We start from the raw sequence: 115,343 nt of genomic DNA, 5'->3' as shown, positions 1-115,343 counted from the left end.
ACGCTGAGACAGACGATCTCATCCACGCCCTTGGCATCGAACTCTGCCTTGGTCCGCACAAAACTCGGGACATGTGCCGAAGAGCATGTCGGCGTATAAGCACCGGGCACGGCAAAGATCACGACTTTGCGGCCAGCGGTGAGGCTCTTGAGATCTACACCTTCGGGGCCTTTTTCACCCATGCGCAGCAGGGTCGCATCGGGCAGTTTGTCGCCAGTGGAAAGGGTCATGGTCGTTCCTTGTCTATCAGGTGGTTTCGAGATGGATGTAGGTATAGGCGGATGATAGGCAAGTGACCACGGGAAAGTCAGGAGAACGAGATGACAAGGGTTGTGGTGATCGGGGCCGGACAGGCAGGCGCGTCGCTGGTGGCAAAGCTGCGCAATGAGGACTATGAGGGTTCAGTCACGCTGATCGGCGATGAACCCGCCCCCCCCTATCAACGCCCGCCCCTGTCCAAGAAGTACCTTTTGGGCGAAATGGCTCTGGAGCGTCTCTATCTGCGCCCCGAGAGTTATTATGCAGAGGCCGGGATTGATCTGCGCATCGACACCCGTGTGACCGCGATTGACCGGGCCGCCCAGGAGGTGGTGATGGATCAAGAGCGTCTGCCCTATACGCATCTTGTGCTGGCCACCGGATCGGTGCCACGTCGCCTGCCTGCAGCGATTGGCGGCGATTTGGACGGCGTGCATGTGGTGCGCACGCTGGCAGATGTCGATGCCATGGCACCGGGATTTCAGCAGGGGGCGAGGGTACTCATCGTCGGCGGTGGCTATATCGGGCTCGAGGCGGCGGCGGTGGCGGCGTCGCGTGGCCTGCAGGTGGTGCTGGTCGAGATGGCAGAGCGGATCTTGCAACGCGTGGCGGCCAAGGAAACCTCGGATTACTTCCGCGCGCTGCATCGCCGACACGGTGTCGATATCCGCGAGGGCGTCGGTCTGGAGCGGCTCTTGGGGGATGAACAGGTGCGCGGTGCGCGGCTGACCGACGGGACCGATCTGGCCGTCGATATGGTCATCGTCGGCGTGGGCATCGTGCCGGATACCACTCTGGCCCAGGCCGCAGGGCTGGCGGTCGACAACGGGATCGCCGTGGATGCCCAGGGGCGCACCTCCGATCCGGCGATCTGGGCCGTGGGCGATTGTGCCTCCTTTCCGCATCAGGCGGATCGTCTGCGCCTTGAGAGCGTGCCGAATGCCATCGACATGGCCGAATGTGTGGCGGGCAATATCATGGGGGCGCAGACGCCCTATGTGCCCAAGCCGTGGTTCTGGTCGGATCAATACGATGTCAAACTGCAAATCGCCGGGCTCAGCACCGGCTATGACCGGATCGTGACCCGCGACGGGGGCGAGGCGGTGTCGTTCTGGTATTACAAGGGCGAGCACCTCTTGGCTGTGGACGCCATGAACGATCCGCGCGCCTATATGGTGGGCAAGCGGCTGATTGATGCGGGCAAATCCGCCGACCCTGCCATCGTGGCGGATGCGGCCACCGATCTGAAACCGCTGCTGAAACCGTGAGGATTATCGGCGGCACGCATCGCGGGCGGGCGCTCGCCAGTCTCGGCAAGGGGGATGTCGCAGCCCATCTGCGCCCCACCTCCGACCGGGTGCGCGAGAGCCTCTTCAACGTCTTGGCGGGCGGCTACGGCGATCCCGTCACAGGCGCCCAGGTGCTCGACCTCTTCGCAGGCACCGGCGCGCTCGGGCTCGAGGCGCTGTCGCGTGGCGCAGAGGCGGTCAGCTTCATCGAAAGCGGGCGCAAGGCGCTGTCTCTGCTCCGGCAGAATATCGGGCTCTGCCGGGCAGAGCGCGAGACGCGGATTTTTCCCTTGGATGCCCGCAAGCCCGGCCGAAATCCCGACCCCCCGCATGACCTGATCTTTCTCGATCCGCCCTATGCCAAGGGCTTGGGCGAAGCGGCCCTCACAGCGGCCTGCGCGGGGGGATGGATCGCCACCGGCGCGCTGATCGTCTGGGAGGAAAGCGCCACAATCACCCCTCCAGACGGTATGCGCTTGCTGGAAGAGCGGCGCTATGGCGACACGATGATCCGGTTTCTGGACTATGGGATTGCCGCGTAACCGGCGGCCAATCTCGCCCTCTGCGACCCGCATGACCCACCCGTGATCATGCCAATGGACAGCCCCTTGGGCCGCGGGCTAAAGTCGGACCTGACGGACAGGAGAGGCCATGCACAAAACGACCGAAGATGTGGCGCAGTCCGCTCACGCCACCCCCAATGAGCGCCTGTTGCTCGCGCAATTGCATCAGGTCCAGCGCGCGCTTGAGACGCAATATGCCGCCCGCCAGCAGCAGGAGGCGGATCTTGCGGCCTATGCCACACGTCTCGAAACGCTCGAACAGCAATTGGCCGATGCTCAGGCGCAGCTCGCGGCGGTCCTCACCTCGCGGAGTTGGAGACTGACCACGCCGCTGCGCCGCCTCTTGCAACGCCTCAGATAAAGCCGCACCTCAGATCAGAGCCGCAAGGTTGCGCGTCAGCGCCTGCGCCAAACGGTCATACTCCGCACGCAAAAGTGACGGTGCGTTGAACAGGCCCGACATCCGCGCCTGCGCCTCGCAATAGGCCGAGAGATCCGCCGTGTCGGCGCGGTAGCCGCTGACCCGCGCCGCCGCATCCTCCGGCGTCATGCCATGCAGATCGACAAAGGCCCCCTCCGGCACCAACTCCCGGATCCTGTGGTCCCGCCCGGCCACATAGAGCGGCATCGCACCGATCGCGAGGCTGTCGAACAGCTTTTCCGTGATGTAGCAGCGATGATATGTGTTCTCGACAGCCGAGAGCACGGCGCAGCGACCGTTGAGATCGAGATACTTCTCCAGATGCCAGTCGGGCAGGGTCTGGCGGCGCGGCAGCGTGTTCCACCCCGCACCCATGCGCAGCACCCTGCCGTCATTGCAGCCCAGTGCCAGACGGGTCCGCCACCGCCCCAGACCAATCAGCCCCGCCTCTGGATAGGCCACATCGAATCGCGGCTCATCGCGATATTCCGCGACAAACGCCAGATCCCACTCTGCGGCCGCAAACCGCCGCGCCCAATCCCCGGTCGAGAGCCGGGCATTGTCCTTGAACCAACAGGCAAAGCGGGTCGCATAGGCGTAATCTGTCAGCAGGAAATAGGGAATCCGGTCAAACGCATAGATGTCTGACGTGACATGGTTGAGAAACACGAACGGCAAAGACCCCATCGCGGTCTCGACGCTCCGCTCCCGCGTCAGAGGGTCGTCCGCCCAGACACTGTCCCAGAATGGCTCTTCCGAGAGCAGAACCAAGCGCTGACCCGCCCCCATCCGCGTCCCCAGCGTTTCGGCATATCGGCTCAGATCCTTGCTATGGGCCAAGAGGATGATATCGGCCTCGTCAAAGGCCTCGCAGACCTGAACCGTCGCCGCAACAGCCTCGCGGATCGGCGCATAGGCCAGCGGCTGACGGTGCGCATACTCCCCGAAGGCATGAACCTTGATCATCAACCCCACCCCTCAGGCTCCCGTTCGCCTGACCCTAGCCATACCGATCCGGGCTGTGAGGATCAACGCCGGAGGGCGCTGAATGTAGAGTGTCGCCTAGGCGGCGTACCCAAAGGTATCCAACAGATCGCCAAACTTGGCGTTCATCGCGGCGATGGTGTCCGGTTGCAACTTGCGCAGATGGTCTCCGGGTTTCACCTGCCGCTTGTGCCGGTTGGCATCCTCATTCGGCACGTTGAAATTGATAAAGCGCTTGATCTGCTCTCGCAGCGCCGGGGTTATGTCCTGATCGACAAAGGTTGCGACATCGTTCAGCCATTTTGGCGTATCTTCGACCATATCCTCATACTTCAACAACAGAAAATCCCCATGAGAATCCACGATCTCTTGGAGTATCTTTAGCCGCTCGACGTATCCCGAGACGGCAGCCAATGCATAATCGTCGATCTTGGTTTCCGCAGCCTTGCTGCGTTGCTCCAAAAAGGCTTTCTTCTTCTCAGGATCATCTGGAAGTCTGTGGCTTGCGGCCATTGAAAAATAAGAGGATGTGATGCAATCGCGCGGGTCTCTGACTTGTAGGATCAGGCGCATGTCTTTGAGGATGTCCATCTTGTGAGCGCCCGGCGAGCGTGCCATGCCGTAATATGTGCCCTCAAGGGACATTTTACTCTGATAGTCCATGTAGATTTGCGTTTCTGGCAGGGGTGATCCCAAGACCTGCTTGGATATCTCATCTACGGCGTAGCCCTTCTCCTTCAAGAACTCGACAAAGATGTAATTGGCAACTGTGCTGCCCGCTTTGTGCATGGAAAGGGCCATGATGCTTTTCATGTATCTGCTCCGCGTTGCCACTTGGATTTCTTAACCGTGATAGTCCGCTAATGTTTAACGGGCCGAAGGCATAAAGACTATGCTGCTATGTCAAAAGTCCTCTGGCGGATATCCAAGCTCGCGGCAATCTTCGCCTCGGTACTCTAGAAACAGATTGATTTGCTCACGTGTTAAATAATTCAGGTAGTTCTTCTTCTGTTGCTTCCAGAAGAACTTTCCATTCGGCTTGGTATCGGCTGATGCTTTGGACAGTGCCATCTCCAGAGTAGTTTTATCAATTTTCATCATTTCTCTGACTGGCTCCAGTATTGCAATTGGATCCTCGAGCATGTCTTCATAACGCAACAAAGTAACTGGTACTTCGGTTTGGTTCATCCAAAATTTATTGTGACCAAAGTAGGTTTTTGTGGTCCCTACAAACTAAGGAGAGAGATGCCCAGACACTGTAAACGTTTTGAAATACATATCAAATAAGTCGGTTCCGTGGATTTCTTCTACAGAAGAAAATCGCAAAGGTGCCGTTCCCGTGACGTTATCCGACAGATAGTTCAGATAAGACATGAACACATCCAGCGGATGGCGACGAATATGAATTACGTGAGCAGTGTTAAGCGGCTGCCCTTTCCAAGATTTTAGGTTTGATCCTCCGTGGTGTTTAAAGAAACGCTGTCCGTTGAACTCTACTGCACCCGCAAGCTCTGTTTTGTGTAGACCGGGAACCACACTAGGTCTTCCGCCGATTATGTTGGCAATGATTACTCTTAACCATGTATTGCCTGACTTCGGGAAAGAATAGATGCCAACCATGCCCATACGCGGCCCCTTCTTAGTTATCGCTTTGAACAAAACATTCATTATTCGAGTCACGAGCTATCTTCCATAACGAATTCGCCGATATGGAAATTTTTGCCAAGTCGATTGTGATCCGAAAAGCTCCGGTGTGTGATGGGCGGTTGATGGAGGAAATCGGGATTCCGCTTGTTCTGCCGCCGGGAGATGTGACCGAGGGTGGTTTTCTAAAACACGAGTTCATGGAAGCAGACCCGACCGACACACATCACGGCAATATGGCGTATTGCATCAAGGTGATCGAAAAAATCGCGGGGCTGTGTGGGCACCCGTTAACCTAGGACAGACTTGGGCAATTTGGGCTGTGACAGGGGGCGATTTTGACCGGGCTCGGGGCTTGGCGCGGAGGGTACACAAGGTCTGTACGGAAACCGCGTACACACCGTACGACCCCCTGAGCGGTCCAATCCCGTCGCGGCGGGCGGCAATGGCCCTGAATTTTGCCGGTGCGGACCCGGTTCAGGGTCTTTCCGCTGACCCGGAAAACACCGCTCTGGTTGCGCTCTGACGCTCTTTGATCGCCTCCCCCACCATATTTGGTGCTGGGCGCTTGATGTGGCCTGCTCTATATGCTGTAAGGTCCGTGTCAAAAGCAGGTTTGGTTTTCTGGAAAGCGGAGAGATGACGGGATGAAAAGAGCGCTCATCACCGGGGTGACGGGTCAGGATGGCTCCTATCTGGCAGAGTTTTTGCTGGATAAAGGCTACGAAGTCCACGGAATCAAACGCCGCGCCTCCCTGTTTAACACCCAGCGTTTGGACCATATCTATCAGGATCCGCATGTTGGGAACGGGAATTTTCGCTTACATTACGGGGACTTGACAGATAGTTCCAACCTGACCCGCATCCTGAGCGAGGTGCAGCCAGACGAGGTTTACAACCTCGGCGCGCAGAGCCATGTCGCGGTCAGCTTTGAGGCCCCCGAGTATACGGCGGACGTCGATGCTATGGGCACGCTGCGCCTCTTGGAGGCGATCCGGTTTCTGGGGCTCGAGCAAAAAACGCGGTTCTATCAGGCCTCAACCTCGGAACTTTACGGGTTGGTGCAAGAGATTCCGCAGCGTGAGACAACCCCATTCCACCCGCGCAGCCCCTATGCGGTGGCCAAGATGTATGCCTATTGGATCACGGTCAATTACCGTGAGGCCTATGGCATCTATGCCTGCAACGGCATCCTCTTCAACCACGAGAGCCCCCGGCGCGGCGAGACCTTTGTGACCCGCAAGATCACCCGTGGATTGGCAAATATAGCGCAGGGCCTCGAGGATTGTCTATATATGGGCAATATCGACAGTTTGCGCGATTGGGGCCATGCCAAGGATTACGTGCGTATGCAGTGGATGATGCTGCAACAAGAGGCGCCGGATGACTTTGTGATCGCGACAGGCGTGCAATATTCGGTGCGCGAGTTCATCATCTGGAGTGCGCGGGAATTGGGGATTGAACTCGAGTTTACCGGTGAGGGCGTGACCGAGACCGCCACTGTCACAGCGATAACGGGCGCTATGGCCCCAGCCATCAAACCGGGCGATGTGATCATGCGGATCGACCCGCGCTATTTCCGCCCGGCCGAGGTCGAAACGCTGCTTGGCGACCCCAGCAAAGCCAAGGAAAAACTGGGCTGGGTGCCCGAGATCACCGCACAACAAATGTGTGCCGAAATGGTAGCGGAGGATCTGAGGACCGCACGACGGCATGCGCTCTTGAAAGAGCATGGCATGGACCTTCCGGTCAGCTTCGAGAACGGATGAGCGCCATGCGTGTCTATGTGGCCGGGCATAGGGGCATGGTGGGCGGCGCGATCCTGAGGCGCCTCAAGCTGCGGCAGGAGACGGGAGAAGACCTGACCCTCGTGACCGCCACCCATGCCGAATTGGACCTGACCAATCAGGCGGCAGTGCAGAATTTCATGCAAAGGGAACGCCCAGATGTGGTGGTTCTGGCGGCTGCTCGGGTTGGCGGGATTCATGCCAACAACACTTATCCGGCGGATTTTATCTATGACAACCTGATGATCGAATGCAACGTGATCCATCAGGCCTTTTCCGCCGGGGTGCGGCGGCTGTTGCAGCTCGGATCGAGCTGCATTTACCCCAAGGCGGTGCCGCAGCCGATGCGCGAAGATGCGTTGCTCACGGGCACGCTCGAACCCACCAACGAGCCCTATGCCATCGCCAAGATCGCCGGTATCAAGCTCTGTGAGAGCTACAATCGCCAGCATGGCACTGATTACCGCTCGGTCATGCCGACCAATCTTTATGGTCCGGGCGATAATTTTCATCCGGAGAATAGCCATGTCCTGCCTGCTCTCATCCGCCGCTTTCATGAGGCCGTGAAAGAAGGGCGCGAGGAGGTCACGATCTGGGGATCAGGCAAGCCGATGCGGGAATTGCTGCATGTCGACGACATGGCTGAGGCCGCGCTGTTCGTGCTGGACCTCGACAAGCCGACCTATGACGCCAACACGGAGCCGATGCTGAGCCATATCAACGTGGGCACCGGCAGCGATGTGAGCATCTTGGAATTGGCGCAGATGGTGGCGCGCGTCACGGGCTATCAGGGCCGGATCGTCACTGACCCGAGCAAACCGGATGGAACGCTGCGCAAACTGATGGATGTCAGCCGTCTGGCACAGATGGGCTGGCGGGCGCGGATAGGGCTGGAAGCGGGACTCACAGACACTTATCAGTGGTTTCTGGAGCATCAGGGTGATTTTCGCGGTTGACGCGGATTAACGGAGGTTTTGACCATGCCACAGGATATTTACCCGCTCTTGCTCTGCGGCGGCTCTGGCACCCGGCTCTGGCCCTTGTCACGCAAGAGCTATCCCAAGCAATTCACCAAGCTGACCGGCGAAGAGAGCTTGTTTCAGGCCTCGGCCCGGCGGCTATCGGGGGCAGGTTTTGCAGCGCCGATGGTCATAACCGCCTCGGACTACCGTTTTGTGGTGTTGGAGCAACTGGCCGGTGTCGAAATTGCGGCTGCCACCACGCTGATTGAGCCGGAGGGGCGCAATACCGCACCTGCCATTCTGGCAGGAGCGCTGGAACTGCACGCGCGCGCGCCCGGAGCGCTCATGCTGGTGGCGCCGTCGGATCACGTTATCCCCGATGCAGAGGCCTTTCGCGCTGCTGTGTTGGCCGCAGTTCCAGCGGCGGAAGCGGGGCAGCTTGTGACCTTTGGCATCCGTCCGGAACGCGCCGAGACGGGCTATGGCTGGCTCGCCCTGTCGAATGCGCCGGGGGCGGCGTTTGCGCCTGTGCCGCAACCTTTGCAGGGTTTCGTTGAAAAGCCGGATATGGTCACTGCGCAAAAGCTGCTTTCAGGGGGGATGCATCTCTGGAATGCCGGGATTTTCCTGTTCTCGACCGATGCGATCCTGGCCGCCTTTGAGACCCATCAGCCAGCGCTGTTGGCGTCGGTGCAGGCATCGCTTGAGGGCGCCGAAAAGGACCTCGGTTTTCTGCGTTTGGCGGCAAAGCCTTGGAGGGATTGCGCCGATATCTCGATTGACTATGCGGTTATGGAAAAGGCCGCTAATCTGACTGTGGTGCCCTATGGCGGCGGATGGTCTGATCTGGGGGGCTGGGACGCGGTCTGGCGCGAGGGCGGGCCGGACGCGGATGGCGTTGTGACCTCGGGCCCGGCAACGGCGCTCGAATGCACCGACACCCTGTTGCGAGCCGAGGACGGTCAGCAGGCCTTGGTCGGGATCGGCCTGACGGATATTATCGCCGTGGCCATGCCCGATGCAGTCTTGGTCGCGCACAAGGACCGAGCGCAGGATGTGAAACGGGCTGTGGCCGCTCTCAAGGCCAAGGGTGCGGTTCAAGCGGAGATCCTACCGCGTGACTACCGCCCTTGGGGCTGGTTCGAGAGCCTCGTGGTGGGCACACGGTTTCAGGTCAAGCGCATCCATGTCCACCCCGGCGCGGCGCTCAGCCTGCAGAGCCATCATCATCGTTCGGAACATTGGATCGTGGTCGAGGGAACCGCCCGCGTCACGGTTGATGACGAGGTCAAGCTGGTGAGTGAAAACCAATCGGTCTATATCCCGCTCGGCGCAGTTCACCGCATGGAAAATCCGGGCAAGGTGCCGATGGTCCTGATCGAAGTGCAAACCGGCAGTTATCTCGGCGAGGATGACATCATAAGATATGAAGATATCTACGCGAGATCCTGACACTTTTTAATCCTGCAATACCCAAAGGGTAAAGCCAGCCGTCTGGGTATGGGCGTCCAAGTATCCGAGGCGTGGTATTGCTCGATCCACTACGATTAACTATGGAACAAAGCTGTGCATATTGTGATCTTTGACTGGAACGGGATGTGGCACGGGGAAATGATGCGGCCAAGGGATATGTGATATGGGTCTGGATCTCGTGAGGCTCGTCAATCTGTCGTCGGTGACAGACAAGGATGTTCTGGGCTGGGCGGGGGCCGTGCTGCCGCGCCGGGCCATAAAACTTGTGCCGGTCGAGGATATGCCTGAGCAGGACAGCAAGGTGCTCGTTCTCTATGACAGCCTTGTGCGACGCCTGACTGAGTGTGCCGCACAAGCGGGCAAGCCGGTCGATGTGGAAGCTGAGATTTGGGCCGCCGAGGGGCAAAGGATCGTCGATCTGATCTCTGTCAATCCTGAGCATCGGATTTGTCTGGAAACGGATGCTACGGCTGAGGCCAAGACTCTCCTTGCGACCATTTTGGGCGATGTCGATACTGTGCCGGATCTGCGACCTTCCGCGCCTGAAATCGGATTGCCTACGATCATTGCCCAAGTGCTTTTTCAACAAAGCAAAGATCTGACAGAGATTCAGAGCGCGCTGGACCGGATTGGCGTGACGCAGGCGGCCCCGACCTGCCTGCAACCACAGCATCTAGCCTTGGTGCTGGATCAGGCGCGCGCGCTGCAAGAGCGTGTCTGCACAGGCGAGCGCGCCGTATCAGAGCGCGAGCGCTGGCTGGAACTGCTGCGTGGCACCGCCTGGGAGGCCACGACACGGGCGCAGCACGCCGAGGCACGTGCGCGGGACCTGGAGGCGCGGTTGAAACGCGCCGAACAGCAGGCTCGAAGCCTGCAATCAACCAAGACGCTACCGTCATCTGACTTCGCACAGATGCTAAAGGATCGCGACAACCAGCAGCAACGGATCGCGGAACTCACTGAAGAAAACGCAGGTCTCCGTCACCAGATCGTCGAGATTCTGACCTCGACATCCTGGCGGCTCACGTCACCCGTAAGAAAACTCCGCCAGATGGTCTCTCGCTGATACGCTGGAGGGGAGGTTTCGGACACTTGGGATTAAGCGTGAGAAAACAACGACACGCAGTTCAGACGTTGGTTTGGTGCAGATCATGAATGCTGTCGATGGGTCCGATTCATCGTTGAATCGAATCCGTCGTCTGATGACTTGATCATCCTACCCTACCTCAGTCAGTGTCAAAACCTCGATTTCAAAGGGTCATGCCAGAAGACCGTTGAGCGCCTCATGGGGTGTGAGACCGTTCGCAACCAGATAATCCTGCATTGTCTGCGCCAACGTCTTGCGGTTGACGTCATAGTTGGCGATTTGCTCTGCAAAAGTCTCAAATAGCGCCTGCGGTCCAATGGCTGCTATTTCGAGGAACGTTTCGGGCGAAATATGCGGGACAGACATGATATCGGCTAGCCCGATTGTGCGCGAGTCATGGGCAATCAACACAGATGGAATACCTGATTGCAACGGCACGACAGTGCCGTGGATCCGCATTCCAACCGATAGATCGCAGGTGCGTGAAAAATCCATCCAAGCGTCAACACTCGAAAAATGGAGGATTTTTGACTTGAGTGTTCGGGTAAGACGGCCGCTTTCTTTCATGAAAGGATTGTTTTTTCGATAGATATCACCAATCTGAGCGCGGTCTTCTATCAAGAACTTAAGGTGCATCGGAGTTTGAACAATATAGAAAGCTGGGGTGTCTTCCAGCATTTCAATCTGTTTAGATAGCACTTTGCCAGACTCAGGATGCCCCCCTGTGACCTCGGAAATTGCACTTCGAACATCTTTCCAGTCGAGCAAACTTTGGCTGAGATCCAAGGCGAGCTTTCCACTTTTTGCACCAAGGTGAGGATCGCAATTGATAAAACCTGAGGGGCAACCAGTAACCACTGCATTGTCGATCCCATTTGCTTCGAGTGTCATGCGTGTCAACTCATCACGAACGCTCAGTTGCTTACAGCGTTCTGACATGACCTTTGCGAGGCGGACCGTATTGGGACGAAGAGAGACTGGCTTTCCTGTTGCGCTCAGCGGTGCCTGAACTCCAAGCCCGAAAGCAATCACAGGGCAATCTGCTTTCTCAATGATCGAGGCTCTGCCACCATTGAACTGCTCATCCATGTCAGATGTGCCGAGCCAGTTTGCGCAAGAAACCAAGACAGTCTCGGGTGGCTCATGTTGAATCATGTCGCGGAATTCAAGGCCGGTAACACAGGTAAAGCTATCCAACTCTGCGACAAGAAATCTGAGGGCATGTCGAAAAACAAAATTACCGAGGTTCATCCCTGATACGCCTGCAAGTTCGTCGGCGCCCATACGATAGGCGTTGGGCACTTCGCCGATAAACTTCATATCAAGGTAAAGTCTGCTCATATGTTATTCCACTTCTCAAGTAAGCCCCGGTGCCTGTCATTCCCCGTTATACAGACCCGAACAATATTGGACAGGCCTTAGTCGGGTGGGAAATTGCGCCTGATCTGTCGCCCGTCACGCGCTGGCGAAGTTTTCATCTGAGAGCGCGGCCACATCCGAGGCGGACAAACTTTGAGCCCCTTGCATTCGAGGGCCGTTGGAAAAGCGCTGAAAGGCGGCGAGCATGTCGCGACCAAACTGTCGGCGCCGGTCAGCATAGTCATTGTCGCGGGTGATTTTCGGAGAGGTCCGGGCGAATTCAAGCATAATGGCGGCCAGTGCCTCGGGGTTATGGCGGGGAAAGAAACGGCAATTCGCGTCGAGTTGCTCCTGATGCACCGGCAAGTCGGAGGCGACGACAAATTGCTGCATGGCCTTGGCATCCTCGATCACCGTTGACCAACCTTCGAACAACGACGGTTGGATCACGTATCTGGCACCTTTCATCAAACTCAACTGGTCGCTCCGTGGGATGAAACCGAGGAATTTCAAATTGTCCGACACGCCCCATTCTTCGGCCATCTGCTTGAGAAACTTGGCATATCCTGTGACACGGTAATCGCTCTCATTTCCGGTGAAACAAACGGTCACATCCACGCCCTTGGTCTTGAGCAGAGACAGCGCCTTGATCACGAGGATATGGTTCTTGTGAACCCAAACCTGATTGGCGCACATGACATAGGGGCCCGTAAGGCCGTAGGCTGTGCGAACCTGATCTATCTTGCTGTCGTCAAATCCGTCAAAGGATGCAAAGCGGACCACGGCAACATTCGGACATTCGCCGGGATAGAACCGGGCCACATCCTTGCTTACCGAGTCACTGCTGACCACAAGACCCGACGTGGCAAAGCGCAGACGGTGGTGATGACGCCGCGCCGCAATTTCCGCATCGGTAAAATAGAAGGGCAGGTGGAGTTCCTGAAAGTCCGGTATCCACGACACGGTCCGATAGGCTTGGTTTGGATCGGCCCAAGGGAAAATGGCATCAAAGGGAAACGCATCGGGCTGCGCGTGAAATTGATCCGGATGCACCCATTGCAGTTTGGTGTAACCCACCTCTTGGATAAAGGTCACGGAGTCCTTGTTGCGGCTGATGAGGGTCAGCATCGGCTGTTCGTCAGCAGGCAGCAGCGCGAACGCAGAGACGAGACTGCGGATGTAGTAGCTACCTCCGATCCAGTTTTCATTCAGGTCAAAGCTCAGGCCGACTTGATACATGGTTCTCTTTATCCGTCTTTGTCCTGCTGGGCCATTTCGCGCAGAAACCACGCGACATAGTCGTCTAACCCCTGTTCGAGATCCTTCTGGGGCGTCCAGCCGGTTGCCAATGCCTCTGAGATGTCAGCGGCGTAATGCTTTGGATCACCGGCGCGGGTCTGTTGATTGAACCGGATCTCCGCCCCAATACCCATCCGCTCAGCGAGACCCTCGATCATTCGGCGGATCGTGACGGATGCGCCCGTGCCGCCATTCACGATCACGCAGTCCGGTGACGCCACATCTGCCGCCCGGATCAACAACCGCGCCGCATCCTCAACGTGAACCCAGTCTCGCGTTTCCTCGCCCGTTCCAAAGAAGAGTGCATCGCCTTTGCCAAGTTTGCAGCAAGCATCCCACAACAACTGTTTGCGCAACTGCGGTCCGTAAACGGAAAACAGGCGCACAATGGTCGCCGGCACGTTGAAATGACGCCCATATTGCTGAACCAGCAACTCAGCAATCAGCTTGTTTACGCCGTAAGGTGAAACCGGGTGATTTGGCGTATCAACGCGGATCGGCATCGTGTCGACCGCGCCATACACGCCTGCGCTCGATGGGAAAACGACAGAAACCCCACCCTGCCGACGCGCCGCCTCCAGAACCAGTTGCATGGTGATAACGTTACTCTGAAAGTCCTCAGCCGGGGCGTTCAGAGAGTGGGCCACTGATCCGCTGCCCGCACAGTGAATGATCACAGAACAGTCGGGCATGAGGTCGGACAAGTTTGCTTCGGTCACCCCTCCGTCACGCCAGTCAGTCACATTGTCGATATCCTGCGGGTCAGGTGGCGTATTAAAGATCGCACTGACCTTGATACCCTGCGACTGCAGTTGTTGCATGACGTTACGCCCAATGAACCCTGCTGCACCCGTGACGAGAAAATTTCGTGTCATTTGGTTACCCTGAACGAATAGAGGCGGCCCGGGTTGGAATCGTAGTGATCACGGATCTTGAATACAAAATCTGGAATCTGATCCGGTTTGACCCCTGCGATCCGCGCAAGGCGATGACGTTCCGCGTCAAGATTGTCGGGAAAGAAGTTCAATTCGCTCTGATAGGGACTGAACTCTTCGATCCGCGATGGTGATTGCGCAGCGAAGGCCGCGCGGTACTCATCCAATGTATAGGCATATTCTCCGCCATACAGGTGGTGTAACGGGTGCGTGTCCTGAAACACCCTCAGGTCGCTCTTGCGTGTCAAAACATGCTCACGGGTTGCTAAAAAGGTGCCTCCGGCCCTCAGGACGCGCATCGCCTCAGAGACCATTTTGTGCAGATCACCAGCGTGGTGCAATGCTTGGCGGCAATGGATCAAATCAAATCTGCTTTCTGGGAAGGGCAGGTCTTCCGCCATTGCAAGCGCCACTGTGATCGGCAAACTGGTTTCCGAAGCAATGGTTTTGATAGCACCGGCCCCTATGAAGGAGCTATCGTTCGGTTCCAGAGCCGTTACGGTCCAGCCATCCTTCGCAAGTGCATAGCTCGAGATCCCACGCCCCGCGCCAAGATCGAGCGCAGTGCCAACTGTTTCGGGCAAGAGGCTACGGACAATCTCCCATTCCTTGCTAACGTGAAACCGCTTTGCCGCGTCTGTAGGGGAGCCATCGAAGTAGCAGGCACGCGCCAGATCACGCTTATTCTGGTCGGGATGCTCACAGAGCCAACGAACCGCCTCTTCCCACGTCATCGGATATGTGCACGCATCCCCCATCCGATTTATCCCTGAGACTCGGGCTTGGTGAATGTTACTTCGGGCAAAACGAAGTCCGGAAAACTTTTCCTCTTCTTCTCAATGGCCCTCGCTTCGGCGGCCTCATCGCGTTTCAGAATTTGAGCAGGATTACCTCCTACGATACTGAAAGCTGGAACATCCTTTGTGACCACAGACTGGGCTGCGACGATAGCGCCCTCGCCGATGGTTACACCTTTCAAGATCGTGCTGCCAAAGCCGATCCAAACTCCATCTCCGATCGTGACTTTGCCTGTGTGGACGCCATACCAGTTCTTGTAAACGCCCAAGTTCCGGCGCTGTTCTCCGGTCAGCCAGTCACGCGCATCGGTTTCCCGCAACTGTCGCGATGTCGCGTGAGAGTCATTATCGGAAACGACGACGTCCCAAGACAACATCACGTTTCGCCCAATATGAATCCCCTCTGGTTGGGCGCATATCAGCATGCATCCCCCGCCAATCGACGTCCCGTCGCCGATTGTGATCTGGCCAACACCACGTTCAAAGACAAATGTGCCTGCGATGTTGCAATTTTCACCTACTAGAACGTAGGGACGGTTTTCGGGACGAACACGCACATCGGCATTCAATTGGGACACATTTGACGAACTCGGTGCCCGCACTTTCGGCACGGTTTGCGTCACGTCCGGAGAGAGATAGCGTCCGAGTTCGCCATCTGTCAGATCTACGGCCTCTAGCATGATACCCACTTTGCGTGCATCAACTTGGGTTGCGCCTTGAATCCGCAGACGGATGACCTGATAATCTGGGTCAGGTGACAGCGGGACCGCCACCTGCTGGACATCGTCTAGGTTGGTTGAGACCGTTGGGCAACTGTGTATCAATCCCGGACCTTCGATCAGGATCAACTGTTCTTCGACCATATTGCGAAAGCGAAGTTGGATAATCGGCTTTGAAATGTATCGCGTGCACACACGAAGAAAGAAACTCTCCTCGCGCGTCCAGCACCAATGGGACAATCCCTGAGGCGTTTGCGGGCCATTCGCCAATTCAACACTAAAGACACCGACAATCGCGTGCTGCGGCAATGTTCTCGATATCGGATGTATGGCACTTTTCGGCTGCATCGCAGGCAAGTTGGATGCCACAGCGGCTATGGCAAGTTCGGCATACATTGATGTATCCGGAGTCCGAGCGAGATCGGAAACCCACTCTGGAGCGTATTCCTGTAAAAGGGCGAAATCATCTGAGCTCGCATGATGTAGAAACTGCCGAACTTCTTGTGCATTTGTGTCGCTGAGCAGGGCGTGAAGAAACTCTGAGACATATTCTGCGGCGACGTGATGTCGGATAAAGCCCACTGGCAACAGATATGACTGCGCAAGCGGCGCCATACGTTCCATAAGTCCCTCTTCTTTGAGGAAATTCAGGCACATGCGTCGAATGTGAAGAAAGTCAAAAACCCGGCGGCTCTTTTCAGCGGAGATGGAATTGCCTCGGCGCAGGTACACATAACTCACGGCAGGGTCGACAAACAAACTGCGGGTTCGCGACAGAAGCTTCATCGCGAAATGGTGGTCTTCGTAGTAATATCCGACCGGAAAAGACAGATCATGCTCGTGGAACATGTCACGACGCAGGATAAACCGCCATGTTTGAGCGTTCCAACCCGCAAGTGTGCAATACGCTTGAGGCGTGTTGACAGGGTCAAGCACAAGTCCGGTCCAATCCCTCGGCGCAATCGGGCCGTTATCAATAACGTCGTGCTCATCAATATATGCAAAGTGGACCATATAGGTATCAGGGCGTTCTCGCCTCAGGATTTCCTCGATCCGTCCCAGACAATCCTCACGCAAGAAATCGTCTGAATCGATGAACCATACATAATCGCCTCGGCAATGCGGGATGCCGCTCAGGCGCGCTTGCGAAAGCCCCTGATTTTTCTGGGAGATGATCCTCACCCGTTTGTCGATCGCAGCGAATGCTGCGGCAACACAGGGGGTGTGGTCCGTTGCCCCGTCGTTGACGACAATAACCTCCAGATCTTCCATGTCCTGCAGAAGGATACTCAAGAGTGCTTTGCCCAAGTATTTCCCGACGTTGTAGCTGGGCAGGACGATGGACAGCAGTGGCGTCCTATCGGGGCGCGTCTCGGCAAACCGCAAGCCGTTCTTGCGGTACAGGTCGGCGGCCTCGTGCCACAAGACTCCGGAGAGAATATCCAGCATTTTATCAAGCGGCACCTGCTCGGCCTTTAGCGCGAGCGCGGCACTGATGTTCAGCGGGATATGTTCGTTTCGTTCGAGAACCGGTTTTATCTCTTCTGGCGGACACCATCCGCGGGCACCAAACAACAGCTTGAGTGCATCTTCGCGATTCAGATCTATCCCCGGAAAGTTTTGCTTGATAAGCCCATGCGCCTCTTGCCAAACGAGGTCTGGATTGTTGTTCGACATGCCCGTCAAAGGAAACAAGACAACGGGTTCCGGAATATAGGTAAAGCTACACCCCGCGTGAATGGCACGATGCATCCAACGGGTATCCTCGGCCATTGGATAGACATAACCAAATGACCCAATCTGTTCATAGGCCTTGCTGGTTGCAAACATGCCATTGTGACCGACCGGCCCCCCGCTCACAAAGGCGTTCAGCCCCCATGGCTCATCCTTGCGCTTGCGGGTCTGTCCATCCGGAGCACGCTCTATTGTCTGGCCGCCAAACACATCTGCCGGTTCGCTGTAATGGGCAAAGGCAACCCGGTCCAAAGCGCCTGGCAGGTAACAATCTCCTGCCCCAACAATCCCGATCAAGGTTCCTCTTGCAACGGCTAGGCCCTTGTTCAGGGCATCGTAAAGACCTTTGTCCGGGTGACTGAAGCAATGCGTCACCACATGGGGCCATGCCGCTGCAATGTCCAGAGTGTGATCGCGCGAGCCCCCATCGACAATGATACACTCTATATCAGTGCGATTCTGAACCAGAATGGACTGCAATGTAGCTACAAGATCAGCGCTGGCATTGAATGTCGCGATCAAAACCGTGAAGAGCGGTGTCGGCATTCGTTGATCCGGCACTCTAACGATCCGTTTTGGTGCCGCCTGCCAGTCGACTTCGCCAAAAACCGAACGCTGAACAGTTTCATTATCTCGATGCGTCGCGAGCGATTGTGCGATTGCCACGTTCAGGCGCGCGGATTTGGCGCGCTTAACAAGACGTTTGATCGCTTCTGTCCCAATCGTATCCGTTTGAAGCGTCGCGAGCGTTTCAGCATCTTCGGCGGCCAAGCACAACTCGGGAAAGCTTAGTCGAAGACACGCGAGATCTGCGCTGGTATGAATCGCACTCGCTGGCTTTGTGTCTGGGGCCAAAGCCGCCGAACGACATTTTAAGCCCTTGTCGAGGGCTGCAGACAAAAGGCGGCGTTCGAGTTTGTGTGGCTCATCCGCATAGGCCAGTGGCAGCGAACATAGCGTGGCACTATTTGCCACAATCACCGATGGCGCAGCCGCAAAACCTTGTAGTAAATCTTTCATTTCACAAATCTTGTACGGAGATTCCGTACGATGCTCTTCTGTGAGAAACAGCACATCAGATTCTGTAGTCTCAAAGAGTTGCAACACACGATCTTCAAAGAAGGTCGGGATATTCGAACCTGTGGGGACTACGGCCCATAGGTGATCTGGATCCTTTGTCGCAAATGTAGTCTTGAGACTAACGGACAAGCTATCCGAGTACGCTTGCAGCTGAACCGATGCAGCACTCTGATAGTGTGACAGGCGATCAGAAACCTCTGCCTCACGGCAGGCGGGCACCAAAAGAACATAGTCCACAACGCGTCCGTGTCCGCCCAAAAGGACTTCTAGCGCCTTGAAAGTTCTGTCTAGATCTTCGCCATGCGCGGTGCAATTTCCGTTCTGTGACGTTACTGGTAGGACAACTGACAGAATTTTCATTCGTAGCCTCTGCAATACGATCAGATTATTTGCACTCACGATTTGCTACGTTCGCGTAACCGATTTCGACAACACTCGTCCAGTCTCGTTTCAAAATTTGGCGGAAAACGACACGGGGTGATTGTTTGAAGCCGCAGCGGCAATGAATCTTGATGTGCCGCTGGTTGCCCTAGGCACCCGCCTCGTTCAGTTTCTCCGGTCTGTTCTCGAAGGCAACGGGCAATAGCATCCCGTTGTTCGTGGGCTCGCGGTTCGGGACGTAGAACATCTCGATGTATTCGAATACGTCCTGCCGTGACGCGTCCTAGCCAGATCCGGCAGCTACCCGGGACCACACAGAAAAACAACTATCGTCCGATTACTGCCCCAATCTCGCCAGATGTGTAAGATAGGACAACGTGATGTAAGCGGTACGAAGCCCGGTGCTTTTTTGACGGTTGGGAGATTATCCTTGGAAAACTTATTTGACAGAAAAAAAGTAAAATTAAGACAGCTTTACGGTCTCCCTGTCGCGTCAATTGCCATCGGTTTGGTCGCGGTGGGTCTCCTATTCTTCCTTAACGACGGGTTTTACTGGGTTTTCTCAGGTCCGCATTTCGCGATTGCCAGCTTGTCTTTGTTGCTGGTGGGCACCCTTGGCCTAGCCGTCTACCGTCGAAATCAGTTGCTGAAGCTGCATGCCGAGCGCGTCCAGAAGCAGGGACAGGAAATCGAACTGATATATACCGCCCTGAACCGGCACGCTTTGGTCAGCCTGACAGATTCTGGAGGCGTGATTACATCGGTGAACGAGAACTTTTCTGGACGCTACGGTTACTTGAATTCCGAACTTGTCGGAAAACCGATCTCTATCATCTATCCCGACGGTGCGTCGGACGCCGTATACAGAGCGGCGCGCAAGTCCTTGGTAACGGGCGACATCTGGTCAGGCGAGAACGAAGAGATAGCTGCCGATGGTTCCAGAATCTACACACGGTGCACCCTCGTGCCCGTGATGGATGACCATGGGCACCTCGTCCGCACGGTCGAAATCCGCACCGATAATACCGATTTCCATCGCGCCGAACAGGCGCGGTTTCTGAAGGCATTGTTCGATCACCTGCAGGACGAGGTCTATATTTTTTGTGTCGAGAGTCTGGACATGGTCTATGCCAACCACGCGGCCCTCAGGGCCAGCGGTTGGAAAGCAAAAGATCTGGTCGACAAGACCGTTCTCGACGCTGATCCCAACATGAATGAAAAGTATTTCCGAGCTCATGTTGCACCTCTGTTCTCGGGCGAGAAAGAGGTGGTAAGCATTGACGTGCGACGCGGCGAGACCAGCGGCGAGATCAGCACCCGGATTGTCCGCGGCGAAGACGGCAATATGCTGTTCGTGTCGGTCCTGCGCGACTCGACTGAACGCAAGCAGATCGAGCGTGCTAAGATGGAGTCGGTATCCATCGTCAGCCATGAGCTGCGCACCCCTTTAACCTCAATACATGGATCACTGAGGCTTTTAGATTCCGGTGCCCTAGGAACCTTTGACCCCAAGGCACAATCGGTTCTGGATATCGCCGTGCGCAATACTGACCGGCTATTGCTGGTGGTCGATGACATCCTTGATCTTGAAAAGTTCCGTGCAGGCAAGATGCCGATTGAAAAGGTGCATGTCGACCTTGTCTCTCTCGTCGGCGAGGCTGTTGAGATTAATAAGGGCTATGGTAGCGACCTGCATGTGAGTTTCGCTTTTGAGACAGATCTGGAAACCGCACCGATCTTTGTTGCGCCAGAGCGCATGATGCAAGTACTTGCAAATCTTCTATCCAACGCGGCCAAGTATTCCCCGACCCACGGCACCGTAAGGGTCGGGTTGCGTGAAGATGGCAGGTTCTGGCAGATTTCGGTGGCCGATGATGGCCCCGGCATTCCCGAAGAAATGCGTGCGAGCGTCTTCGAGAGCTTTTCAAAGCTACCGAGTCTCGATGGCGTGACTCGCAAGGGAACCGGTCTGGGCATGACGATTTCCCAGAAGATTGTCCAAGCCCATGATGGCGAGATTGGCTTCGATAGCGAGGTCGGCAATGGATCGACGTTCTTTATCAGGCTGCCGATGGACCTGTCCCGCGCCGCGGATGTCTGAGCGACCCCCAGAAGTTCGGACACTGGGACAACGCGATATCAGACGTTTACTCGCCATAGGTGCAATGACGCGCATACCTGCCCATGCGCCGCGGGTTCCTGTATCTCGTCGCCATCATGGACTGGCATACCAGAAAGGTTTTGGCCTGGCGCATCTCGAACACGCTGGAGGTCAACGTCTGTGTCGAGGCACTGAACGAAGCCAGCCTAAGCAGTGCGACACCTCCTGCAACAGCACATGGCACTCACTGCACTCAATACAATTGACGCCAGCGTGAGCCAGCCTTTGCAGCTTGCGGAGGGGCTGATTTGCGCCTTCTCAGCCGGCGGAAACGATCGCGGCGAGACGGCGGGCATCGGAAACCGCGTCGCGCAGCTGCTCAAGCCGAGCGTCGTCAGTTTCGCCACCAACTTTGCGGCTCAGAACCTCATCGACCTCAGCATCGACCTTCGGAGGCATCTCGCGGTTCTCGGCCACGGCCACGGACTTTGCCTCCGCCAGCTCTCGCTTGGACTCGGCCCAGGCGTCTTTCATGCAGATCATTTGGGCATGCATGGCCGGCGCTGGCCCGGGTGCGCCGTAGGCACTAGCGGATTTAGGCGCGGGGCAGGGCATTGCGTCACCCGCTGGCTGTTGGGGCACGTCGCATGCGGCAAGCGCCGTGACGGTGACGAGGATGGTTATCGGCAGTCGCATCGGTCAGTTCTCCTCCATCATTGCGGCCAACCACGCATAGGACCCGTCCGGTGCATCCCGCATAAGTTCAAGATGTCTGTAAAATGTCCGGGCGTCGGCCAGCGCGCGGCTGGACGTACCGGACAGGGCGCGGCTGGCGGCAAAGCGCGGCTGGGCCTCGTCAGACATGTAGGCGACGAGGTGGCGATCGGTCTGTTCGACGAGGTCGTTGTAGTAGGTGCGGCTCGAATCGAGGCTGGCGGCGGTCCGCTGCCCTATCTCGCCGATCTCATCGACCTGGCGGCGCATGTCAGCAAGCACGTCGCGGGCCTCGGGGGTGTCGCCGAAGTCGGCTTCGGCCACTGCCAGGTTTTCCTCGGCGATGCGCAGCTGTTCCTGGATCAAGGTATGGCGGGCAAGGTCGCTTTTCACAACGCTGACGGTGTAGGTGCCGAGGAAAGTGGCGGTCCGCGCGCCCTCCCGCATCAGCGCGTCGAACGTGCGCCCGCCAGCCGGCTGGGTCCCGCGCCAGCGGGCGAAGGCGCGGCGGACCTCCTCGTCGGAGGTGGCGGGCGCATTCGGCACGAAATAGCCCAGCATCTCAAGTGCGGCGGTCGCCTGCGGGAGGTCTTCGTCGGCAAGGTCTCCGGCCTCGAGCGGGACACCGCGCAGGTCGTCGATGCGCAGTTCCGCCATGATCTTGTAGAGACCATCGGGGAACTCTTTCAGGTAGCCCTGGTAATCATCGACAGTACCAGCCTCGACGACCTCGCGCCAGATGCGCAGCTCGGTGTCGAGTGGCGGGGCGCCACGGGCAAGATAGTGCTCGCCGATCACCGCCTCTTCGACCCACGGGATTTGCTGGCCGCCGGTGTCGCGCACGACCTCCTGCCGGACACGGCCAAACATGATGCGCACGTCAAGGCCCGGCGTTTCGATATGGTCGAGCAAAGCCGCCGTGAAGGTGCTGTTGTCGCCAATGCCGTCGGCAGCTACATTGCCAGGATCGGTGGAGTAGGCAACCAAGGTGCCGACCCCGCCCGTGACGGCGGAGAGCCCCACCTCGCCGATCTCGGCATCGCCGAGCGGGTTGTTGCGGCAGGCATCGAGCACGATCATCGAGAGGTCAGCATCAGCCTCTTCGAGCGCGGCGCGGATCTCGGTCATTGTAATGCTGGACCGCGCAACGGCTGGGGCGGAGAGCTCGGCCAAGTCGACGCCGATGGCATAGTTTTCGGACCCGACTTGAATAGAGTGTCCGGCGAAGAAGACCATGGCGATGTCGGCGTCACGGGCCGTCTCGCTGAGCCAGTCGAGCGAGGCCATCATCTCCTCGCGCGATAGGTCGATAACGGAGCGGACCTCGAAGTTGAGGCGGCGGAGGGCGTCGTCAAGGGCGCGCACATCGTTGCCGGGGTTGGCGAGGGCGAAATCGTGGTTGGTATAGCTGGCGTTTCCGATCAGGAGCGCGACCCGTCCATCCGCCACCGCCTGCGCGGCGTTTAGAAGGACGAGCGCGAGAGTCAAACAAAGTAGCCGCATGGAGGATTCGCCCTTTTGTGTAACGCCGCGACGGTATCAGCGAAACGATCAGGCGTCACCCCTGTCCAGAACCATGTGCTAACGTCAGAACAACCAGTTGGCAGCAGCATGAAGACGCCTAGGGCGATCATGAAAAGGCTCTAGGTCAGCGTAATTTTGTCGGGGTGACAAAGTGCCAGAAGGCGGTGGAGCGAAGAACAATATTGGGCCCGCTACGCGAGAAAACGCCCTTATCCATCCGCGCGTTCGTATTTTCCGCATATATAATGACTTGGCTCGCCAGAATGAGCACGCCGCTTTAAAATCTTGCCACTAATCGAGGGCTTACGTGCCGCTGTTGCCGAAGGGGCTGCGTTGACGTTGTGGTGAATAGCGATACCAACAAAATGCGCGACTAGATCCAGAATTACCTGATCGTCCTCAACCATTAATACTTTCATCATACCTCAGGGTCCATTGCGTGAGTCTGATTCGCTCTTTTATCGCTCATAATTGGGGTCGTATTTTGTCGGATCAGGTAAACTTGGCACCCGAATCTGACGTCTCTGCCTTTTTTTGGTCACATTTTATTGCGGAGAGACGCGGTCTTTGCGGAGCGCGCCTAACGGTGTCACGCGTCTGAACCGGGCACCCCGCATCGGTCCCGAAAGGCTCTGAGATCTGCCGAGCTGCACCACAATTGGAGGTTGTTCTTTGATCTCAAGGCATATTTTGTAGTGATGCCTAGATTAGTTGTAACAGATGTGTTGCCCAAAGAGAGCCATGTACGCCTGCACCAATGGTGAATTCAGCTCGTCTGCTAGTTGCGGAACTGGAAACATTACACCCAAGAGCGCTCTACTGTGGATAAAAGGCCTTGCAATGTGAGCTTCGCAGCGTAACGTATTGTTAACTAAAGACGTCGTGCAGAAAGCCAATACCAATTTAACCTTGGAGTCGTTCTCCTATGCCATCACACGCCAGTGCTGAGGGGCACCGCCCCATAATGCTCAGTAGATCTGAATCTAGTGATCGCTCGGTCCGTGTTGATTGGAGCACTTACGCAACAGCCTACGATCTACTGTCCGAGCACAACCCTGAGTATCAAGCGCTGTTGCGCGATTTCGAGGCTTTCCTTGCGACAATAGAGACACCGAAAGTGATCTATGACATTGGTGGCGGCACCGGGAACTACACCGAGATCGCGGCTCGCGCCTGCCCCGGCAGTGAGATCCACTTCGTCGAACCCGACGCAGGCATGATCGGGCTGGCGAGAGCCAAATTGGCAGCGCACGGCAATACCAATTATGAGACCCTTGCGCTCGAAGACATTGATGCCCCTAGCACGGCCGATCTTGTCATCTGCGTACACGCGCTTTACGCGATGCCCGCGCCAGAGCAGCGTCTCGCCGACATGCGTCGGTTGCTTCGGCCGGGCGGCTTGCTCTACCTGATCGATCTTGGTCGTCACATGAACGTGGCCGACTGGCGCAGCTACCTTTTCTCCCACTTGAGAAAAGAACATGGGTTGGCACGCACACTCCGGGTCTTTTGGCAGGGACGAGAAATCGCCAAGCAGAACACGGCTATCTTCAAGGCACAAAAGACCGGCGTTTACTGGACGCACACCGAGGCAGAGATCGCATCGGCTGCCACCGCAGCGGACTTCGAAATCCTCAGGCAAGACACCGTTTATCGTGGCTACAGCGACCTCCTCGTATGTCGCGCAAAGCCGTAGTCGCGGAGGCTTGGAAGGAGCGATCATGAACGAGCAAGTCATCGATGCGTTGAAGCACTCGCGCTACAGGGTTCTGACCGACAGCGAGGACCTCGAGGAGGTATATCGCCTGCGATACAAATGCTATCGCGCCGAACGGTCGGTCGTCGAGAACGAGCGCGGTATCATGACCGACGCGTTCGACGAGACGGCTAACTGCGTCCACGTTGGTATTGAAATGGATGGTAAGATGTTGGCGTCGGTGCGTCTGCACCTGATCTCCAGTCTCTCGCTTACATCACCGACGCTGGAGGTGTTTCCCGAGATTCTGGAAGACATCAAACGCGGACAGACGGCGCTCGATTCGACCCGCTTTGTGATCGATCCTGCGGCCCGCAAACAGCGCGTTCCGCTGCATTTTTTAGCACTGCGCATCCCGTGTCTGGCTATAATGTTTTACGATATCGATCTTGGCCTTGCGCCGGTGCGTGCCGAGCATGCCGCGTTCTACCGCCGCTACTTTGGGTATAAACCGGCGATGGAACCACGCAGCTACCCTGGGTTGGCAAAGCCTATCCACCTTCTGACCGCCAAGGTTCGGGAACAGCGCGACGCGGTTCTGGCGCGCACTCCGGTTTTCGGTCCGATTGACGCGATCCCGCAATCCAACATTAAATTCCCGGATCTTTCGGGGGTCTATGTCGCTTCGAAAAATGGCCGTTCCGAGGCGGCCTGACTGCGCGTGGTCGGGCGCCTTCGACGGGGGACAATGCTCAGTCGGTTTGCAATGCGGACTGAACCATGGCCCCAACCAATATCAAAGTGTCATAGAGCTTTGAAATTTTCGCAATTGAAAAGCAACATCCCGCCTTGTGAGTGGTCTATTTTCAACACAATTTCGCTATAAGCGTTAACCTCGGACCTGCGTCAGAGGTAGGCATGAAGGACTTTAACACAGTTTGGGCGACCCGGGGCGATTGGTTCAACTCGGACGGTCAAGAACAAAGTATCAAGGACTACCTGCGCCTTGCCGACCAGCTCGTCTGGAAGCGGCAATTGAGTTATTGTGTTGCGGCCATATTGGCTCTTTTCTACATTGATCCCATTGTAATCCTTGCGTTCTACAGCGCCGTAGCTCTTATCGAATTGCTTGATATGGCACTTGCGCGCAAGCACCTCGGCTGGGATGGTGAAGATCCGGTCGTAGGCGGGAAAATCCTCAAGCGTATCACTATTAACACAGGCCTGAGTGCGATCACGATCAGCGCTTTTATCGTCGGTACTGCAGTTCAGCAAACATCGAGCGGGCATTTGACGCCGAGCTTCTTGCTCCTTTGTGCGTCGATTTTCGCAGCAATGTACAATAGTCAAATGATCGGCATCTTGCTCTTGCGTCTGTCGATCTATGGTTTAGCGTTTCTGTTCATCGCGTTTCTCGACGTGTTTCGCTATTTCCCACCGCTTAACTCCCCAATCTGGTTGGAGTTCTTCACAATCATCTTCGTGCTCTACTTCATTTGTGACATTTCAGCGAAGTTCTATCTCAGCTACCAGGAGCGGCTTGAACAGATTCAACTGATCAAGCAAGAAAACGAGCGCGCCAAGGCTGCCTTGGAGGTCAAGTCGCAGTTCCTCGCCACGGTCAGCCATGAGTTGCGCACACCGCTGACCTCAATCATGGGATCACTTGACCTCGTAAACAGCGGCGTACTTGGCGAAGTGCCCGAGAAGCTCAAGCACGTCATCGGCATCGCGGCCAAGAACGGGCATCGGCTTGCTAACTTGATCGATGACCTGCTCGATCTGCAAAAGATCGAAGCTGGCGAGATCGTGTTCCATTTTAAACCCCTCAATGCCAACGAGTTGGTGGACGAGGCCGTGGAATCCACCACAGGTTATGCCGGAAAGCTCGGCATCCAAGTCACGACCATCCACTGCGAGGAAGATTGCCGGTTTTTGGGCGACCGCAGCCGCCTTATCCAAGTGATGAACAACCTGTTGTCAAACGCCCTGAAGTTTTCGCATGAGCGCGGTACGGTAAGGGTGCGCGTAGAAGCCCTTGGCACCCGCATCCGCATTTCGGTCCATGACGAGGGTGTGGGCATTCCGAAAGATGCAAAGGACCGCGTTTTTGGCAAGTTCAGCCAGGTGGATTCTTCCGATGTGCGTAAAGTCGGTGGCACCGGCCTTGGCCTGAACATCAGCAAGCAGATCGTTGAGCGCCACAACGGCACCATCGATTACGTCAGCGAACTGGGCGTCGGTTCAACGTTTTCTATAGAATTCGACCGTATGACAGACTGAGCCAGCGCAAGCGCAGGCCGCGACCTGGCGATATAGATCGTCCGCCAGAACAATTGCGATGAGGCAACGTCCGTATTGACGTAACGGCCCAGATCAATGTCCAAAACTTCGATATCCATCGTGACCTGCTCCTCTTTTCCACCCATGCCCGCAACAATAGCGACGGTTTGGTGGGAAGGCAGTTCATCCCACTAGGTCATCGAATACATCGAGATGTTCTACAACCTGAAACGCAAGCACACGAACAATGGCATGCTGTCGCGTGTCGACTTCGAGATCAGACAGAAGAAACTGAAGGAAACGGGCGTCTAGGAAACTAGGGGCACCTCACCCAGCCTAACGTACTCCGATTCTGAACCAGTGTGAGCCAGCCAGAGCGCATGTATGTGATTGGCAAGGTCTACCGGATCGAAGGGCTTCGCTATGACAGCCAAAGCACCATTGCGGCGAAGGCTGTTTGAAAAGTCTCCGTTAACCCTCGCCGTCATGAAGACGACGGGCACCTCACTTAAGCCGGGCAGGCTACGTAGCTCACGAAGCGTCTCTTTGCCATCCATGTCTGGCATCATGTAATCCAAAAGGAAAAGGTCTGGGCCAAACGCTTCCGCTTCTTCAGTCGCCTGTTTGCCAGAAGCACATTGCAGAAGGTCAAATTGACCAATTAATTTCAGCGCAATGTCGGCTATGGTTCGAATGTCTTCGTCATCATCTACATGAAGTATCCGCCGCAACTCTCTCATTACATCGTCCTCAGAATATAACCATCTTCAGCCAAACCTGAAAACAGATTGCATGGTAAATATTTAATTTTCAATTATTTATCTCCATCAGGACACTAAATTGATCTCGTGAATGCCGCCACCCGAAGGCATCAATTCATACATCTCTTCCATGTTTCTTGAATGGACCGATACTTTGTCTGTTCTTTGAGCAAGCAGTTATATTTGACTGACGTGAGCAGGTAGGAAATTTCAGTGCGCTGGGCCCATTCAGTTAGTGAGGACACATCTTACCGTCCTTTCTTAGCGAGGGCTTTCTCAAAAATTCTCTCTTCAATGTCGTCGACGCGCGGCAAATCAAGCGCAAGCGCATCTGGATTGATTGAATGCTCGCCCCGCACATCGTGTGTTGTCGTATTCGAGGACGCTGGACGCGGTCTGGAAATGTTCGAAATCCTCAGTTTCAGCGCCTTTGATCCAGCCGATTGAGCTTGAGACAGTCCAAGGTTGACTCGATTTTGCATGTTCTCTGCGGTCTCGCCGGCGTGCCCTGAGCTGTGGTTGCTCAAGCATATAATAAATCGTCCTCTACCGAGGTAAGAAAAAAGGATCTGGTCTCCACTCGCCGCCTCAGAGAGAAGGCTGCTTACTTGGTGCAGATGTCGCTTCAACTCCGTATAATCGGCCTGACTAAGAAGCGTCCCAAAATCTTTGATTTGAACGCGGTATAGATTCGGCGTTTCATCGCGCGAGCGCAGTTCAGACAATCTTTTCTGGAGGCAGGAGAACTCTACCATCCCCTTTATCTTGGGAAACCAGACGGGTTTTATTGGGGTACTGTCATGCAAGAGATAGTTGCGGCGCGGGGGCATCTCAGAACCGCCTATTGGGGCTTTCGTTCTGTTGATGAATTCAACGAGCAACATCGCAGTCTTGATGCGCCCCACCAGTTCGTTGTGATCAAGGGGCTTGCGTAAAAAGTCGGTAGCACCCGCGCTAAACGCGCGCGACATGAGGGTGCTATCACGCTGCGAGGTTACCATAATGATTGGCGCCAGTTTGCTGTCGGCTCGCATGCGCAAAATATTACAAAGATCAATGCCGTCAGAATGACCCAGAACGATATCCAACAGAAAGCAATCAAAAGGTGACGACCGTTGGTCAAGCAGAGACAGCGCCTCCTCAGCGCTGTGAGCTACTGTAACATCGCGTAGGCCAAGCTCAGCGAGTTTCGTCACTACCAGCTTTGCAAAGACTACGTCGTCATCAACAAGAAGAGTTCGCATTGTCGAAGCTCGCCATAGGTAGTCAGATCCCTTATTCCACTAAGGTTTAATAAAACACGATCGTGGCATTTTATTGGCGAATGGCCTTCTGATCCCTTCGGCGGCTGAGAAAACGCTTCTTTGAATGCAAACCAAAATTTTGAGTTTGCGGTGATCGTTTGGCGTAAAATTGGCAAAACTGTGAACTACCATGATGAGCGATGCACGATTGAGCAGGTCACCGCCTGTCTCATGTCAGCACGACCTGTTGGGCGACTTCTCGCTGGTTTGCTCGCTGGTTTGAACGTTTCTCCACAATTCGAACAAATTTTCAGAATACTACCTAAAGGTGCGTGATGTGCCCGATCGATATGACCGCGCATTGTGGAGGGCATAGAGAATTTGATGAGAGTATGTAGAGGCGAGGCGTCACATGAAAATCATAGCAGTAGACGATGATCTTGTGTCGCTGAACTTGCTGCGCGATTGTCTTCAAAGCGAGCGAGACCACGACGTAACCTTGAAGCCTTCTGCGTTGGACGCGCTGGAAACTCTTCAAAAAGAAGACATTCCTTTCGACTGCATCCTCTTGGATATCGAGATGCCGGAGCTAAGTGGAATAGACTTATGCAGAGAAATTAGAAGCCTTGCGGCATACCATAGCGCGCCCATCATAATGATTACCAGGCGCAGAGACCACGCGTCGATCTCGCAGGCTTTTGCGAACGGCGCCACTGACTACATCAAAAAGCCCTTTGATGCATTCGAGGTGCTAACACGGATCAATGTCGCGGAACGTCTTGTCCAAGAGCGGCAGGCTGCCTTGGATAGCTACACTGCCGTGAGAAACGTGTTGGGTTATACGCCGCCGGTCTTATCCGCCAAGCAAATAAAGAAGAATGACGCGTTCATTGCATCAGGAGCTATGCAAATCAAGCTCGAAGGGCTCTTACCCTTATCGGTATTCAAGAATTACCTCGAACAAGTCGCTGAAACTGAAGTGTGCGACACGTATCTCTTTGCCGTCAGGATCCAGAGTATAGACAGGATCTTTGCAAGTATGGACGCAGCTGATTTCTTGGAATTTCTCGAAGCGTTTATATGCGCGCTGAAAAGCACGTTTGGTGCTGAAGGTACATTTCTTTCTCATGTTGGGAATGGGACCATGCTATGCGCGATGAGTAGCGATGGTGGGTTCGCGCCCGACGAAGCGCAGTTATCTATATATATGACGCTGAAAGACAATTATCCTCGGAAATGGGATCTCGATTTAATGCCTGATGATATAGTTTCTGGCCATCCGATTAGCTTGAGCAAGACGCAAAAGCTAAATTTCAAGAGAGCTATGAAAGCTGCTCTTGCGCGACTCGATCAGCGCCCAGGCGACAAGATCAACTTATACCCGTCCAAGCGCGTGGGTTAAAAAGTCTGATACTTGACCAGATACTTTCAGGCAACGTTTGCAGAAACGGGCTCAATCAATCATTTGGCCATTATTTATCGCTTCGATGTTCGTGAGCGGCTATGAGTTCATGCAAACATGGATTCGTCGTTGAGAACAAGAAACATTAAAACCAACAAGTGGTCTGCGTGTTCGCGCATTTCAGAAGTCGCTTCTGACCAGCTTGTGCTAAGTGAGGCGACAAAATCATCAATCTCAGCTGCGACATGCCCAAGATCTGGAAATCCAAGGGTGGCTGCCGTTCCAGCGATCTTGTGGCAAATTCGCCCGATCTCGCGGCAGGTCTGAGAGTGATCGGCTACCTGATCCAATTGATCGCGAAGCATTTCCACATCGCGATACTGTTTTTCCAACTCGTTAAGAAAATGCGTCCTAACCTTTTCAAGCCGGATCGAGATGTCCTGTTGGATCATGTTTTATTCCTAGAGCTTAATTCAACCAATGCCGAGCAGACGCTTGAGTTTGCTGGACGGAGCGCGTTCCTGTGGAACTGGACATAGCGCCCGTGCCTCTGCGGACTGCAGTGCTTGAAAAAGTGCGTCTGATATGTCCCGCGAAGCCGTGAGCTCGAGCGAAATACTTTCCCCAACAACTGGCGTCTGCGAGATCGCCCGACCATCGCAGAAATGAAGGTCCATTTCTCGGACAGTTCGGCTAAGTCGCGTTTCGAATGCATCTGGAGCGAAGTTGGAGGCATTGGTGAGCACGCAAACAAAACGACCCTCTCCAGCATGGCTTGCAAAGAATAGATCCGGTTTCAAGCATTCTGAGATAGCTTCAGCAAAGTCACTTACCGCTGCTTCAAATTCAAACACACTGCTTGCGCGAAACGCCCGGGCCATATCAGGCACCACAATGCCAAAAGCGATCATGTCGTATAAAGAGACACGTGAAATCTGTAAGAGGTAGTTTTCCAATGCTAGGAAGTCAATGAAACCGTCAATCCCACGCAGGGAGAGCCGTTTCTCAAGGTCTGCCGCAGTAACTGTTGACGCTGGCGAATTCAATTGAGGAGTGGGATTGCGTTCCTCGAGACTACGGTACTCTGAGAGAAGAGATTGGATAAGCCGCAATCTGGAGTGGATTTCCAACACGTCGAACGGCTTGGTTATGTAATCGCTGGCACCTGCATTAAACGCTCTGTCTATGTAGGTGCGGTCGGACATCGCGGTGATCATCAGTATCGGGCTGTTGCGATATTCATCGATCCGGCGAATTTGCGTCGTTAATTCAATCCCATCGACCTCTGGCATCTGGATATCAAGGAGGAAGCAATCGAACGGGACATTGACTCGATCGATCTCGGCTAATGCTTCGGTCGCAGAATTGCATACCGTCAGGTTACCAAAGCCAGCGGCGCGGAGCACCTCGGTCAGAAGCTCCAAGATGATCGGGTCGTCATCTACTGCTAGAATTTTCATCTTATTCCCTTGAACAAGAGACCAGTTTGAGATGCGATGCGATACGAGACGATGCAATACGATACGCGGCAGCGTCATCTATCAGGATGTTCTAAGAACCGGGCGAAACTAAGGCGGTAATGGTATGTATTTCGCGCAACCCTAGGTTTTTTGAAAGCTTTTGCCTTATGATCAGCGAGCAAGGTCGATGAGAAATCTACGGCCTCGCTGAGATTTGACCTGCTCTCCTGAGAGTCCGCTAATTTAGGTTAGCTCTGTGCAGGTTTAATCAGGTGGTGGCGCCAATACGCTGTGTCACACTCGAGACTTTTCTTGGTCAGATTGCAGTAGCGTTCTAGGTTTTACGTGCAATAATGCGCGCTTCCTGTACCTTAATGGCCAAAGCGGCAGACGTGAGGTAGCAGAACGTGAGACACGTAAATTTCGCGGACCGTCACTGGCGTCGCGGTATCGGCCAATGGGTTGCCTCTGTAGCCATCGGCGTTGTTTCGGCAGTTGGTGCCGGACACGCGCAAACAGCGAGCGAGATTACTCCGCCAACCTTACAGCCCGAGTTGCAGCGCTTGAACGGTGCCGTTGTCTTTACTGGCCGAACTGGTACGCAGGCACCACCGGGTTCCGATGAGATCGGCATCACCTTATCAGGTGTAGATCTGCGCAATGCTCTGCCGCAACTTGCCGCACAGAACAACGCCTTCAAGGCGCGATTGACCTCTGGCAGGGTTCCGGTGTCCGAACTGTTCGACGCGACAGCGGCGCTGGAGGAAGCTTATGCCGACGCGGGTTTCGTGCTGACCCGTGTTGTGTTGCCACAGCAAAGCCTGCGTGATGGTGGGGTGTTGCGGGTAGAGATCGTAAACGGCTTTATCGAGCGGGTCGACACCAGCAACGTGCCAGCCAACGCGCGGTCGCGGATTGAAGGCCTCACTGCGCCGATAGTCAACAAGGAGGGCCTGACCCGCGGGGAACTGGAGCGGCAATTGCTCCTGGCGGGCGATGTGCCGGGCATCGCCCTCAAATCGGCTCTTGGGGCGGGTGATGAGCCCGGCAGCGCCGTGATCGCGCTTGATCCTGAATATCGCAAGGTGACCGGCTTTGCCGGCTTCGGTAACCCGACCGACGTCGGGTTGGGACGTGTGGCGTTCAATCTCGGCATGGAAGTCAACTCTCCGCTGAAGTTTGGAGAGACCTTCTACTTTCGGGCCTCGGGCGCGCCTCAGGATTATTTCAGTGACGATCCGCGCAGCCGAATTCTTGCTGTCGGGGCCGTTGTGCCACTGGGGTTCTCCGGGCTGACATTGAATGTTGAGTTGACCTCGAGCGACACCAAGCCGGACGATGATGTGGTTCCGACGCGGTCCTCTTTCGATCGGCAATCAGTGCGGCTGAGCTATCCGTTCGTCCGGTCGCGGCAGTTGAACGTCACCGGACAGGTGGCGCTGGATCTTCAGAGCGACAAGCAGGACCTGCTTGGGGCTGGGGGCGCGCGGGTGCCGATTTACCGCGACGAGATCTCGGTGCTGCGGTTTGGCGGGAGTGTGTCTTATTTTCATAAAGACGATTCCGTGACGGAAGCGGGATTAATCCTGAGCCAAGGCCTCGACGCGTTCGGGGCACGCACAGCCGCAGAGGCGGCCGCGGAGGGTGTGCCATTGTCGCGCGCCGGCGCAGATGCCGATTTCACCAAACTAGCGGGATCGTTCTCGCATCGGCGAGCGCTTGCGGCCAGCTTTCCCCTTGCACTGTCGGTGACGGGGCGCTTCCAGACATCCTTCGTCGACCCGCTCGTGACGTCTGAGCAAATCAGCATCGTTGGCGCACAGGAATTGTCAGCGTTCGATTCGGGCGTGCTAAGAGGAGATAGTGGGTTTGTCGTCCGCTCGGAGCTGTCGACGCAAACAAGGGTGACGCTGGCGACGGTGCCTGTTTTGCTGAGTCCGTATACGTTCCTGAGCTATGGCGCGGTATATTTGGAGAACCCCTCGGCAGCTGAACAAGAGCGCACAGAGGCGTTCGCCTACGGTATTGGTATCGATTTTTTTGCACAAACTGATTCAAACTTCCGGTCAAGCAGCTTGCGCGTTGAACTGGGCAGAAGGGAGACAGACGATGGGTCGTCAGATGACAACCGATTCACTATTTCCGGCAATTTCCGGTTCTGATTCTCGGGCCGACTACCGGCGGTTGTTGCAGGCGTCGGTCGCAGCCTGCATTTGCCTTCCGGTCGGGGCGACGGCGCAACAGGCGGCTTTGCCGCAAGGCGGGCAGGTGGCAAGCGGCACAGTGAGCATTAATACGCCCGGTGCTGGGACAATGACGATCACGCAAGGCTCGGATCGGGCGGTGGTTAACTGGGACAGTTTCTCTATCGGGGCAGGTGCCCATGTGGACATTCGGCAGCCTTCAAGCAATGCGGCAATGCTGAATCGGGTCACGGGGAGCACCACTTCGGAGATCCACGGACGTTTGACCGCGAACGGACAGGTGCATCTCGTCAATCCAAACGGCATTTTCATCGGACCGACTGGGACAGTAGACGCAGGCAGTTTCGCGGCATCGACGCTGGGTATCAGTGACGGTGATTTCAATGCGGGGCGGCTGCAATATCGGGGCACCGGCAGTTCGGCGACGGTCGAGAATGCTGGCCGGGTCAGCATCGGGCGCGGCGGCTATGCGGCGCTGCTTGGCGGAAAGGTGCGCAACAGCGGTATTGTGACCGTGCCATACGGACGCATCGGCTTTGCCTCGGGCGAACGTGTGGTACTGGATGTGTCAGGCGATCAGTTCTTGCAGGTCGCGCTTCCATCGGAGGGCGAGGACGACGGAGAGGCTTTGATCGACAATTCGGGCACGGTCAGTGCTACGGGTGGTCTCGTCGAGATGCGCGCAGCGACGGCGCGCAATGCGGCGCGCAATGCGATCAACCTATCGGGGGTCGCCGAGGCAAGCTCGGTTTCCGTGCGCGGCGGGACGATCACGCTGGGAGGCGGAGATGGCGGGTCGGTTCGTGTCACGGGCAAGGTATCGACGCGGTCGCGGCCGGTATCCGCAGACGTTGCTGTCACGCAATCCCTGCGTCCACGGGCGCGCGGTGGGGACATCACGATCACGGGCGCTAAGATTGCATTGGATGGTGCGCAGATCGACGCGAGTGGCGCGGGGGGCGGTGGCTCTATCCGGATTGGTGGCGATTTCGCGGGGCAGGGGACTTTGCCCCGTGCAGGGACTGTTTCGGGCGATGCGCAGACCGTGATCAACGCGGACGCATTGGAGCGGGGCGACGGTGGCCAGATCGTGCTTTGGTCCGACGAGTACACACAATTTGCGGGCGCCCTTTCGGCACGGGGTGGCGCGCAGGGTGGCGATGGCGGTTTTGTCGAAGTCTCGAGCAAGCTGACCCTGAACTATACTGGGCTAGCGGATCAGAGGGCACCCTTGGGCAAGTGGGGCATGCTACTGCTGGACCCCACGGATATCGTGGTTGATCCGGGTGCCGGCGGCGAAAACATGCTGGAGGCCAACCTTGCGTTCGGAGATGTGATACTGAATACGAGTGGGTCCGGCACAGGCTCGGGCGATATCACGGTCAACGCCGATGTCGACTGGACTGCGGCGACGACGCTGACCTTGATCGCGGATGACGATGGGACGACCAGCGGGACGGGAGGCAATATCGCACTGAACGGCGCGATCAACGGCGCGTCCGGTGGGTTGCGGCTTGACGCGGTGAACCAGATCGCCACCGGGGCGGGAGGCGCGATCAATGTCGGGTCCTTCACCCTGGTTTCGGGTGTCTGGACACAGAACACCGCGACACTTCCCGCCTTCTCGGCCGATGATTTCGCCATCAACTTCGGTGCATCCTTTTCACGGTTCGTTGGCGGAACGGGGGTCTTGGGCGATCCGTTTCTCGTGGCGGATATCTACGGCTTTCAGGGTCTTGTCCCGAACGGGATCAGCAATGGTTTTGTGGCGCTGGCCAATGACATTGACGGCAGCAGCACCGCAACCTGGACCGAGGGTTTCAGCCCGCTCTTCCTTTCCGATGGCACGTTCGACCTGGACGGCCAAGGCTTTAGCATATCGAACGTCTTCAGCGCGCCTGACAGTGGCGAGGGGCTGGCCCCTTACGGGCTGTTCAGCTTCCTGTCCACCGATTCCGTCGTGGAAAACCTGACGCTAGAAGGCTTCACCATGATCGGTTCATCGGGCGGTTTGCTCGCAGCCTTCAACGAGGGCACGATCCGCAATGTGCGTGCAAGCGGGACATCGTCAGGCACCGGCGAAGCGGTTGGCGGTCTGGTTGGGGAAAATTTTGGTCTGATTGAGGACAGTATCGCGGATGTGGCGGTCACGGCAGACGGGTCCGAGGCGTTCGGAGGCCAAGTCTTTGCCGGAGGTTTTGTCGGGCACAACAATTTTGGCACAATCAACCGGTCACATGCCTTGGGGAATGTGACCGTCACCGACGAATTCGATGGAGCGGAATTTTATGTAGGCGGATTCGCTGGCGTGGAAAATTCCAACTTCGGTGGGACGATCAACGATAGCTATGCACGGGGCAACGTCACAGTGACGAGTGAAACGGCAATGTCCGAAGTCTATGCAGGCGGTTTCGTCGGCGAGATCAACGGCGATATCTTCCGCAGCTATTCGACTGGAACGGTGACCGTCATCGGTGATGCTATTGCTACGGTCGGCGGGTTTGCCGCGACTGATCAAAGCGGATTTTCCAGCGCCGACACGAACTTCTGGGATATCCAGACCTCAGGCCTTGCCACTTCTGCGGCCGGAACCGGCCTGAGTACGGCGCAATTCCAAGACACCGAAACGTTTATTTCACTGGGTGAAGTGCAGGGATGGGATTTCGCGAATGTCTGGGCACCGGGGGATACCGGGTTTTATCCGGTCAACTACACCACTAGCCCCGTGATCCTGGTGACGCCAGACCCGCTGACGCTGACCTATGGCAGCACGACGACTGCAGTATCCTCCGGCACGATCAATGGCGGGCCTGACCTTTATGTGTTCGACGATCCAGCGGATACACTGGACGCCGATCAAGCGAGTGCGCCGCTGACCTTTGCCGACGAGAACGTAGGCACCACGACCTTCATGCTCGATACCGCCAGTGTCACATCGGATTTGGGGGTCATTTACCGTGTTGTGGACAGGTTGGGCGACGCCGAGATCACCCCCGCGCCCCTGACGATTACTGCCAATGATGTGGCCAAGACCTATGGCACGCTGCTGGAATTCGACGGGACGGAGTTCACTGTCGGCGGGCAGCTCTTCTTTGACGACACTGTGGATTCTGCGGCATTGACCAGTGATGGCGCGGCTGGAGAGGCGGCCGTGAACGGTGGCACCCCCTATGGCATCGCGATCAGTGATGCGGTGGGCGAGGGTATTGCCAATTACGACATCACGTTTGAGGACGGCGCACTCACGGTCGATCCCGCGCCCCTGACGATTACCGCCAATGATGCGGCGAAGACCTATGGCACGCTGCTGGCGTTCGACGGGACGGAGTTCACCGTCGGCGGGCAGCTCTTCTTTGACGACTCGGTAGAGACTGCGACACTGACCAGTGACGGTGCAGCGCAGGAGGCGGTCGTGAACGGCGGCTCCCCATATTCCATTGCAATCAGTGACGCGGTGGGCGCGGGACTTGACAACTATGACATCACGTTTGAGGACGGCGCGCTTACGGTCGATCCCGCGCCCCTGACGATTACCGCCAATGATGCGGCCAAGACCTATGGCACGCTGCTGGCGTTCGACGGGACGGAGTTCACTGTCGGCGGGCAGCTCTTCTTTGACGACACGGTAGAGACTGCGACGCTTACCAGTGATGGCGCGGCTGGGGAGGCGGCTGTGAACGGCGGCACCCCCTATGCCATCGCGATCAGTGATGCGGTGGGCGAGGGTATTGCCAATTACGACATCACGTTTGAGGACGGCGCGCTCATGGTCAATCCCGCGCCCCTGACGATCACCGCCAATGACGCGGTCAAGACCTATGGCACATTGCTGGCGTTCGACGGGACGGAGTTCACCGTCGGCGGGCAGCTCTTTTTTGACGACATGGTAGAGACGGCGACACTGAGCAGTGATGGTGCAGCGCAGCAGGCGGTCGTGAACGGCAGCTCCCCTTATTCCATTGCAATCAGTGACGCGGTGGGCGAGGGCATTGACAACTACGATATAACGTTTGAGAGCGGCGCGCTGACGGTACAGCCCGCACCCCTAACAATCACTGCCAATGATGCGGTTAAAGTGTTTGGGACATTGCTGACATTCGAGGGAACGGAATTCACCGTCATCGGACTTGCGGTTGAGGGCGACAGTGTCGATTTTGCGGAGCTGAACAGTGAGGGCGCGGCGACGTCGGCAGTCGTGGCGGACAGCCCGTTCCCGATCGAGATTTCGGCCGTGGAGGGCAACGGCCTAGAAAATTACGACGTGACGCTGGAAGAGGGTGCGCTTACCGTGACGCCCGCGGTGGTGAACGACGTGCCCGTGCCACCAGTGTTTGTCGGATTTCCGCTGCCGAACCCGGGCGACACGATCGGCGGCGACTTTGGAACTGGTGGTAACGACGGGCCTGGTGGGACGGACATCGGGGGTGCCGCTCTGCTAGGGGCCGCCGAGGCTACGTTCGAGAAGGTAGACGCGCTTTCTGAGTCGTTGGAGATTGCGGCAGATTCCTGCGGGCAGAGCAGTGGCGATGTCAGCCGGTACTTGGCCTGCATGTCTGACTCACTCAATGAATTCGCGAATGAGCTGGATGCGATTTCGAGCGACCTGCCGCCCGGCATGCAAAACGTCGCGCGGATTGTGCAGGATGCACGGGTCCGGGTCGATCAGGCGCGGGTGCGGGCGCAGCAGCGGCTGGCGGGTGCGACCACGGATGCCGAGCGCGAGGCGATCCGCCGCGACGCCGTGAGCGAAGCGCGCGATGCACTTGCAGATGCCGCAACGGAGATCCGCAAGTCGATCGCGCTAGTGCGCGTTGAGGATCCCGAACTGGCGACGGTGCAGCGGGCAACGGTCACGCGGGTGGCGAGTGCGATGGACAATGTCGGCATCAAGATGAGCCGGGCCGTCGGCCTGTAAAAAGGGAGTCCCTGAAAAGTGCTGCGCGGATTTTGGGTTGTCTTGATCTTGGTGCTGACCGCGACGGGTGGACTGGCCGAGACACGTCTGGCTTTTGTGGTTGGTAACTCCGCCTATGCCAATGTCAGCCCGCTCGATAATCCGATCAACGATGCGCTCGATGTGTCGGTGGCGCTGGAGGGGCTGGGGTTCGACGTGATCCTCGGGTCCGACACTAATATGGAAGAGATGCGTGAGGGCACGGCTATTTTTGCCGAACGCGCCGCGACGGCGGATGTGGTGCTGTTCTATTACGCCGGGCATGGCTTTCAGGTCAGCGGGCAGAATTACCTCGTGCCGGTCGATGCCGATTTGCAATCGGTCGACGATCTGGGTGAACAGACCGTGGCGCTGACCGATGTCCTGACGGCGATGCAGAAATCCGATGGTCTGAAGCTGGTGTTCCTCGACGCTTGCCGCGACAATCCGTTCGGTGTCGAGCTGCGCGTCGAAAGCGGCTTGGCACGGGTCAGCACGGCGGCGGATTTCATGTTCGTCTATGCCACTCAGCCCGACAACGTGGCCTATGACGGGACCGGGCGGAACAGTTTCTTTACTGAGGCGGTGCTGAGCCATATCTATACGCCTGGGCAGGACATTCAGGATCTGATGATTTCGGTCCGGCGCGACGTACTGTCTGCCACTGGCGGGCGGCAGATTCCGTGGGAAAACTCATCGCTGACCCAGTCTTTCCGGTTCGACAACAGCCCCGTGACTGCGTCGGAGGAAACGATGCTCTGGCAGGTCGCGGCGAGCGAGCAGGATCCTAACCTGATGCAGCTTTACGCCGAACGCTATCCGCAGGGCGCGCATGTGGACGATGTGCTGGCGTTTTTGCAAACCGGTACACAGACACGGACGCTAGGCATTCGCAACGCTGAGGCAGAGGCGGACAGGCTGTGGCAGCTGGCGCGGCGCAGCCGGATGCGGCCGTTGCTTGAGTATTACCTCGACCGGTATCCGAACGGTGCCGACGTCGCCGAGGCGCAGCGCTTGCTCACGCTGATTCCTCCGCAGGAGGACAGCACGCCGGGTGGTGTCTGCGAACGGCTGGCAACCCATCCGCGCGACGCAACGGCAGTGCACTCCGGGATGCCTTTCGATCGGTTGCAGCAGAGCGCTCTGACCGCTATCCAGGCTTGCGCAGCGGCTTCGGCGCAGTTTCCCGAGTTGCCGCATTATACCGCGCTTTATGCTCGTGCTGTCGCGGCCTCGGGCGATATTGAGCGGGCAGTGACCTTGTATAAGAGTGCGGCGGACCGGGGCGATCTGCGCGCCATGGTGAGTCTGGCACAACTTACGGAATCCGGCAATGGTTTGCCCCAGGATCCAGAAGCGGCGCTGGCGTTGTACCAGCGTGCGGCGGAGGGCGGCAGCCCAGATGCCATGATAAACTTGGCGATCATTCTTTTCGAAGGGCAGATGGCACCAAAGGACGAGGAACGGGCAATCGAGCTACTGCGCGCGGCAGCAAAGAGCGGATCACCCAAGGCGGTTTTCAACCTTGGCGTTCTGGCTCAGGACGGCGTGGTCGATGCGCCCGGCGAAGCGCTGAAATATTTCCGGCGTGCCGCAGATGAAGGTGAGACTGAGGGTTACCGTGCCGCGGCGATTCTTCTTGATGAGGGGCGCGGGGTGCAGAAGGACCCGGACGAGGCGGCGAACTTACTGTTGCGTGGTGTTGCATCAGACCGGGGTGCGTTGCTTGCGCAGTTGACCGAAGCGACGGACCAATGGTCCGACGACACGATCCGCGCAGTGCAGAGCCGTCTGAAGGCTGCTGGCTTTTACGCCGCAGCAGTCGACGGTCTGCCGGGGCCGAGTTTCACCGCAGCGCTGCACCGCTGGCGTGATGGCGGGTTCAATGTGGATGTGCTGGTGAACTGAGACCGCTCCTCTAGGCATTTTTCTGCGACTGGAGTGAGCGACACCCCATAGATTAAGAACAGGTTGCCAGCGAAAGCTCCGAGCGCACCGTATCCGGATATGTGACACTCATAGGCCGCCCGCCGCCAACTTTGTTAAGAATACTGGTGCCAAGCCGCAGTCTGGTGCCGCTTAATTCATACGGTCGAAGTTCGTTTGGTCGAACTCGCCTCTGTCCCCGCTATCATGGTCTACTCATAGGACTAAAAGTCCGTCTGCCTGCTCAGACACGCTTACTAGTTTTTTGCCCCCGATTTACAGCTTCATCTCGCTGGTTCCATTGGCTTCGGCACGATGGTGAGACGCTGGATGTCGACAAAGCTGCCCGCCGAGAGTTCGGCGGCCAGTTTTGCCCAAGCTTCACCGCCGTCGACCTCGTCATAAAGCGATCTTTGGGCCGTGAACAAATCCAACGGCGTATTGGAAATGGCGTCGATCCAGGCCATTTCCAACTGGTCGCCGTGAAGGTTTACGAGCCGCAGTTCGACGCCCGGTGCCAGGGGATTGGCGGGACGGTTGCGCAGGATCGCAAGCTTCATCAACTCGACCGATACATCCCGCAGCCCGTGCTGCGCTATCAGAACTTTTTCGCGGAAGGCGGGCCAGCCAAAGCTGAGACGCACGGTGAGTAGTTCGCCTATCTCCTTCGCAGCGTCGGGCGCGCCAGATCCATATGCTTCCTCAAAGGCGGTGTTGGCGGCCTCTTCCTCTTCCTTCCAATGGGCCATGGCAGACAGGGGGCGGGCCATCATCCACAGCCCCTCGCCGACTGAGAGATAGTTGATTGACGGTTCAACCCGGAATGCGGTCTCGCATTTCTTGCAGGTGTGCGACTGGATCGTGCCTGTGAGGATCGCCTCGGTTAGGTCGACGCGGCGGTCGCCGTTGACACTGGAAAATATCTCCATCTCGGCGATGGTGCCGCAGTTCGGGCAAGGGGCTTGTTCAACTGTAAATAGGGACATCCGTAGGGTCCTTTCGTTTGGCTGCGAAGGCAGGGGCGTTCAAAGCTTGCTGAGCCACGTCTGTGCCGGGTGGGAGGGCTTGAGTTTCTTGGTGTGATACGCTGCGTATAGTTCCGAGAACCATTCACCGGGAGCGCGGAACTGGTAGCCCGTAATGCCCTTGCGGCGCGCCGACAGATCGTAGGAGACCCAATGGTTGGGATAGGCCTCATGGATCATCCGGCCGGTCTTCGACATATGGCGGGCGTTGGAATTGGTGGCACTGTCCCAGATGTCCGTGGTGGTGCGCACGGCGCCCAGCCAGTCGAGGAAATTGTCCCGTCGCGTTTCCCATTCACCTTGCGTGACGCCGTCGGGCGGCGGCGGCAGGTCAGGATTGCCGCCCGCCATCTTGCGTTCGACAAAATGCGCATCGAAATCGAACTCGTCCGCGACTTCGACACTGATCTGCGAGGTATCGCCACCATGTTCGCGCCAGCCGCCGAATTCCGCACCCGCGCCCTTCGAGCGCATGAAGCCCTTGCGATCATCAACTGCATGGCCGATTTCATGAAGCGTTGTCCATTTGCCGTAGGTTGGATTGGGCACTTCGGTATCCGGCACGGGTTTGCATTCGTCGTCGATGGCGTCGAGTTGGTCGGGGTCGCCCAAGGCGTTGCCGTCCAGATTGAAATCGTTGAAGCAGGCCATAACCACGGCGCCGTTGGAGGGCTCGTAATAGGAGCCGCTTTCATCCTCGATCCGGTCAAAGCGGGCGAGGCTGGGGTTGAGCTTGGTGTTCGTCTCGGGAACCGAGGCGAGCATCTCGTAATAGGCCTTGAGGTTTGGCACGGGGGCATCGAGTGCCGGACCGGTCTTGGCCCCGCTGCCGTCCTCGGTGCGTGTCGCCTTGCTGGTGAATAGCTTCACGTCCATGTTGAAGCGGACCGACAGGAGTGTGGACATGACCTTTTGCGAGGCGTTGTCGGGCAGGCTCGCCACCATTGCATCGAGCTGCCGCTGACCGTCCGGCAGGGCAATCAGGGCGCGGATGTCCGCCTCACTCAGGTCGCCGTTGGTGTCTGCCAAGGTCGCCAGTTTCGCGACCGCGAGCAGCGCGTCGGCGGCGGAGAGCGATCCGTTGGCCTTGATCTGGTCGAACTTGGCCGAATGCTCCTGCGCCTTTGTCAGGTGCTCGTTAATTTTTGGCTCGGTTTTGGCCTTGTCGGGGTAATTGGTCTTGGCTAGCTCAGTCGCGGCCTTTTGAGTGTCCGTGAGGCGGATGCGGAAAGCATCTTCGGCGTCGGCCAGCTTGCGGGCGATCTCTACCTTGGTTTCGCCATCGATTAGGTGTGCGAGTGCCGTTTCGTCATCTGCGAGCGCGGCCTTGCGGGCATCCTCGGCCAGTTTCGTTACGGCGGCGAGCCGGTCCTTGATGTAGCCAGCCTGTTCGTGTGTGGCCTCAAGCCCGGACACACGTTCGTCCAAAGCATCGGCGCGGGAGTAGATCTGATCGACGTTCTGGGCAAGCCGGTAAGCGAAGGTAGCGGTATCGGCCGCCCGGCTGAGGGCCGCGCGGGCGTTCGATTCGTCACCATTTTTGATTGCGGTCTCGGCAGTTTCGATCGAATTTGCCAGGGTCTTGATCGGTTCGTCGATCTGCGCAGCGCGTTTGTGATCGACAAGCGCCTTATGGCTGGATTGGACGTCCTTTAGCAGCTTTGACAGATCGCCTTTCGGGGCATCCTTGAGCAGCGCAGCAAAAGGCGCGGCCTTTTCCGCCTCGGTCACCGCGTCGGTGCAGCGCTGCGGTACCATTTCGAGGCGTGAGGTGGCGGCGCCGTATTTTAACTCGCTTGCCTGATTGATGCAGGCGTCGCGGAAGGCCTCAATCGCCCTGATATCAGCCTGCACGTATTCGGCGAGGTGATGTTTTTTCAGTTGATCGATGGCCGTATTGGCCGGGATCAGGGCCGCCTCGAATTCCTCATAAGCGTTGCACAGGTTAAGAAGGGTTTTGATGCGATCAGGCATCGATTTCATGATCAGGGTGGCGTTGTAGTAATCGCGTCTGGCTTCCTCCTCCGCAGCCAGTTCGATGTCGGCATTGATCAGCGGATACTCGGCGTCGGCACCGGGGTTGAGGGCCGTTGTCAGCTTCTTGAACTCGGCCATTGCGGTCTGCTTGACCACGGCGTAGTCGTTCTTTTGTTGGATGATTTTCACGGCTCCGGTGATCTCGTGATAGATGGTGGATGACAGGCGCGCGGCGAGCCAGGCGCTGTGTTCCTCGAGTTTTTGCTTTGCCAGCGCGATCTTGGTCAGGATCGCCGACCGTTCTTCCGAAACAACGGGATCGGTGATGCTCGGTAGTCGGTCGGTGCAATCATCTTTGATCATCTTAGTGACGGCATCGTAATCGCTCTTGTAATTGTCGGAGATCACCTTGAGATCTGCGCGCCCGTTAACGATGAAATCGCGTGAGGCCTTTATCGCGGCATAGTCAGGTGGAGTTTTGCCAGCGTCGCTGTCGATGGTTAGAAAGCGCGCTTCGTGGGTAGGAAGCTTGAGCGCAACGCCGTGGTAGGTCTTGCTGATGTCAAGCGCGGTCTTGGCCTCAGCCTTCTGCTTGGCGATCCAAGTATCGGAAGTGTTGGTGATCTTGAGGTCGAGCGCGCCGAGGATCTTCGTTGCTTGGGCGGCGTTGAAGTTTTTCTTGTCCTTCTCGACCATGTCGGTGACGCGCTGGATGTCGGACGTCAGAACGCCACCGTCCACGAAGGGCGGAATCGCCTGGATGCGTTGCGCAAGGCGGGCGCGTTCGGTCTGGAAGGCGATCAGCGTGTCGGCCATATCATCCTTTTCGACCTGGGAGGTGCCTGAACGGAACAGACCGCCTGACTTGAAATGCTTCTTCAGGAATTTCTGGCTTGCGGGGGAAAGATCGGAAAAGGGCATGGTTCAGAGTTCCGTGTCAAAGGTTGCTGACCGTGACGGTCCGGGATTACCTGGCGAGTACGTTCGCGATGGCTTGCAACGATTGGGTCGCCGTGGCGGTTACGGCGACGTTTACAAATCCGTTGTCTGCATCCACGTCCTTGAAGAAGTCATCCTGTAGAGCCGCTTGGAATTCGCGGATCTTGGCATTAGCATCGCCCTTGAGCTTGGTTCGGTCGGGTCCTTCGGGCGTGTTGGTGATCTGGTCGAGCAAATCCTCGAGTTCGCCGTCGAAGACCTGAAGTCGCTTGTTCAGGCCACGTGCCTCGTCGGCGACCGGGGCCAGTTCGGGATCGTTTGCACACACATCGATTATGGCTTGTTCCAGTTTCTCGATCTCGGTCAGCATCTTTCGGCGGGTGTTTACCCAAAGCACACGGGATTTCTGGAACGGAACCACGTCTTTGGGTACTTCATCCTGCTGGCCACTTGCTGCGGCCGCGGCGGCTTCTTCCAGATGCGGCTTGAGCTTGGCGGCGATGGCCAGTGCGGCGGTGTAATCACCGGCTTCGGCTTTCTCCGAGGCCATGCCCCACGCCGCTTCCAGCTTGCTGCGGTTGGCCGGGTTGTTGCCGAGTGCCTTTTTATAAAGCACCTCCAACGGGCTTTGGACAGCCTCCCACTTCTTGCGGTCGGGGCTGTCTGCATCGGGGGTATTACCGTCGGAGTTGGTGTCGCCAGGGGTCTTTGCCTCGTTGCCCTCTGCAGGTCCAGCATCAAGGAGCGGTTTGAGCTTGGCAGCGACGCCCATGGCGGATTTGTAATCGCCGTTTCCAGCGGCGGCTTCGGCCCCGGCCCAAACCTTGACGATCTGTGCGGCCCGCGGGTCGGAGGACCCCTCGAACTTTGCGGCCAGCGGTGCGAGTGCCGCAGCGACTTGGCCCCATTGTCCGGCGGCGGGATCGTTGTCGTCATTACTGCCGTCATTTCCGTCGTCGGCCGACGCGTCACGGTTTTGAATGTCGTCGGTGTTCTCGTCCGCCGAATTGGCGTCTGTGGCCGCCTCGTTGTCGTCTTCGTCCTCGTCGCCTTCGGATTCAAGCACCTGACCGTTCGGGTCGGTGATGACCACCTTCATCTTGATGCCGCTCTTGGTCATGAACATCTTCATGTTCTTGGCAAGGCCTGGAAGCATATTGCCTTCGACCATTAGCGTCGCGATCTTGCCTTTCACCCCCACGGTGCCGTATGTAACCTTGCCGGTTTCGCCCTCGGCCTTGGCCTTGCGCATCATGACCTCGCCAGATTTCTTAAGGTCGAGGAAGAACACGTTGTCTTCTGGTTTTTTGCCGAGGCACAGGCCGAAAGCTAGATCCTTTTGACGCGCCTTCTTCAGCAGTGCCTGCATTTCATCAAGGTTTTCGGTCGACATTCCCATGGCGGCATCCTCGCATATGTTGTGGCCCCCACGGAGCCTGTGTTCGACGTGTGATACGCATCTCAGTCGGATATAGAGAATTCGATGCGGCGATTTTCACGGCGGCCCTGTTCGGTAGAGTTGTCCGCCACCGGCCGTGTCTCGCCATAGCCCAAGGCAATCAGTCGCGAAGGGCTGACGTCGCGGGTCGCCAGATAGTCAACCACGGATTGTGCGCGGCGTTCCGACAGAGTTTGGTTAGCGGCAGCGCTGCCGAAGCTGTCGGTATGTCCAGCGATCTGAATAGTAAGATCCGGGCAGCGGGTCACGATCTGTGCCACCGCGTCGAGCAGCGGGCCCGATGCCCCGTCGAGTTGGGCCGAAGCGGGCTTGAAGTAGATGTTGCCGGTACGCGACAGGATATCGAACCGGCCTACGCACGCCTCGAGCGAGAAATCGCCCTCGGCCTCTAGGGCGGCGGCGGCGGGCTTGTCGGTCGGCGTGATGATTTCCCCTGTGGTAACCGCACCTTCGCTCCCGGTGGCCTTGCTGAAGATGAGATCAAAGCTGACTGTCGTCGAGGGCACGATGGTGACATTTGCGGCTTCTTCAAGTTTTTGCAGCCCTTCGGTGAGGTTGAAATCGGCCACCGCCAGCGGCACGGGCTCCTCCGTCGAAACAGCAACGAGATCGTCTCCCACTAGGGTCAGGACGAGCTTTGCCTCAAGCGACTTGGTGACGCCGTGCAGCGCTAGTGTGAACGGTAGTGTGACGGTCTTGCGCTTCACCTGCGGCAGGTCAGCGATAAGTGTGGGGTCGATCCGCGCCGTCACTGTCGCCTCGGGGTACTGAAACGTCTCAAAGAATAAAAAGCGCATGCGCACGTTGCGCAAATCGACCTTGGTATCGACACTGTCGAGCAGAACCTTTAGAGACGCGTTCCCGTTGGGGTCGATTGTGCCGGTCATCGTGGCGAAGGAAGAGGTTTCGATCGCTGAGCCGTTCTTGATCGACTGAAACTGCAAAGAGGATGCGTCGCCTTCGAGCAACCACCCGTCGCCGAACGTTGCGTGCTGTGCAGCCGCGCTAATAGAAAATAACGTGGATAGAAGCACCGCGAACGAGAAGCGTCTAAAATACAGCATAAAAAGCTCCTTGGCAGTGGAGATGACCAAACTATCGCGCCAAGGCTGATCAAAAGCAACACTCTTGTGTCAGCCTGTGGGGACCGATTGCCATGTCGAGCGTTTGCTTTAAGGTGGTGGAGAGCCTAGCGAAGGAATGGATTTATGATACGGCTTTGGGTGCTGATCATGACAGTTTCACTGTTCGGTGCGACTGTTGGACAGGCGCAGAATTCTCCACCGCAGGAACGGATTGCGCTGGTCATCGGCAACAGCACTTATATGCACGTGTCGCCGCTCGATAATGCGATCAATGATGCGCAACTGATTACACAGTCCATCCGCGATGCTGGCTTCAGCGTGACGTTGCTGCAAGACGCGACGCAAATTGACATGCGTCGGGCAATTGCGGACTTCGGGCGGGCTTTGCGCGATGGAGGACCCGAGACCGTGGGCCTATTCTACTATGCAGGTCACGGGGTACAGAGTTTTGGGACGAACTACCTGTTGCCAGTGGATGCTGGCCTGACCGATGCAGCGGATCTGGACCTGGTGGCGATGGATGCCTCGAGCGTGCTGCGGCAGATGGCATCGGCACGTAACCGGACCAACATTGTGATCCTAGATGCTTGTCGAAACAATCCGTTCGAGAACATCCGGGATCTGGACGATAATGGCCTGGCCGAGATGAAGGCCCCGACAGGCACGTATCTTGCTTATGCCACAGCACCGGGTAGGGTTGCGATGGACGGCACGGGCCAGAATAGCCCCTTCAGCTATGCGCTGGCAGAGGCGATCCAGATCGAGGGCGCACCTATCGAGCGTGTGTTCAAGGATGTGCGGGTGAAGGTCATCGCCCAGACTGGCGGCGTGCAGACGCCTTGGGATACGTCATCGCTGACCCGCGAGTTCGTGTTCCGCCCGGGCAAGCAATTGTCGGCAGAGGAAATGGCCGAACAGCAGTTGTGGAATTCGGTAGCCAAAAGCCGAGACCCAGTTCAGATCATGTTGTTTCTGCGATCCTATCCACGCGGGCTTTACCAAGACGAGGCGCGGGCGATGCTATCGGATGTGCTGGAGCTTGAGCTAAAAGGGGGAAAGCCGGCGCAGCCAGTCGCTGCAACCCCGGAGCCAGATGCGCCCTTCGTGTCGACGGCCCCTGCCGAGACTGAAGTGCAGATGCTGGAAAAGGCGCGAGTGTCGGGCCTGAAGGAAGACTATCAGTCCTATCTCGACGCTTATCCCGACGGCACGTTCAAGGAATTGGTGCGGATTGAGATCGCCGGGCTGGAGGGCAAGGAAACCCAGGCGGCAACCTCGCGAGTGGCGGCTGCGCCTGCTCCTGCTCCTGCTCCTGAGGGTTTGTTAGAACCGGCCTCTGCGCAACCACGGTTGGACCCAATGTTTTTCAACCAACCGCTTACTGAGGGCCCGTCAGAGATCGTCGGTAAGACGATCCTGGAAATAATCGAGCTTTCGCCGCTTTTCCCGCCGATCGATGGGCTGCCCGACGCGGCTTGGAAGAACAGGTCCTGCAGTACCTGCCACAAGTGGACGCGCGATACGCTTTGTACCCAAGCGGCCACGTACATCAAGGAGGGCGGGGCGCGGGCGCTTCGCAAGGAACATCCGTTCGGCGGCAGCCTTAAGCGCCATCTTCGACTCTGGGCTGAGAACGACTGCAAATAGCGATCGACCAGCTTGATGCATATGGCTTCTATCGTATGGCGGGACGGGTCGTTACGAAGAAATACACCCATTCGCCTTTGAAATCTGGATCGGCGGCTTCGGCTGCGGCCACCCTGTCACGCAGCCAGCCGAGATATTCTGCCGCGGGTTCGATGGTCGGGCGCCGCGTGTCGTAGAGGGGGGCCGAAGCGGCGAAGGCGACGGCGATTTCCTGACCGAACGGCGGACCAATCAGGATCGGCGCGTCGCTGCCGGGTTGGGTGGGCACCACCTGCAAGGTTGAGGTCGCAGCAAAAGGACCGTTGCCATCGGTGAGGTTTGGCATCAGGTGGATGACCTGCCCCGCGGCGTCGAAATAATCGACATAGACATGCGCGGGATACTCCGGGGCTTGCAGATCGAAGCGCAGCACCTTGCCTTCGGAAAAGAGGTAGTCCTGCGCCTGCGCGGTGTCACCAATGAGCCGCGAGTCGGTGAATTGGTCGGTCGATTGAGGCAGCCCCAGAGTCGCAATGCCGGAAAGTGCGCGGCATTGGGGAGCGGGCAGGTGCTGAAGGTTCGCGGCTACTGGAATGTCGCCGCCGACCTGTGATCGCAGAGCCTCGAGTAGGGGACCGGCGAGGGACGGATCTGGGATGTGACCGCGTAGTTCAAGCGTTCCCGTCTCTGGCACGAAGGTGCCGGAGACGCGCGCGCAGTCAAGGTCGGTCAGCAGTGCTGAAAGACCGTCGCGCAATGTGGCCGCATCCTCAAGCGCACTGGGGGCCATGAATGCTTGAATGGTGGCGAGGGCCTGTGGATCGGTCACCAGCCTGTCGCCGAAGCGCCAGGCAAGCTCGGCTTTAGTCCGGGTGACGGGTAGGGGCGGTTCTATAGCCGAAGTGATGTCAGCGAGTGCTTCACGCGCGGGTGTTCCTGTCGCTGCTTGATGAGCAGCGGCATCGGCGTCGGGCTGTAGTGTGTTGGCTGGCTGGACAACCGGTGTGGTCGTGGCTGCGGATGCAGCTATGGGCTGGCTGGGCGACACCGGGTCGCCGTCCGGTGTGGCGGCTGAAAATGTGTCGCTCGTGATCCGGCCGGGAGCAAGGCTGGCTTGGATCAGCTCTGCCGGCGCCACGCCGACCGATTCGATCAGGGTGGCTTTAGCGATTTGTTCGGACAGAGCGGGGCTGTTGCGGACGGTTGTACCGGCAGGACGGATCGTTGCAGCGATCTGCGCCGCGGCGGGGGCCGCGGAAAGAGCTGCGGTTTGCGGCGATGCCTGCGACAAAGTCTGTGCCGGTGCGGCTTGTGCTACGAGTGGTGCCGCGCGAGGCGTGACAGGGAATGCCTCGGACTGCGGCACGGTCCCGGCATTCAGATCGGTGCCGTCTGCCTTCGCCTCTCGCGCCGCATCGGATTGCGGCTCATGCTCCTGTGCGGTTTGGGTTGGCGCGGTGACCGTGTCCATATGTAGGCGCGATTCTGGTCCGGGCTGATCAGGGACATCATCAAATGCGCGGGTAACAAGATATAGACTGCCCGCCGCGAGATGCACCAGCGCGGAGCCGGCGAGCCCGACGGCCCATAGGACGGCGCGGCTTGTCATTGGATCTCTGGCGTGACGACGAGGACAATATCGCGCGCGCCAAGAGCTTCGATCTCTGCCACCAGCGGCAGCAGGTCCGCCATGACCACGTCGCGATGGGCATTGATCCGCACCAGCAGGCCGGGTTCAGCATTGAGCTGTTCTGAAAGGATAGTGAGCAGGGCGGACGCGATTGTTTCTTTGCCATCGAGCGCCAGTGTTCCCGCGGGAGCGACCGATACGGTCGCCCCGCCTGCAGGCATGTGCGATCCCGTGAAGGCGGTGGCGGGCCGAACCTCGAACGGGGCGGTGGCATCCATGCGCCCAATCAGCATAAAGAACACCAGCAGGAAGAAAACCACGTCAATAAGCGCGATAATGGTTTCGGGTGGGGTGCGGCGCTGCGGACGGGACAGTTTCATTGCTGCCCCTCCAGTCGCATCAGGCGCAGGCGTGTAGCGCCCGCCGTCGTAAGCATGTCCATGGTGCCGACCAGTGCCTGCGTTGTCGCGCGTGAGGAGGGCAGAAGCACGACCGAGAGCAGGGGGTTCTCCGCCAGACCGGACCGAACCAGGTCTACAAGCGCATCGGGCGCGTGGAGTTGACCCCTGATATGAGTTGCGCCGTCTGCGTCGATGCGGACGAGCAGCGTTGTGCCGTTGCCTGCCGCTTGGGACTCGGACTGCTCGGCCCGGTCGACGATAGGGACCATGCTGAGATTTAGATAGGTCGACGTGACCATGAAGAATACCAGCAGTATTAGCAGGACGTCGATCATTGGCACCAGCGAGATTAGCTGGCGTGGTGTCGCCTTGCGGGTCAGCTGCACAGGAGAGCTCCAAGGTGAGAGGTGGCCGCCATCACGGTATCGTCCCGGTGTCCTCCAGCAGGAAGAATTCACCTGCGGCGGATTCAATGTCGTGGGCAGCTGCGTCTACGCGGGTGGCCAGCAGGGTCGCGGCAATGGCCGCCGGAATCGCCACAACAAGGCCCGCAGCGGTGGTCAGAAGCGCCTGCCAGATGCCGCCTGCCAGCACTGATGCATTGGCCGCGCCCTGCGCCAGCTCGAGTTCCTGAAACGACTGGATCATTCCCAGCACGGTGCCCAGCAGCCCCAGCAGCGGTGACACCATTGCCACGAGCTCTAGCAGTCGGATGTGGCGGGACATCACCTCGACCTCTGCATTGCCACGGCGCACAAGTTCGGCCTCAAGCGGTTTGCGGGGCATTTTTCCCTGCGCGGCGTTCAGAGCATAGTGAAGGATGCGGTCGGCGGGGGACGTGCCTTTTGCAAGGTTGGCAATGGCTGTCTCGCGGTCTCCCTTGGACCAGCGTTCGAGCGCATCGTGCCGTGCCGTGCCGGCCGACCGGACGTGCGCCAGTTGCAATACCTTGACCACGATCAGGGCGACGGACAGCAGCGACATCAGTGCCAGAATCACGATTATCGGCCCGCCGGTGCCGACTATGGACAGGGCCGCGTTCATTCATTTCACCAGCGGTGCGGTGGTGCGACTGACCAACTTGACGAGCGGAAAGCAATCGATGTTGTCCTCGTTCTGCGGTTGGCAGCTGTCGATGGCATGCAGCAGGATTTCCGAGATGTCGCTGCAAGCGATCTGCGGGATCTCGAAAAGTTTGAGGGTGGTGCGCGCGACCGGCAAGGGAGCCGCGTCGATGTTCAACAGCCTGTCGATCACGCCCTGACCATCGAGAATGGCAAGAGACATCGCGAAGCCCTCGAACGCCTTGCCGGTTTCGTTGCGGAAAAGAAAGAAGGCTCGACAGCCACCGTCTTCCGCAGGTTCGAACTTGTTCAATTCAACGGTAAGGCCTTGCTCCTGCGCGGTGGCGGGCATCGGCAAGACAGTCGCGGCAACGGTGAAAGCCGTGGCACAGCGCGCTGTAAATCTGGTGAACCGGGGCATGGGAGTTCCTTTTCGAAGGTCTGCACCCGCGATGAAATCGCTTTACCGCGTAGCGGTCAAGACAAGCTCAAGGGGCAGCTAAATCCGTCCGTCGACTTGATGAGAGTTTTTCTAGCCAAAAATAGAAATTATGCTAAGGTTAATTCGGATAAACCAGCTTCTAAGTTATGGCGCATTTTCGCCGAGCCACGACCAACACGCCTGTCCTTAAGGAAATTCTATGGATGTTGATGCGCTTCTTCAGGAGCATGGAGAATTTCCTCCCAGCGGCGAAGACCTTGAATACGATCCTGAATTCACCGAGATGGAGATCGCGGCGACGCCCGGCGAGGAGAAGCAGGTCGGGAACGAGTTCGTTCCAGGTGACGATCCTGACTACAAGGAAGTGTCAAGGCTGGCACTTGCGATAATCGCACGTAGCCACGATTTGCGGGCGGGGGTTTTTCTGGCGGAAGCGCAGCTGCGGCTGAACGGATTGCCAGGATTTGCTGACGGAACCAGCTATATCCGCCGCTGTCTCGAGGATTACTGGGAGACGTGTCATCCGCAGCTGGATGCGGAGGACGATGACGATCCTACGATGCGGGTGAATGCGGTTCTGGCTTTAGCCGATGACGACCGCATCTTGCGGGGACTGCGCAAAGCGCCCCTGACAGCAAGTCGGACGTTTGGAATGATTTCACTGCGCCATATTGCCGTGGCCGACGGCGATATAACGCGGCCTGCCGACATGGAAAATGTGCCCGACGCCTCCGCCATTGCGGCCGCGTTCCAAGACACGGACGAGGACACTCTGCGACGAATTGCGGAGGCGGCCGCAACGGCGATGTCGGACGTGACAGCGATCAGCGACATCTTCGACACGCAGACGCCCGGGCAGGGTCCGGATCTTGATCCAGTGCTGAAGCTCCTCAAAAAGATCAACAAACATCTCCGCAATGCCATCGGCGAACCGGTGGTTGCAGAATTGGATGTGGCCGATAAAGATCTAGCTGACGCAGTCCCCGAAGCGCGTGCCGCTAGCGGAGGTAGCGGGGCCATCAACTCACCCGTTGACGTGGAAAACGCACTCGACCGTATCATCGGCTATTACGAGCGCAGGGAACCGTCTAGCCCACTGCCGATTCTTCTGAGGCGCGCCAAGAAGCTGGTAAATGCGGATTTCCTAACAATCATGCGGGACATGGCACCGACAGGACTGGAACATGTCAACATGATTGGCGGAATCGAGCAAGATGAGTGATGATTTGATGACGCTACAATTCCAAGGCGATACAGTCCAACCATAACGAGATTTGAAGGAGACAAAGGCGATGGCCGGAAGTTCACAGAAGTTCATAGCCCGCAACCGCGCGCCTCGCGTGCAGATCGAATATGATGTGGAGCTTTACGGTTCCGAGAAGAAGGTGCAGCTGCCTTTTGTTATGGGCGTAATGTCCGATCTGGCCGGCAAGTCCGAGGTCGCGCAGCCTGTTGTGGCTGACCGGAAGTTCCTTGAGATCGACGTCGATAATTTCGACGACCGGATGAAGTCCATGGCGCCGCGTGCGGCGTTCACGGTGCCCAACACGCTGACTGGTGAAGGAAACATGGCGGTCGATATCACCTTTGACAGCATGAACGATTTCAGCCCTGCGGCAATTGCTGCCAAGGTCGAACCCCTAAAAGAATTGCTGGATGCTCGCATGCAGCTGAGTAACCTTATGACCTATATGGACGGCAAGTCCGGTGCCGAGGACCTGATCGCAAAGATCATGCAGGATCCGGCTCTGCTCAAGACACTTGCCGCTCAGCCAGCCCCCAAAACCGACAGCACGGACCAGGAGTAACAGATGGCCGAGACAGAAACAGAAGCAGCAGGCGGCGCCAAATCTACGGCTTTTGGTTCGTCCGATTTCGAGAATTTGCTGAAAAAGGAGTTCCGCCCCAAGTCCGATCAAGCAAAGACGGCGGTCGAACAAGCGGTCAAGACCCTTGCGGAACAGGCGTTGGCCAACACTAGCTTGGTTTCGGACGACGCGCTGCGAACCATTGAAAGCATCGTCGCGCAGATTGACAAGAAATTGACCGAACAGGTCAACCTGATCCTGCACCACGCCGATTTTCAGCAACTTGAAAGCGCCTGGCGCGGCCTCCATTATCTCGTCAACAACACCGAGACCGACGAGATGCTAAAGATCCGGGTGATGAACATCTCGAAGAAGGACATGCACAAGACCCTGCGCAAGTTCAAGGGCACCGCATGGGACCAGTCGCCGATCTTCAAGAAGGTTTACGAAGAGGAATTCGGCCAGTTCGGCGGCGAGCCTTTCGGCGCGCTGGTGGCAGATTACCATTTCGACCACAGCCCGCCCGACGTGGAGCTGCTCGGCGAGATGTCCAAGATCGCCGCTGCCGCGCATGCGCCGCTGATCACCGGTGCCAATCCAACACTCTTCCAGATGGATAGCTGGTCAGAGTTGGCCAATCCGCGCGACCTGACCAAGATCTTCCAGACGCCAGAATATGCGTCTTGGCGATCCCTGCGCGAAAGCGAGGATTCCAAGTATGTTGGTCTCGCTATGCCGCGTTTCTTGGGCAGACTGCCATATGGTGCAAAAACTGACCCCGTCGAGGATTTCGCCTTCGAGGAGGACACGGACGGGTCTGACAGCACCAAATACGGTTGGGTCAACGCTGCCTATGGCATGGCGGTCAACATCAACCGTTCGTTCAAGGAATACGGATGGTGCAGCCGTATCCGAGGCATCGAAAGTGGCGGTGCGCTGACCAATCTGCCTTCGCATACCTTTCCGACTGATGATGGCGGTGTGGATCAGAAATGTCCGACTGAAATCGCAATCTCGGATCGGCGCGAGGGCGAGCTTGCCAAAAACGGCATGATGCCCCTGATCCACCGCAAGAATTCTGACCTTGCGGCCTTTATCGGGGCGCAGTCGCTGCACAAGCCAGCAGAATATGACGACGACGACGCGACGGCCAACGCAAACCTAGCTGCGAGGCTGCCGTATTTGTTCGCCACTTGCCGCTTTGCCCATTACCTCAAATGCATCGTGCGGGACAAGGTGGGCAGCTACAAAAGTCGCGACGATATGCAGGAATGGCTGCAGAAATGGATTAACCAGTATGTTGATTTCAATCCGGAAAGCTCACCCGAATCCGTAAAGGCGCAGCACCCCCTTGCTGCGGCAGAAGTAGTGATTGAGGAAGTGGAGGGTAACCCGGGGTACTATACGTCGAAGTTCTTTCTTCGACCGCACTATCAGTTGGAGGGCCTGTCTGTTTCCCTTCGATTGGTTTCGAAGCTGCCGAGCGAAAAGGCCTGACGTTATCACTGCTTCTCTCGGCAATCTAATTTCTTAGAAGCATCAACAATGAGGAAAAACAAAAATGTCATTCGACGCATTTATGTACATGCCCGGTGAATCCAAGCTCCAAGGTGAAACTCAAGATGATGATATGGCCAAAGAAAAGGCCTTTGAAATCCTAAGTTTCGAAATCGGGGCCGAGAACAACATCAACATTGGGTCGATTTCGTCCGGTGGTGGGGCTGGCAAGGCCACGTTCAAGGAATTGACTGTCACAAAGAAGACAGACACGGCGTCCTGCGGCTTGTTTACTCGCCTTTGTGAAGGTGGCCACATTCAGGACGTTCACATCGTGCTGCGCCGCTCGGGTGGCACTGCTGGTAAATCTGGCGCGACCTTCCTGAAGTTCGACTTCAAACTTGTCATGATCCAGGACATTAGCTGGTCGGGTTCGGACGGCGACGACATCTGTGAAGAGACCCTGGTCATGCAATATGGCGCGATGAAAGTCGAATACAGCCAGCAGGACGTCAAAGGTACGATGAAAAAGCACAGCGATGCGATGTGGAGCCGCGTCAAGAACAAGGCCGAGCTTACCGTGTGACCCTTGTGCCTTGCAGAAATGCGTAAAGGCTGGCCCGCAATCGAGCCAGCCTTTACGAGGTTATTTTCCAGGGAGAACGCGATGATAGCCGAGGATCTGTTAGAAGCCGGTGATCTGGATGGAGCGCTTGTCGCGTTGCAAGAAGCTGTGCGCGGGGATGCAGCGAACCCAGCGCTGCGCATTTTCCTTTTTCAGCTTCTTTGTGTGCGCGGTGACTGGAAGCGCGCGATTGCGCAGCTCAAAATCTCGGCTGAACTGGATCCGACCGCTACACCTATGGCGCAAACTTACCGCGAAGCCATCATTTGCGAAGTGTACCGCGAGAAGGTGTTTGAGGGCGAGAAGGCGCCGCTAATTTTCGGCGAACCGCAGGAATGGACGGCACTGATCGTCGAAGCGTTGAAAGCAAATGCCGCAGGCAACACGGGCAAGGCTGCCGAGATCCGGGCGCGCGCATTCGACGCCGCGCCGACGGTGTCAGGTAAGGTCGATGGGCAGTCGTTCGCGTGGATCGCGGATGCCGACATGCGGCTTGGCCCACTACTGGAGATCATCGTGAACGGTAAATATTACTGGATGCCGTTCACATCGATCTCCAAGGCTGAATTCGAAGACCCTGCAGATTTGCGCGATGTGGTCTGGACGCCCTGTACGATCACCTTGACCAACGGAGGAGAATTCGTCGCCCTGATTCCGACCCGCTATGCCGGGACCGTTGCCGCCGACGGAGCAGCTATAAAACTAGCGCGGGCAACGGAATGGGTCGATCTCGGTCACGACACCTTTGCGGGACTTGGCCAGCGGTTGTTAACCACGGATCTAGGAGACACTGCGTTGATGGATCTACGTCTGCTCGAGATGGACGCGGTCAGCGGTGCCGGGGAACTCGCGGATGTCTGACCGGACGATATCCGAACGGCTGCAACCGTCGCTTCTGGACCGGCTGACCGATCAGGGACCGTCGGAAAAGACCGAGCGGCGCGAGGATCGAGTGATTGACCTGCGCAAGTTGCGCGAGATCATTCAGCGCGATTTAGCTTGGCTGCTGAATACTTCGGACAACAGCACCATGATCGACGTGGACAAATATCCCAACGTGGCCCGGTCGGTGCTGAATTTCGGTATCCGGGAAGTGGCTGGTGATTATTCCACTGCCGAGCGTGCAGAGTTGATCCGCAAATCCATCGTCGGCGCAATACGGACCTTCGAGACCCGAATACATCCCGATTCTGTCGCGGTTGCGCTGCGTGTCGGCCAAGAAAGCGGCGGCAGCATCGTGACATTCGATATACGCGCCGACATGTGGGCTCAACCTATGCCAATGGAGCTTTACCTGCGCAGCCAGGTTGATGTGACGACTGGAGAGCTTGAGCTGGAAAGGATCGTCTGACCTCCCATGGATACACGCCTGTTGAAACATTACGAAGGTGAACTGGCCTTCATGCGCGATATGGGCGCCGAGTTCGCAGAAGCTTTCCCCAAGATCGCGGCTAGGCTGGGTATGGACGGTGTCGAAGTTGTCGATCCCTACGTGGAACGGTTGCTTGAGGGCGTTGCATTCTTGTCTGCGCGTGTCCAGCTTGAGCTGGAGCTGCAATATCCAATGCTGACGTCGCATCTGTTGGAAATCATCTATCCGCATTACTTGGCGCCGTTACCCTCGATGATGGTAGCCGCATTCGAGCCCGACATGCAGAACGCCGCACTTGCCGATGGTTATTTGATTCCGCGCCATTCCGTCATGCGCAGCACGCTTGGTGAGGATGACCACACGCCCTGCGTCTTTCGCAGCTCCAGCGACGTGACGCTGTGGCCGATCACAATCACGCAAGCTGAATATATCGACGGTCGCGGGGAGCTTGCAGCGGCAGGCATATCGCGCGACACCGAGGCGCGGGCGGGAATACGGCTGCGGTTAAGCAGGTTCGGCAAGCTGCCGATTGCCGATCTGTCGCTGGACAATTTGGTTCTGTTCCTAAACGGACAAGAGGGCAAGAACTGGGAACTGCACGAGCTTCTCGGCACGCAGGTAACGGGAATGGTGGGCCGGTCCACCGACCGGCGGAACGATTGGATCGCGGAACTGCCGAACGGTCGCGTGGTGCCGCGCGGCTACGAACCCGAAGAGGCGCTGTTGCCTACGCCGCAGCGGTCATTCGACGGCTACCGCCTGTTGCAGGAGTATTTTGCAATGCCGGAGCGGTTCCATTTTGTGGAATTGCAGGGGCTGAGCATGGCCATCGGTCGCGCCAAGGGGCACGAAGTTGATATCTATATCCTTTTGCGAGATGGCGCGCCGGACATCGCGTCCGGCGTTACGCCCGAGGCCTTCACGCTGCATGCGACGCCGGCAATCAACCTGTTCCACAAGCGCTGCGACAGGGTACATGTATCGGGAGCCGACGTTGATCACCATGTTGTCGCTGATCGTACCGCGCCGCTCGATTTCGAGATATTCTCGATTGAGAGCGTGGCCGGGATTTCGGGGGAGGGAGATCAGGACGTCCCGTTTCGCCCATTCTATTCTGCTGACGACCTGACCGCCGCTGGAGAGCGGCACACGGCCTATTACACACAGTCACGCAAGATGCGGCAACGTGCAGAACGTGAGCGGCTCAAGGGAGTGCGGACATCCTATCTGGGGTCCGAGCTGTATCTTTCTCTTGTGGACAGCGCGCAGGCCCCGTTTTCGGCCAGCCTGGATCAACTGGCGGTTCAGGCGATGGTCACGAACCGCGACCTACCGTTATTGTTGCCAACCGGATCAAAGGACGTTTTCCACCTGCCCGAAGGTGGACCGGTGGCGCATGTCACCACGCCGGTCAGCCCAACGCGCCCGCGCCCGACGCTGGCCCAAGGGGACACGGCGTGGCGTCTGATTTCGCATCTCAGCCTCAACTACTTGTCTATCGCCGAAACCGGCAAGGACGACGGCGGTGCGGCGCTGCGTGAGTTGATTGGAATATACGCGCCGTCGGGCAACAAAGTCCTTGAAAAGCAACTTGAAGGGCTGACTGGCGTGTCGACTCGGCCCATCGTGCGGCGCATGTCGGACGAGGTACTGTCTACGGCAGTGCGCGGTTTGGAGATTTCCATCACCTTCGACGAAAGTTTTTTTGAAGGCACCAGCGTCTATTTGTTGGGTGCCGTGCTTGAGCGGTTTTTTCGTAAATATGTATCTATCAACAGTTTCACAGAAACGGTGCTTGTCACCCAGCAGCGCGGAGAGATTACCCGATGGCGCCCCCGGACAGGTCTGGGACGGATCCTCTGACGCATCTGGAGCGGCTGAGTCAGGACCCTGAAAAACATCATATATTCCATGCTTTCCGGATACTGGAAGCGGCGTTTCCGGACGCGCCCCGGTTCGGGGAGGCGCGCCGCCCGCGTGAGGACAAGGTGCGTTTTGGTCAAGAGGCTGAGCTGTCGTTTCCGCCTTCGACTGTGGCCGGGTTCACGCCGCCCCGTGGCGGCAAGCCGGGGCGTTTGACCAACCGCTTCTTCGGCCTGTTCGGCCCGCAAGGGCCGCTACCGCTGCACCTGACGGAACATGCCCGCGCCCGGTTGCGCCATCACCGAGATCCGACCTTCGTGGAATTTGCGAACATCCTGACTCATCGGCTGATGACATTGCTTTACCGTGCCTGGCGTTCCGGACAACCCGCGCCGAGCTTCGACCGCGGCAACAACGACGGGATTGAACGAAAGATCGCGGCCATAGCGGGCTATCACGGGACCCATTTACGCAAATCGGACGACCTGCCAGATCTGGCCAAGCGTCATTTTACCGGGCTGCTCGCGCAAGGGCCGAAGAACGCCGAGGGTCTGCGGTCCATCGTCGAGGCCTTCTTTGGCACGAAGGTCCAGGTGCAGGAATTTGTCGGCTGCTGGCTGTATCTGGAGCCAGATGACCGCTGGCGAATGGGAGTGCCAGCGGCGCTGGGGCGCACAACCTCGATTGGAGAGCGGGTCTGGACACGTTCGGCTAAGTTCCGGCTGCGGCTGGGGCCACTGAGTCTGTCCGATTACATCCGCTTGCTGCCGGGCGGCGAGTCTCTGCCACGGCTGCGCGCCATCGTGCGCAATTACGCGGGTGATGCGATGGACTGGGATGTGAACTTGGTGCTGTGCGCCGACGAAATACCGCGCGCCAAGCTGGGCGAGACGGTGCGGCTGGGTCAGACCAGCTGGATCGGAGAGAACAAGATCAAGAAAGATGCCGATAACCTGTTTCTGGAGCCGAACGCCCAGATACATCTGGCGACAATGACAGGAAGGACATGAAATGACGGAAATCAGCCGCGTTGCGCTATTTGGCAAGCTGAACAGCCTTGGTTACAAGGCCATCGAAGGGGCGACGGTGTTCTGCAAGATGCGCGGCAACCCCTATGTCGAGATCGTGCACTGGATCCACCAGATCCTGAACAACCAGGATAGCGACCTGCACCGGATTATCGACCATTTCAATCTGGACATGGGCAAGATCGCCACTGAGATCACGAGGGCGCTGGACAACCTGCCGCGCGGGGCGAGTTCGGTGTCGGATCTGTCGTCGCATCTGGAGGATGCGATGGAACGGGCCTGGGTCTGGGGGTCTCTCCTTTATTCCTCGAACCAAGTACGGACCGGGCATATCCTGCTCGGAATGCTTGAAACACCGAACCTGCGCAATACCCTCGTCAGCATTTCGCCGACGCTGGCCGGGGTGAAGTCAAACGATCTGGCAGAGCACTTTCACAAGATAACCGATGGCTCGCCCGAGGATCGGATGCGCCCACAGGATGGATCGGTGACGGGCGGAGGGGCCGAACCGGGCGAGGCATCGGGAGCCATGGCACCGTCGCAGATGGGCAAGCAAGAGGCGTTGGATCAGTTCTGCACTGACCTAACCAAACAGGCGCGCAACGGCGAAATTGATCCGATCGTTGGTCGGGATGAGGAGATTAGGCAGATCGTCGACGTTTTGATGCGGCGGCGGCAGAACAACCCGATCCTCACCGGCGAGGCGGGCGTAGGCAAAACCGCTGTGGTCGAGGGTTTCGCATTACGTATCGCGCGGGGCGATGTACCCCCGGCGCTGAAAGACGTACGGCTTTTGATGTTGGATGTCGGCCTGTTGCAGGCGGGTGCCAGCATGAAAGGCGAATTTGAGAACCGATTGCGGCAAGTGATCGACGAGGTGCAGGGTTCACCCACACCGATCGTGATGTTCGTGGACGAGACACATACGTTGGTAGGTGCGGGCGGGGCTGCCGGAACCGGTGATGCTGCGAACCTGCTTAAGCCAGCGCTCGCGCGCGGTACGCTGCGGACCATAGGTGCGACGACATGGGCCGAGTACAAGAAATACATTGAAAAAGACCCTGCGCTGACCCGCCGATTTCAGGTCGTTCACGTACAAGAGCCGAGTATCCCCAAGGCGATCATGATGATGCGCGGCATCACCGGGATGTTGGAGAAGCATCATAGAGTCCAAGTGCTGGACGAGGGAATCGAGGCCGCAGTGACTTTGTCTGCGCGATATATTCCAGCGCGACAATTGCCGGACAAGTCGGTCAGCCTGCTAGATACCGCCTGTGCGCGGGTCGCTGTCAGTCAGCACGCGGTGCCCGCGCAGGTCGATGACAGTCGACGCAGGATCGAAGCCTTCAGCACGGAGCTTGACATCATCGGGCGCGATGAAAGCGCCGGTTTCGATGTGGATGAGCGCCGCGCTGCGGTGACCGAAGCCAAGAATGAGGAAGAGGTTAGGCTGGCTGGATTGAATGCGAACTGGGACGCCGAGAAGGCCTTGGTTGCCGAGATAATTGGCCTGCGCGCGCAGCTACGGGGCGCGGGTCATCCGGTGGATGAGGCCGAACCGCCACAGGGTTTGGCCGTGACAGAGGCCGCGTCGGTGGAGGCGGGCCTTGCGCTGATGAGCGACGTTGAGCGCGCCGAGTTGATGGCGCTGCTCAGGGCAAAGAACGCCGAGTTGGTGGAGCAGCAGGGCGATAGCCCCCTGATCCTCCCCATCGTGGACCATCAGGCGGTTGCCAACGTCGTCGGCGACTGGACTGGCATTCCAGTGGGACGCATGGTTAAGGACGAGATCGAAACAATACTGAATCTGGAGCAACACCTAGCGCGCCGGGTCATCGGTCAGGACCACGCGATGAAGATGATCGCCAAGCGTATTCAGACCAGCCGAGCCGGGCTCGACAACCCCAGTAAACCGATCGGCGTGTTCCTGTTGGCGGGCACCAGCGGCGTTGGCAAGACGGAAACTGCGTTGGCACTGGCAGAAGTACTATACGGTGGCGAGCAGAATGTGATCACGATTAACATGTCGGAGTATCAGGAGGCGCATACTGTGTCGTCGCTGAAGGGTGCGCCGCCGGGCTATGTTGGGTACGGCGAGGGTGGTGTGCTGACCGAGGCAGTGCGGCGCAAGCCTTACTCGGTGGTGCTACTCGACGAGGTGGAAAAGGCACATCCGGACGTGCATGAGATATTTTTCCAAGTATTCGACAAGGGCGTCATGGAGGACGGCGAGGGTCGGGTGATTGATTTCAAGAACACGCTGATCTTGTTGACATCTAACGCGGGCACTGAGCTGATCATGGATCTGTGTTCGGACCCCGAGTTGCTGCCAGAACCCGAAGGCATGGCCAAGGCCCTGCGCGAGCCGTTGCTCAAGGTGTTTCCGCCGGCGCTGCTGGGGCGTTTGGTGGCTATCCCGTATTACCCGCTAAGCCCGCACATGATTGCGGAAATCACCAAGCTGCAGCTGGGTCGGATCAAGAAGCGTGTGACGGCAGCGCACGGTGTGCCGTTCGAGTATTCCGATGCGGTGGTAGATGAGATCGTTAACCGGTGTCAGGAACTGGAGAGTGGCGGGCGGATGATCGACGCGATCGTGACCAACACGATGCTGCCCGACATCTCGGCCGAATTCCTGCGTCGGATGATGGAGGGCAACAAGGTTGAGAAGGTAGCCATCGACGTTGTTGACGGCGAATTCATCTACAGCTTCGATTGATCCTCAGGACGCAGTGAGCATGGAGGACGGCTCATGACCAAGCATACAGTGATGGATAAGAAGAACGTCGAGATCAATGTCTCGGGGCTAAGGATGGTAAAACCCCCTGCGCTTAGCTTCAAGGTAGTGGTCGAGTTGGACAAGAAGATGGAGAAGGGGGCGGAGAAGGACCCGCTGTTGATCCAAGAATTCCAGAATGCGGCGATGGAGGTCTACGACCAGACCGTCAAGACGATCGAACAGAAATGCAAGGTGTTCGACAAGGGTTTCCTTGAAATGGTCTCCAAGGGGGCAAGCAAGTCCGATCTGAAAAAGCAGCTCGACGGGTTGAACAATGCGATAAAGAACGACGTCAAGGTGGCCGAGAAAGCGGCGGAGATCCAGGTCGCGAAGGCTTGGGCCAGCCTGCAGAAGAAAAGGAAGGAATGGTCGAAGTTCAGAATCAAGATCGCCACCACCATCGTGGGCACACTTGCGGGGCTAGCGGTGTCGATTGCGGCGATGGCGACCTCGCCTTTCTCGGGTGGGGCCGGAGCCGCATTGGGCATCATCGGTTTCGTGAAGTCCGGCGTCACTCTGGCGACCGAGATCGGCAAGATTGCAATTTCCATTGATGCCGCCAAGAAGGTGGTCGAGCTGAACCTCAAGGTCGTTGAAACGGCAGCGAAGAAGTCTGGGGTTTATGCGGCGAACGAGATATCAGGCGCGGTCTTTAACGAATTCGTCGGCATATCGCAGCCCACGATCAAGTCCACTGAGGGGGCTGCTGACACGCTGAGCGCCAAATATGCGCAGATCGTGGTCAAGGTGCATGAGCTGAGCAAGGTGCTCAACAAAATCCTCGCGCAACAGGACAAGATGAAAAAAGAGTTCATGAGAGATGTGGACAATCGGTTGAAGAGCCACCCCGCACCCAACAAGACTGCGCAGCGCAAGGTGATCGAAAAACAGCTCGATGATGCGCTGGGGGCCAATTACGTCAAAGTCACGGATGCGATCGGCGATGTGCAGAAGATGTATGCCGAAACGGTCAAGTGGAAGGTGCCGGTCAAAACGCTCAAGATCAGGGTCAAGCAACTGTCGATGAAGGACCCAAAGGCGCTTAAAGTGTTTCGTGAGGGGCTCAAGTTCGCCTCGCTGGCCCTAGCCCCCATTGATGGAAATTCGGTTGCGACGACGGCCAAGGATCTGGGCATGGGCTTGGGTGGCGCGGTGGGTGGTTATGCCTTTGATAAGATCAGCAGTAAGGCCATCGACGGCACTTTCTTCGACGTGGCCTGAGCGGGCAGGTGGGCTGATTTGTGGTTCTGCCCAATTAGGCAAACCCCTACAAAGAGGATGTGAACACAATGGCAGATGTTGGAAAGACCAAGATCAGCGTCGAGCGCAAGATCAATCCGTTCGGAGAGACTAAGACCAAGAAGCCCCCTGACTGGTTCCGGGCGCGGCCCGGCGCCGAGAGTGGGGTGACCGATCTGACTTTCAAGCGGACGATGGAGCTTGATCCGCGAAAGTGGAAGAAGAAAGTGATCGAGGACGGTATCTATGCCGTCGCCCGCTATGAGCTGTCACTTTTCGCGACCGTTCTGGGGGCGTTGGAAAAGGATATCCTGAATGCCCGACCCAAAGAGCGCAAAAAGGCCAAATTCCAGCGCAACGACAAGGACGAGACGCCAGACGAGAAGAAGGCGCTCGATGATGCCGAGGCGCAGGTAAAAAAGCTGTTCAAGAAAATGTCCGGTCAGATAGAGGACAAGGTTTCGGTCGCGCTGGACGAAGTCGAGAGCGACAAGGGTGACAACAAGAATGCACTGGCTGCGGGCAAGGAAGCGCTGAAGAAATTCGATACGCTCGACACATCTGGCATGTTCTCGAAACTGACCAGCCAGGTAGTGAAAGCCGTCTACACGCTTGGCGTGGAGATTGAGAAGTCAGGCGATGAGGCAGCGCAAGAGGCGTTCAAGAAGTCCGCCGCAGCTCTGGACAAAGTCAGGAAGGAGTACGACGGGACTGCCAAGTCCACCAAGGACGTGGCCAATTTCCTGCTGACCAAGGGTGCGAAGATGGCGACCGACACCAAAGCCGATCCGGCGTTGCAGGACATCGGTAAGATGATCTCGAAGTCGGGCAAGGTTAATGCGTCGCTGGTCAAGTTGTCAGGCACTATCGACACCTACGAGAAGGCCCTTGACGAGACGATTGCGTTCGTCAAGGGCGGAAAATCGACTGGTTCTGCGGCCAAGAACTGGGCGACGCGTTTCGGCAACGAGCATAAGAACAAGGACAAGGCGGTGGCTGATGCGGTAAAGTCGGTCAAGATTGTCAGCAAGAAATTCAACGAAGCGGCTAGAAAGGTAAAGTAATGTCGAGCGACGCGTCGATCCATGAGCAGTCTGAGGTGCCCGGCGCCGCCGAGGGGACAGGTGATGGAACGACTTTGGGCAAGGAGCGGGATCCCTACTTCCGCGCCCGATTGCGCAGGTTCGTCGAGCGGCCCTCGGTGCAGACTTTCATCATGGGCGTCATCATCTTTAACGCCATCACTCTGGGCCTGAGCACATCGGACTATATGCAGGCCCATATCGGTGATTTTCTGTATACGATTGACAGGGTGGTGCTGGTCATCTTCGTGTTGGAATTGCTGATCAAGCTCTATGCCTACGGGCTGAAGTTCTTTCGAAATTCGTGGAACATCTTTGATTTCTGCGTGGTGAGCATCGGACTATTGCCGCAGACCGACAGCATGTCGGCGCTGCGTGGGCTGCGGGTGATCCGCGCGATGCGCCTGTTGTCGGTGATTCCGCAGATGCGCGCGGTGGTTCAGGCTTTGTTGGATGCGCTGCCAGGCATGGGTGCGGTCATCATCATGATCTCGATCGTGTTCTACGTCTTTGCTGTGATGGCGACGATCATGTACGGCAACTCGTTTGACGAATGGTTTGGTACGCTAGGGCGAAGTCTGTACTCTCTATTCCAAATCATGACTCTGGAAAGCTGGTCGATGGGAATTGTTCGACCGGTAATGGAGGTCTATCCGATGGCTTGGGCCTTTTTTGTGCCCTTTATCGTGATCACCGCTTTTTCAGTCCTCAATCTGTTTATCGGTCTGCTGGTCAACACAATGCAATCAGCGGTGGAAGAGGAGACCGAGGCGGAGTTCGAGACGCTGCGCACTCTGGTGCGCAAAGAGACCGATCAAGTCGGCGCGCAGGTGAACGCTTTGCACGAGGAAATCCGAGCGTTGCGGGATGAACTGCGCAAGGCGCGTGGAGGTGAGGAATGAGCGACAGTCAAAAATTTATCGCGCGCAACCGCGCACCGCGCGTGCAGATCGAATATGACGTGGAACTTTACGGTGCCGAGAAGAAGGTACAACTTCCCTTTGTGATGGGCGTGCTGTCGGATCTGTCGGGCACCTCGGAGCAACCTCCCGTGGCTGATCGCAGCTTTCTGGAAATCGACGTCGACAATTTCGATAACCGGATGCGGGCGATGGCACCCAGGGCGCAATTTAGCGTGCCTAACAGCCTAACCGGTGAGGGATCGCTCGCGGTCGATCTGACTTTCAAAAAGATGTCCGATTTCACGCCGCAAGGAATTGCCGAACAGTTCGATCCGCTTCGCCCGCTGCTGGAGGCGCGTAGGCAGCTGACAGATCTGATGGCCTATATGGACGGCAAGGCCGGTGCCGAGGCGCTGATCGAGCAGCTGCTCGCGCAGCCAGGTCTGTTGCAGGCGCTGACTGGCACCGGGACATCGTCGGATGACAGGCAGGCGGCGCTTGAGTCGCTGCGCGCGCCGATTTCTGCATTGGATGGACCGGAAGACACCACTGACGACACCCTAGCGAATTTGGCGGCGCAGGCCCCGGTCGATGCACCGCCGGACACATCCGTGGCGGATGCGCTCAACTCCCTAGGGCCTGCGCCCGAGCCGGAAGAGCAGGACGACGTATCGGCAGCCTTGACCGGATTGCGTGTGGCTGAGATGATACAATCGCCTGAGACGGACACTGCCGGCGATGTTTTGTCCGGCATTACTCGGATCGAAACGCCGGAGGATCTGGATTCGACGGCAGACGTGTTATCGGCCCTTGCAGAGTACGCGGAAGATGCACCGCCGCCGCGAGCGACCAGCAACGATATTCTGTACGCCATCGCCCGCGTGCCGGAGACGGAACCGGAGTCCCAGACCGTTGCCGTCTTGTCGGGCCTTACGCCCGTAGCTGACGCTGAAGAGGTTGGAGAAGACAGTGCTGCGGACGTGCTTTCTGCCATCGACCGGGTGGCTGAGATTGCGCCGGAAGACGATCTCGACAGTATCTTCTCGGGTATAGAACCCGTAGTAGAGCCTGAGACCGCAGAAAACGACACCGGTAACGTGCTGTCTGGGATCGCCTCCGTCGCATCGGCAGCACAGGCGGATGCGATCGACGACATACTCGATGCGCTTGAACTGCCCGAAATCGCTGAGGTGTCGACGGCGTCGTCCGATGCGGTACTTTCAGGGATCAGGGCGACCCCCGAAACCGAGGTCCAAGAGGACACGAAGGACATTCTCGCGGGCCTTCACGACAACACGGTTCCCGCCCCCAATGAGCTGTCACCCGATGACATACCTGCCGCGACCGACATGGCGGACCCTGCAACGGCCTTGGACGATCTTGATGATATGTTGGCCGTTCTGGAGAGCTCGGCCGTGGAGGCGACGACGCCCACCGACAACATCGATCTGGATGCGTTGCTGGCGGAGCCTCAGTCAGTTGCCGAAAACATGGACGCGCAAGTGCAAGATCTGGATGACTTCGACGCTTTGCTTTCCGACTTTGGCGACTCTTCGGGCGAGGCTTCGGTCCCCGCCACACCCGACGGCCTTGGCGTTTTGCTGGCAGATATGGAGACGCCAGAGCCGGATCGGATTGATACCGACGTACCGGACGATTTTGCGGACCTCCTAGCCGATCTGGAAGGCCCCGCCAATGCGGAAACAATGGCCACCAAGACCGATGACCTAGAAGGCTTTCTGACGCAGGCTGAGGCAGGTGCCGAGGACGAGCCAACGGTTGACGATCTTGATGGTCTGTCGGCTGGGATGGAAGCTGCGGAACCGGAACTGGATGGGACCGCAGATGAGGTGTCGGACATTCTGGACGATTTGCTCGACGATCTGGACGTCTCAGCTGTAGCAGAAACCCATCCGACGGTCGCAGATAACGAGCTGGACAATCTGGACGCCATGTTGGCCGATCTGGATGGGGATGCGGGGGATCATCCCCGGACAGACCTAGGCAATGCTACTGCGGATAGCCCGCCGCCGCAGTCGCCGTTCGGCACCATTAGCGCCGCGCGGCCCGAACGCGATGCGTTGAACCGGAACGGGTTCAGGATGGCCTTCTTCGGCGACTTTACCGGTCGTGCGGCACGCGGTGCTATCGAAACCGGCGATGCGATGGCCGCGCGCCAGCCCGTCATTCTGGATGTCGATACGCTGGACGAGGTGATCGAAGGCTTTGCCACTACTCTGACCCTACCCATCGGTAAGAATGGCGGCAGTGTCTCGGTAGAACTGTCCGAGATAGATGATCTGCACCCGGATGCAATTTACGAGAAGCTCGGGATTTTCGGCGAGATTTCTGGGCTCCGCCAGCAGCTTGGCATGGGCTCCATGGTCGAGAAAGCGGCGCAGCGGCTCAAGGACTGGGCCGAGGCTTATGGCACGCCGATCCGTCTGCCCAAGCGGTCCGGGGCCACATCGATCCCGGCGCATATGAAGCTGAGCGAATTCCAGTCGCTGATCGGCGACACGTCCGGCAGGTTGTCCAAGATGGGACCGGCGGATGACCTGATCGCACAGATTGTAGGCCCGCATGTCGTCAAGGCACCCGATGCCGGGGCCGGGGCGCTTGCAGACGCAGTGGATCAGGCGCTCAGCACGGCGATGCGGCTTGTTCTGCACCATCCGGATTTTCAGGCGGTGGAGGCGCAGTGGCGTTCACTCGACCTGCTGGCGCGACGGATCGAGACGAACAGCGACCTGCAGATCGTTCTCTATGATGTCTCAGCCGAAGAGCTTGCCGCCGATCTCGCGGCGTCAGAGGATCTGGCAGAAAGCGGTATCTTCCGGCTGCTTACAGACGTGTTGGATCCCGAAGAAGGCGCTGGCGGATTTTCGGCGCTGTTCGGGCTTTACACCTTCGAAGAAACGCCGCCGCATGCGGAGTTGCTGGCCCGGATCGGCCAGGTTGCGGCCCATGTGGACGCACCATTTTTTACCGCCGTGACCCCTGCCTATCTGGATGTGGAAAAGCAGGACCGCCACCCCCTGGTGGCGAAGGCTTGGGACAATCTGCGTGCGCGTCGCGAGGCTGCCTATCTGGGACTAGCGTCGCCACGTTTCCTTTTGCGCCGACCCTACGGTGCGAAAACTGAACCCATCGACTCCTTTGCGTTTGAAGAATTCAGTCAGGTAGAGGGGCTGAAAGGCATGTTGTGGGCAAACCCGGCGGTTTTGGTGGCCATTCTGTTGGCTGCGACGTACAAGAAAGACGGTGCAGCGATGGATTTGGGCAGTGTCATGTCGCTGGGGGACATTCCGTTTCATTTCGTCACGGATCGGTTTGGCGACCAGGTGGCGCTTCCCTGTACCGAACGGAACCTGACGACTGATCTGGCGCAGCACACCTTGGCTCGGGGCTTCATGCCTGTGATCTGGGTCAAGGGCCGCGACGAAATCAGGCTTGGGTCGTTCCGCGCGCTCGACGGTGAAGAGATCTCGGGCCCTTGGTCGGGAGCGACACCGGCACCGCGCGCCGCTCCGGATGCACCGGCAGCGGATATAGAAATGGAACTGCCGGTTTTAGAGGAGTCTGAAGATTCGTCGCTTGACGATTTACTTGCGGGATTCGACCATATCGGAGCTGACGCTGGGGACGACACAGGCAATGACGGCGATATGGATCCGGAGCTCGCCGCCATGCTGGAGGGATTATGATGAATGCGTTGATTGGGCCACCCGAACCCGAAGAGCCGCCGATCATTATCGTAGCGATCGCGCGAAAGTCGTATTACCTGTTGAAGGGCGATACGTATCTGGACCAGATCCTGCTCGCAGATGGTGAGTTTCCCAAGCCTATACTCTGCGTTTATTTTGAGGACGTCTTTGAGTCGAAACGTCTGCTGGGCGACCATTTCAACCTTGGCGCGTTGTGGGGCATTCACCCGGGCATCATCAACCGACTGCGTGAAACCAGAAGTCTGATAGAAACAGAAGCATAGCGCCCCACTTTGGGCCAGGGACTGATCACATGGCAAATACAGAGATCGATCTTGAAAACCGGCTTGTCTGGATGGAGGGGGACTATACCTGCAAACCGGTCAACCTCAAGAACGCGCGGGTGATCGAGGGGCTGAGCTTTCTTACGGAGACGACAGTTGAATTTGTGTCCTCCAACGTTGAGCTTGATCTGCAGGAAATGCTGGGCAAGACGATTCATCTTGGGCTGAAGGACGACAAGGACGAGAGCCGGTATTTCACCGGCACGTGCACAGCGGTTGAATATGTCGGCGTGTACCAAGGCATGATGCATTTCGTGGCGGAAGTGCGGCCGTGGCTATGGTTCCTGGATCGAACCTACGAAAGCCGGATTTTTCAGGACAAGACTGTGCCCGAAATCATCAAACTCGTTCTGGACGAGTATGGTTTCACCGGGCAGATCAATAAACTGACAGAGACCTACGACAAACGCATCTACTGCGTGCAGTATCATGAAACCGATTTCGACTTCATCAGCCGGTTGATGGAAGAAGAAGGGATCTATTATTTCTTTGTACAGGCTGGGCAAGGGAACAAAGAGCTGAAAATGGTGCTGGCCGACGGCATCGCGGCGCATAAGCCCAATACCACAGGGCCAGACCTAGATTTCTATTTCAAGGAGTCCGAGTACCGTCGGAAATCCGATCACATCTTCGACTGGGCGCACAACACCAGCGTCGTGACTGGCAAAGTAACCCTGAAGGACTACGATTTTGAAAAACCGCGCGCCGAATTGCAGGCGGTCTCTTCAATTGAAAAAGGTAAGCACTCGCACAAGAAATACGAACACTACCGCTATCCCGGGCATATGCGTCTGGGCAATCAGCCCGCCAATTTTGCCAAGGTCCGGATGCAGGCCGAGGCGGTCCAGCATAAATTGGCGCGCGGGGCGGGCAACGTTCGGACGCTGGGCGCCGGTCAAACCTTCAAGCTCAAGGGCCATACACGCACGAGCGTCAATATCGAATATCTTGTGGTCCGAGCAGAGCATCGGTTGCAGATCGAAACCGACTATGAGGATCAGGAAACCAAGAAACCATTGTTCAACACTACGATCCCGGTCGACGAGGACAACAAGGACACCTACAGGATCACCTTTGATGTCATCCCCAAATCAGAGCCGTTTCGCGCGCCGCAAGAAACCCGTTGGCCGCGCATTCCCGGGTTGCAGACCGCAGTCGTGACCGGTCCAGCGGGCGAGGAAATCTATACGGACAAGTATGGACGCATAAAGGTGCAGTTCCATTGGGACAGGGCGGGCAAGAAGGACGAGAACACCACGTGCTGGGTGCGCTGCGTGATGCCTTGGACAGGCAAGAACTGGGGCATGATCTCTATCCCTCGGATCGGGCAGGAGGTCGCGATCCAATTTGAAGAAGGCGACCCTGACAGGCCGATCTGCACCGGAATGTTGTACAATGCGGATACGATGCCTCCCTACGAACTGCCGGCCAACGAGACGCAGAGCGGGATCGTTACGCGCTCGACCAAGGATGGCAGCGCTCAAACCTTCAATGAGCTAATCTTTGATGACAAGAAAGAAGCGGAATTCGTCCGCTTCCAGTCCGAGAGAGACTATATACAGACGATCAAGAACAACGCGACCGTGACAATCGGCTTGGAGCATAAGGATAAGGGCGACCTGACCCAGACGATCCACCGCCACAAGACCGAAACCATCAAGACCGGTGATCACGTGTTCAAGGTCGAGACGGGAAACCAGGAGGTCTTTATCAAGACCGACCATACCGAGACGATCGAGGGAAAAGCGACGCAAACTATCACCGGTGACACGAAGCAGCAGGTCAAGACCGGAAACTTTGTGCAGAATGTCGATACCGGTAACCTTACCCGAAAGGTGGCCAAGGGCAACGAGGCAGTCACGGTAAGCATGGGAAACTACAGCCTCAAGACTGCGCTGGGGTCGATCAAGGAAGAGGCGATGCAGGAAATCGAATTGAAAGTCGGCAGCAGCTCAATCAAGATCGATCAGACCGGCGTGACCATAAAGGGCATGATTATAAAGATCGAGGGCACCGCTATGATGGAAGCCAAGGCGCCCATGACGACCGTCAAAGGGGACGGCCTGCTTGTCCTTAAGGGCGGGATCACGATGATCAATTGAGGGCACGTTCATGAAAAAACGGTTTTCAGATCTTAAGAAAGTGCCGCGTGAGCCCGCGATGCGTCTGCTCGCCGCAAAGCGCATCAAGCTGGATACAAAGCTCAAGACACCCGCCAGTGCCCCGGTCGAGGCTGTTTTGGAAGAGCTGGGAGCGCAAAAGGCTTGGGTCTGCGTCTTGCGGATGCTGTCTGCGGCCCTGCCGGACCGCGAGGCGGTCTGGTGGGCTTGTCTTGCTGCGCGCGATATCTGCGGTGACAACCCCGGGACGCCTAGCCTCAAAGCGTCGGAGGCATGGGTGTTTGAGCCAAATGATGCCAACCGCGAGAAGGTGCAGATTGCACTCGATACAGCCGATCCGGATGACGACACTGTGCTGGTCGCTACCGCCGCGCTTTACGCCGGGGGCAGCCTGGGCATTGGCGATCTGTCAAAAATGGCAGCCCCACCGGGGGCGGTTGCGGCCTGTGCCCTTGGCATGAACATGACGACGCTTGGCACCGCCAAGATCCCGCTGTTGCAATTGCAGCTCATTATTGACCGAGCGGTCAACGTGGCCCGCGGCGGAAATGGCAGGATCGATAAGATCACTGAGCCGCCGCCCCCTGAACCCGTTTCACTGGAAGGAGGCGACTGATGCCTGGACCCCCACAGGCCCGTGTCGGTGATACGCATATCGGTGTTTGCACGCTGGGGTCTCCAATGCCGATCATGCCGGTCTGCGCGCTGACCGTGCTTGTCGCCAAACGGCCCGCAGCGCGAGTTACCGACATGGTGATGGGCGCAACGGCCACGCCGGCGGGACCCGTGCCGTCGCCGCATCCGCTGGCTAAGGGGTCAATGACCGTTCTCATTCAAAAGCTTCCAGCGATCCGCATCGGTGACATGTGCGCGCTGGGGGGTGTCGTCAACTTGGGTGAGTTCACCGTTTTCACAGGAGGATAACCGATAGATGGCGGTTTTGCTGAAGTTTCAGTCGACAGGCAGCATCCCCGGCAATGGACAGCCCGTTGCCATGCGTGGACCAAGCCTGACCGTCGGACGGGGAGATGAGAACGATCTGGTGCTGCCGGACCCTGACCGGGTGCTGTCCAAGCGGCATTGTGCAATCGAGGATCACAACGGCAATTTAGTCGTGGTGGATATCTCGACCAACGGCACCTTTCTAAACTACGGCAAGCTGCCGCTCGGCGCGACGCCGACGCCTTTGAACGATGGCGACATCCTGTCGGTCGGCCCCTATGAAATTCTGGTTAACATCGTGACTGCGGGATCGGAAAGCCAGATCGCAGATCCGTTGCAGGATGGACCCGTGTCGCACGGCATAGCCGACAGCGCACCAAGCACTGACGATCTGCTCGATGCGCCCGGCGACGGCGGCGATTTCCTCGACGATCTGCTCGGCGGTCGCGACGGCTTGGTCGGGCCCGGCAGCGTTGATCGTGACGAAGACGACGGCAATGACCTGTTGCCACCGCTGAGCGACGACGATCTCCTGCCACCTGCGTCCGCTCCCGATGCAGGTCAGGGAGCGAGTGCCGCGTGGCACAACCCTTCTGCGCAGGACAGTTTCACTGCACCTCGACATAGCACGAGCACTTCAGCGATCCCAGACGACTGGGACGACGACTTTCTGGTGCCGTCTTCGAACAAGGGCGGTGAACCAGGCCAGCCGGCCTATGTGGCGGGCGATGACTCTGACCCATTCGCAGCTCCGAACGACAGGGCTGCCGCCGACGGACCGGTCTTCGTGCCCGACGCTTTCGGCCTGGAAGAACCTGACAAAGGTGTAGGCATACCAACCGGACCCACATTTGCAACCCCGCCGGACGCTCCTCTACAGCGGGACGATTCAGCACCGTCCGTGCCCGTGCCACCAATTCCAAAACCGGCCACTACCCCGGCGCCTTTGCCTAGCGATAGCGTCGCAGCGCGGGCGTTTTTCAAGTCCCTCGGTGTCGAGGAGATGCAACTGTCGGATGCCGACCTGACGCCGACCCTGTCACGCATGGGCCACGTCTTGCGCCTGATGATCGAAGGGCTACGCGAGATCCTGATGACGCGAACCTCAATCAAGTCTGAATTTCGCATTGAGCAAACGATGATTCAGGCCGGCGGAAATAACCCGTTGAAGTTCTCGATCAGCCCCGAACAGGCGATCGAGGCTTTGGTCAAGCCGAAGTCCAAGGGATATCTCGACGCAACAGAGGCGACTACTCAGGCCTTGCAGGACATCAAGGCGCACGAAGTGGCGATGATCACCGGAATGGAAGCTGCGCTAAAGGGTATTCTGGCGCGGCTCGACCCCAAGGTGCTTGAGGAAAAGATCGCCGTTTCGGGCGGGTTTTCCAACCTGCTGAAAAGCCGCAAGGCCCGTTATTGGGAGATTTACGAAAGCATGTATGCCGAGATATCGGATCAGGCGGAGAACGATTTCCACGAGCTTTTCGCCAAGGAGTTCGCCCGCGCCTACAAGGCACAGTTGGATAAACTGAAATGACCAAAGAACCAACAAGGAACGCTGTCTGATGTCTTGGGAAAGTAAGGTACTATGGACCGAAGGGCTGTTTTTGCAGCCGCATCACTTTCAGCAGGCGGATCGCTATACTGAAAGCCTCGTGTCGGGGCTCGCCCGGCGCGTTTCGCCGTATGTTTGGGGCTTCAGCCACCTAGATATCGACGAAGAGGTACTGAAAGTCGGCCAGTTCGCGATCAAGTCGTGTTCAGGGCTGACCCAGGATGGTACTGTCTTTCGCGCTCCTGCCTTCGAGGATCACCCGCCGGCGCTGGACGTGCCCGATACGATCAAGGATTGTGTGGTCTACCTGACCGTGCCGCAACGCCGCCAAGGCGCGCAAGAGGTCGATATGACCGGCGCCGAACTGTCGGCGGCACGGCTGCGCCCAGCAGAGTTTGAGATTACCGATGTGACCTCGACCGGCAAAAAGGCTGTGACCATGGGTGTAGGAAAGCTGCGATTGCAGTTCGCCTTGGCCGTCGATGATCTTGCTGATCGGCTGTGCATTCCAATTGCCAGGATCATCGAAGTTAAGCCGGATCAGGAGATTGTGCTCGACAAGGCGTTCATTCCGTCCTGTCTAGACCTGCGCGCGGCGGGACCACTAGCCGATTTCGTGCGCGAATTAGACGGCTTATTGGGCCATCGGACGACCGCACTTGCCGGACGGCTCAGCGATGGTGGCGGAACGAAAGGCGTGGCTGAGATTTCTGATTTCCTGCTCTTGATGTGCGTCAACCGGATGCGGCCAGTGATTCACCACATGTCGCAGATTGAAAACCTCCACCCGGAAAGACTTTACGAGACCTGCCTCGCCCTCGCCGGGGAGCTGGCGACATTCATGGCCGTGGAAAAGACAACTCCGAAATTTCCGGCCTACAAGCACGACGACCTGACCGCCACCTTCAGACCAGTGATCAAGGCCTTGCGGCAATACCTGTCCTCGGTGCTGGAACAGACTGCGATCTCGATTCCACTGGATCCTCGGAAATATGGCATCAGTGTCGGCGTGATCAGTGACCGAAAACTGCTGTCGACCGCCGGTTTCGTGCTTGCGGTCAAGGCTGACATCCCAGCCGAAAACATCCGCCGACACTTCCAGAACCAGGCAAAGATCGGCCCGGTCGAGGAAATCCGTCAGTTAGTGAATTCCGCGCTGCCGGGGATTCCGCTGCGTCCGCTGCCGGTGGCACCGCGCCAGATTCCTTATCACACTGGAGTGGTGTATTTTGAACTGGATGGTGACAGCCCACATTGGGGAAAGATGTCAACGTCCGGCGGGATCGCAGTTCATGTATCAGGGGATTTCCCGGGGCTGAGCATGGAGCTATGGGCGATCCGGCAAGGATAACCGCAAAAAGGGAAGCGCCGAGACATGTCTGACAACGACCCCTTTGCAGAACCGGATGATGCCGACCGTACGGTTATCAAACCGAATCCCGGCGGGCGCCGGCCCGCTACCGTAACCCCGCAGGCGCAGCTACAAGCGACGCCGGATCTGGGATCTGCCCCTACCGGTCAGGCTACCGGCATCCCCACGGCGAAAGGCGGCAACACCGAGCCCTCTATGGATCAAGGCATGACCGGCATGAACCGGATCAATGCCGCTGCTGCCACGCTCTTCAGTCTCGTCAGCCGCATCCGGAATCGCGCGCAGCACATGGACCCGGAAAAATTGCGCCGCTCTGTAGTGGCGGAAGTGCGAGGGTTCGAGGCCCGCGCACTGCAGAACGGCGTTGATGCGCAGGACGTCAAGATTGCCCGCTACGCGATTTGTGCCACGCTCGATGATGTCGTGCTGAACACGCCTTGGGGCGGACAATCTATCTGGGCGCAGCAATCCATGGTGGGCACGTTCCACAAGGAGACAGTTGGCGGCGACCGGTTCTATGACCTGCTCGCACGGCTGGAAAAGGAACCTGGTAAGAACATCGACCTGCTGGAATTCCTATACATGTGTCTGGCTCTTGGGTTCGAGGGGCGTCTGCGGGTCGAGCAGCAAGGATCAGACAAGCACCTTCAGATTCGCGCAGGACTCGCCCGGATTATCCGGGGCCAGCGTGGTGTTATCGAAAAGGACCTGTCCCCGCGCTGGAAGGGCATTGATCAACCGCACAAGGTGCTGTCGTTGTGGAAGCCGGTCTGGATCACCTCGGCGACAGTCGCGATCCTGCTGACTGCCGCCTTCATGACGCTGAGCTGGCTGCTCAACCGCTCGACTGATCGAGTATTGGGCCAGCTTTCTGTTCTCGATACCGGGCAGGTGGCAGAGCTGCTTCGCCGCGCCCCGCCGCCGCCGCCGCCACCGCCGCCCAACGACGGACAGATCGAACGGGTCAAGGGCTTTCTTGAGGCCGAAATCCGGGAAGGGATCGTAGAAGTGTTTCAGGACCAATCTACGATCACGGTGCGTCTGACCGGTTCGGGCATGTTCGGCTCAGGTTCGGACCAGTTGCAACCGGCGTTCGATACGCCGCTTTCGCGCGTCGCCAACGCCCTGAACGATGCAGAGGGACCGATCATTATCGTCGGCCATTCTGACAATGTCCCGATTAAGTCGTCGCGCTTTCCCACCAACATGCACCTGTCGCTGGCGCGCGCTGAAAGTGTAATGCGCACCCTGTCCACGCAGATCGACGACAAGGCCCGCCTGAAGGCGGAAGGCCATGCCGACAAGGATCCGATTGCCGATAACGGCACCTCGGAGGGTCGTGCCAAGAACCGACGTATCGAAGTTGTCCTGATCAGGAAATCCACATGATTTTTATCCGCCGCATGTTCCATTTGCTGGGATCGGCCATTTCGATCGTGGTCTTGGTGTCCCTCGCCTTCAGCCTGATGATCTGGTTTCTCGGGCCGATTCTGAGCTTTGGGGAAACCGCACCCTTCGTGACCCTGTTCGCGCGCCTTATCACAATTGGCATCATCGTTTTCCTTGGTCTTTTCACCATTCTGCTCATCCTGCTGCGCCGGTCGCGACGGGCGCGCAAAATGGAAGAGGATATCGTCGAGTCCGCCGCCGAGGTTGAGAACGAGGATGACGAACTGGTCAAAGCTGAGTTGAGCGAGCTGAAAGGCAAACTGAAGGAGGCGATAGCCGCCCTGCGCAAATCCAAGCTGGGGCGAAAGTCACTGTATCAACTCCCTTGGTACGTTATGATCGGACCGCCCGGTGCGGGCAAGACAACGGCGATCGTAAACTCTGGGCTGCAGTTTCCGCTGGCCGATACCCTGGGCAAGCAGGCCATCGGCGGCGTCGGTGGGACGCGGAATTGCGACTGGTGGTTCACCAATAATGCGGTACTGATTGACACCGCCGGGCGATACACGACTCAGGACAGCGCAGCAGAAGAGGACAACGCTGGCTGGAACGGCTTCTTGAAGCTGCTGAAAAGACATCGCAAGCGTCAGCCTATAAACGGTGCGATCGTCGCCATCTCCCTGGCGGACCTCAGCCTTCAGGATGAGGAAACCCAGAAAAGCCACGCCGCTGCGATCCGTCGACGATTGCACGAATTGCGTGATAAACTCGGCGTGCGGTTCCCGGTTTATGTTCTGTTCACCAAGTCGGACCTCATTGCTGGCTTCACCGAATTCTTTGATGATCTCGGAAAGGAAGAACGTGAGCAGGTCTGGGGCTTTACTCTGCCCGTTTCTAAAAGGACAAAATCCGAAGTATCGCCTGTCGCGGCTTTTGACGACGAGTTTGGTCAGTTGCTAGCGCAGCTCAACGCCCAGTCGCTGGAGCGGATGCAACAGGAGACCGACCACCAGCGCCGCGCGCTTGTCGCCAGCTTCACGTCACAGGTCGCCTCGGTGCGGGCCACTGCGAAGTCGTTCCTAGAGGAGGTGTTTCAGGACAGCCGGTTTGAAAAACGGCATCTGCTTCGCGGCATCTATTTTACGTCTGGAACCCAAGAGGGCACACCGATCGACCGGCTTATGATGGGAATGGCTCGGACATTTGGAATCGGGCGACAGGCCATCGGGACAGGGCGCGGCACGGGGCGCAGCTTTTTCCTGACCCGCTTGTTCGAGGGTGTCATTTTTCCCGAGGCGGGACTGGTGTCGGCGGATGACAAGGTCGAACGCCGCTATCGGTGGACCAAACGCGCCGCAATCGCCGCCGCCCTTGTAGGCGGCATCGGCTTGTCCGCGCTCTGGATCCGGAGTTATTTGGGCAATACTGAGCTGTTAGCGCAGACCGGCAGATCGATCGAAGACTACCGCGCTGCCGTGGCGCAAGTCCCCGGCAGCCCAATCGAGGATTCCGATCTGGTGAGCGTCGTACCAGCGCTCAATGTGCTGCGCGATATGCCCACCAATCCTGCTGTGCTGGATCCCGCCCCGCCGCGCGCGCTGACCTATGGGCTCTATCAAGGCAAGATAATCGGCAACCAGGCCGCGCAAAGCTATCGCGCCGCACTGAACGAACATTTTCTGCCCCGCCTTCTCCTGCGTCTCGAAGACCAGATGCAGGCCAACATGAACAACTCTGATTTCCTTTACGAAGTGCTCAAGATCTATCTGATGCTGGGCCAGCAAGGTCCTATGAACCAAGATCTGGTCAAGGAATGGATGGCGCTTGACTGGTCTGTCGCATTCGAAGGTCCCGCCCGGGAAGCCCTTCGTGGGGACCTGACCGTGCACCTTGCCGCTTTGCTTGAAAACCCAATGGACACGATCAGCCTGAACGGTCCGCTGGTCGAGCAAATCCAGGGGCTGCTGTCGGAGATGCCGCTTGCGCAGAGAGTCTATAATGGGATCATCAATTCACCCCGCGCGAAGGACCTGGCGGACTGGCGGCTGACCGATGTAGGCGGGCCTGCAATCAGCCGGGTGATCGTGCGATCCTCGGGCAAACCCCTCAATGAAGGGGTGGAGGGAATATTCACTTACGACGGATTCAATTCTGTCTTTCTGGATGAAGCTCTTGGCGTAGCTCAGCGCATTCAGAGCGAGAGCTGGGTGCTTGGCCCTCGCGGCGAAACCGAGCAATCGGAAACGGCCCTGATCGCGATGAGCCGCGATGTCCTTGATCTGTACTACAACGACTATATCACACGGTATGACCAGATTCTCGGCGATATCGACATCATCCCGATGGAAAGCCTAAGCCACGCGGTCGAAGTCACCAACGTCCTGTCAGGGCCAACCTCGCCCTTGGTCAACATTCTCAATGCGATCTCGGACGAAACCAAGCTGACCGAAGAACGCAGTAATGCCAGCACCGATGGCCTTGCCGCCGGGGTCTCCGAAATTGGAGAGATCGAATTGCAATCCTCGCTGTCTAGCCGCAGCCAACTGTTTCTGCAGGCGCTGCGCAGCAATGTGCAGACCGAGCAGGGTCCTGCGCCCAAACAACCCGGCGCCTATGTCGAGGACAGGTTTAGTTGGCTGCATGAGCTGGTTGAGGACAAGAACGGCCAGCCCTCTCAACTGTCGGAGCTGACGGGACGCCTGACAGAAGTGTACCAAGAGCTCAACAAGCTCAGCTTCGCGGGCGGTGTCGGGGCGGCGACGGGCGACGCGACAGCCATCGTGCGGTTCCAGGAACTGGCCAATCGTCTGCCGGGACCGATCCAGCGTTGGTCGACCCAGATAACCAGCGGTTCGTCGGGGATCACGGCCGACGGTACCCGGGCATCGATCAACGCCAAATGGCAGTCGCAAGTGCTGCCTTTCTGTACTCAGGCGCTTGGCGGACGCTATCCTTTCGACCGGCAGGCGAAGGCTGACGTTGCAATGGCCGACTTTGCAAAGCTCTTTGCGCCGAACGGTATGATCGACAGCTTTTTCACCGAGAACCTGCGTGAATATGTCGACACGCGCGCACGACCTTGGGCGTGGAAAAAGGTCAACGATGCGGATCTGGGGATCTCCCAGGCCGTTTTGCAGCAGTTTCAACATGCCACCGAAATCCGCGACGCCTTTTTCACAGGAGGGGACCAGCCCGCAGTAAGGTTCCAGATCACACCCGAAGCGCTGGATCCATCGGCGCAGGAGGTTACGCTGGACATCGACGGGCAAGAGATCGTCTTTGCTCACAATAGCGCGCCCAAGCCTGTGGCGATCACCTGGCCCGGCTCTGTCGGGTCGGCGCGGGTGATCTTTCAGCCCGTGGTTAACAACACGTCCAATGCGATGACCCGAGACGGTCCTTGGGCCTGGTTTCGACTGCTGAGCGCGGCGGAAATCAGGCGTACCAACGTTTCGGACCGCAACCGCGTGATCTTTAACGTGGGTGGGCGAATTTCGATTTTCCAGCTCCAGTCTGGATCGGTGCTGAACCCCTTTGCCCTCCCGGCACTCGGCCAATTCAGCTGCCCGAGCTCGTTCTGATGGGGCAGGGCTTCGGCGCCTTCGGCAAGATCCCCAGCATGGGAGATTTTTTGCGGCTCGATCTTCCGGTGTCGTTTCTCAGCCCTTGGGACGACTGGCTTCAGCGCAGCATCGTTTCAGTCCGAGACAAGCTGGGGCAAGGCTGGGATGCAGCCTACATGTCGGCACGGATATGGCGGTTTACCCTACCGCCTCAGGTTGCGGGACCAACTGCGGTTTCGGGTATCATGATGCCGTCAGTCGATCGGGTGGGACGGCAATATCCTCTGACCTTGGCTTGTGCCCACGCCACCTCGGCCACAGCCTTGGTTCATTTCGCAAACTGTACCGTTTTCGAGGCGCTGGAGGACATCGCGCTGGCGGCGTTGGAGGATGATTTCAGCCGCGACAACCTTCTAGCGGCATTGAAAGACGTCACATTGATCGAGCCTGCTGTCGAATCGCTTAGCGGGACGCCCTATGTGACGGCCTTGCCAGTTGCAGAGATCATCGCCGCCGAAGTGATCTCCCGTCTACACGGCGACAGCGCGTTCTGGTCGACCTGCCTGGGCAGCGACCACAGGCTGATGGCGATTCCCGGCCTGCCAGCGGGTGCCGAATTGACTGCACTGTTCGATCTGTCCGCGCCATTCTGGCACCCCGGCGGGCTGGCGGTTTCTGCATGACACACGTCCGCTATTCCGCCACCACACACGTCGGCCACAAACGCAAGGTCAACGAGGACAGCATCTTAGCCTTGCCGGATCAGCTGCTCTGGGCCGTATCGGATGGCATGGGCGGCCACGACGCGGGTGATTTCGCCTCGCAGGTGGTCGTGGACCGAATTGCGATGATCAACCCAGACCTGCCATCACAGGAGCTGATCCGTGCCCTGCGCGACGCGATCAACGGTGCCCATGACGCGATCCGAGCAGAAGCAGAGGCCCGAGGCAGCGGCACGATTGGGGCTACAGTCGTGACTCTGGCCATCGCGAATAACCACTTTGCGGCCTTCTGGGCGGGCGACAGCCGCCTGTATCGCTTGCAAAACAAGCGGATCGAGATGTTGACCACTGATCACTCCATGGTTGCAGCTTTCGTGCTGGCGGGGCAGATGACTTGGGACCAAGCCGAGAAGCACCCGCAATCGAACGCTATCACCCGTGCAGTCGGCGTCGGTGATACGCTCGAACTTGAAAAGATTCGCGGCGAAATCCTGCCCGGTGACCGGTTCTTGCTGTGTTCAGACGGGCTCACGAAATACGCGACCTTCGACACTCTGGAACGCGTCCTATCTCGCGAACCGATAGAGACGGTTGCCGACGCACTGCAGCAGATCGCTCTTGACGGCGGCGGGGCCGACAATATTTCGATCATAGTGATTGACGTGATCTAAAGCATCCCGCCCCAAACCTTGGTCAATCTAAAAAGTCTCGCTACACAGTTTCGCCGATGTGGAAGAAACAACGCGGGGGACAGAATGCTGGTCACTGCCCTTGCTCTCCTAGAGGCCAGACCTCAGGCCCGTTGAGATGGCATTCTCCAAGTTCAAACAATATCAGATCCGGATCGGCGTACGCATCTTCGCCGACATGGTCAACGCAATCGCCAAGGTCTGAGATCACTGCTCACCCGACGAGTTCTGGAAGTCCTTCAACGCTGCCGCGTAGGTCGCAGGTTAAACGCGGGGTGATTTAAGCGTAGCACTTTCATGTAATATCACTGTTTCACCAATGTCTCTGAGGACCCGAAGGCGTTTGCCGACGCGACTTTTCCGTCACTCTTCCGTGGTTAGCAACGCTGAATCCAGTGAGGTCACGGTGACGTCGCTTGCCTCGCGGGCCGCGATCAGCGCTTCGGCATAACTTTCCACGGACTCCGTCGTCGGGCGCAGGTCGTCGAACAGGGAACCATCGGAATGCAGCGCGATGATCTTGGATTTACCCAGCACCGAGCCATCGACGGTGAAGGCCAACTTCCCGCTTGCCTGCGCTTCTTCCAGGCCAAAAGCGACACGCACGAACCCATCCTCCGCCTCTGCACGCAAAGCCGTCAAGCTGTTGTCCGGGCGCGTCCGGTTTGGCAGCAGATGGAATACGACGCCCTGCACATCCACCACCGAGACCCAAAGGTAACCCTCTGTTAGCTCGTCGGGCAGTCTGACGTCGATCGTCGGATTCTCCCCGACCTGATAGCGCCCGGCAAGGTTGTCGCCTTCGCGATCTCCATATCCGAGACGGATATCGAAACCGCCCGGACCAGCCGTGGGCAAAACCCCGTCGATCCGGCACAGACTGGCGTTCAACACCTCACCCTCCACACGTACCGGCCTAACACCTGCAACATCGGAAATGGCCGCTTGCAGCGCCGAACGACTGGTTTCGTTGGCGAACCTGCCGTTGACGATCACCCTATCTTCAAGCCCGTATCCAATTGGTGGCGGTGCCATGAGCTGCAGAGGGCCGCAATCCGCGTGCTCTTCCAACAACGGGTGCACGTCTTTGGGCAGCAGAAATCGTGGTCCGAGGCCGATCTCGGCTGTTCCGTTGAATCCTTCTGGAAAGCCATTGGCAAAGCCTTCCTGTACCATAGCTTGATCGGACTTGGTCGCGGCAAGTCCGGTCACATTCACCTGATCGTCGGACACCGCGATGCGAAACTCCTCTAGCGGCAGGAGGGTCTCGAACATCTGTAACAGCCCAATGCCCCAAGTCGGCGAAATGTCACCGCTGGCAAGCGTCAGCTGCGCAGAGCCTCCCACCCCCTCAATCCGTTCCGTCAAGGCTGCTTCGACCTCTTTTGACGGCACGTACCCTACCGCCTGTGCATTCCCAGTCGATCCCTTTTCGATAATCATCGAATAGGGATCGGCTACAGGATAGCGCGGCCCGGTCAACCCGTCGAAAACCCCACCAAAATAGGCACCTGCACCAATCACCAAGAGGGCGACGAATGCCAGAATCGGCAGCAGTGACTGCCGTTTGGGCGCGGCGTCCTGAGGTGCTTCCGATATCGGACCCTGGACAGGGGGGGCGGGGGCGACCCGGGCCGTGACCGGGGCAATCACGGTCGCATCGTCCAGCATCACCGAGGCCAGATCGTCCTCTTTCATGCTGTCGGGGTCCTTGAACGCTTCCAGAAGCGCCTCGGCCGATTGGAATCGCAGGTCGGGGTTCGGTTCACACATCTTAGTGATCAGCCGGCGCAGCGGCTCAGGCACGCCTTCCAAGTCCAGCGGCTCGGCCTTCTTCTTCACCACTTCCATCGGGTTCGCCCCGATATCTGGCTTCTTGCCACGGAAGGTCGATAGTAAGAGTGCTCCCAGAGAATAGATGTCCGAACGGGCATCGGTGGTGCCACTCAGTTGTTCGGGCGCCGCATAGGCGTATTTTCCAGCGAATTCATTGCCCACAATGGTCTGCGCGCCTGGATTGGTGTCCTTGGCGATGCCGAAATCGATGATCACGGCCTGATCTGCCTTGTCGTTTCGCAGGATGATGTTGTCGGGTGAGAGGTCGCGGTGCACGATATTGCGCGCATGCGCTGCGATCAGGCCTTCACACACGCGTCGGCCCACCACCAACAGGTCACTTGCCGGCATGCCGCCATCTGCCAGTTTGCGGTCAAGGCCGGGGCCATCCACGTAATCCATCACGAGATAAACCACGCCGTCGGGCATCCGCTGGGTGTCGAAATACCGCACGACCGCATCGTGCTGAATCTCCCGCACGTCTTCCTCGCGGGTCATAAGCACGAGGAAATCCTCGTTGCTGGCAAACTCCGCGCGAAGGGCCTTTACCGCCATCACCCGGCCGGAAATCTCGGACCGGGCTTTATACACCTCCGAGGTGCCACCACGTCCGAGGATTGCCTCGATCCGGTAGGTGTTGTTCAGCAGATCGCCTGGACTAAAAATATCTCCGGGCTGCATCGAAGTCATGCCGCACCGCCAACGGTCAAGGGGCGAGCAACCACCTTAGCTGAGCGCCTGAAATTCGACCCGCCGGTTTGCATCCGAGTCCGGATCCGCCTTGTCGAGCAGAAACGCCTCCCCAACGCCGACCGCTTCCAGCCGCTCGGGTTCAATCCCGCAGTCGGTCTCTAGGTGGCGCTTAACTTCCTGTGCCCGCAGCAAGGACAGTCGTTCGTTGTAGCTCGCCGATCCGCTGGAATCCGTATGACCGACAATCCGGAAGGACCCGATATCGGCGGTCTGCATAACCTTGCAAAGCGTCACCAGCTTAGGTTTCTGGTCCGCGCGTAGGGCTGAACTGTCGAAATCGAAACTGATCTGGATGCTGACTTGCTCTTCCGGGGCAAGCTCTACATAGGTTTGCGTCGCGCTCGGAGTGGCGGCGGTGTCTCCCACGCCAGTATTGTCTTGCGCGTTTGTCGGGGCAAGCACCAGTCCGCGAGTCTTTTGCTTGTTGAAAAACTCTTCCAGCTGTTCCGCAGACAGGTTGCTCGCATCGTTTGCTTGCGCATATGCGATCCCGCTCAGTGCCGGGACTCCAGCCAAAGCCAAGCTCAGAACTAAAATAGTTTGCCTATACATTGATGAACCTTCCAATATCGGACAGCCAAAGGGTACACCAGCTCCGGGACTGAAACAACGTCCTTGATAGGTCGCTTTATTGACACGAGACCGGCAGTGACCCAATGTTCTCGCATTGAGGTCGTGCAGGCATTTACATGGACAAGCGCATCATTCCCGCAATCGTCAGCGTCATGGTGCTGATCCTTTTCGGGGTGGCCGTTCTGATCTGGATGCAGTTCCGGTCGGACGCCGAAATACGCTACGAAGCGGACGGCGACGCCACGTTCTCCGGTCCTGCGGTTGACAGCGGCGCTCGGATCGAGATCGAAGGCCTGCGCGCTCAGATCGACGCGCTGACCGAACAGTTGCAACAACTAGAAAGGCAGATCGCCGCGATCGCCGACCGCGCCCCGGCTTCTTCTGCGCCATTGCAGGGCCAGGAGCAGGCCGCCTTTCCCACTGACGGGCCGAACCAGATCATTGACGCCTATGCCCAGGTGGTTCTGATTGCGAACCGGCGCGAGTTGAACAAGGGGGTCAACATCGCTTCGCCCCGATTCCTCGAAGGGATTTTCGGAAAGCCCCGCGAGAGCCTGACGGACAAATGCCAAGGCATGACCAACGATCGGCTGGCGAGCAAGCTCGTGACGGCGGAGGTTGGCCCGATCAGGGTGACCATGTTGCAGCCTGCGATTGTTTCACTTGCCGTGATTTTTGACAAGATCAAGGCCGCTGACAAGGATCTCTATGACCGGATCAACACCGCTGGCGCACTTTGCGTACGCCACATTAGGGGCGCGCGGAACAGCACGTCTACACATGCCTTCGGCCTATCCGTCGATCTGAACATCGATGGCAGTCTTGATACGCTGGGCGACGGTAAGACCCAACTGGGCCTGACGATCCTCGCCGATTTCTTCCGCAACGAAGGCTGGTATTGGGGCGCAGCGTTCGGCCGCGAGGACAGCATGCATTTTGAAGTAGGCCGTGATCTCGTGGAAAAATGGGTCGCTGAAGGGAAGCTATGACCTTCGACAGGATCAAGCGTGGCACCTTACAGAACGCAAGGAAAACGGCAGTGAAAGAATACACCACGGAAGTGATGCGAAAATCTCGCTGTGAGCAACATTTTGCGTTTCTTTGTGGACCAGTTCCATTCTGACGTTGACGGCTGAGAACTTGATTTTGTCGAGGAAAATTGCGGAGATGTCTCGTGATAAACTTCGTGTCACCGAACCCGTATTCTCGCGCCGGATAGCGAACGGCAATGAATGTAGGATACGCCGCTGGCAAAGTATGGTGTGTGGATCTGGATCAGCATCGCCGCAGGAGTTATTCACGTTCGGAATAGATTAGTACAACAAAGTCCACATATTGAAATGGAGCCATGAATGTTTCCCGGTGGTCCAACCCCGAACCCTCCGTTGAACGCTTCGATGAACGCAATGTCAGTCGGCTTTCTGTGCCGTGAGAAATTGAGCGTGACACAGCACTGATAGGCCCAGAGGTCCATGTCGCGGGAGATGAACTCGCTGGCCTGATCGCCCAGGATCGTCTTGGGATAGCCCGATTTGCGGCACACCCGGTCCAACGTCGCCGCGGCATCCTCCCAACAATGGCTGAACCGCATTTCGAGCACCGGAACGTAGCGCGAGAACGTGTCCGCGACCGTCAAAACCCGCAGCTTCTTACCCGTCGCCAATTCGTCTTTGACAAGATCCATTGCCCAAACATCGCTCGGCCCGACGGCTTCGGCACGGTCATCGGGCAGCTTGGACTTCACCCTACGTTCTGGCGTCAATCCATCGATTATAAAATTGCTTCGTTTCTCTAATCATGGCCCGGGATACTGAGCAAGACTTGCGCGACGAACGGATGCAACCAACTGCCGCGCCAATACAAACTTTCGCAACAAACAAACGCTTCAATCGCTCTATCAGCCAGAGCCGCCACGATGAACGGGCATACCTGCACCTAATTCGGGTTCGCGTGGGATTGCCTTTCGCGGAGGACTGCCCTTTAGTCGGGCAAATTTGTATGGTGCGAAAAGTCGCATCACTCAGACCGAAAGGAAAACACTCATGTCGCGAACGGTAATTATCGAAAAAGCAGGCGGGGCCGAGGAGTTGAAGCTCGTTGACCTTGAGGTCGGCGAACCGGGGCCGGGTGAGATTCGTATCCGGCATATGGCTTGTGGGTTGAATTTCATTGACGTCTATCAGCGCACAGGCCTCTACCCGCTGACCTATCCGCATGCCTTGGGCATGGAGGCGGCAGGTGTTGTCGAGGCGGTGGGCGAGGGTGTTACCCACCTCAAGCCCGGCGACCGTGCCGCCTATGCCGCAACCCCGCCGGGTGCTTATGCCGAGGCGCGGGTGATGCCCGCGTCGCAGGTCTGTCCGCTGCCGGATGGCATTTCGTTTGAGGATGCGGCCTCGATCATGTTGCAGGGGATGACGGTCGAATATCTCTTTCACCGGGTCTGGCCGCTGGAAGCTGGGCAAACGGTCCTGTTCCACGCTGCTGCGGGGGGCGTTGGGCTTTTGGCCTGCCAATGGGCGCGCTCGGAGGGGATCACTCTGATCGGGACAGCGGGCACGGATGAAAAGTGCAAACTTGCGGTGGAAAACGGTGCTTCCGCCTGCATCAATTATCGCGATCAAGATTTCGTGTCTGAGGTCAAGTCGTTGACCGATGGCAAAGGGGTGGATGTGGTCATGGATGGGGTGGGCAAGGATACGTTTGAGCGTTCCCTCGACTGCCTCAAGCCGCTTGGCATGATGATGTCCTTTGGCAATGCCTCTGGCCCGGTCGCGCCGGTGAGCCTGCTGACCCTCGCCGCCAAGGGATCGCTCAAGCTGACTCGCACGACACTGTTCACCTTTCTTGCCGACCATGCGCGGTGTCAGGATATGGCGCGCCATCTCTTCGACAAGGTTGAGAGCGGCGCGGTCAAGGTCAATATCGGGCAGCGCTTCCCGCTGGATCAGGTCGCTGAGGCGCATCGCGCGCTGGAAGGACGCCAGACCACGGGCTCGACTATCCTGACGCTCTGATCCCTCTCGACACCGCCGCTGTCAAATGGCGAGGGGTGGCGACAGCCCTCGCCGATGCGTGATCTGCGCATGGCTTGACGCATGGCGGGCAGAGGCATAGCGTCTGGCCACAACAACGGCTCGGGAACCGAGCGATACACAGGGAGTGGACTATGAGAAAGCTGTTGGGAACTGTCCTGACCAGCGCTGCTTTTGCGTTGGTTGGCACCGCCGGGTCTGCCGAGACCTTGCGTCTTTTGACCTGGGGCGGTTACGCACCCGAATCCGTGATTTCAGCATTCAAAGCTGAAACCGGCATTGATGTCGAAGTCACCTTGTCGAATAACGAGGACATGATTTCCAAGCTCCGCGCCACCGGCGGGGCTGGTTTTGATCTTGCACAGCCCAGTCAGGACCGTATCCTTGGGCCGCAACAGGAATTCGGCATATACAAACCGCTCGACCTGAGCCAGATCGACCAGTCGCAATTCATCGGCGATCTCTACGATGCGTCGGTTGCGGCAACCACGGTGGATGGCGCGGCTTATGGCGTGGCGCATATCTGGGGCGTGTCTGGCTTTGCCGTGGATCGCTCTGTTGCGGGCGACATTAAAACCTATGCCGATCTCTGCTCGGCGGATTATGCGGGCAAGATTTCCATGCGGACCAAGCGGATTGCCCTTCTGGGCTTTGCCTTTGCCGCCGGGGAGGACCCGTTTGCAGCCTATTCGGACCCCGCGAAATACGAGGAAATCATCACCGCCGCCGCCACCGCAATGGGCGAATGCAAGGCCAATGTGAAAGCCTACTGGAGCGGTGCCGACGATCTCTTGGCGATGATGCGCTCGGGCGAAGTCGTGGCCGCAGAGGCGTGGGACGCGACCGGATTCAAGTTGAATGCCGAGGATGCCAAGTGGAATTTTGTCGCCCCCTCGACCGGCGCCCTGGGCTGGATTGACACCTTTACCATTCCCGCCAAGGGCGAAAATGACGCGGCGGCGTACAAATGGATCAACTTCGTGATGCGCCCTGATGTAGCTGCACAGATCGTCAATCAGGCTGGGTCGTTCTCGGCCTCCAAAGGCTCTGACGAGTTGGTCGATCCGGCGCTGCGTGCCGCCTATCAAGAGGCGTTCCCACCTGAGGTGATATCCAACATCAAGTGGTTCCCGCCGATTCCCGCAGGTCTTGAGGATATCGAAGGTCGTCTGCTGGACCAGATCGCGGCGCAATGAAAAGAGAGGGACGCGGCGGGCCAACCGCCGCGTCACCCCCCGAAAGGTCAAACGACGTGGACAGCTTTTCCGCCGATCTCGAATGCCGCAACCTGATCAAGCGGTTCGGTAGCTTCACGGCTGTGGACGATGTGTCCTTTGCAATCCCCAAGGGATCGTTCTTCTCCATTCTTGGCCCGTCTGGCTGTGGTAAAACCACCTTGCTACGGATGATGGCCGGGTTTGCGCGCCCGGATGCGGGCGATATCCTGATCAAGGGTGCATCGGTGCTCGACACCCCACCCAACCGGCGGCCCGTCAATCTTGTGTTTCAGCATCTGGCGCTATTCCCGATGATGACCGTCGCCGAGAATATCGCCTATGGGCTGCGTCGTCGCGGCACGCCGCGTGCTGATATTGCCCGCGCGGTGGCGGATGTTCTGGGCCGCGTCGGGCTGCCGGATGCCGGACCAAAGCAGATTGATCAGCTCTCGGGCGGTCAAAAGCAACGGATTGCGATTGCGCGGGCGATGGTTCTGGACCCGGCGGTGTTGCTTTTGGATGAGCCGTTGGGCGCTCTGGATCTCAAGCTGCGCGAGCATATGAAGATTGAACTCAAACAGTTGCAGCATGAATTTGGCACGACATTCGTCTATATCACCCATGACCAATCCGAGGCGATGATGATGTCAGACCGGGTGGCGGTGATGAATGCCGGGCGGTTTGAACAGGTGGGCACGCCGGAAGAGCTGTATTTCCGCCCTCAGACCGCCTTTGTTGCGGGTTTCGTGGGCGATGCCAACAAACTGCGCGCCAAGGTGATCGCGGCGGATGGCACAGGGTGCAAGCTGGCGACGGATCAGGGGCTGACATTGGCGGCGGGTTTGCCGCGCAAGGGCGTGGCCGAGGTGGGGGGGATGTTTGACATCTTTATCCGCCCTGAATCCATCGCGGTCGGCACCGCCGCACAGGACAGCACCAACAGGCTGGAGGCCGTGATCGAGGATGTGCTCTTTAACGGCGCGCAGAGTCGGATTTTGGCACGCCTGCCGGGGGGAGATGTGATCGAGGCGCTCTTGCCGCAATCGGGCGAAGCAGAGCCATTGCGCCGCGGGGTCTCTGTGGCGCTCGGGCTTGGGCCGGGGTCGGTCGTGTCCTTTGCGGCGACGGGGGCGTGATGCGCGAAGGCAAGCTGGTCTTCTGGTTGCTCTTCGCACCCTTCGCGGCGTGGATCGCGCTCTTGATCGTGATTCCGCATATCGACATGCTGATCCTGTCCCTGCGTGAAAAAGTGGCCCCGCGAGTCTATGAAACCGGGTTTCGCAACTATGCGGATTTCGCGGCCTCTTGGGTCTATCCTTGGACGCTGTTACGTACGGTCGTCTTTTCGATCATCGCCACGGTCCTCACATTCATCATCGGTTTCCCGGTGGCCTATTACATCGCCAAGATTGCACAGGGTCGCACCAAGGCGGCGCTCTTTATGCTATGCCTCTTGCCGTTCTGGGTATCCGAGATCGTGCGGGTATTTGGCTGGATGCTGCTCTTGCGGGAAACCGGGCTGATCTCCAACGCCTTGCAGGGGTTGGGGATCACCTCGGGGCCGGTCGAGTTTCTTTATAATGACGCGGCCATTCTGATCGGCCTCGTCTATACTTCTATGCTCTTTATGATCGTGCCGCTGATTTCCACCATCGACGGGATGGATGATGCGCTGGTCGAGGCGGGTTATGATCTGGGCGGCAATGGCTGGACTGTGCTGACGCGGATCGTTATTCCCTATGCCATGCCGGGGATCATCGCAGGCTCTATCGTGGTGTTCATGCTGGCACTGGGCAATTACCTGACACCCACGCTGCTGGGCGGCAAAAGCGGACAGTGGTTCACGGCGCAGATCTATTCGCAGTTCATCACCCGCTTTAACTGGGAGTTGGGATCGGCCTTTGGCTTTATCCTCTTGGCCACGTCGAGCGCGCTTGTCTGGCTTTTGCTGCGGCTGTCGGGGCAGTCGCTCTCGAATACATTGGGGCGCTAGAATGCTCGCCTCTCTCCCCCGCTCGCCGCTCTTGCGCTTTGCCTATGCGGCCTATGTGGCGCTGTTTTTTGTCTACATGGCGCTGCCACTGGCGGTGGTGGCGGTCTTTGCCTTCAACGACAGCCAGTTTCCCGGCCTGCCATGGGAAGGGTTCACGCTGGATTGGTTCATCGGGGCAGAGCAGCCCCGGCTTGGGCTGATCAACGACCGAAGGATCGTTGCGGGCTTTTTCAACTCGGCCTTCGTGGCATTCTGGGTCACGGCCCTGTCGCTGACCGTGGCGACCACGACCGCGTTTCTCTTTGATCGCCACGATTTCCGGTTCAAGGAATTCGCCTATCTCATGATGCTGGCACCGCTGGTCATTCCAGGGGTGATCCTTGGCATTTCCATTCTTGTGTTTTCGTCGACGCTTGCAGAGGCGGTGAATAGCCTCACAGGTCTGGAGATCGGGGCGCTGCGTCCGGGGTTGTTTCTGGTGATTCTCGGGCAATTTTCATTCATCACAACCATTGCAACGCTGGTGATCGCCGCGCGGCTACGCCGCTTTGACCGCACTCTGGAAGAGGCAGCGCTGAATCTTGGGGCAACGCCGGCGGTGGTTTTTCGAACCATCACCCTTCCGTGGCTGCGACCGGCGCTCTTTGGGGCCGGGATTGTGGCCTTTTTGATTTCCTTCGAGAATTTCAACACCACGCTGATCCTCAACGGATCGAATGCGCCGCTGACGGTAACGATGTTCGACCGCATGCGCGAAGGTTCGACCCCGGTGCTCAACGCAGTGTCGGTGACACTGATGGTGGGATCGGGGCTCTTGGGCCTCTTGGGTATTCTCTTGCAAGGGCGCGCGGCAAAGCCGTAACTGCCGCCACGCTGCGATGCGGCATTTTTTCTGCAAACGCAATTAAAATGGGCGGTGCGCCTGAGAACTGCCCAAAAAGCGGCAATCTTGGCGGGTTCACCGCGACGCTGCACGCTCTCCCTAGAGCAATTCGCGTCAAATCTGTTTGCTGCATCGTGCCTGATACGGCTCAGACCCTCTCAGGGCGGCGCTGGTCCAGATAGACCGCGCTCTTCAGTGGAGAGGTGCAAACAAAATGCTGCGTTGCCAAAATGACGGTGGGGGATCGGAATTGAACAACGCCACGACGCGCGCAGCCCGGACATGGGAGTTCCGAAAGAAATGACAAAAAGAACATTTATGGCGAGCCTCGTTGCGACCTCCGTTCTTGCGACGGCCCCGGCACTGGCTCAGGATTGTCCCGTAAAGGTGGGCGTGCTGCACTCGCTCTCGGGCACGATGGCGATCTCCGAGACCACGCTCAAGGACACGGTCCTGATGCTGGTCGAACAGCAGAACGCCAAGGGCGGGTTGTTGGGTTGTCCCATCGAGGCGGTCGTGGTCGATCCGGCCTCTGATTGGCCGCTCTTTGCTGAAAAGGCGCGCGAGTTGCTGACGGTGAACGAGGTTGACGTGATCTTTGGCTCCTGGACCAGCGTGAGCCGCAAGTCGGCACTGCCGGTACTGGAGGAACTGAACGGCTTGATGTTCTATCCGGTGCAATACGAGGGCGAGGAATCGTCGAAAAACGTGTTCTACACAGGAGCAGCGCCCAATCAGCAGGCGATCCCCGCAGTGGATTACTTTATCGAGGAGTTGGGCGTCGAGAGTTTTGCGCTCTTGGGCACGGATTATGTCTACCCCCGCACCACCAACAACATCCTTGACGCCTATCTCAAATCCAAGGGCGTCGCTGCTGAGGACATCTTTGTCAATTACACCCCGTTCGGTCATTCCGACTGGGCGACAATTGTGGCGGATGTCGTGGCGCTTGGCGCGGGTGGTAAGAAGGTTGGCGTGATTTCCACCATCAATGGCGATGCCAATATCGGCTTTTACAAAGAACTGGCCGCCGCCGGTGTCAGCGCCGATGACATTCCCGTTGTCGCCTTCTCGGTCGGTGAAGAGGAACTGTCGGGTCTGGATACCACCGAACTCGTGGGCCATCTCGCGGCGTGGAACTATTTCCAATCCGCCGATACCGAGATCAACGCCGAATTCGTCAAGTCGTGGAAGGCCTATGCCGGTGACAACCGCGTGACCAACGACCCGATGGAGGCACATTACATCGGCTTTAACATGTGGGTAAACGCGGTGACAGCGGCGGGGACCACCGACGTCGACGCGGTGCGCACAGCGATGTGGGGGCAGGAGTTCCCCAACCTCACGGGCGGCACGGCTGTGATGCTGCCCAACCATCACCTGACCAAGCCGGTTCTGATCGGCGAAATCCGGGCTGATGGGCAGTTTGACATCATCAGCCAGACAACAGAGGTGCCGGGTGATGCCTGGACCGACTACTTGCCCGAGAGCGCGCCGCTCACAAGCGATTGGAAAGATCTGGGCTGCGGTATGTATAACACCGAGACCAAGACCTGCGTGCAGATGACGTCGAACTATTGACGCGGACCGGACGCGCGGCGGCAAGCCTCCGCGCGTCTTTCCTCTCAGGCAAGGCCCTTATCAAGATGCGTTCGTTTCTCTTACTCGCCCGGCTTGTGGTGACAGTGTTGGCCATTGGCCTTTTGTCCCTGTTGCGGCCCTCTGAAGGGCTGGCGCAAGAGGGGCTACAGCCGCTCTTGCAAGAGTATCAGGCCGAGATCGCCAAGCCGTCGCGTAGCACGGTCGAGAGCGTTCTGGATGCGCTGATGGCGGCTGACCGCCCCGGCACTGCCGAATTTCTGCTGCGTTGGCAGGATCGCGGGGTTTATGAACGGCCAGATGATGGCCTCTTTTTCTATGCTGAAGAAGGGGGCGACGCGCTGCGGCTCATAGATATCGACAGCGGCGCGGCGGTGGCTGAGGTGAGCAGCCGCGAGGTCAACCAGATTCGCCCCAATTCCGGGGTGCGCGGGGTGATCGCGGCGGCGCTGGTGCCGTTTGAGCTGAACGCGCCCGAGCCGGCGCGGCGGGCAGTGGCGCTGGATGCGATTGCTCGCAGCGGTGAGGCAAGTCAGATCGACCCGCTCAGCCGGTCTATCGAGACTGAGACTGATCCCGTGCTGAAAGAGCGAAAAGAGCGGCTCTTGACCCTGTTGACGGCGCAGTTTGCATCAGCGCTGCCCTATCGGCTGGCGGCGATCGAAGGGTTGAGTGGGGATACCAGTATCGAGGCGCGCGGCGTGCTTAACCAGTTGACGACACGCTCGCCGGGGGTTGGCACCGCCCTGCCGGAGGGCGCCAATATGGCCCGCGTGCTCGAGGTGGGCACGGATATTTCCGAAGTTGAGGCCTATGACCGGCTGGTGGCGGCCAATCTTGCGCCGCCACGCCAGAGTGCCACAGATCGCCGTGACGTGCTGGCGCAGCATATTGTCGATGGCGCGGTGGGCGGCGTGCCCCTGCACCTGCTCAACACCGATGCCGCCCGCACCCGCGCCTACGAGGCGCTGGAGGCTGAAGGCGCTGTTCCCCCCCGTGCCGCCGAGGATGAGGTGGCGCGCGCCGTGGCGGCGCATGCCTTCTATGAGGTTTATACCGAGCCAAATGCTGAGGTCACAACCGCTGCCGAGGACGCACTGGCCACCACGTCGCGCGCGCTTGGCCTCTATCAAACACTTGATCTGGTGTTGGACGGGCTGTCGCTCGCGTCCATTTTCTTTCTCGCGGCTATTGGCCTTGCCATCACCTTTGGCGTGATGGGTGTCATCAACATGGCGCATGGCGAGTTCATCATGATGGGGGCCTATACTGGTTATGTGGTGCAGCTTTTCATCCCTGATTACACCGTCAGTCTGATTGTCGCCTTGCCACTGGCCTTTGTCGTGACCTTTGGCGCGGGCGTGGCGATGGAGCGGCTGGTCATCCGGCATCTTTATACACGCCCGCTGGAAACGCTGCTTGCGACCTTTGGCATTTCGATCGCTCTGCAACAACTGGCCAAGAACATCTTTGGCACGCAGGCGCGGCCACTTACGGCACCTGACTGGCTGAGCGGGGCGCTGACGCTGAATGATATCGTGAGCATCAGCAATATCCGTGTGGCGATCTTTGTCCTTGCCCTGATCTTTCTGACGCTGCTGCTCTTTATCCTCAAGCGCACAAGACTGGGGCTTGAGGTGCGGGCAGTCACGCAAAATCCCGGAATGGCGGCGAGTATGGGCATCGACCCGGATCGCATCAACATGCTGACGTTTGGTCTTGGGTCGGGCATCGCGGGCATCGCGGGCGTGGCGATTGGCCTCTATGCGCAGGTCACGTCCGAGATGGGGGCGAATTACATCGTCCAGAGTTTCATGACCGTTGTTGTGGGCGGCGTTGGCAACGTCTGGGGCACGCTGGCGGGGGCCTCGATGATCGGCTTTCTGCAAAAGGGGATCGAATGGTTCAACCCGTCGAACACGCTGGCCGCACAAACCTATATGGTGCTTTTCGTCATTCTCTTCATTCAATTCCGGCCCAAGGGCATCGTCGCCCTCAAGGGCCGCGCGGCGGGGGACTGAGCCATGAGCAAACCCGAAATTGCTCCGCGTAAACGGTTCCTCGCGGAAAATCCGTCGGTGCTATGGTTCCTTGGCTGCCTTGCGCTCTTTACTCTGGGGGTGACCGTTCTGTCCGAAGGGTTCGGCCTTGCAATCCTCTCCACCTCGATGGTCAAGATCCTTGGGATGACGCTCTGCCTATGTCTCATTGCCGTGGCGATGGATGTGGTCTGGGGCTATTGCGGTATCCTCAGCCTGGGGCATTTCGCTTTCTTTGGCCTAGGGGGTTACGCCGTCGGCATGTGGCTGATGTATGCGCGCACCGAAGGGATCGTGATTAGCTCCCTTTCAGGTGCGCCCATTCCGCCGACACAGGGCGAAATTGAGAACGCCATCGCCACACAAATCTTTGGCGTGGTGGGCAGCAACGAACTGCCTTGGCTCTGGGGGTTTGCCCATAGTCTCACACTGCAACTGATGATGGTGGTACTGGTGCCGGGCCTTTTGGCGCTGGTGTTTGGCTGGCTGGCGTTCCGCAGTCGCGTCACCGGCGTATACCTGTCCATTCTAACGCAGGCGATGACGCTGGCGCTGTCGCTCTACCTGTTTCAGAACGACACCGGGTTGCGCGGCAATAACGGTCTCTCGGGGTTACAGAACATTCCTGGTCTCGATCATTTGCCGCAGTCCACGCTGTCGCTGTGGTTCTTCTGGGCGTCCGCGCTGGCGCTTGGGTTGGGCTATCTGCTCTTTGCATGGCTCGTGTCGGGCAAGTTCGGTTCGGTCATCCGCGCCATTCGCGACAACGAGGCGCGGGTGCGGTTTCTGGGCTATGATGTCGAGAGTTACAAGCTGGTGATCTTTACCCTGACTGCAGTGGTGTCGGCCATTGCGGGTGCGCTCTATTATCCGCAGGCGGGCATCATAAACCCGGCCGAGATTGCGCCGATTGCCTCGATTTATCTGGCGGTATGGGTGGCTATCGGCGGGCGCGGGCGGCTCTATGGCGCGGTGATTGGGGCGGCGGTCGTCAGCCTTGCGTCAAGCTGGTTCACCGGCGGCGGCGCGCTCAATATCAACCTCGGGATCTACACGATCAACTGGACTGATTGGTGGCTGGTGCTACTGGGGCTGGGCTTTGTCGCGGTCACGCTGTTTTTTCCCCGCGGCATCGGGGGCCTCTTTGACATGATCGTGAGAAAACCATGACCACGCTTCTCGAAGTCTCGGGCGTTTCCGTCACCTTTGACGGGTTCCGCGCCATCAACAACCTGTCGATCCAGGTGGCAGAGCCGGAATTGCGCGCCGTCATCGGCCCCAACGGGGCGGGCAAGACGACCTTTATGGATATCGTCACCGGCAAGACCCGCCCTGATGAGGGCCGGGTGATCTGGGGCGAAAAGAACGTGTCGCTCTTGGGGATGACCGAGAGCCAGATCGCGCGCGCAGGGATAGGGCGCAAGTTCCAGAAACCCACGGTCTTCGAGGCGCAGACCGTACGCGAAAACCTCGCCATGGCGCTCAAGAACAAGCGGGGGCCGTTCGATGTCCTGTTCTACCGCCGCTCCAGCCGGGGGGCCGCCCGCATTGCCGAACTGGCCGAGGAGATCGGCCTGCTCAACGATCTGCCGCGCCGCGCCGGAGAGCTGAGTCATGGGCAAAAGCAATGGCTGGAAATCGGTATGCTCTTGGCGCAGGATCCGCGTCTCTTGTTGGTGGACGAACCCGCCGCCGGGATGACGCCTGCCGAGCGCGAACATACCACCGATATTCTCAAACGCGCGGCAGAGACCCGCGCCGTGGTGGTGATTGAGCATGACATGGAATTCATCCGCCGCCTTGGCTGCAAGGTAACTGTGCTCCACGAAGGCTCGGTTCTGGCCGAGGGCAGTCTGGATCACGTGACACAGAACCAGCAGGTGATTGATGTCTATCTGGGGAGATAAGCGATGCTGAGCGTTGAGAACCTCACACTGCAATACGGTGCGTCGCAAATCTTGCATGGCGTCAGCCTGACCGCGCGACCGGGGGCGGTGACGGCGGTGATGGGCACAAATGGCGTGGGCAAGACCAGCCTTTTGAAGGCCATCGCCGGGCGGCATCCCTATTCCGGCGGGCGCATCACGCTGGACGGCGCGGCTCTCGATCATCTTAGCGCGGCGCAGGCGGCGCGGGCCGGCATCGGTTATGTGCCGCAGGGGCGAGAGGTGTTTCCGCTATTGACCGTCACCGAGAACCTAGAAACCGGCTTTGCCTGCCTGCCCAAATCCGAACATCGGATTCCGTCGCGGATTTATGATCTCTTTCCGGTGCTGGAACAGATGAAGGACCGGCGCGGTGGAGATCTGTCGGGCGGGCAACAGCAGCAGTTGGCCATCGCGCGCGCGCTGATCGCGCGCCCGCGCGTTTTGCTCTTGGATGAACCGACCGAGGGCATCCAGCCCAATATCATCAAGCAGATTGGTGAGGTGATCGGTCTGCTGCGGGATGAGGGGGAAATCGCCATCGTGCTTGTCGAGCAGTATTTCGATTTCGCCTATGGGCTGGCGGATGATCTGGTGGTGTTGAACCGGGGTGAGGTTCGTTTGTCCGAACCTGCGGCAATGGTGGAGCGAGACCGGCTCTTGCGTGAGGTGTCTATTTAATAGGCCATCTGCGCTAAAAATAGGCAGATGCGGGTGGCGCGCCTGTGGGATTTCAGGCAGGCGCGACGGGCTACTGGCAGGCCCCGACACAACAGGTAGCCTCTGATCTGTCACGAACTGGAATCACCCATGACCGCCTGTCCCGTCCCCTTGCATCAGCGTAGCCACGGCGCGGCCCATGTGAGCCTCTTGCCCGGCCCAGCGGGCGCGCGGCTCAACCGGCTGCATCAGGCGGGATCGGCCAAGGCCTTTGTGCATTCCGGCGCCTCCGGTCCTGAGGTGGTTTTTCTCAACACCTCTGGCGGCCTAGCGGGGGGCGACAGCCTTGCCTACCGCCTTGATCTGGCGGCGGGGTGCCGGGCCACGGCCACCACGCAAACAGCCGAGCGGGCCTATCGCAGCACAGGCGGGGCTGCGCATGTCACCGTCCGGCATGAGGTGGGGGCGGGCGCGCATCTCGATTGGCTGCCGCAGGAAACCATCCTCTTTGACAGCAGCCACCTGATCCGCGAGACGGTGATTGAACTGGCCGAGGATGCCTCTTGCCTCATGCTCGAGGCCGTCGTTCTGGGACGTGCCACCATGGGCGAAACGCTGGCCGAGGTCTCGTTGCGCGACACCCGCCGTATTATCCGTTTGGGCCGCCCCGTGATGATCGAGCCGCTGCATTTAGGCACCGAGGCACTGACCGCTGGTCCCGCTGTGCTGGGCTCTGCGGGGGCTTTTGCCACGCTGGCGCTGGTGGCACGGGGGGCTGAGGATGCCGTGGACCGCGCCCGCGCGGAACTGACCGAGGATGGCGTGATGGGTGGCGCTTCGGGCTTTGACGGCAAGCTGATGATCCGCCTCATGGCCGGTGATGGCTGGCCACTCAAGCGACAGATCATGCGGCTTGTCAGCGCCCTGCGTCCTGGTCCGTTGCCCCGCGTCTGGCAGATCTAGGAGAGAAGCGCGATGAACCTCACCCCCCGCGAAAAGGACAAGCTGTTGATCTCGCTCGCCGCCATGGTCGCGCGCGGCAGGCTCGCACGCGGCGTCAAGCTCAACCACCCCGAGGCCGTGGCGCTGATCACCGACTACGTGGTCGAAGGCGCGCGCGACGGGCGCACGGTAGCCGATCTGATGGAGGCGGGTGCGCATGTCGTGAGCGTCGAGCAATGTATGGAGGGCATCGCGCAGATGATCCATGCTGTTCAGGTCGAGGCGACCTTTCCCGATGGCACCAAGCTTGTCACTGTCCATAATCCCATCCGCTGAAAGGACCCGATCATGCGCTATCCCGTTGCCTTTTTCCTGCTTACCCCCACGCTGGCACTGGCTCATTCCGGCCCGCATCTGCATCCGCATGGGAGTGACGCGATGTGGTTGGGCGTGGTTGGCGCTCTTGCGGCGGCAGGGGGCTATGTGCTGGCAAAGGTGCGGAAATGATCCCCGGCGAGGTGCTGTGCGCCGAGGGTGAGATTATCCTCAACGCAGGCGTGCCAGTGACCGTGCTGATGGTCGCCAATACCGGCGACAGGCCGGTGCAGGTGGGCAGCCATTATCATTTTGCCGAGGCCAATTCCGGGCTTGCGTTCGACCGCACCGCTGCACGCGGGCAGCGGTTGGACATCCCCGCTGGCACCGCTGTTCGGTTCGAGCCGGGTCAGAGCCGCGAGGTGCGGCTTATCCCATTTGGCGGCGCGCGGCGGGTGTTCGGCTTTAATCAACAGGTGATGGGAGACCTCTAGATGCCCTATGCTATCCCCCGCTCCGCCTATGCCGCCATGTATGGCCCCACCACGGGTGACCGCCTGCGGCTTGGCGATACCGACCTGATTATCGAGGTCGAGCGCGATCTGACGGCTTACGGCGAAGAGGTGAAGTTCGGTGGCGGCAAGGTGATCCGAGACGGCATGGGCCAATCCCAAGTCACCCGTGCAGGTGGTGCGATGGATACGGTGATCACCAACGCGCTCATTGTCGATCATCAGGGGATCATCAAAGCCGATGTCGGCCTTCGCGACGGTCTCATCGCCGCGATTGGCAAGGCGGGCAATCCCGATACGCAATCAGGCGTGGATATCATAATCGGACCGGGAACCGAGATCATCGCCGGAGAGGGGAGAATCCTCACCCCCGGGGGGTTTGACGCACATATCCATTTCATCTGCCCACAACAGATCGAGGACGCGCTGCATTCCGGCATCACCACCATGCTGGGCGGCGGCACTGGTCCCGCCCATGGCACGCTGGCCACCACCTGCACGCCGGGGGCGTGGCATATTGGGCGGATGCTGCAATCGCTGGATGCCTTTCCGATGAATTTCGGCCTCTCGTCCAAGGGCAACGCGAGCCAACCCGAGGCCTTGATCGAGATGGTTCACGCCGGAGCCTGTGCGATGAAACTGCACGAGGATTGGGGCACCACGCCCGGCGCTATTGATTGTTGTCTGAGTGTCGCCGACGACATGGATGTGCAGGTGATGATCCACACCGACACGCTGAATGAAAGCGGTTTTGTCGAGAACACGCTCGCTGCCATCAAGGGGCGTACGATCCATGCTTTTCACACCGAGGGTGCGGGCGGCGGGCACGCGCCCGACATCATGAAAGTGGTGGGGTATGAGCATATCCTACCCTCCTCGACCAACCCGACGATGCCCTATACCGTCAACACCATCGAAGAGCATCTCGACATGCTGATGGTCTGTCACCATCTCGACAAGGCGATCCCCGAGGATGTGGCCTTTGCTGAGAGTCGTATCCGGCGCGAAACCATCGCCGCCGAGGATATCCTGCACGACATGGGCGCGTTCTCAGTGATGGCCTCAGACAGTCAGGCGATGGGCCGCGTGGGCGAGGTGATCATCCGCACGTGGCAGACAGCCTCAAAAATGCGCAAGCAGCGCGGGCGGCTGGCCGAGGAAACCGGCGACAATGACAACATGCGGGTGAAACGCTATATCGCAAAATATACCATCAACCCCGCCATCGTGCACGGGATGAGCGCCCATATCGGAAGTGTCAGCCCCGGCAAACGCGCTGATCTGGTACTATGGAGCCCGGCGTTTTTCGGCGCGAAACCCGAGATGGTGCTGATGGGCGGTTCTATCGTGCTGGCGCAGATGGGCGATCCCAATGCCTCTATCCCCACGCCGCAGCCGGTCTATTCCCGTCCCATGTTCGGGGCCTACGGGCGATCGGTCGAACGTTCTGCGGTGTTGTTCGTGTCGCAAGCGGCGCAGGCGGACGGGATCGGCGCAGCACTTGGGCTGGCGAAATCGACCGTGGCGGTCTCGAATACCCGCAAGATCAGCAAGCGCGACATGATTCACAACAATCTGACGCCCGTGGTCGAGGTGCATCCCGAAACCTATGAGGTGCGCGCCAATGGCGAATTGCTCACCTGCGAACCGGCCTCTGAATTGCCCCTCGCACAACGCTATTTCCTGTTTTGAGGGCCCAACATGTCTGATCTGCCGATTGCCCGTCATCTGTTGCACGCCCGGCCCAAGGCAGTGACCGATACTGTCGTGCTCGATTATGAGGCGCGGTTGATGCGGCGCAGACGCTTGGTGTGCAAGGGGGGATTGGAGTTTCTGGCTGATCTGGCTGAGGTGAGCAACCTTGATGATCACTGGGGTTTTGCGCTCGACGATGGTCGCGCCGTTGGGGTTGAGGCCGCGCCCGAAGATCTAGTTGAAGTGCGCGGAGATTTGGCGCGGCTGGCTTGGCACATCGGCAACCGGCATACGCCTTGCGAAGTGGTCTCTGATCACCTTCGTATCCGCCGCGATCATGTGATCGAAGCGATGCTGTCCCAGTTGGGCGCACGGCTGCAGCCTGTGAGCGGCCCGTTTCGCCCCGAGGGTGGAGCCTATGGCAAGGGTCGCACCATGGGGCATGATCACGGCCCGCAAGATCATCATTCCTGATGCTGACGCCTGCACATCTGACGCTGATCCAGTGGCTCTCGCCCGCCTTTCCCACCGGGGCCTTTGCCTATTCGCACGGGTTGGAGCGCCAGATTTCAACCGGTGTCGTCACCGATGCGGCAAGCCTAGAGGTTTGGCTGACAAACGTCCTTCGATTTGGTGCAGGCTGGCAGGATGCGGTTTTGCTGGCGCAGTCGCTCGATGGCGATAGTTCGGCGCTCGATGATCTGGCGCGCGCGCTACAGCCCTGTGCCGAACGGTTACAGGAAACCCGCGAACAAGGGGCGGCGCTCGCGCGGACGGTAGCTGGGATTACCGGGCGCGTTTTGCCGATGCGTTCGTTGCCGGTGGCACTGGGTGAGGCAGCAAAACCGTTAGACCTGCCGAAACTGGATGTCATCTCCTTATATCTGCAGGGGTTGGCCGGGAATCTTGTAACGATCGCTATTCGTCACATCCCGTTGGGGCAAACGGACGGGCAATTGGTGCTCTCGCGACTTCTTCCGCTGATTCATGATCTCGCCCGCAGTGCTGCTGACGCGACGCTGGACGATTTAGGAGGTTGTGCGCTCGCGGGCGATCTTGCGGCGTTACAACATGAAACCCAAGAGATAAGGATATTCAGGACATGACCGAGCGTATGAACGGTCCTTTGCGCGTCGGCATCGGTGGTCCGGTGGGCGCAGGCAAGACCACACTGACCGAAGGACTGGCGCGCGCGCTGGCAAGCCGATGTTCGATGGCGGTGATCACCAATGACATTTACACCCGCGAGGATGCGGACTACCTGATGCGCGCACAAGTTCTGCCAAATGAGCGGATCAGAGGTGTAGAAACTGGAGGGTGTCCGCATACCGCGATCCGAGAGGATGCCTCTATCAATCTGGCGGCGGTGGCTGATTTGAGCGCCACCTTTCCCGATCTTGATCTGATCCTGATTGAATCGGGTGGTGACAATCTCGCGGCGACCTTCAGCCCTGAACTCGCGGACCTGACAATCTATGTCATCGACACTGCCGCCGGGCAGGACATCCCGCGTAAACGTGGACCGGGTGTGACAAAATCCGACTTGCTTGTGGTGAACAAGACTGATCTCGCGCCCTATGTGGGCGTTGATCTGGCGCTTTTGGAGGCAGACTCAGCGCGCGCGCGGGGGGCACGACCCTTTGTGTTGGCACAGTTGCACAGGGAGACCGGGATCGAGGCTGTCGTTGCGTTTATCGAGCGAGAAGGCGGATTGCGGCTTGGACCGCCTTTGACCAAGGCCCGTCACCCTCGCGCGGTTTAGAGATTGCGCGCGGGGGCCGCGACACCGTTGAGAAACACCCGTATCGCCAACCTGCGCCGCGCGGCGAATGTGTCAGGGGTGGCCAACCGTGCCGGATCAAGCAGCGATTCAAGTGGCCAAGGCCGCACCATATCCAGCAGTAACATGGCGGCCTCTCTGGTGTCCTCCAGCTTGATTTCTCCGCGTGCCACGCCACGTTCCAGTTCACTCGTCAGAATGGACAGATCGCGCTGTATCAGGCCATCGACAAGATCGCACCCGATGTCCGGCGCGGTTGGCACCTGTGCCACAAAGGCGCGCAGAATCTCAAGCGGCAGGCCATAGCCCTGATGCCGGATGTTCTGAGATAGAACGCGATCCAGTCGGTCCGCAATTGGCAGGTCCGTTTCGCAAGCGGGCAGGGGGCGGATGAACTGGTCCGCCACTTTGTCCATATAGGACCGCAAGAGGGCCGTGCGTCCCGGAAAGATATCGTAGAGCGTGCGCTTGGACATGCCAGCCCGGTGCGCGATGACCTGCATTGTCGCCCCATCAAGTCCGCTTTCGGCATGCACTGATTCGAGTGCCGCAAAGATTGCCTCACGGCGTTCGTCACAGGAAAACGTAATCGGTCGACCGCGCCGAATATTCTCGCAGGTCTTGGTGTTCGGCGTGTTACTGTGCATCAGCCTAACTCAATTTCGCACAGGTTGCTGTGCGGGCCATCTGTGATCTTGCCATTTCCGGGTCCGTCATATTTATAAAACCCAACCGTTTTATAAATCACCCGATGCAATCGCGCCAATGCTTTATCGTGAAAGGGCTCCTGATGGCTCATCTTCCAAGGTTCATCCTTACCCTTGTGGTCTGTGCCTGTTTTGTGCCGGACTTAGTTGTGGCGCAACAGGAGCAAGGACCGACCCCCGTCACCGTTGTAACGCTCGAGCCGGAAAATGTGACCCTGACGTCGCTTTTGCCGGGGCGGGTGGCAGCCTCGGCCGAGGCCGAAGTACGTCCTCAGGTCAACGGGATCATCACCGAGCGCCTATTTGAAGAAGGCGCCGATGTGACCGAAGGTGATCCACTCTATCAGATTGATATGGCCACTTACGAAGCGGCTGTGCGGCAGGCGCAGGCAACTGTCGCACAGGCCGAGGCGCAGTTGCGTTCGGCGGAGCGCGAAGCGCAGCGGTTGGTGGAGCTCCAATCCCGGAACGTAGCCAGCGAACAGGCACTGGACGAGGCGACATCGACCCGCGATGCGGCGGCTGCGGGATTGGAGCTGGCCAAGGCGCAGCTGAATTCGGCAGAGATCGAATTGTCTCGTACCACAATCCGCGCACGGCTCTCAGGGCGTATCGGCCTCTCTCTCACGTCGCAGGGCGCGCTTGTAACCGCAAGTCAGTCACAGCCGCTGACCGTGATCCGGAACATCAGCCCCGTTTATGTCGATGTGACGCAATCCGCGGCGGACCTCTTGCGCTGGCGACGGGGCGAGACGGAGCGTGATCTGGAGGGAGCGGATTCGACAGTGCGGCTAAAGCTGGCGGATGGTTCTGACTATAGCGAGACCGGCCAACTCAAGGCGGCTGAACCAAACGTAAATCCGCAGACCGGCGTCGTGACACTGCGAATGCAATTTGAGAATCCCGACCTCCTACTTTTGCCGGGAATGTATGTGCAGGTGGAAGTGCCCGTTGAAGTGGCCGAGGCGGTTTATCTCGTGCCACAAGAAGGGGTGATCCGCGATCGTCGTGGGCGGCCCTTGTCTTGGGTGGTCAACGGCGAAGGGGTGATCGAAGAGCGCGCGCTCAGCGTCATTCAGAACCGCGGCAATGATTGGGTTGTGGACGAGGGTTTGAATCCCGGTGATCGCATTGTTGTGGCAGGCTTTCAGAAAACTGCGCCGGGGGCAACCGTCGCGCCCGAAGAACGCAGTGCTGAGCCGCAACAGTAACCGGGCAGAGGATATACCGCATGGCTAGTTTCTTTATCGACCGCCCGGTTTTTGCCTGGGTCATTTCCATTCTCATCATGGGGATTGGGATTCTAGCGATCATGATCCTTCCGGTCGCGCAATATCCCCAGATTGCACCTCCGTCAGTCACGGTCTCGGCCACCTATCCAGGGGCCTCTGCCGATACGGTCGCCAACACGGTGACACAGGTTATCGAGCAGCAGATGACCGGACTGGACGGTTTGCGTTACTTCTCGTCTCGCTCGACCTCGGCCGGTAGTGCTGAGGTAACTCTGACGTTTGAGACAGGCACCGATGCGGATATCGCGCAGGTGCAAGTGCAGAACAAGCTAGGACAGGCTACGCCACTCTTGCCTGAGATCGTGCAACGGCAGGGAATCACGGTCGAGAAATCCTCGGCTGGGTTCCTGATGGTGGTCGGTATGATCTCCACCGACGGCAGTCTCGAACAGGTTGATCTGTCGGATTATATGGTGACCAATCTGGTCGACGAGCTAAGCCGGATTGAAGGCGTCGGTTCGGTCAATGTGTTCGGCGCGCAATATGCAATGCGGATTTGGCTCGATCCATCCAAGCTGGCGGGTTTTGGCCTGACACCGTCGGATGTTGTGGCGTCCGTTTCCGCCCAGAATGCGCAGATTTCTGCGGGTTCCTTTGGGGCGCGCCCTGCTGTAGAGGGCCAGCAACTCAACGCCACGATCACCGCACAATCGCTGCTCAGCACGCCCGAGGACTTTCGCCAGATCGTTCTCAGGGCGGAAACCGATGGTGGTCTGGTGCTGCTGGACGATGTGGCAACGGTTGAGATCGGGGCAGAGAACTATGCCACAACGGCGCGGTTCAACACCGATCCGGCGGCGGGGATGGCGATCACCTTGGCACCGGGCGCTAACGCGCTCGACACGGCCCGTGCGATCAAGGAGCGCATGGTCGAATTCTCACGCTTCTTTCCCGAGGGTGTCGATTACGTAATCCCCTATGACACCACGCCCTTTGTCGAGATTTCCATCAAGGAAGTGGTCAAAACGCTGTTCGAAGCGATCGGCCTCGTGTTCCTCGTGATGTTCCTTTTCCTGCAGAACCTGCGCGCCACGCTCATTCCGACTCTTGCGGTGCCGGTCGTCCTGTTGGGCACCTTCGGGGTGCTCGCGGCGGCGGGGTTCTCGATCAACACGCTGACGATGCTGGCGATGGTTCTGGCGATTGGTCTCTTGGTCGATGACGCGATCGTCGTCGTGGAAAACGTCGAGCGCATCATGGAGGAAGAGGGCTTGGGCCCGCGTGAGGCCACGCATAAATCCATGGGCCAGATCACCGGTGCGCTGGTGGGCATCGCGATGGTGCTCTCGGCGGTGTTCGTGCCGATGGCGTTCTTTCCCGGTTCCACGGGGGTGATCTATCAGCAATTCGCAATCACCATCGTATCCGCCATGGCGCTGTCTGTGGTGGTGGCGATCACGCTCACGCCCGCGCTCTGCGCCTCCTTGCTCAAGGCCAAGAGCCACGCACCAAAGCGCGGACCGTTTGCGTGGTTCAACACGGGCTTTGGCAAGCTCACGAATGGCTACGGTGGCACGGTGGGGTGGTCGGTGCGCCGCCCGGTGCGGGTGTTCGTCGTCTATCTGGCACTGGCACTGGGCATGGCGCTGATGTTTCTGCGCACGCCCACCGGGTTTCTGCCGGAAGAGGATCAGGGCATCCTCTTTACCCTCATCCAGACCCCCACCGGATCAAGCGCCGAGCGCACGCTCGAGGTCGTCAAACAGGTCGAGGATTACTATCTAAAACAAGAAACAGACGTCGTGAATTCCATGTTCGGAGTGGTCGGCTTCAGTTTCTCCGGTAACGGGCAGAACATGGGTCTGGCCTTTGTCCAGCTCAAGGACTGGGAAGAGCGTACAGAACCGAACCAGAGTGTGCAGGCTCTTGCGGGGCGGGCCTTTGGCGCCTTCAGTCAGATACGTGATGCGATGGTGTTTCCGGTCGTACCGCCCTCGGTGATCGAGTTGGGCAACGTTTCGGGGTTCGATTTCTATCTGCAAGCGCGTGGCGGTCAAAGCCATGCTGATCTGATGGCGGCGCGCAACCAGTTGCTGGGCATGGCGGCGCAGAGTGAATTGATCGCATCCGCCCGTCCAAACGGACTTGAGGATGCGGCACAGTTCAACCTTGATATCGACTGGCGCAAGGCTGGGGCGATGGGTCTGACCCCCAGTGACGTCGGGGAGTTGCTTCAGGTCGCTTGGGCAGGCACCTACGTGAACGATTTTCTAGATCAGGGCCGGATCAAACGAGTCTATGTGCAGGGTGAGGCGGAGGCGCGCGCGCAGCCGTCGGATATCGAAAAATGGCGCGTTCGTAATGCAAGCGGCGGGTTGGTGCCGTTCTCGAATTTCTCCGAAGGGGCATGGGATTACGGTGCGCAGGGCCTCTATCGCTACAATGGCATCCCGTCTGTGCAACTGCAGGGCTCACCTGCTGCGGGGGTGTCGACTGGCGAGGCGATGGCCGAGATGGAGCGTTTAGTCGCGCAACTGGGGGCGGAATTTGAACTGGCTTGGACAGGTCTATCCCTTGAGGAACGCGACTCCGGCAATCAGGCCCCCTTGCTCTACGCGCTTTCATTGGCGGCGGTGTTCCTGTCGCTGGCGGCGCTTTATGAGAGTTGGTCTATCCCCTTCGCCGTCATGCTGGCCATGCCCATCGGGATTGTCGGTGCTTTGACCGGCGCGTGGATTGGCGGGTTCGAGAATGGCGTGTTCTTTCAGGTGGGCCTGTTGACCGTGGTGGGCCTGACGGGCAAGAACGCGATTCTGATCGTAGAATTCGCCCGAGAACGCTATGAGGCGGGCGAGACCATTCTGGAAGCGGTGATCGAGGCCGCGCGTCAGAGGTTCCGTCCCATCATCATGACCTCGATGGCGTTCTCTCTTGGGGTTCTGCCGCTGGTGCTGAGTTCTGGCGCAGGGTCCGGCGGGCGCAATGCCATTGGGTCTGGCGTTCTGAGCGGGACAATCTCTGGCACGGTGCTGGGCGTGGTCTTTGTGCCGCTCTTCTTTGTGATCGTGACGCGCCTCTTTGGCCAGGCCAAGCCGCGCGATTGATGCAGCATAGTTCCCGGCAAGAGCCGGGGACTGTCACACGAGTGTTGCCTTCGCATTCTAAAGGCCTGAGCAACCCGGCTCGTTGAGAGCCGGAGTTGATCAAACTCAGGAGCCAAGAATGACCCATCCTCTCCACACCATGTCCCGTCGTGCCGTGCTGGCAACCGGTGCCGCCGCACTGGCGACGCCGCTGATCGCGCGCCGCGCGCTTGCCTCTTCCGGCGAGGTCAATGTTTTTGCCTGGGGTGATTATTTTCAGAACGGCGAGATCCCCGACGCCTTTACCAAGGCCACCGGCATCAAGGTGAATGTCTCGACCTATGGCTCGAACGAAGAGGCCGCCTCAAAGTTGCGCGCGTCGGGCGGCAAGGGTTTTGACATCCTTTTCCCTTCGGTCGACACCCGCCCCAATTATGACGAAGGCAACCTCTTTGCTGAGATCGACGAATCGAAGCTCAAGGTGGACCTCATCGAGCCTGCTCTGTGGCGTTCGTCCCTGGAACTGGGGGCCGCGCATCGCGGCAAGCGCTATCTGGTGCCGTTCGATTGGGGCACTGAGGGCATCACCTGGGATTCGAGCGACGTCGATGTGGCTCCTGCCGATCTGTCCTACGCGCACCTCTGGGCCGATGGGATGAATGGCAAGGTTGCCATGCGCCAGAAATCGGTGCTGATCACCCTTGCGATCTATCTCGACTCGATCGGCGAAGTCCCGTCGAACCGCGCCATGGACCTCTACAAAACCGAGGAAGACACGCGCCGCATCTTTGATGCCTGCGTGGCCTTTGCCGCCAAGAACAAGGCCAATATCGGCGCTTACTGGAACAACGCCACCGAGGCCACTGGTGCCTTTACCGACGCGGGCTGCACCATCGGTCAGACATGGGATACGACCGGCATCAAGCTGCATATGGATGTGGACCCCAAGTGGCGCTACGCCGCCCCGAAAGAGGGCGCTTTGGCATGGATGGACACTGCCGCGATCCCCTCGGGCGCAGAGAATGTCGATCAGGCCTACGAGTTCCTCAACTTCCTGATGAGCCCGGAAATCGGCGGCATGTTCGCCAATGCCACCGGATATAATTCGGCGGCTGCGGGCGCATCGGCGCATCTGAGCGAGGCCAACAAAGAGGCGTTTGCCTTTGCCTATCAGAATGGTGCCATCGAAAACCTGTGGTGGTGGCCGATGTTCACGCCGTGGTTCTCGGCGGTACGCGAAGAGTATTCCGAAAAGCTGACCAACGCCTAAACCGACAAAGTGGCGCGGGGAGATGTCCCCGCGCCCGTTTCATGGAAAGACCTCAATGACAGTTTCCGCTCGCGGCATGGAGATCACCCTATCCGCCGCCGCTGTGCGCTTTGCCGAGTTTCAGGCCGTGCATCCCACGGACCTGACTATTCGCGCGGGCGAGTTTTTCTCGATCCTTGGCCCTTCAGGCTGTGGCAAGACCACGATCCTGCGCCTCGTGTCGGGCTTTTTGGAGCCGTCCGAAGGCGGCGTGCAGATCGGCGGTATGCCGATGGCGGGCATCTCGCCCTCGGATCGCCCCACCGCGCTGATCTTCCAGAACCTTGCCCTGTTCCCGCTGATGCCAGTTTGGGAGAATGTGGCCTTTGGCCTAGAGATGCGCGGTTGGAGCAAGGCCAAGCGCCGCGCGCGCGCACTTGAACTGCTCAAGATGGTGGCGCTGGACGAGCAAGCCGACAAACTGCCCTCGGAATTGTCTGGGGGGCAGCGTCAGCGCGTGGCGATTGCCCGCGCTCTGGCTGTTGAACCGGCGGTTCTGCTGCTGGACGAGCCGCTCTCGGCGCTTGATCTCAAGCTGCGGCAACATATGCGCGCCGAACTCAAGCAGTTGCAGCGCGAGACCGGCATCACCTTTGTCTATATCACCCATGATCAGGGCGAGGCGCTGACCATGTCCGACCGCGTGGCGGTGATGAATGCCGGACGGCTGGTGCAACTGGGTACAGCGGATGACCTCTATCACCGGCCCGCCAATGCCTTTGTTGCGACCTTCGTGGGCGAAACCAACCGCCTGACAGGGCGGATTGAGGCGGTGGACGGTCAGAGTGCCCGCATCGCCACGCCTGAAGGGGTCTTTGTTGCCGTCAATACAGCAGGTCTGAGCGTTGGAGAGCAGGCGTTTCTCTTTTTGCGGCCCGAACGACTGCATGTGCTGGAGGCGGGCGAAACTCAGGCCAATAGCCTGACCGGACATCTCGTGCGTCGTGATATGGAAGGGGCGTTTTCCACGCTGGTAATCGACACGGGCCAGAGCCAACTCACAGTGCACCGGGTCAATGGCGGTGGGCCAGTCGTGCCCGATGGGCCCCTACGGCTCGGGTTTTCGCAAGAGGCCGGGGTTATTCTGCCCTTGAGTGAGACCGCCAATGACTAAATTGCGCCGCGCCTTTGGGGCACCCCTGTCGGCACTGATTGTCTTTCTTGCGGGGATTTGGATTCTGGGCCTCATTGCCGCGCCGCAGATTATCATGATCGAGCAGTCTTTCTGGACCATGCAGCGTCCCGAAGGGGCCGCCGAACTGTCGGTCAAAATCGACGCGCTCTACAATCGCCTTGATGTGCTGGCACTGGATCACGCCGCCGCACCGGATGAAGCCGCCCGTGCCGCCGTTGATGCCGAGCGTGATGCGGTGCAGACCGAAATCACGGCGCTTGAGGTCGAGGAAAGCACGCCCGTCAAGACATGGACCCTGTCCAACTACGGACAGATGGGTAAGGCGCATCTGGCAATTTTCGCCAAGACGATCCTCGCCTCGTTGGCCGTTACGGCCATTGCCTTTGTCGTCTGCTATCCCATCGCCTTTGCCATTGCCAAACTAGAGCCGCCGCGCCGCGCCGCGATGATCATGCTGGCGCTCGTCATCCCCTATGCGATCAACGAATTGCTGCGGGTCTTTGCCTGGCAGATGATCCTGAATTATGGCGGGCCACTCAATGCCGCACTGGGACTGGTGGGAATTGGCCCTGTGCCCTTTCTCGAAAGCGGAACGGGCGTCTTTGTCGCCATGGTCTATGCCTATATCCTCTTCATGGTTTTTCCGCTCTACAATGTGCTTGAGACCTTGGATACGAACCAAATTGAGGCGGCGCGGGATCTGGGGGCCGGAACGATCCAGATCCATCGCCGCGTGGTCCTGCCCCATGCGCGCCCCGGCATCGCGGTCGGCTGTATCATGACCTTCATGCTGTCGGCGGGGTCTTATGCGGTGCCCTATATCATGACGCGCGGCACTGCTGATCCGTGGTTCACGCAACTGGTTTACAACCGCTTCTTTCAGGCGACCAACTGGAATGTCGGGGCGGCCTATGCGCTCAGCTTGCTGGTGGTCTGCACCGGGTTCATTTTCCTGATGATGGGCCTGCTCAAAGTACGGTTGAGGGATATCGCCAAATGAGCGGGCAGGGCAGCGGGCTGATCCTCCGCCTCTATATGGCGGTGTTCTTTGTCTATATGTTCCTGCCGCTCGGGATCATGGTGGCGGCGGGTTTCAATGCCTATTCGCCGCCCTCGGTCACGGTCTGGCAGGGCTTTACCCTGCAATGGTTTGGTGAACTCTGGGCCGATCAGCGGATGTGGTCGGGTTTGCGCAATTCGCTGATTATCGCAGGCGCGGTGATCGCGCTCGCCCTGCCGATGGGATTGGCGGGCGCGCTTTTGCTGGGGCGGTTGGGCGCGCGGGCGGCAGGGCTGCTCTACACCGTCATGGTCTCACCTTTGCTGACGCCGGGCATTATTCTGGGCATTTCCACCGTGATCTTCTGGCGTAATTTCGAGGTCGCAGGGGGGCTGTTCACCGCGATCCTTGCGCAGACCACCTTTGTTGCCTCATACGCGATGCTGATGTTCATGGCCCGTCTGCAACGACAAGATGCGACCCTGGAAGAGGCGGCGCGCGATCTGGGGGCCACGCCCTTGCAGGCCTTTCGCCGGATCACCCTGCCATTTCTGCGCCCGACCATCGTCACGGCGGCAGTGATCGCCTTTCTCCAGAGCTTTGAGAATTACAACACAACCATGTTCGCGATTGGTGGGCAACATACTCTGGTCACGGAAATCGGATCGCGCATGCGTTTTGGTCTCTCGCCGGTGGTCAATGTTATCGGTATCTTCTTCATCATCGCCACGATCACCTGTGCGGTGGTCTGGGCGATCCTCAAAGAGCGTGAACGCTGCGCTGCAAATGGAGTTTCGGCATGATGGACACTTTCAGCGCCCCCGGTCGGTTCTGGCGTGGCAATCTGCACACCCATTCGGACCGCTCGGATGGGGTTTTGCCCCCCGAGGAGGTCTGTCGCCGCTACGCCGCCGAGGGCTATGATTTCATAGCGCTGACCGATCATTTCGTTGGGCGCTATGGCTATCCGATCACCGATACCCGACCCTATCGCAGCAATCGCTTTTCCACCCTGCTTGGGGCGGAGCTGCACTCAGGCGCTCTGGCCAACGGCGAACTGTGGCACATTCTGGCGGTTGGCCTGCCCGATGCGTTCACCCCGTCCAATTCGCCCGAGTTCAAGCCGGTCCCGGATCAGGAAACTGGCCCCGAGATTGCCGCGCGCGCGGTGGCCGCCGGGGCGTTTGTTGCGGTGGCGCATCCGCAATGGTCGGGGTTGACGCTGGCGGATGCGCGCAGTCTGACGGCGGCGCATGCTGTCGAAATCTACAACCACGGCTGTCATATGGGCTGTGATCGCGGCGACGGGTTCGGCATTGCTGACCTCTTGCTCAGCGAAGGGCGGCGACTGAGCTTGATTGCCACCGATGACGCGCATTTTTCCGAACCGGATCATTTCGGCGGTTGGGTCATGGTCAAGACCGAGGAGAACAGCCCGGAGGCACGGCTTGAGGCGCTCAAGGCTGGGCTCTTCTACTCCAGCCAAGGGCCGGAAATTCGCGCGCTCCACGTAGAGGAGACCGCAATCGAGGTGGAATGCTCTGCCGCGTCGGCTGTGATGGTCCTGGGCCATGGATCGGCAGGTGTGGCAGTGCATGGCCAGTCGATGACGCGCGCGCGTGTTACCTTTGATCATCGCTGCGCCGCCTCACCTTGGCTGCGGGTCACGGTGGTGGATGCGTCCGGCAAGCGCGCATGGTCCAACCCAATCTGGAAGCGCTGAGCGCGCTCAGCCCAAAGCGCGGTCCGCAAGGATCATGTCCGAGGCTTTCTCGCCGATCATGATGGCGGGAGCATTGGTGTTGCCCGAAACGATCTCGGGCATGATTGAGCAATCTGCCACGCGAAGCCCGT

96 protein-coding genes and 2 pseudogenes (2 of these 98 only partly in view) are annotated in these 115,343 nt (G+C 58.3%); 67 read left to right on the top strand and 31 right to left on the bottom strand.

Features of this window, described 5'->3' with window-relative positions; translation table 11 throughout:
- Positions 1 to 230, bottom strand: partial view of a peroxiredoxin gene (locus ROS217_RS02160; RefSeq protein WP_009816008.1) — the beginning only. The gene continues 259 nt to the left of window position 1, outside the view; only the first 230 of its 489 coding nucleotides appear in the window; it begins with the start codon at positions 228 to 230; its stop codon lies beyond the left edge, outside the window.
- Between the two features lie 90 nt (positions 231 to 320).
- On the opposite strand from ROS217_RS02160, the gene ROS217_RS02155 reads away from it, so the two are divergent.
- The 3 genes from ROS217_RS02155 to ROS217_RS02145 all read left to right on the top strand — a co-directional run bounded on the left by ROS217_RS02155 (position 321) and on the right by ROS217_RS02145 (position 2,471).
- Positions 321 to 1,526 (top strand): NAD(P)/FAD-dependent oxidoreductase, encoded by a 1,206-nt coding sequence (locus tag ROS217_RS02155; RefSeq protein WP_009816007.1) that lies wholly within the window; start codon positions 321 to 323, stop codon positions 1,524 to 1,526.
- The gene (gene rsmD, locus ROS217_RS02150) at positions 1,523 to 2,089 is read left to right on the top strand and encodes a 16S rRNA (guanine(966)-N(2))-methyltransferase RsmD (RefSeq protein ID WP_009816006.1); all 567 of its coding nucleotides are present in this window, start codon (positions 1,523 to 1,525) and stop codon (positions 2,087 to 2,089) included. Before ROS217_RS02155 ends, rsmD begins: the two co-directional genes overlap by 4 nt.
- Positions 2,090 to 2,198: 109 nt before the next feature.
- Positions 2,199 to 2,471 (top strand): hypothetical protein, encoded by a 273-nt coding sequence (locus tag ROS217_RS02145; protein WP_009816005.1) that lies wholly within the window; start codon positions 2,199 to 2,201, stop codon positions 2,469 to 2,471.
- A gap of 9 nt (positions 2,472 to 2,480) precedes the next feature.
- Here the strand turns inward: ROS217_RS02145 and ROS217_RS02140 are convergent, their stop codons facing one another.
- The 4 genes from ROS217_RS02140 to ROS217_RS23975 all read right to left on the bottom strand — a co-directional run bounded on the left by ROS217_RS02140 (position 2,481) and on the right by ROS217_RS23975 (position 5,141).
- Positions 2,481 to 3,497 (bottom strand): glycosyltransferase family 10 domain-containing protein, encoded by a 1,017-nt coding sequence (locus ROS217_RS02140; protein ID WP_009816004.1) that lies wholly within the window; start codon positions 3,495 to 3,497, stop codon positions 2,481 to 2,483.
- A gap of 96 nt (positions 3,498 to 3,593) precedes the next feature.
- Positions 3,594 to 4,328, bottom strand: a complete 735-nt coding sequence (locus tag ROS217_RS02135; RefSeq protein ID WP_009816003.1) for a sulfotransferase domain-containing protein — start codon at positions 4,326 to 4,328, stop codon at positions 3,594 to 3,596.
- A 90-nt stretch (positions 4,329 to 4,418) separates the two neighbouring features.
- Positions 4,419 to 4,703 (bottom strand): hypothetical protein, encoded by a 285-nt coding sequence (locus ROS217_RS02130; protein ID WP_157046514.1) that lies wholly within the window; start codon positions 4,701 to 4,703, stop codon positions 4,419 to 4,421.
- Between the two features lie 45 nt (positions 4,704 to 4,748).
- Positions 4,749 to 5,141 carry a hypothetical protein gene (locus ROS217_RS23975; RefSeq protein WP_157046513.1) on the bottom strand — a complete coding sequence of 131 codons (393 nt, stop codon included), beginning with the start codon at positions 5,139 to 5,141 and terminating at the stop codon, positions 4,749 to 4,751.
- A gap of 83 nt (positions 5,142 to 5,224) precedes the next feature.
- Between ROS217_RS23975 and ROS217_RS02125 the strand changes: the two genes are divergently transcribed.
- The 5 genes from ROS217_RS02125 (at position 5,225) to ROS217_RS02105 (ending at position 10,447) form a co-directional block, all read left to right on the top strand.
- Complete coding sequence (locus ROS217_RS02125; protein WP_009816001.1) at positions 5,225 to 5,458, top strand: hypothetical protein; 234 nt, start codon at positions 5,225 to 5,227, stop codon at positions 5,456 to 5,458.
- Positions 5,459 to 5,806: 348 nt separating this feature from the next.
- On the top strand, positions 5,807 to 6,928 hold the full coding sequence (gene gmd, locus ROS217_RS02120) for a GDP-mannose 4,6-dehydratase (RefSeq protein WP_009816000.1): 1,122 nt from the start codon (positions 5,807 to 5,809) through the stop codon (positions 6,926 to 6,928).
- Positions 6,925 to 7,902, top strand: coding sequence for a GDP-L-fucose synthase (gene fcl, locus ROS217_RS02115; protein ID WP_009815999.1), 978 nt, complete (start codon positions 6,925 to 6,927; stop codon positions 7,900 to 7,902). The genes gmd and fcl overlap by 4 nt, the downstream gene beginning before the upstream one ends.
- 24 nt (positions 7,903 to 7,926) lie before the next feature.
- Positions 7,927 to 9,360 carry a mannose-1-phosphate guanylyltransferase/mannose-6-phosphate isomerase gene (locus tag ROS217_RS02110; protein ID WP_009815998.1) on the top strand — a complete coding sequence of 478 codons (1,434 nt, stop codon included), beginning with the start codon at positions 7,927 to 7,929 and terminating at the stop codon, positions 9,358 to 9,360.
- Positions 9,361 to 9,544: 184 nt separating this feature from the next.
- Positions 9,545 to 10,447 (top strand): hypothetical protein, encoded by a 903-nt coding sequence (locus ROS217_RS02105; protein WP_009815997.1) that lies wholly within the window; start codon positions 9,545 to 9,547, stop codon positions 10,445 to 10,447.
- A 192-nt stretch (positions 10,448 to 10,639) separates the two neighbouring features.
- Here the strand turns inward: ROS217_RS02105 and ROS217_RS02100 are convergent, their stop codons facing one another.
- The 5 genes from ROS217_RS02100 to ROS217_RS24955 all read right to left on the bottom strand — a co-directional run bounded on the left by ROS217_RS02100 (position 10,640) and on the right by ROS217_RS24955 (position 18,751).
- A complete protein-coding gene (locus tag ROS217_RS02100; RefSeq protein WP_254656363.1) occupies positions 10,640 to 11,809 on the bottom strand; it encodes a polysaccharide pyruvyl transferase family protein in 1,170 nt (389 codons plus the stop codon).
- A gap of 114 nt (positions 11,810 to 11,923) precedes the next feature.
- Positions 11,924 to 13,066: a glycosyltransferase gene (locus tag ROS217_RS02095; RefSeq protein WP_009815995.1), complete on the bottom strand. Its 1,143-nt coding sequence runs from the start codon at positions 13,064 to 13,066 to the stop codon at positions 11,924 to 11,926.
- Positions 13,067 to 13,074: 8 nt separating this feature from the next.
- The gene (locus ROS217_RS02090) at positions 13,075 to 14,001 is read right to left on the bottom strand and encodes an NAD-dependent epimerase/dehydratase family protein (protein WP_040650295.1); all 927 of its coding nucleotides are present in this window, start codon (positions 13,999 to 14,001) and stop codon (positions 13,075 to 13,077) included.
- Entirely contained in the window at positions 13,998 to 14,795 is a 798-nt protein-coding gene (locus tag ROS217_RS02085; RefSeq protein WP_050766360.1) for a class I SAM-dependent methyltransferase, read from the bottom strand. Before ROS217_RS02085 ends, ROS217_RS02090 begins: the two co-directional genes overlap by 4 nt.
- 29 nt (positions 14,796 to 14,824) lie before the next feature.
- Positions 14,825 to 18,751 (bottom strand): glycosyltransferase, encoded by a 3,927-nt coding sequence (locus ROS217_RS24955; RefSeq protein ID WP_157046512.1) that lies wholly within the window; start codon positions 18,749 to 18,751, stop codon positions 14,825 to 14,827.
- 451 nt (positions 18,752 to 19,202) lie between these two features.
- Between ROS217_RS24955 and ROS217_RS02075 the strand changes: the two genes are divergently transcribed.
- Together ROS217_RS02075 and ROS217_RS23320 are read left to right on the top strand one after the other, a co-directional pair.
- Positions 19,203 to 20,873: a PAS domain-containing sensor histidine kinase gene (locus ROS217_RS02075; RefSeq protein ID WP_198134853.1), complete on the top strand. Its 1,671-nt coding sequence runs from the start codon at positions 19,203 to 19,205 to the stop codon at positions 20,871 to 20,873.
- 74 nt (positions 20,874 to 20,947) lie between these two features.
- A pseudogene (locus ROS217_RS23320) lies at positions 20,948 to 21,076 on the top strand (IS3 family transposase); the annotation flags it as partial.
- Positions 21,077 to 21,191: 115 nt separating this feature from the next.
- Here the strand turns inward: ROS217_RS23320 and ROS217_RS23970 are convergent.
- From ROS217_RS23970 to ROS217_RS23965, 3 genes are all read right to left on the bottom strand, one after another.
- Complete coding sequence (locus ROS217_RS23970) at positions 21,192 to 21,569, bottom strand: hypothetical protein (RefSeq protein WP_157046511.1); 378 nt, start codon at positions 21,567 to 21,569, stop codon at positions 21,192 to 21,194.
- Between the two features lie 3 nt (positions 21,570 to 21,572).
- Positions 21,573 to 23,090 carry a caspase family protein gene (locus ROS217_RS23070; protein ID WP_009815989.1) on the bottom strand — a complete coding sequence of 506 codons (1,518 nt, stop codon included), beginning with the start codon at positions 23,088 to 23,090 and terminating at the stop codon, positions 21,573 to 21,575.
- A gap of 230 nt (positions 23,091 to 23,320) precedes the next feature.
- Positions 23,321 to 23,533, bottom strand: coding sequence for a hypothetical protein (locus ROS217_RS23965; RefSeq protein WP_157046510.1), 213 nt, complete (start codon positions 23,531 to 23,533; stop codon positions 23,321 to 23,323).
- Positions 23,534 to 24,036: 503 nt separating this feature from the next.
- On the opposite strand from ROS217_RS23965, the gene ROS217_RS02060 reads away from it, so the two are divergent.
- The 3 genes from ROS217_RS02060 to ROS217_RS02050 all read left to right on the top strand — a co-directional run bounded on the left by ROS217_RS02060 (position 24,037) and on the right by ROS217_RS02050 (position 27,090).
- The gene (locus ROS217_RS02060; RefSeq protein WP_040650293.1) at positions 24,037 to 24,807 is read left to right on the top strand and encodes a class I SAM-dependent methyltransferase; all 771 of its coding nucleotides are present in this window, start codon (positions 24,037 to 24,039) and stop codon (positions 24,805 to 24,807) included.
- 25 nt (positions 24,808 to 24,832) lie between these two features.
- Complete coding sequence (locus tag ROS217_RS02055) at positions 24,833 to 25,522, top strand: N-acyl amino acid synthase FeeM domain-containing protein (protein ID WP_009815987.1); 690 nt, start codon at positions 24,833 to 24,835, stop codon at positions 25,520 to 25,522.
- A 203-nt stretch (positions 25,523 to 25,725) separates the two neighbouring features.
- Positions 25,726 to 27,090 carry a sensor histidine kinase gene (locus ROS217_RS02050; RefSeq protein ID WP_009815986.1) on the top strand — a complete coding sequence of 455 codons (1,365 nt, stop codon included), beginning with the start codon at positions 25,726 to 25,728 and terminating at the stop codon, positions 27,088 to 27,090.
- Positions 27,091 to 27,398: 308 nt separating this feature from the next.
- Here ROS217_RS02050 and ROS217_RS02045 read toward each other — a convergent pair whose 3' ends face one another.
- A complete protein-coding gene (locus ROS217_RS02045) occupies positions 27,399 to 27,830 on the bottom strand; it encodes a response regulator (RefSeq protein ID WP_009815984.1) in 432 nt (143 codons plus the stop codon).
- Positions 27,831 to 28,099: 269 nt separating this feature from the next.
- Positions 28,100 to 29,095: a response regulator gene (locus ROS217_RS23065; RefSeq protein ID WP_009815983.1), complete on the bottom strand. Its 996-nt coding sequence runs from the start codon at positions 29,093 to 29,095 to the stop codon at positions 28,100 to 28,102.
- A 412-nt stretch (positions 29,096 to 29,507) separates the two neighbouring features.
- Here ROS217_RS23065 and ROS217_RS23060 point away from each other — a divergent pair, with 412 nt between their 5' ends.
- Positions 29,508 to 30,497, top strand: coding sequence for a response regulator (locus tag ROS217_RS23060; RefSeq protein WP_009815982.1), 990 nt, complete (start codon positions 29,508 to 29,510; stop codon positions 30,495 to 30,497).
- Positions 30,498 to 30,604: 107 nt separating this feature from the next.
- Here ROS217_RS23060 and ROS217_RS02030 read toward each other — a convergent pair whose 3' ends face one another.
- Positions 30,605 to 30,949, bottom strand: a complete 345-nt coding sequence (locus ROS217_RS02030; protein WP_009815981.1) for an Hpt domain-containing protein — start codon at positions 30,947 to 30,949, stop codon at positions 30,605 to 30,607.
- Positions 30,950 to 30,970: 21 nt separating this feature from the next.
- Positions 30,971 to 31,957, bottom strand: coding sequence for a response regulator (locus ROS217_RS02025; protein WP_009815980.1), 987 nt, complete (start codon positions 31,955 to 31,957; stop codon positions 30,971 to 30,973).
- Positions 31,958 to 32,520: 563 nt separating this feature from the next.
- Between ROS217_RS02025 and ROS217_RS02020 the strand changes: the two genes are divergently transcribed.
- Genes ROS217_RS02020 through ROS217_RS02010 form a run of 3 tightly spaced genes read left to right on the top strand, consistent with a single transcriptional unit; the run spans position 32,521 to position 41,002 of the window.
- Positions 32,521 to 34,119 (top strand): ShlB/FhaC/HecB family hemolysin secretion/activation protein, encoded by a 1,599-nt coding sequence (locus tag ROS217_RS02020; RefSeq protein WP_009815979.1) that lies wholly within the window; start codon positions 32,521 to 32,523, stop codon positions 34,117 to 34,119.
- A complete protein-coding gene (locus ROS217_RS02015) occupies positions 34,079 to 39,076 on the top strand; it encodes an MBG domain-containing protein (protein WP_157046509.1) in 4,998 nt (1,665 codons plus the stop codon). The genes ROS217_RS02020 and ROS217_RS02015 overlap by 41 nt, the downstream gene beginning before the upstream one ends.
- Positions 39,077 to 39,094: 18 nt before the next feature.
- Positions 39,095 to 41,002, top strand: coding sequence for a caspase family protein (locus ROS217_RS02010; protein WP_009815977.1), 1,908 nt, complete (start codon positions 39,095 to 39,097; stop codon positions 41,000 to 41,002).
- Between the two features lie 302 nt (positions 41,003 to 41,304).
- Here ROS217_RS02010 and ROS217_RS02005 read toward each other — a convergent pair whose 3' ends face one another.
- From ROS217_RS02005 to ROS217_RS01990, 4 genes are all read right to left on the bottom strand, one after another.
- On the bottom strand, positions 41,305 to 42,006 hold the full coding sequence (locus tag ROS217_RS02005) for a CpXC domain-containing protein (RefSeq protein WP_040650292.1): 702 nt from the start codon (positions 42,004 to 42,006) through the stop codon (positions 41,305 to 41,307).
- A 39-nt stretch (positions 42,007 to 42,045) separates the two neighbouring features.
- Complete coding sequence (locus ROS217_RS02000) at positions 42,046 to 44,943, bottom strand: hypothetical protein (RefSeq protein ID WP_009815975.1); 2,898 nt, start codon at positions 44,941 to 44,943, stop codon at positions 42,046 to 42,048.
- Between the two features lie 46 nt (positions 44,944 to 44,989).
- Positions 44,990 to 46,360, bottom strand: a complete 1,371-nt coding sequence (locus ROS217_RS01995) for a hypothetical protein (protein ID WP_157046508.1) — start codon at positions 46,358 to 46,360, stop codon at positions 44,990 to 44,992.
- A gap of 62 nt (positions 46,361 to 46,422) precedes the next feature.
- Positions 46,423 to 47,484, bottom strand: coding sequence for an OmpA family protein (locus ROS217_RS01990; protein WP_040650905.1), 1,062 nt, complete (start codon positions 47,482 to 47,484; stop codon positions 46,423 to 46,425).
- A gap of 144 nt (positions 47,485 to 47,628) precedes the next feature.
- On the opposite strand from ROS217_RS01990, the gene ROS217_RS01985 reads away from it, so the two are divergent.
- Complete coding sequence (locus ROS217_RS01985) at positions 47,629 to 49,152, top strand: caspase family protein (RefSeq protein WP_009815972.1); 1,524 nt, start codon at positions 47,629 to 47,631, stop codon at positions 49,150 to 49,152.
- A gap of 28 nt (positions 49,153 to 49,180) precedes the next feature.
- Here the strand turns inward: ROS217_RS01985 and ROS217_RS01980 are convergent, their stop codons facing one another.
- The 5 genes from ROS217_RS01980 to ROS217_RS01960 are packed head-to-tail and all read right to left on the bottom strand — an operon-like array spanning position 49,181 to position 52,578.
- Positions 49,181 to 50,740: a DUF4384 domain-containing protein gene (locus ROS217_RS01980; protein ID WP_009815971.1), complete on the bottom strand. Its 1,560-nt coding sequence runs from the start codon at positions 50,738 to 50,740 to the stop codon at positions 49,181 to 49,183.
- Positions 50,737 to 51,141, bottom strand: a complete 405-nt coding sequence (locus tag ROS217_RS01975) for an ExbD/TolR family protein (RefSeq protein ID WP_009815970.1) — start codon at positions 51,139 to 51,141, stop codon at positions 50,737 to 50,739. Before ROS217_RS01975 ends, ROS217_RS01980 begins: the two co-directional genes overlap by 4 nt.
- The gene (locus tag ROS217_RS01970; protein ID WP_040650291.1) at positions 51,138 to 51,548 is read right to left on the bottom strand and encodes an ExbD/TolR family protein; all 411 of its coding nucleotides are present in this window, start codon (positions 51,546 to 51,548) and stop codon (positions 51,138 to 51,140) included. The genes ROS217_RS01975 and ROS217_RS01970 overlap by 4 nt, the downstream gene beginning before the upstream one ends.
- A 31-nt stretch (positions 51,549 to 51,579) precedes the next feature.
- A complete protein-coding gene (locus tag ROS217_RS01965; RefSeq protein ID WP_009815968.1) occupies positions 51,580 to 52,206 on the bottom strand; it encodes a MotA/TolQ/ExbB proton channel family protein in 627 nt (208 codons plus the stop codon).
- Complete coding sequence (locus ROS217_RS01960; protein WP_157046507.1) at positions 52,207 to 52,578, bottom strand: hypothetical protein; 372 nt, start codon at positions 52,576 to 52,578, stop codon at positions 52,207 to 52,209.
- A 289-nt stretch (positions 52,579 to 52,867) separates the two neighbouring features.
- Between ROS217_RS01960 and tssA the strand changes: the two genes are divergently transcribed.
- The 23 genes from tssA to ROS217_RS01845 all read left to right on the top strand — a co-directional run bounded on the left by tssA (position 52,868) and on the right by ROS217_RS01845 (position 83,248).
- Positions 52,868 to 53,890, top strand: coding sequence for a type VI secretion system protein TssA (tssA, locus tag ROS217_RS01955; protein WP_009815966.1), 1,023 nt, complete (start codon positions 52,868 to 52,870; stop codon positions 53,888 to 53,890).
- 70 nt (positions 53,891 to 53,960) lie between these two features.
- Entirely contained in the window at positions 53,961 to 54,476 is a 516-nt protein-coding gene (gene tssB / locus ROS217_RS01950; RefSeq protein WP_040650290.1) for a type VI secretion system contractile sheath small subunit, read from the top strand.
- A gap of 3 nt (positions 54,477 to 54,479) precedes the next feature.
- Positions 54,480 to 55,973: a type VI secretion system contractile sheath large subunit gene (gene tssC / locus ROS217_RS01945; RefSeq protein WP_009815964.1), complete on the top strand. Its 1,494-nt coding sequence runs from the start codon at positions 54,480 to 54,482 to the stop codon at positions 55,971 to 55,973.
- A gap of 64 nt (positions 55,974 to 56,037) precedes the next feature.
- Positions 56,038 to 56,559, top strand: coding sequence for a type VI secretion system tube protein Hcp (locus tag ROS217_RS01940; RefSeq protein ID WP_009815963.1), 522 nt, complete (start codon positions 56,038 to 56,040; stop codon positions 56,557 to 56,559).
- A gap of 81 nt (positions 56,560 to 56,640) precedes the next feature.
- Positions 56,641 to 57,459 (top strand): type VI secretion system accessory protein TagJ, encoded by an 819-nt coding sequence (locus tag ROS217_RS01935; protein ID WP_009815962.1) that lies wholly within the window; start codon positions 56,641 to 56,643, stop codon positions 57,457 to 57,459.
- Entirely contained in the window at positions 57,452 to 57,949 is a 498-nt protein-coding gene (gene tssE / locus ROS217_RS01930; RefSeq protein ID WP_009815961.1) for a type VI secretion system baseplate subunit TssE, read from the top strand. The genes ROS217_RS01935 and tssE overlap by 8 nt, the downstream gene beginning before the upstream one ends.
- Before the next feature lie 6 nt (positions 57,950 to 57,955).
- Positions 57,956 to 59,833 carry a type VI secretion system baseplate subunit TssF gene (tssF, locus tag ROS217_RS01925; protein WP_009815960.1) on the top strand — a complete coding sequence of 626 codons (1,878 nt, stop codon included), beginning with the start codon at positions 57,956 to 57,958 and terminating at the stop codon, positions 59,831 to 59,833.
- Positions 59,797 to 60,843, top strand: coding sequence for a type VI secretion system baseplate subunit TssG (gene tssG / locus ROS217_RS01920; RefSeq protein ID WP_009815959.1), 1,047 nt, complete (start codon positions 59,797 to 59,799; stop codon positions 60,841 to 60,843). The genes tssF and tssG overlap by 37 nt, the downstream gene beginning before the upstream one ends.
- Position 60,844: 1 nt before the next feature.
- Positions 60,845 to 63,580 (top strand): type VI secretion system ATPase TssH, encoded by a 2,736-nt coding sequence (gene tssH / locus ROS217_RS01915; RefSeq protein ID WP_009815958.1) that lies wholly within the window; start codon positions 60,845 to 60,847, stop codon positions 63,578 to 63,580.
- 33 nt (positions 63,581 to 63,613) lie between these two features.
- Positions 63,614 to 64,861, top strand: coding sequence for a hypothetical protein (locus ROS217_RS01910; RefSeq protein WP_009815957.1), 1,248 nt, complete (start codon positions 63,614 to 63,616; stop codon positions 64,859 to 64,861).
- Positions 64,862 to 64,929: 68 nt separating this feature from the next.
- On the top strand, positions 64,930 to 65,943 hold the full coding sequence (locus tag ROS217_RS01905) for a hypothetical protein (protein ID WP_009815956.1): 1,014 nt from the start codon (positions 64,930 to 64,932) through the stop codon (positions 65,941 to 65,943).
- Entirely contained in the window at positions 65,943 to 66,863 is a 921-nt protein-coding gene (locus tag ROS217_RS01900; protein WP_009815955.1) for an ion transporter, read from the top strand. The genes ROS217_RS01905 and ROS217_RS01900 overlap by 1 nt, the downstream gene beginning before the upstream one ends.
- Positions 66,860 to 70,570 (top strand): type VI secretion system contractile sheath small subunit, encoded by a 3,711-nt coding sequence (gene tssB, locus ROS217_RS24950; protein ID WP_009815954.1) that lies wholly within the window; start codon positions 66,860 to 66,862, stop codon positions 70,568 to 70,570. The genes ROS217_RS01900 and tssB (ROS217_RS24950) overlap by 4 nt, the downstream gene beginning before the upstream one ends.
- Positions 70,570 to 70,854: a hypothetical protein gene (locus tag ROS217_RS01890; protein WP_045686363.1), complete on the top strand. Its 285-nt coding sequence runs from the start codon at positions 70,570 to 70,572 to the stop codon at positions 70,852 to 70,854. Before tssB (ROS217_RS24950) ends, ROS217_RS01890 begins: the two co-directional genes overlap by 1 nt.
- A gap of 29 nt (positions 70,855 to 70,883) precedes the next feature.
- On the top strand, positions 70,884 to 73,016 hold the full coding sequence (locus ROS217_RS01885; RefSeq protein ID WP_009815952.1) for a type VI secretion system Vgr family protein: 2,133 nt from the start codon (positions 70,884 to 70,886) through the stop codon (positions 73,014 to 73,016).
- 10 nt (positions 73,017 to 73,026) lie between these two features.
- On the top strand, positions 73,027 to 73,650 hold the full coding sequence (locus ROS217_RS01880) for a DUF6931 family protein (protein WP_009815951.1): 624 nt from the start codon (positions 73,027 to 73,029) through the stop codon (positions 73,648 to 73,650).
- Positions 73,650 to 73,958: a PAAR domain-containing protein gene (locus ROS217_RS01875; RefSeq protein ID WP_157046506.1), complete on the top strand. Its 309-nt coding sequence runs from the start codon at positions 73,650 to 73,652 to the stop codon at positions 73,956 to 73,958. Before ROS217_RS01880 ends, ROS217_RS01875 begins: the two co-directional genes overlap by 1 nt.
- 7 nt (positions 73,959 to 73,965) lie before the next feature.
- Complete coding sequence (gene tagH, locus ROS217_RS01870; RefSeq protein WP_009815949.1) at positions 73,966 to 75,513, top strand: type VI secretion system-associated FHA domain protein TagH; 1,548 nt, start codon at positions 73,966 to 73,968, stop codon at positions 75,511 to 75,513.
- A gap of 28 nt (positions 75,514 to 75,541) precedes the next feature.
- The gene (tssK, locus tag ROS217_RS01865; RefSeq protein ID WP_009815948.1) at positions 75,542 to 76,882 is read left to right on the top strand and encodes a type VI secretion system baseplate subunit TssK; all 1,341 of its coding nucleotides are present in this window, start codon (positions 75,542 to 75,544) and stop codon (positions 76,880 to 76,882) included.
- Between the two features lie 24 nt (positions 76,883 to 76,906).
- Positions 76,907 to 78,292 carry a type IVB secretion system protein IcmH/DotU gene (icmH, locus tag ROS217_RS01860; protein WP_009815947.1) on the top strand — a complete coding sequence of 462 codons (1,386 nt, stop codon included), beginning with the start codon at positions 76,907 to 76,909 and terminating at the stop codon, positions 78,290 to 78,292.
- The gene (gene tssM / locus ROS217_RS01855) at positions 78,289 to 81,873 is read left to right on the top strand and encodes a type VI secretion system membrane subunit TssM (RefSeq protein ID WP_009815946.1); all 3,585 of its coding nucleotides are present in this window, start codon (positions 78,289 to 78,291) and stop codon (positions 81,871 to 81,873) included. The genes icmH and tssM overlap by 4 nt, the downstream gene beginning before the upstream one ends.
- Positions 81,873 to 82,538, top strand: coding sequence for a type VI secretion system-associated protein TagF (tagF, locus tag ROS217_RS01850; RefSeq protein WP_009815945.1), 666 nt, complete (start codon positions 81,873 to 81,875; stop codon positions 82,536 to 82,538). The genes tssM and tagF overlap by 1 nt, the downstream gene beginning before the upstream one ends.
- Positions 82,535 to 83,248, top strand: a complete 714-nt coding sequence (locus tag ROS217_RS01845) for a PP2C family protein-serine/threonine phosphatase (RefSeq protein WP_009815944.1) — start codon at positions 82,535 to 82,537, stop codon at positions 83,246 to 83,248. Before tagF ends, ROS217_RS01845 begins: the two co-directional genes overlap by 4 nt.
- A 381-nt stretch (positions 83,249 to 83,629) precedes the next feature.
- On the opposite strand, the gene ROS217_RS01840 is transcribed toward ROS217_RS01845, so the two are convergent.
- Positions 83,630 to 85,783: a serine/threonine protein kinase gene (locus tag ROS217_RS01840; RefSeq protein WP_254656467.1), complete on the bottom strand. Its 2,154-nt coding sequence runs from the start codon at positions 85,781 to 85,783 to the stop codon at positions 83,630 to 83,632.
- Positions 85,784 to 85,828: 45 nt separating this feature from the next.
- Positions 85,829 to 86,407, bottom strand: a complete 579-nt coding sequence (locus ROS217_RS01835) for an OmpA family protein (protein ID WP_009815941.1) — start codon at positions 86,405 to 86,407, stop codon at positions 85,829 to 85,831.
- A gap of 137 nt (positions 86,408 to 86,544) precedes the next feature.
- On the opposite strand from ROS217_RS01835, the gene ROS217_RS01830 reads away from it, so the two are divergent.
- Positions 86,545 to 87,417: a M15 family metallopeptidase gene (locus ROS217_RS01830; RefSeq protein ID WP_009815940.1), complete on the top strand. Its 873-nt coding sequence runs from the start codon at positions 86,545 to 86,547 to the stop codon at positions 87,415 to 87,417.
- Positions 87,418 to 87,803: 386 nt separating this feature from the next.
- Here ROS217_RS01830 and ROS217_RS01825 read toward each other — a convergent pair.
- Positions 87,804 to 88,187, bottom strand: a pseudogene (locus ROS217_RS01825) (DDE-type integrase/transposase/recombinase); the annotation flags it as partial.
- 283 nt (positions 88,188 to 88,470) lie between these two features.
- Between ROS217_RS01825 and ROS217_RS01820 the strand changes: the two are divergent.
- From ROS217_RS01820 to ureG, 18 genes are all read left to right on the top strand, one after another.
- A complete protein-coding gene (locus ROS217_RS01820; RefSeq protein WP_009815938.1) occupies positions 88,471 to 89,445 on the top strand; it encodes a quinone oxidoreductase family protein in 975 nt (324 codons plus the stop codon).
- Between the two features lie 152 nt (positions 89,446 to 89,597).
- Positions 89,598 to 90,659, top strand: coding sequence for an extracellular solute-binding protein (locus tag ROS217_RS01815; protein WP_009815937.1), 1,062 nt, complete (start codon positions 89,598 to 89,600; stop codon positions 90,657 to 90,659).
- Positions 90,660 to 90,715: 56 nt separating this feature from the next.
- Positions 90,716 to 91,816, top strand: coding sequence for an ABC transporter ATP-binding protein (locus ROS217_RS01810; protein ID WP_040650898.1), 1,101 nt, complete (start codon positions 90,716 to 90,718; stop codon positions 91,814 to 91,816).
- Complete coding sequence (locus ROS217_RS01805) at positions 91,816 to 92,673, top strand: ABC transporter permease (RefSeq protein WP_009815935.1); 858 nt, start codon at positions 91,816 to 91,818, stop codon at positions 92,671 to 92,673. The genes ROS217_RS01810 and ROS217_RS01805 overlap by 1 nt, the downstream gene beginning before the upstream one ends.
- A 1-nt stretch (position 92,674) precedes the next feature.
- Positions 92,675 to 93,535 (top strand): ABC transporter permease, encoded by an 861-nt coding sequence (locus ROS217_RS01800; RefSeq protein WP_009815934.1) that lies wholly within the window; start codon positions 92,675 to 92,677, stop codon positions 93,533 to 93,535.
- A 339-nt stretch (positions 93,536 to 93,874) separates the two neighbouring features.
- Entirely contained in the window at positions 93,875 to 95,137 is a 1,263-nt protein-coding gene (urtA, locus tag ROS217_RS01795) for an urea ABC transporter substrate-binding protein (RefSeq protein ID WP_009815933.1), read from the top strand.
- Between the two features lie 65 nt (positions 95,138 to 95,202).
- A complete protein-coding gene (gene urtB / locus ROS217_RS01790; RefSeq protein WP_009815932.1) occupies positions 95,203 to 97,176 on the top strand; it encodes an urea ABC transporter permease subunit UrtB in 1,974 nt (657 codons plus the stop codon).
- A gap of 3 nt (positions 97,177 to 97,179) precedes the next feature.
- Positions 97,180 to 98,364, top strand: a complete 1,185-nt coding sequence (urtC, locus tag ROS217_RS01785) for an urea ABC transporter permease subunit UrtC (RefSeq protein ID WP_009815931.1) — start codon at positions 97,180 to 97,182, stop codon at positions 98,362 to 98,364.
- Positions 98,361 to 99,101: an urea ABC transporter ATP-binding protein UrtD gene (urtD, locus tag ROS217_RS01780; RefSeq protein WP_009815930.1), complete on the top strand. Its 741-nt coding sequence runs from the start codon at positions 98,361 to 98,363 to the stop codon at positions 99,099 to 99,101. The genes urtC and urtD overlap by 4 nt, the downstream gene beginning before the upstream one ends.
- A gap of 3 nt (positions 99,102 to 99,104) precedes the next feature.
- Positions 99,105 to 99,800 carry an urea ABC transporter ATP-binding subunit UrtE gene (gene urtE / locus ROS217_RS01775; protein WP_009815929.1) on the top strand — a complete coding sequence of 232 codons (696 nt, stop codon included), beginning with the start codon at positions 99,105 to 99,107 and terminating at the stop codon, positions 99,798 to 99,800.
- A 129-nt stretch (positions 99,801 to 99,929) separates the two neighbouring features.
- Complete coding sequence (locus tag ROS217_RS01770; protein WP_009815928.1) at positions 99,930 to 100,742, top strand: urease accessory protein UreD; 813 nt, start codon at positions 99,930 to 99,932, stop codon at positions 100,740 to 100,742.
- A 12-nt stretch (positions 100,743 to 100,754) separates the two neighbouring features.
- Positions 100,755 to 101,057 (top strand): urease subunit gamma, encoded by a 303-nt coding sequence (locus ROS217_RS01765; RefSeq protein WP_009815927.1) that lies wholly within the window; start codon positions 100,755 to 100,757, stop codon positions 101,055 to 101,057.
- A gap of 12 nt (positions 101,058 to 101,069) precedes the next feature.
- Positions 101,070 to 101,228 (top strand): hypothetical protein, encoded by a 159-nt coding sequence (locus ROS217_RS24270; protein WP_009815926.1) that lies wholly within the window; start codon positions 101,070 to 101,072, stop codon positions 101,226 to 101,228.
- On the top strand, positions 101,225 to 101,530 hold the full coding sequence (locus ROS217_RS01760) for an urease subunit beta (protein ID WP_009815925.1): 306 nt from the start codon (positions 101,225 to 101,227) through the stop codon (positions 101,528 to 101,530). Before ROS217_RS24270 ends, ROS217_RS01760 begins: the two co-directional genes overlap by 4 nt.
- Entirely contained in the window at positions 101,531 to 103,240 is a 1,710-nt protein-coding gene (gene ureC, locus ROS217_RS01755) for an urease subunit alpha (protein WP_009815924.1), read from the top strand.
- A 9-nt stretch (positions 103,241 to 103,249) separates the two neighbouring features.
- Positions 103,250 to 103,717 carry an urease accessory protein UreE gene (locus tag ROS217_RS01750; RefSeq protein ID WP_009815923.1) on the top strand — a complete coding sequence of 156 codons (468 nt, stop codon included), beginning with the start codon at positions 103,250 to 103,252 and terminating at the stop codon, positions 103,715 to 103,717.
- Between the two features lie 2 nt (positions 103,718 to 103,719).
- A complete protein-coding gene (locus ROS217_RS01745; RefSeq protein WP_040650895.1) occupies positions 103,720 to 104,349 on the top strand; it encodes an urease accessory protein UreF in 630 nt (209 codons plus the stop codon).
- Positions 104,346 to 105,005, top strand: coding sequence for an urease accessory protein UreG (ureG, locus tag ROS217_RS01740; RefSeq protein WP_009815921.1), 660 nt, complete (start codon positions 104,346 to 104,348; stop codon positions 105,003 to 105,005). Before ROS217_RS01745 ends, ureG begins: the two co-directional genes overlap by 4 nt.
- On the opposite strand, the gene ROS217_RS01735 is transcribed toward ureG, so the two are convergent.
- On the bottom strand, positions 105,002 to 105,670 hold the full coding sequence (locus ROS217_RS01735) for a TetR/AcrR family transcriptional regulator (RefSeq protein WP_009815920.1): 669 nt from the start codon (positions 105,668 to 105,670) through the stop codon (positions 105,002 to 105,004). The two genes, ureG and ROS217_RS01735, sit on opposite strands and share 4 nt — an antisense overlap.
- A gap of 143 nt (positions 105,671 to 105,813) precedes the next feature.
- Here ROS217_RS01735 and ROS217_RS01730 point away from each other — a divergent pair, with 143 nt between their 5' ends.
- The 7 genes from ROS217_RS01730 (at position 105,814) to ROS217_RS01700 (ending at position 115,212) form a co-directional block, all read left to right on the top strand.
- Positions 105,814 to 106,941, top strand: coding sequence for an efflux RND transporter periplasmic adaptor subunit (locus ROS217_RS01730; protein WP_045686344.1), 1,128 nt, complete (start codon positions 105,814 to 105,816; stop codon positions 106,939 to 106,941).
- A 20-nt stretch (positions 106,942 to 106,961) separates the two neighbouring features.
- Positions 106,962 to 110,066, top strand: a complete 3,105-nt coding sequence (locus ROS217_RS01725; protein ID WP_009815918.1) for an efflux RND transporter permease subunit — start codon at positions 106,962 to 106,964, stop codon at positions 110,064 to 110,066.
- Positions 110,067 to 110,184: 118 nt separating this feature from the next.
- Positions 110,185 to 111,315 (top strand): extracellular solute-binding protein, encoded by a 1,131-nt coding sequence (locus ROS217_RS01720; RefSeq protein ID WP_050766359.1) that lies wholly within the window; start codon positions 110,185 to 110,187, stop codon positions 111,313 to 111,315.
- Positions 111,316 to 111,391: 76 nt separating this feature from the next.
- Positions 111,392 to 112,468, top strand: coding sequence for an ABC transporter ATP-binding protein (locus tag ROS217_RS01715; protein ID WP_009815916.1), 1,077 nt, complete (start codon positions 111,392 to 111,394; stop codon positions 112,466 to 112,468).
- Positions 112,461 to 113,489: an ABC transporter permease gene (locus tag ROS217_RS01710; protein WP_009815915.1), complete on the top strand. Its 1,029-nt coding sequence runs from the start codon at positions 112,461 to 112,463 to the stop codon at positions 113,487 to 113,489. Before ROS217_RS01715 ends, ROS217_RS01710 begins: the two co-directional genes overlap by 8 nt.
- Positions 113,486 to 114,292: an ABC transporter permease gene (locus ROS217_RS01705; RefSeq protein WP_009815914.1), complete on the top strand. Its 807-nt coding sequence runs from the start codon at positions 113,486 to 113,488 to the stop codon at positions 114,290 to 114,292. The genes ROS217_RS01710 and ROS217_RS01705 overlap by 4 nt, the downstream gene beginning before the upstream one ends.
- Positions 114,289 to 115,212 (top strand): CehA/McbA family metallohydrolase, encoded by a 924-nt coding sequence (locus ROS217_RS01700; RefSeq protein ID WP_009815913.1) that lies wholly within the window; start codon positions 114,289 to 114,291, stop codon positions 115,210 to 115,212. Before ROS217_RS01705 ends, ROS217_RS01700 begins: the two co-directional genes overlap by 4 nt.
- Positions 115,213 to 115,218: 6 nt before the next feature.
- On the opposite strand, the gene ROS217_RS01695 is transcribed toward ROS217_RS01700, so the two are convergent.
- On the bottom strand, positions 115,219 to 115,343 hold the 3' portion of the coding sequence (locus tag ROS217_RS01695; RefSeq protein ID WP_009815912.1) for a GMC family oxidoreductase. 1,489 nt of this gene lie beyond the right edge of the window; the window shows 125 of its 1,614 coding nt (coding positions 1,490-1,614); the start codon falls outside the window, past its right edge; the stop codon is at positions 115,219 to 115,221.

The organism is Roseovarius sp. 217, from assembly GCF_000152845.1.
Classification (GTDB): domain Bacteria; phylum Pseudomonadota; class Alphaproteobacteria; order Rhodobacterales; family Rhodobacteraceae; genus Roseovarius.
The sequence above is the reverse complement of the archived record's forward strand: the minus strand, read 5'-3'. Positions and strand labels throughout refer to the sequence as shown.

What these genes read in the sequence shown, in the direction of transcription:
- ROS217_RS02135 (WP_009816003.1), bottom strand. Translation starts at nt 4,328, where the DNA reads ATGAAAAGCATCATGGCCCTTTCCATGCACAAAGCGGGCAGCACAGTT.
- ROS217_RS01715 (WP_009815916.1), top strand. Translation starts at nt 111,392, where the DNA reads ATGGAGATCACCCTATCCGCCGCCGCTGTGCGCTTTGCCGAGTTTCAG.
- ROS217_RS02000 (WP_009815975.1), bottom strand. Translation starts at nt 44,943, where the DNA reads ATGCCCTTTTCCGATCTTTCCCCCGCAAGCCAGAAATTCCTGAAGAAG.
- tssA (WP_009815966.1), top strand. Translation starts at nt 52,868, where the DNA reads ATGGATGTTGATGCGCTTCTTCAGGAGCATGGAGAATTTCCTCCCAGC.
- ROS217_RS01800 (WP_009815934.1), top strand. Translation starts at nt 92,675, where the DNA reads ATGCTCGCCTCTCTCCCCCGCTCGCCGCTCTTGCGCTTTGCCTATGCG.
- tssG (WP_009815959.1), top strand. Translation starts at nt 59,797, where the DNA reads ATGGCGCCCCCGGACAGGTCTGGGACGGATCCTCTGACGCATCTGGAG.
- ROS217_RS01770 (WP_009815928.1), top strand. Translation starts at nt 99,930, where the DNA reads ATGACCGCCTGTCCCGTCCCCTTGCATCAGCGTAGCCACGGCGCGGCC.
- ROS217_RS02025 (WP_009815980.1), bottom strand. Translation starts at nt 31,957, where the DNA reads ATGAAAATTCTAGCAGTAGATGACGACCCGATCATCTTGGAGCTTCTG.
- ROS217_RS01725 (WP_009815918.1), top strand. Translation starts at nt 106,962, where the DNA reads ATGGCTAGTTTCTTTATCGACCGCCCGGTTTTTGCCTGGGTCATTTCC.
- ROS217_RS02125 (WP_009816001.1), top strand. Translation starts at nt 5,225, where the DNA reads ATGGAAATTTTTGCCAAGTCGATTGTGATCCGAAAAGCTCCGGTGTGT.
- tssH (WP_009815958.1), top strand. Translation starts at nt 60,845, where the DNA reads ATGACGGAAATCAGCCGCGTTGCGCTATTTGGCAAGCTGAACAGCCTT.
- ROS217_RS01840 (WP_254656467.1), bottom strand. Translation starts at nt 85,783, where the DNA reads ATGCAGCCCGGAGATATTTTTAGTCCAGGCGATCTGCTGAACAACACC.
- ROS217_RS01805 (WP_009815935.1), top strand. Translation starts at nt 91,816, where the DNA reads ATGCGCGAAGGCAAGCTGGTCTTCTGGTTGCTCTTCGCACCCTTCGCG.
- ROS217_RS01995 (WP_157046508.1), bottom strand. Translation starts at nt 46,360, where the DNA reads ATGGGAATGTCGACCGAAAACCTTGATGAAATGCAGGCACTGCTGAAG.
- ROS217_RS01720 (WP_050766359.1), top strand. Translation starts at nt 110,185, where the DNA reads ATGACCCATCCTCTCCACACCATGTCCCGTCGTGCCGTGCTGGCAACC.
- ROS217_RS01735 (WP_009815920.1), bottom strand. Translation starts at nt 105,670, where the DNA reads ATGCACAGTAACACGCCGAACACCAAGACCTGCGAGAATATTCGGCGC.
- ROS217_RS23070 (WP_009815989.1), bottom strand. Translation starts at nt 23,090, where the DNA reads ATGCGGCTACTTTGTTTGACTCTCGCGCTCGTCCTTCTAAACGCCGCG.
- ROS217_RS01960 (WP_157046507.1), bottom strand. Translation starts at nt 52,578, where the DNA reads ATGCCCGCCACCGCGCAGGAGCAAGGCCTTACCGTTGAATTGAACAAG.
- ROS217_RS01980 (WP_009815971.1), bottom strand. Translation starts at nt 50,740, where the DNA reads ATGACAAGCCGCGCCGTCCTATGGGCCGTCGGGCTCGCCGGCTCCGCG.
- ROS217_RS02050 (WP_009815986.1), top strand. Translation starts at nt 25,726, where the DNA reads ATGAAGGACTTTAACACAGTTTGGGCGACCCGGGGCGATTGGTTCAAC.
- tagH (WP_009815949.1), top strand. Translation starts at nt 73,966, where the DNA reads ATGGCGGTTTTGCTGAAGTTTCAGTCGACAGGCAGCATCCCCGGCAAT.
- ROS217_RS01900 (WP_009815955.1), top strand. Translation starts at nt 65,943, where the DNA reads ATGTCGAGCGACGCGTCGATCCATGAGCAGTCTGAGGTGCCCGGCGCC.
- ROS217_RS24270 (WP_009815926.1), top strand. Translation starts at nt 101,070, where the DNA reads ATGCGCTATCCCGTTGCCTTTTTCCTGCTTACCCCCACGCTGGCACTG.
- ROS217_RS01835 (WP_009815941.1), bottom strand. Translation starts at nt 86,407, where the DNA reads ATGTATAGGCAAACTATTTTAGTTCTGAGCTTGGCTTTGGCTGGAGTC.
- tagF (WP_009815945.1), top strand. Translation starts at nt 81,873, where the DNA reads ATGGGGCAGGGCTTCGGCGCCTTCGGCAAGATCCCCAGCATGGGAGAT.
- fcl (WP_009815999.1), top strand. Translation starts at nt 6,925, where the DNA reads ATGAGCGCCATGCGTGTCTATGTGGCCGGGCATAGGGGCATGGTGGGC.
- ROS217_RS23065 (WP_009815983.1), bottom strand. Translation starts at nt 29,095, where the DNA reads ATGCGAACTCTTCTTGTTGATGACGACGTAGTCTTTGCAAAGCTGGTA.
- tssC (WP_009815964.1), top strand. Translation starts at nt 54,480, where the DNA reads ATGGCCGAGACAGAAACAGAAGCAGCAGGCGGCGCCAAATCTACGGCT.
- ROS217_RS01990 (WP_040650905.1), bottom strand. Translation starts at nt 47,484, where the DNA reads ATGCTGTATTTTAGACGCTTCTCGTTCGCGGTGCTTCTATCCACGTTA.
- ROS217_RS02100 (WP_254656363.1), bottom strand. Translation starts at nt 11,809, where the DNA reads ATGAGCAGACTTTACCTTGATATGAAGTTTATCGGCGAAGTGCCCAAC.
- ROS217_RS01705 (WP_009815914.1), top strand. Translation starts at nt 113,486, where the DNA reads ATGAGCGGGCAGGGCAGCGGGCTGATCCTCCGCCTCTATATGGCGGTG.
- ROS217_RS01830 (WP_009815940.1), top strand. Translation starts at nt 86,545, where the DNA reads ATGGACAAGCGCATCATTCCCGCAATCGTCAGCGTCATGGTGCTGATC.
- ROS217_RS01905 (WP_009815956.1), top strand. Translation starts at nt 64,930, where the DNA reads ATGGCAGATGTTGGAAAGACCAAGATCAGCGTCGAGCGCAAGATCAAT.
- ROS217_RS01965 (WP_009815968.1), bottom strand. Translation starts at nt 52,206, where the DNA reads ATGAACGCGGCCCTGTCCATAGTCGGCACCGGCGGGCCGATAATCGTG.
- ROS217_RS02145 (WP_009816005.1), top strand. Translation starts at nt 2,199, where the DNA reads ATGCACAAAACGACCGAAGATGTGGCGCAGTCCGCTCACGCCACCCCC.
- ROS217_RS23060 (WP_009815982.1), top strand. Translation starts at nt 29,508, where the DNA reads ATGAAAATCATAGCAGTAGACGATGATCTTGTGTCGCTGAACTTGCTG.
- ROS217_RS01885 (WP_009815952.1), top strand. Translation starts at nt 70,884, where the DNA reads ATGGCAAATACAGAGATCGATCTTGAAAACCGGCTTGTCTGGATGGAG.
- tssB (WP_009815954.1), top strand. Translation starts at nt 66,860, where the DNA reads ATGAGCGACAGTCAAAAATTTATCGCGCGCAACCGCGCACCGCGCGTG.
- ROS217_RS02005 (WP_040650292.1), bottom strand. Translation starts at nt 42,006, where the DNA reads ATGTCCCTATTTACAGTTGAACAAGCCCCTTGCCCGAACTGCGGCACC.
- ROS217_RS01985 (WP_009815972.1), top strand. Translation starts at nt 47,629, where the DNA reads ATGATACGGCTTTGGGTGCTGATCATGACAGTTTCACTGTTCGGTGCG.
- ROS217_RS02105 (WP_009815997.1), top strand. Translation starts at nt 9,545, where the DNA reads ATGGGTCTGGATCTCGTGAGGCTCGTCAATCTGTCGTCGGTGACAGAC.
- ROS217_RS23965 (WP_157046510.1), bottom strand. Translation starts at nt 23,533, where the DNA reads ATGATGAAAGTATTAATGGTTGAGGACGATCAGGTAATTCTGGATCTA.
- ureG (WP_009815921.1), top strand. Translation starts at nt 104,346, where the DNA reads ATGACCGAGCGTATGAACGGTCCTTTGCGCGTCGGCATCGGTGGTCCG.
- ROS217_RS02085 (WP_050766360.1), bottom strand. Translation starts at nt 14,795, where the DNA reads ATGACGTGGGAAGAGGCGGTTCGTTGGCTCTGTGAGCATCCCGACCAG.
- urtD (WP_009815930.1), top strand. Translation starts at nt 98,361, where the DNA reads ATGACCACGCTTCTCGAAGTCTCGGGCGTTTCCGTCACCTTTGACGGG.
- ROS217_RS01940 (WP_009815963.1), top strand. Translation starts at nt 56,038, where the DNA reads ATGTCATTCGACGCATTTATGTACATGCCCGGTGAATCCAAGCTCCAA.
- ROS217_RS24955 (WP_157046512.1), bottom strand. Translation starts at nt 18,751, where the DNA reads ATGAAAATTCTGTCAGTTGTCCTACCAGTAACGTCACAGAACGGAAAT.
- ROS217_RS01975 (WP_009815970.1), bottom strand. Translation starts at nt 51,141, where the DNA reads ATGAAACTGTCCCGTCCGCAGCGCCGCACCCCACCCGAAACCATTATC.
- ROS217_RS01845 (WP_009815944.1), top strand. Translation starts at nt 82,535, where the DNA reads ATGACACACGTCCGCTATTCCGCCACCACACACGTCGGCCACAAACGC.
- ROS217_RS02095 (WP_009815995.1), bottom strand. Translation starts at nt 13,066, where the DNA reads ATGTATCAAGTCGGCCTGAGCTTTGACCTGAATGAAAACTGGATCGGA.
- tssE (WP_009815961.1), top strand. Translation starts at nt 57,452, where the DNA reads ATGTCTGACCGGACGATATCCGAACGGCTGCAACCGTCGCTTCTGGAC.
- ROS217_RS02045 (WP_009815984.1), bottom strand. Translation starts at nt 27,830, where the DNA reads ATGAGAGAGTTGCGGCGGATACTTCATGTAGATGATGACGAAGACATT.
- ROS217_RS01815 (WP_009815937.1), top strand. Translation starts at nt 89,598, where the DNA reads ATGAGAAAGCTGTTGGGAACTGTCCTGACCAGCGCTGCTTTTGCGTTG.
- tssM (WP_009815946.1), top strand. Translation starts at nt 78,289, where the DNA reads ATGATTTTTATCCGCCGCATGTTCCATTTGCTGGGATCGGCCATTTCG.
- ROS217_RS01750 (WP_009815923.1), top strand. Translation starts at nt 103,250, where the DNA reads ATGTCTGATCTGCCGATTGCCCGTCATCTGTTGCACGCCCGGCCCAAG.
- ROS217_RS23975 (WP_157046513.1), bottom strand. Translation starts at nt 5,141, where the DNA reads ATGGGCATGGTTGGCATCTATTCTTTCCCGAAGTCAGGCAATACATGG.
- ROS217_RS01880 (WP_009815951.1), top strand. Translation starts at nt 73,027, where the DNA reads ATGAAAAAACGGTTTTCAGATCTTAAGAAAGTGCCGCGTGAGCCCGCG.
- tssB (WP_040650290.1), top strand. Translation starts at nt 53,961, where the DNA reads ATGGCCGGAAGTTCACAGAAGTTCATAGCCCGCAACCGCGCGCCTCGC.
- ROS217_RS01875 (WP_157046506.1), top strand. Translation starts at nt 73,650, where the DNA reads ATGCCTGGACCCCCACAGGCCCGTGTCGGTGATACGCATATCGGTGTT.
- ROS217_RS01910 (WP_009815957.1), top strand. Translation starts at nt 63,614, where the DNA reads ATGACCAAGCATACAGTGATGGATAAGAAGAACGTCGAGATCAATGTC.
- ROS217_RS02055 (WP_009815987.1), top strand. Translation starts at nt 24,833, where the DNA reads ATGAACGAGCAAGTCATCGATGCGTTGAAGCACTCGCGCTACAGGGTT.
- ROS217_RS02030 (WP_009815981.1), bottom strand. Translation starts at nt 30,949, where the DNA reads ATGATCCAACAGGACATCTCGATCCGGCTTGAAAAGGTTAGGACGCAT.
- ROS217_RS01700 (WP_009815913.1), top strand. Translation starts at nt 114,289, where the DNA reads ATGATGGACACTTTCAGCGCCCCCGGTCGGTTCTGGCGTGGCAATCTG.
- tssF (WP_009815960.1), top strand. Translation starts at nt 57,956, where the DNA reads ATGGATACACGCCTGTTGAAACATTACGAAGGTGAACTGGCCTTCATG.
- ROS217_RS02155 (WP_009816007.1), top strand. Translation starts at nt 321, where the DNA reads ATGACAAGGGTTGTGGTGATCGGGGCCGGACAGGCAGGCGCGTCGCTG.
- ROS217_RS02015 (WP_157046509.1), top strand. Translation starts at nt 34,079, where the DNA reads ATGACAACCGATTCACTATTTCCGGCAATTTCCGGTTCTGATTCTCGG.
- tssK (WP_009815948.1), top strand. Translation starts at nt 75,542, where the DNA reads ATGTCTTGGGAAAGTAAGGTACTATGGACCGAAGGGCTGTTTTTGCAG.
- ROS217_RS02140 (WP_009816004.1), bottom strand. Translation starts at nt 3,497, where the DNA reads ATGATCAAGGTTCATGCCTTCGGGGAGTATGCGCACCGTCAGCCGCTG.
- ROS217_RS23970 (WP_157046511.1), bottom strand. Translation starts at nt 21,569, where the DNA reads ATGCGACTGCCGATAACCATCCTCGTCACCGTCACGGCGCTTGCCGCA.
- urtB (WP_009815932.1), top strand. Translation starts at nt 95,203, where the DNA reads ATGCGTTCGTTTCTCTTACTCGCCCGGCTTGTGGTGACAGTGTTGGCC.
- urtA (WP_009815933.1), top strand. Translation starts at nt 93,875, where the DNA reads ATGGCGAGCCTCGTTGCGACCTCCGTTCTTGCGACGGCCCCGGCACTG.
- ROS217_RS01890 (WP_045686363.1), top strand. Translation starts at nt 70,570, where the DNA reads ATGAATGCGTTGATTGGGCCACCCGAACCCGAAGAGCCGCCGATCATT.
- ROS217_RS01730 (WP_045686344.1), top strand. Translation starts at nt 105,814, where the DNA reads ATGGCTCATCTTCCAAGGTTCATCCTTACCCTTGTGGTCTGTGCCTGT.
- ROS217_RS01760 (WP_009815925.1), top strand. Translation starts at nt 101,225, where the DNA reads ATGATCCCCGGCGAGGTGCTGTGCGCCGAGGGTGAGATTATCCTCAAC.
- ROS217_RS01710 (WP_009815915.1), top strand. Translation starts at nt 112,461, where the DNA reads ATGACTAAATTGCGCCGCGCCTTTGGGGCACCCCTGTCGGCACTGATT.
- ROS217_RS02130 (WP_157046514.1), bottom strand. Translation starts at nt 4,703, where the DNA reads ATGAACCAAACCGAAGTACCAGTTACTTTGTTGCGTTATGAAGACATG.
- ROS217_RS01935 (WP_009815962.1), top strand. Translation starts at nt 56,641, where the DNA reads ATGATAGCCGAGGATCTGTTAGAAGCCGGTGATCTGGATGGAGCGCTT.
- ROS217_RS01820 (WP_009815938.1), top strand. Translation starts at nt 88,471, where the DNA reads ATGTCGCGAACGGTAATTATCGAAAAAGCAGGCGGGGCCGAGGAGTTG.
- urtC (WP_009815931.1), top strand. Translation starts at nt 97,180, where the DNA reads ATGAGCAAACCCGAAATTGCTCCGCGTAAACGGTTCCTCGCGGAAAAT.
- ureC (WP_009815924.1), top strand. Translation starts at nt 101,531, where the DNA reads ATGCCCTATGCTATCCCCCGCTCCGCCTATGCCGCCATGTATGGCCCC.
- urtE (WP_009815929.1), top strand. Translation starts at nt 99,105, where the DNA reads ATGCTGAGCGTTGAGAACCTCACACTGCAATACGGTGCGTCGCAAATC.
- gmd (WP_009816000.1), top strand. Translation starts at nt 5,807, where the DNA reads ATGAAAAGAGCGCTCATCACCGGGGTGACGGGTCAGGATGGCTCCTAT.
- ROS217_RS02090 (WP_040650295.1), bottom strand. Translation starts at nt 14,001, where the DNA reads ATGACACGAAATTTTCTCGTCACGGGTGCAGCAGGGTTCATTGGGCGT.
- icmH (WP_009815947.1), top strand. Translation starts at nt 76,907, where the DNA reads ATGTCTGACAACGACCCCTTTGCAGAACCGGATGATGCCGACCGTACG.
- ROS217_RS02110 (WP_009815998.1), top strand. Translation starts at nt 7,927, where the DNA reads ATGCCACAGGATATTTACCCGCTCTTGCTCTGCGGCGGCTCTGGCACC.
- ROS217_RS02060 (WP_040650293.1), top strand. Translation starts at nt 24,037, where the DNA reads ATGCCATCACACGCCAGTGCTGAGGGGCACCGCCCCATAATGCTCAGT.
- ROS217_RS01765 (WP_009815927.1), top strand. Translation starts at nt 100,755, where the DNA reads ATGAACCTCACCCCCCGCGAAAAGGACAAGCTGTTGATCTCGCTCGCC.